Source organism: Agrobacterium sp. D14, from assembly GCF_001526505.1.
Classification (GTDB): Bacteria; Pseudomonadota; Alphaproteobacteria; order Rhizobiales; family Rhizobiaceae; genus Agrobacterium; species Agrobacterium leguminum.
The window spans coordinates 1-115,343 of sequence record NZ_ASXX01000052.1; the positions used below are offsets into that span (position 1 = coordinate 1).

Genomic DNA, 115,343 nt, shown 5'->3' on the forward strand with positions numbered 1-115,343 from the left:
AATCCTCCACACAAGCCCGAGCATGACGACGGAGAGCGCATCAATAAAAAAGGGCCGCTGTCGCGGCCCTCTTCATCTCATTCAAACCGTCAAACCAGCCGGCTCTGCTCCACCGCCGCTTCAATGAAGCTGGCGAAAAGCGGATGCGGATCAAGCGGACGGCTCTTCAGTTCCGGGTGGTACTGAACGCCGATGAACCATGGATGGTCGGGATATTCTACCGTTTCCGGCAGGACACCATCCGGCGACATGCCCGAGAAGACCAGGCCGCATTCTTCCAGCCGGTCCTTGTAATCCACATTCACCTCATAGCGGTGACGGTGGCGCTCGGAAATATCCGTGGTGCCGTAGATTTCGGCGATCTTGGTGTCTTTCTTCAGCGCCGCCTTGTAGGCGCCGAGACGCATCGTGCCGCCGAGATCGCCCTTGGAGGAACGCTTCTCCAGCTCGTTGCCCTTGACCCATTCGGTCATGAGGCCAACGACCGGCTCGGAAGTCGGACCGAATTCGGTCGAAGAGGCATTTTCGATGCCGGCAAGGTGACGGGCCGCTTCCACGACCGCCATCTGCATGCCGAAGCAGATGCCGAAATAGGGCACGTTGCGCTCACGCGCGAACTGCGCCGCCATGATCTTGCCTTCCGAACCGCGCTCGCCGAAGCCGCCCGGCACCAGAATGCCGTTGACCTTTTCGAGATAGGGGGTCGGGTCTTCCTTTTCGAAGACTTCCGACTCGATCCATTCCAGCTTGACCTTGACGCGGTTGGCGAAGCCACCGTGATGCAGCGCCTCGATCAGCGACTTATAGGCATCCTTGAGGCCGGTATATTTGCCGACGATCGCAATCGTCACTTCGCCTTCCGGCGTGCGAATGCGGTTGCAGACCTCTTCCCACGGCTCCAGACGCGGCTTCGGCGCCGGCTCGATGCCGAAAGCGGCCAGCACTTCCGAATCGAGGCCTTCCTTGTGGTAGGCAATCGGAACGTCATAGATATTCGCCACATCCAGCGCCTGGATGACGGCGGACGGACGCACATTGCAGAACAGCGAAAGCTTGCGGCGCTCCGCTTCCGGGATTTCCCGGTCGGCACGCACGAGCAGAATGTCGGGGTGAATGCCGAGCGCCTGCAATTCCTTCACGGAATGCTGGGTCGGCTTGGTTTTCAGCTCGCCGGCTGCCGGAATGTAAGGCATCAGCGTCAGGTGAAGATAGATCGCCGTGCCGCGCGGCAGGTCGTTGCCGAGCTGACGGATCGCTTCCATGAACGGCATCGCCTCGATGTCACCCACCGTGCCGCCGATCTCGCAGATGACGAAGTCGTAATCGTCATTGCCCTCGATCACGAAATCCTTGATCTCGTTGGTGACATGCGGAATGACCTGAACGGTTGCGCCGAGATAGTCGCCGCGCCGTTCCTTGTCGATGATGTTCTTGTAGATGCGACCGGTGGTGATGTTGTCGGTCTTGGTGGCCGAACGCCCCGTGAAGCGCTCGTAGTGGCCAAGGTCGAGGTCCGTCTCGGCACCGTCATCCGTCACGAACACTTCGCCGTGCTGTGTCGGGCTCATGGTGCCGGGATCGACGTTCAGATAGGGGTCGAGTTTACGAAGCCGCACCCGATAACCACGGGATTGCAACAAAGCTCCGAGTGCTGCCGCGGCGATGCCCTTGCCTAGAGAGGAGACCACGCCGCCTGTGATGAATACATATCGCGCCATGGGATTCACCGGATACCTTTTTACCTCTGATTCCGCCAGCCCAAATTTCATGCTGTTGCAAATTCGCTGTTGACGAATTCACAGTTCAACTGGCCGGAATGCGAACAAAAGAAAACCGGCAGGCTTTTGGCCTGCCGGAGCGTTAAATCAGAACCGGGCTTATTGACCGGTCGGAACTGCGTTCGGATCGGCGGGCTGCGCCGGGGCCGGAGCGGCCGTGCCGGAAGCGGCCGGAGCCGGGGTGGTCTGCGCCGGAGCGGCAGCGCCATTATTGGTCGGAACGCCATTTTCAGCCGGAGCCGGAGCGGGCGTCGAAGGCGTCGTCGCCGGGCCGAGCGTATCGAGAATGCCGTTACCCTGGCCCTGCGTGGCCGGAATACGGTTCAGAATGTCGGTCGGGCGCGATTCGTAGCGCGTCAGGAGACCGAGGCCGAGCGAAGTCGCGAAGAACAGCGCGGCAAGGATCGCCGTGGTGCGCGTCAGCGCATTGGCCGTTCCGCGCGCGGACATGAAGCCCGAACCGCCGCCGATACCGAGGCCGCCGCCTTCGGAACGCTGGATCAGGACCACGCCGACAAGCGCCAGCACGATCATGAGGTGAATAACAATCAAAACGGTCTGCATGACAATCCATTCCATGCCCCGCGCGGAGCACCATAAAGAAGGTTTTGCGGCTCTTTACATGAGGCGACGGCTTATTCCAAGCCCCTTTCCCGCTCCACTCGCAGGAAAGCTCGGATCAAGCCGTCAGTTGCTCGTATGCCGCATAGATGGACAGGAAGTCCGAGGCTTTCAAGCTCGCGCCGCCGATCAGCGCGCCGTCGACGTTGTCGACGCCCATCAGTTCCAGCGCATTGGCGGGCTTTACCGAGCCGCCATAAAGGATACGCATGGTCTTGCCGGCACCACCGAAGCGCTTGACGAGTTCGTCGCGCATGAAGGCATGGGCCTCGCGCACATCGTCCACGGTCGGCGTCAGGCCCGTGCCGATCGCCCAGACCGGCTCATAGGCGATGACGGTGTTTTCCGCCGTCGCCGCATCCGGCAGGGAGCCGGCAAGCTGACGCTTCAGAATATCGAGCGTCTGGCCCGCCTTGCGCTCATCCGCCGTCTCGCCGATGCAGACGATGGCGATGAGATCGGCCTGATGGGCGGCAACGGCCTTGGCGCGCACCAGATGATCGGTCTCGGCATGGTCGGTGCGGCGCTCCGAATGGCCGACGATGACATGGGTGCCGAAGCAGTCGGCGATCATCTCGGCGGAAATATCGCCGGTATGCGCGCCGGAGGCGTTCTGGTGGCAGTCCTGCGCGCCGATCATCAGCGGGCTGTCATCGCACAGCGCCGTTGCGACGTAGAGCAATGTCGAGGGCGGGCAGATCAGCGCATCCACCTTTTCTGACAGCGCGCCCTTGACGCCCTCTGCCATGGCCTTGATCTGATCGAGCGAGGCACGGGTGCCGTTCATCTTCCAGTTTCCGGCAACAAGCGGTCGAACATTCGGCGTCATGCGTATCCCATTCCCTTTGTCTCGTGTCCGCCTCTGGCGGCACCCCTTCCCACAGCCGTGTAACGGCCCATAATCGCGACAGAAACACTGCCGGAAATCCCGGGATATTCCTTTAACCTCAGCCGGCAGCAAATGGTACAAAAAAGCGGCCCAAAGGTTCAAAACGATGGGCAATTTCTAAAAAATTGCCGTTACCGACCCAAATAGACGCCTCAGCGGCTCAAAATCCAGTTCAAAACCGCCCGCCAGTCGGTCATGCGCACCGGTGTGCCGTGGCTACCGGTCTCATACCGCGTGAACCGCGCCGGCTCGCCGGCCTTCAGCAAGGAGCGGAAGATCGTTGCCTGCTGATCCGCCGAATAGACCTTGTCGGCGCTGCCATGGGTGAACCAGACGGGCTTCTTCGCCTTGGCAAAGACGCTTTTCGGAAAATCCGGATCGACCGCCCCGCCGAGGATCGCCATGCCCTTGAGATTGGCGACGGCCGCCTTGTCGCGGCTGATGCCGTAGCAGATGAAACTGCCCATTGAGGCGCAGGTCAGCACGACAGGCCTGCCGCCCGATTTTTTGGCCGCATCGGCAATCAGCGCCGCGATATCGGCAACGCCGTTCTCATCGAAGGAGCGCACGCTCGGCGCATAATAGGTACCGCCATTGGCGACGGCCAGATTTTTCAGCCGGTTGAAATTGCCGCCGAAGGTGTAGTCGTTCATGCCGAGCCGCCGGTCGCCGCCGCGTCCATGGATGAAGATGACCGTGAAGGCCTGCCCGCTCGCCGGCCCAACGCGGCCCACGTCAAGCGCCCTGCCCTCGACGGACATTGTTTCCAGTGCCTGCGCCTTCTTCGGCGTCATATCGACATATTGCCGTTTCACCCGCCGCTCGGGCACCTCGTCGCGGCCGTTGATATCGCGCATCTCCTGATAGTCGACGACTTCCGAAGCGCCGCCATCGGCCGTGGAAAGCACCGTCTGGGCGGAAAACAGCTCATCCTTGAACGGCCGCAGCGGCCCGTCGGAGGCGAAGGCTGCAACCGGCATGGCCGCAACAGTCAGGCTGAAAAGAGTACAAAACGTGAAATGAGCTGTGGACATGCCTTGGCTAACCGTTCATTCGTGGCTGCGAGACTTGCCATTGCAACCTCGCCAGCGCAATCCTCCTGTTGCGAAACCCTGACACAATCGTGGCATAGGATGCGCCGCATCTGCCAGACGGGCCCACTTCAAATCGGACGGGAACCGCGTTTGGCGTTATGATTGACGCTACTGGCATAATGATTCGCATGGCGAAATTCTGACACACGCTTTTGAACTTTGGACATGATGGACGACAGCAACGATCTCTTCTCCGGTCTTCCGGCAGCACGAAACAGCGATACGGAAACGAACGAGGACACCGCAAAGACGCCGGTGACCGCGGCCGCCAACGTGCCCGCCAACGCGAATGTGCAGCCGAAACCCGCAGCCGTTGCGGCCGTGACGCCGCCCGCGCCCGTGTCTCCATCCGGTGACGACTACGGCGCCTCCTCGATCCGCGTGCTCGAAGGGCTGGAGCCGGTGCGCATGCGTCCCGGCATGTATATTGGCGGCACCGATGAAAAGGCGCTGCACCATCTCTTTGCCGAAGTCATCGACAACTCCATGGACGAGGCCGTCGCCGGCCACGCCAATTTCATCGAGGTTCACCTCGATGCCGAAGGTTTCCTGACAGTCACCGACAATGGCCGTGGCATTCCGGTGGAAAACCACCCGCAGGTGCCGGGCAAGTCGACGCTCGAAGTCATCATGACCAAGCTGCATGCCGGCGGCAAGTTCGATGGCAAGGCCTATGAGACATCGGGCGGCCTGCACGGCGTCGGCGTTTCCGTGGTCAATGCGCTGTCCGATCTTCTTGAAGTGGAAGTGGCCCGTAACCGCAAGCTTTACCGCCAGCGTTTCTCACGCGGCCTGCCAATCGGTCCGCTGGAAGAGCTGGGCGACGTGCACAATCGCCGCGGCACCCGCGTGCGTTTCCATCCCGATCCGCAAATCTTCGGCGACCACGCGAAGTTCGAACCGGCCCGCATCTTCCGCATGGCCCGGTCCAAGGCCTATCTCTTCGGCGGCGTCGAAATCCGCTGGAGCTGCGATCCCGGTATGGTGCCGGCCGGCGGCGAAATCCCCGAAAAGGCCGTGTTCCATTTCCCCGGCGGTCTGAAGGATTATCTCGCCGCCACGCTCGGCAAGGAATTCACCGTCACCCGCGAGATTTTCTCGGGCCGCACGGAAAAAACCGGCGGCCACGGTGCGCTCGAATGGGCTGTCACCTGGTATGGCGGCGACACGCAGATCCATTCCTATTGCAACACCATTCCCACGCCCGAAGGCGGCACGCATGAGGCGGGCCTGCGTATCGCGCTCACCAAGGGCCTGAAGAATTACGCGGATCTGACGCAGAACAAGCGCGCCAAGGACATCACCACCGATGACGTGATGATCTCGGCCGCCGGCATGCTCTCCGTCTTCATCCGCGAGCCTGAATTCGTCGGCCAGACCAAGGACAAGCTCGCCACCGTCGAGGCCCAGCGCATCGTCGAAAACGCGCTTCGCGATCCCTTCGACCATTATCTTGCCGGCAATCCGGGCGAAGCGGCAAAGCTGCTCGACTGGGTGATCGAGCGCGCCGAAGAGCGCCTGCGCCGCCGCAAGGAAAAGGAAGTCAACCGCAAGACCGCCGTCCGCAAGCTGCGCCTGCCCGGCAAGCTGGCGGATTGCGCCCAGAACACCGCCGAAGGCGCTGAGCTTTTCATCGTCGAGGGCGACTCGGCGGGCGGCTCGGCCAAGCAGGCGCGCAACCGCGCCAATCAGGCCATTCTGCCGCTGCGCGGCAAGATCCTCAACGTCGGCAGCGCCAGCCGCGAAAAGCTCTCCGCCAACCAGCAGATCGCCGATCTCATCCAGGCGCTCGGCTGCGGCACCCGTACCAAATACCGCGAAGAAGACCTGCGATATGAGCGCATCATCATCATGACCGATGCCGATGTCGATGGCGCCCATATCGCCTCGCTGCTCATCACCTTCTTCTATCAGGAAATGCCGGAACTCATTCGCGGCAGCCATCTCTATCTGGCAGTGCCGCCGCTTTATGTCATCCGTCAGGGTGCCAAGAGCGCCTATGCCCGCGACGACGCCCATCGTGCCGAGCTGATGGAAACCGTCTTCAAGGGCAAGAAGGTCGAAATCGGCCGCTTCAAAGGCCTAGGTGAAATGATGGCCCAGCAACTGAAGGAAACCACCATGGATCCCGAAAAACGCACCCTGCTGCGTGTCGAGATCGACGATGTGGATTTCGAAGGCACCCGCGAGGCCGTCGACAATCTGATGGGAACCAAGGCAGATGCCCGCTTCCGTTTCATTCAGGAACGGGCGGCATTCGCGGATAATCTGGATATCTGATGAGAAACCGATCTAAGTATTGGCCAAAAGGCGTTAGATTTGGCCATTTTGGAAGCTAAAACTGGCCAAACCACATTCTACTGTTTCCGGGTGCTGAAAGGTGCCCGGAAAATACCTTAAGGAACAAAACAGGAATAAACTAGACAGGCCCGGTGTTGGATTATGGCAGATGCAGTGATTGCAAGTTGGGACGGGCACGACTATCAGGCTCGGTTCTTCTGGATACATGCTTCAGGCCTTCGCAATCCGCAGACCCCGCATGTCGTCGAGGTCTCGTACGAGACCGATGGCCCAAAGGGCTTCGATGATGTCGTCGTGCGGTATAGCCCGGGCCAAACTGAACGCCGTTCGTTTAGGGTGGAGACGGCCCACCACCGGTTATATTCCTTTACCGCTCCATTGATTCTGATGATGTTCGGGGTGTCTTGAATGGACATACGAGTCTCCCTGCAGGTTTTCGGGAGACGGTGGCTGTTTCGGATTAAGGGAGTTACCTGTTTGTCAGGGGGAAACTACCCGATCTCCGGCTGGAGAGGTGGATTTCTGGGCCCCGAGCGCCTGCCGCTTTCCGGCTTCAGCGAAAATAGGGACAGACCCGCGAGTCTACAGTCCCTTCCCCATCACCGCCTAGAAAACACACGTAAAGGTCGTTCATCTTCGCCCTTACTGGCCGGGCAAATCAAAAAATCTGTCCCGGATTCACCGAGTTTGGTGCCCATGCCCGACATTCAGGGCAGATCACAAACAATCACATATGACTTTTTGCACCTTATCCTGCGACCAATTCAACTGCTTGCAACCGGCTGCCTGCTTAACTTCGGACGGAAAAATAAAACCAGCAATGGCAAACACTTAAATATAATTTTGACGTGAAGTATCGACCCTTAGATACACTCTGGCCAGCACCGTGCGAGCTTCGATCTCAGTGAAATCCAACGCATAACTGATGCAAATTGGTAACGCAATTCTGATTATTCGGCTAAGCGCGCCAGAGTTGTCTTGCAAAACACCCTCTATTGATTAATGCGTCACATTGGGCAACATGGGGTTGAAGTTTATTGATGACCAGATATCTGGCCAGAGCGCGATTCGTCGTTCCGGCAGCTACCAAATCATCTACAGCAAGTGGTTTCGACGGGAAGGTGATCGGCGGTATCGCGCTGACCTCACCCGCGTTGCGAAACTTGGTCGTCGTTCTCTGCGCAGCTCTTTGCTTTGCTCCACGACCGACATGGTCACGGGATGATCTCAACAAACGATCATCGGTAGAGGCAAACGCCGGTCAGGCAGATCCAGGTGTCGCCGCATCGCAGGAGCCTGCCCTGACGATCCAGACATTTGCGGGTCCTACATCTGATAATGCGACGTCCGGTGCTTCACCATGTTTTCCCGTGGACACGATCCGTATCGAAGGCGGCCACGAACTCATTGGCAACGAAGCTGTGGAGGACGTGACAAGACCCTTCGCATTGTCCTGCCAGAGCAATGAAAGCGTCGGCGGATTGCTCAAGGCGGTGAATGGTCTTTTTGCCGACAGGGGTTTTGCCACGACGCAGGCCTGGTTGCCGGAGCAGGACATTGCCGCCAGCAGAACGCTGGTCCTGCGCGTTGTGCCCGGGCGGATCGATGCGGTCGTCTACAAGGAGGAGCAGCAGCCTTATAAGGCGTTCTTTCCCCGCATGGCCGAATTAAGTGGCAACGTCGCACGATCCACGTCCATTTCCGAGTTCGTGCAGCAGGCAGATGCCTGGTGGGAGGGCCTTGATGACGATCTCGAACGCCTGACCTTGCTGCCGCCGCCCGCCCGGATCGCGATGACTGGCACAATTGCCAAAGACGATGTCCTACATGTCGATCGCCTGCAGGACACACTCGATAGCCTCAACAGGGTTCCTTCGAACAAGGCAAAGGCAGAGCTTGTTCCGGGCAAAAGGCCGGCGACCTCCGATGTGCAGATCACGAACCGCATCAATGACGCGTTCAGGCTCTACGGCGGTTACGACACGGAATCAATTGAAGGTGTGGATAAGCTTCGCTTCGGGATCACGGCGGAGAAAGATAATCTCATCGGCATTAACGACATGTGGGGGCTGACGCTTAAGAGCGGCGTCGAGACTAATGAGCTAAGCGGCGATTTCGCTGTTCCCGTGGGACGCGCTACAATGAGGTTGAAGGGCGACTGGTCCGAAAACATGATCGACCTCGGCCCGCTTTCCGAGTTGTTCATGACGACCTGGAACGTTAGCGCAGGTGCCGACTGGATCGTTCATTCATCACGCACAGAGCGGCTCGTCGCCGATTTCACGGTCGCGCATCGCGAACAGAACCGCTACATCAACGGCGTTGCGCTGATGGATCAGCGCGTTTCTCCGCTTCAGGCAGGTCTGACTTACAGCCGCTTTTTCGAACGCGCCAACGTGTCGGCCCGGATCGGTGCCAGCCAGGGGCTGTCCATCTTCAATGCGCGCGAAGATGCCGACGATATCGACGACTCCACGCCCCACAGCCAGTTCACAAAGCTGGATGCATCCCTTTCAGGGTCTTATGTCTTTCCCGGGCGCGCCTCCGTTTCGTCCAGCCTGTCCACACAATGGGCGGCAACCGCGCTTTATTCCGACGACCAGATGACGATCGGCTCGCGCAGTTCGGTGCGCGGATTTTCCAATGGAAGCTTCAAGGCTGACCGGGGCGCGGTGTGGCGCAACGAGGTCGCCTTCGCGATGCCGGTCGATTTGCTTTTGGGGAAAGCCGGATCAGGCCCGCAGCCGGACAGCCAGAGCCCAGTGCAAATACCCGCCCCATCGTCGGAATGGGCGCGAACGACCCTCTCCCGTCTCAACCCTTATCTCTTTCTCGACGCCGGGCTCGGCCGCGACGTTGCCAATGAAGTCACCGGCTATCGGGTCGGCAGTGGTGTGGGCCTGCGATATGGCGGCCCGCGGCTTTCTTTCGACGTCGGCTACGCCTGGCGGGTTGCTGAAGACAGCCGAAGCCGGCGCGTGAGCGAGGAAAAGGGCGAGTTGTTCATGACACTGCGTTTGAAGGTTTTTTGAGCCATGCCGTTTTTGTTCGATCCTCCCTCAAGAGATGCTGGCGATAATTGCCTCACGTTCGGGCTGCGCCGCTGGCGGGTCTCATCGGTCTCCGGAATTGGCATGGCGACGTTTGTTGCCGTTGGATTGCTGCTGATCGCTCCTGCGGCGAAAGCAAATACGGATGACGGCAAGGCTCCCGCTGTCCGGGAAGAGACTTCCGGGGTTACGGCAGAAGCAGTCGTAGAGCCCAGGCGTTATGGCGACTGGGAACTGGTCTGCAGGCCGCAGGCGGATACCGCCACTCCGAAAGCGGAAAGCGCGGCATGCCGTCTCCAGCAGGCGCAGGCCGTCAACGGCGGGAAGGATGTCGTCTTTCTGTTCAACATTGCGAGGCAGGGAAAACAACGTGTCGCGATCATTTCGACGCCGCTGAACGTCTATCTGCCGGCAGGTCTGGAGTTGAAGATCGATGGCGGGCAGACACAGCGCGTTATCTTCGAGACCTGCAATGTCTCCGGATGCCACGCCGGCTTTGCTCTCAACGGCTCGCTGCTCGGCGCGTTGCGCAAGGGAAACGTTCTGACGGTCGCTCTCAAGGACACCAAGGCAACCACCATTCCGCTCAAGGTTTCACTCAACGGGATCAGCGCCGGTATCGACGCGCTGGATGCGGCAACACCATGAGAACAGGCAGGAAGATATGCGCAGGGATAGCTCGCCACGTGCTGCTTGCCGGACTGATGGCGGCAGGCTGGCTATCAATGGCCGGACAAGGATTGGCGGCACCCGGCGAGTTCAAGGACTGCACGGGCAGGATTGAAGAAGTGTCCAGCCGCCGCCCGATCTCCTTTGCCGACCTCGCCGGTCGCGTCGGCAAGGTGGATTACCTGCTCTTTGGCGAACGGCATGGCGTCCGGGAACAGGCGGTTGCGTCGTCCTGTGTGCTGTCGGCTATGGCAAAGGATGATCGTCCCGTAACCGTCGTGATGGAAATGCTCTCGCGCGATGACGATGCGGCAATTGCCCTCTATCGCAAAAACCATCCGGAAACACCGGCCGGGCTGGGCGCAGAACTTAAATGGTGGACGCGAGGCTGGCCAGCCTTCGACAACTGGTTGCCGCTCGTTGAGCGCGCATTCAGCCTTCGCATTCCGTTACGTGGCGGCGATCTGGCGGAAAAAGATGGACGCACGAGCGAACTGACACCAGGCGAGAAAAAGGCGATCCGCAAACGGCTCGGTGCAGCCGAAACCGCTGTCCGCGAAAGCTGGACGAAAGCAATGATGGCAGCGCATTGCGGCCTGATCTCGGACCGGCAGGCCGCGCAGAACGCCAACCATCAGATCCGCCGCGATATTTCCATGGCCGATGCCGCTGAGCAGGCCGGGATGTTGAAGCATGGTGTTCTGCTGCAGGTCGGCCGGGGTCACAGCCGCAAGGATCGCTCTCTTTATCAGGCCCTTGCCCGGGCAGACGCGTCGGTTCTGACCGTTGGCGCTTTCGCCGAAGGTGAAAATATCACCGACGAGGAGCGCAGGCTCTACGATTACCTGTGGATCGTCGGCAAGGCTGAACTGGCCGACCCGTGCAAATTGACAGGGCTGACGAGCAAGACAGGGGAGCCTATCTCCAGATGAGAAGCACGTTGCAGTTGGCAAACATGAAGCATTCCCTCGCAGCTAGCCTATCCTTGCTGCTGTGCGGCGTTGCGTTGCCCGCCTTCGCGCAGGTCATTCCGGACGGAGGCAGCAATACGACCACCAGTATCGACGCCACCAGCGGCGCTACGAACGTTCAGATCGCGCCAGTCGGCAACCCGACATCCGCCATCAGCCACAACACCTACACGGAATTTTCCGTCAACTCTCTCGGTGTTAATCTCGACAACCGGACAGTCAACGCACGCACAATCCTGAACGAGGTGACATCCTCCCGCATCTCGAACCTTAATGGTCCGCTGGATGTGCTGGGTGCCCGAGCCCATGTCATCATTGCGAATCCGAACGGCATTTCGGTCGACGGCGCAAGCTTCCGCAATACCGGAGGTGTCGTGCTTTCCACCGGTAAGGCGTCTGTCGTGAGCCGGCAGATCACATCCGGCTCCTTTCAGGATAATGTGGTGCTCAAGACAGAGGGCGGCACGATCGATATCGGCGCGGGAGGCCTTTCCGGCGCGATGTCTACCCTGCATTTGTTGGCAGGCCGCATCCGCGTCGACGGCCCTGTCGAAAACAGCTCCCCCCAATTGCGCTCGTCTATAGAACTGACCGCCGGCGGCAGTTCCGTCGAATACGATTCAGCGATCGTGCCGAACTCCGATCTCGAGAACTGGGGACGGATGACAGACGAGGGAAGCAACGACAATTCTGTCGCCATTGAAATAACCTCGCGCGGAACGCTGAAGGCCAATACGGTCCGCATCCGCGCCACCAGCAATGGCGCAGGTGTCAGCCACGCGGGCAACGGGCTCGCGGCATTCGGCGATTTCGTGATCGATGCATCCGGCAAGGTCACGACGAGCGGATCAATTGAAGCGAAGAACAATGTCCACATTAACGCAGGCTCGATAGAGGCCCGCTCAATGGCCGGTCAGCCTCAAAGCAAAATCGAAGCCATCAACGGCGCATTGACGCTTCTTGCCGGAACGGGTGACATCACAAATACCGGTGTTTTGATGAGCGGCAGCGGCCGCGACGGAGCGAATGCAGACTCCAAAGGTGCCGCTACACTCAAGGCTGCGGGTGATATCGCGCTTCTAACCGAGAATGCCGATCAGCTCGCAATCGTATTCGGTGCGAAGGGTGATCTCGATGTCCGCGCCGAAGGCACGATCATTAATAATACTGGCAGGCTGCTCTCGAATAACAAGGCCATTGTCGAGGCTGGTGGAGACATCCTCAATATCGCCGAGGTCCTTAACGGCGAAGGTGTCTGGCACTACCAGAAGGACGACGGCAAGCGGCTCTGGTACACACTCTGGCAATCGCGCGAAACGATCGAAACCATCAGCCTGGATTATGGTCAACAACGGGTGCCGGGCCAGCAGGCATATATCATCGGTGACAGTGTCGCGATGAAGGCCGGTGGAAACGTCGTCAACCGCGGCAGCTCGATCAATGCCAATACGGGATCTGTGCTGATTGACGGGACAAGCATTCTTAATGAAGGTGGGCTGTCCGGCTCCCTGCAGTTCGTCAATCGATGCAGGTTGACCTGCATCGGTTATGGCTCGTCCACGACAAATGTTGCGGGTGGCGCCATCAATGCCAACGGCAATATCGAATTGCGTGCCTCATCCTCAATCCTGAACAGATATGGCCAGATCGTCAGTTACGGCAGCATCAACGCGCGTGCTCCCTCCGTGGTGCTGGAGGGGGGCTCGATCCCGACCGTCGTTCAGCGTCCAACCGGCCTCTACAATTTCTGGGGTGGATCGACCGCGTGGATCGGGACCGGTGATCAGGGCGGCGTTTTTGAGGCGCCCCAGGGCAGTATCACGATCAATGCCTTCCGTCCTGTTCAGGTGACTGCGGGCACGCTGCGGGCGCGAGATGGTGTCTTTGCCCTCTCAGGCATCGAAACCTTCAAGGAAACGGCAGGCGAAGAATACCCGTTCGGCCTCGACTCCATCGGGCTCTTCCCGGGGATGGTGGGTAGATGATGGCAGGCCGAATTCACCGGAAATCACCATTCCTGTTCGCCGTGACGCCCAAACTCACGGCGCCGAAAAAAGACGACATTGCTCCCGGGCATGACCCGGAAAATCCCGATCACGGAGTTCAATCCATGCGCAACACATCATGCCGCCGACCGGCCCTCACCTCTCTGGCAGTTATCGCCCTCATGAGCGCTTTGGGTTTAGCCCATCCCACAGCGGCTGGCCCTCTTGAAGATGGCAAGGCGCTTCTGGAAAAGAAGGATTTTTCCAATGCGGCAAAGGCTTTTGCCAACGGTTTTGACAAGGGCGATGGAGAAGCCGGCTTTCATCTGGCGCGCATGGTCGAGCTCGGTGTGGGGTTTACACCGGACGCGGTGAAAGCACGGGCCCTCTATATTGCTGCGGCGGAAAAGGGTTCGGCTGCGGCGATGAACCGGCTGGGGCTCATGCATCTTCGCGGCGAAAATGTTCGCCAGGATTTTGCTGCCGCGGCTGAACTGATCTGCAAGGCCGCCGATCTCGGCAACCCGGAAGCCCAGTTCAATTGCGCAGGTCTTGCTCTCGATGGTCTCGGTCGCGCCAAGGATGCCGCAATTGCCTTCGGTTATTACGAGAAGGCCTCGCAACATGGCCACACCGGCGCGCGCAACATGGAGGCCGCACTTCTTCGAACCGGAACCGGAACCGAACAGGACCTCGCCAGGGCGGTGAAACTGTTCGAACAGGGCGCGTCGCTCGGAAACCCGGTCTCGCTCTACGGCTTCGCCGAGATGTTGGAAAAGGGTGAAGGTGTGGCTGCCGATCCGATCCGTGCCCACCTCTATTACAATCTCGCCAATGAACGCGGACATCCCGGCGCGCGTGCCGCTCTCGAGCGCCTGACGGCGAGCATGACACCGACAGAGATCGAGGATGCGCAGGCGCGTGCCCGCAACTGGAAACCGGCTCAGGCCGCGGAAGCAAATTGATCAATCACATTGAATTTCGAGAGGGACCATGAAGATCGTGACGATTTTTATCGCGGCGGGGGCTGCACTTTTGTTGGCGGGTTGCCAGACGGCGAAGCCGCTTTCTCCGGAGCAACAGGCGAAACAGGACGAATATAATCGCGAGAATGATCGAGTCGCCAAGGCGGATTGCGGACTGGTGGATTTGCTCAATCAGCGCAGGACCAAGGTGGACGAGAAGCCACTACATGCACCCGACTGCGCCTATATGCGCAGGAACAATACTCTTGTGGGTTTCGACGGCCGCCCGACGCCTTTACCGAATTTTGCCTTCAACGGGATCCCCGTGCCGATTGGCGGCGTCGTTGCACTCGCCCAAGCGGCGGAAAAGGCGACCAACGAGGAACGCGCAAAGAAAGCGCAAATACCAGCCCATCTGAAATCCGAGGATGGAGCAATCGTTTATCGGAAGATGATTCTTCGCGGGTTCAAGGAGGCCGAGGTTGCCGCAGTCGCGGACAGTAGAGCTTTCTCTCACGCGGCCGTTGCGACGGGTCGCGGTCGGCAATATCTGGCATCGGGCGCGAGGTAAGCCATGCGCGTTACATTTGTCGGTAAGGCTTTGATCGCATTCAGCCTGATTGGACTTGTCGGATGTCAGGGGGCTGCTCCATCTGCTGAACAGGCAGCCAGGCGGGAAAAAATCGAACAAGCGAATCTGCGCAACGCACAGGCGTTTTGCACGATGATCGATGAGGCAAATCGATTGACAATCGCTCGCCGGCAGATGCCGCCTGAAAACGACGATTGCGCCTATTTCAGGCGCAACGGCACCCTTGTCGGCTACAGTCCGGCGGTCAGAAACCAATATACGGGCTTCTTCGACAATCTGCGGGATGTCGCGGCCTACGGTCGCGCGCAGAAGGCAGCGTTGCCAGTCTCGGTGAAAAACGACCCGGACGCTTCGGATATCTATCGCAAATTGCTGATCCGTGGTTTTGACGAGGGGATTGCCGGTGAAGTGTCGCGTTCGCGCGCGTTCCTTGAGGCAGCTATCGCCTTCCGGCACGCACGGCAGTCGCAAGGAATAAAATAATGGCTTGTTGGAAGATGACGCGTTTCCTTCCCGTTTTCCTCTCGCTGGCCCTGGCTGCCGGCTGCCGGCCCACCGATCCGCAGCCGGTCGCGACACTGAACGGCGAAAAGATCATGTCGGCGACATGCACCAATTCGATCGTCACCCCGACGGAGCAATCCTGCAAAAAGGCTGTCCTCGAAAAATGCCGACCGGGGGCGACCATCGCCGACATGAGCGAAACATCTCGCCCGGTTTACCGCCATCCGGGATGGACCACGCAATATATCTGGACCGTCCTCATAAAGAACTGCTGACGGCGCAGTTTGCGTCTACCCGAATATGAACTCAATTGCCATTGCTGGTGGGAGTATCCGAATGAAAACGATGATGGTCAAAGCGCTGATCCGCAAGTCCAGACCGGGCAAGCTGGTCAAAAAAGCGACCGCATTGGTGACGTCGGTCAGCCTTGTGCTGACGACGATCGCCGGTTCATTTGCACCCGCCAGCGCGCAGGTCATCACAGATCCGACCGCGCCAATTGAGTTTCGTCCAAATGTAACGTCTTCGGGCAACGGAACGCCGACGCTGAACATCGTCAAGCCTTCGAGCGGCGGCGTCAGTCACAACAAATTACGCGAGTACAATATCGATACGCGCGGGCTGATCCTGAACAATTCCGGGCTTGGCGGAACCTCCATCATCGGCGGCAAGGTTGAATCCAACCCCAATCTGGTCGGTGGCGGCTCCGCCAAGATCATCGTCAACGAAGTGACAGGCAGCAGACGTTCCAACCTCAATGGCGTGACCGAGGTTTTTGGTTCAAAGGCCGACGTGATCGTGGCCAATCCTAATGGCATCGATTGCATGGGATGCGGATTTATCAACACCGGCCGCGCGACGCTGACGACCGGGACACCGCTTATCGACTACAATGCGGGCACGGTGGGACTGGAAACCAGGTCTGGTGACATCACCATTTCCGGTGCCGGCGTTTCGGCCGCGGGCGGCCAGTCGCCGGACGAGATCCGGCTTGATGCAAAGTCGATCCGGATCGATGGCCTGATCGATGCGCGGGGTCGTATCGACCTCAAGGCCGGCTCCAATCGCACGGATGGTTCAACGGGCAAAACGACGGCCATCGCCGGCGATGCAGCGGGCCAGGGGATCGTTTTGAGCGCGGCAGGCGTTGTACGCGCGGCATCGATTGCGGCCCTTTCCAGCGATCTGAGCACAGGAATTTCGCTGGCTGGCAATATACAGGCTCTTGGTATGCTCGACGCCAATGGCGCGCTCCTGCCGGGCGCACTTTCGCTTGTCTCCGCTGGTGATATCCGGATGGTGTCAGGCGGTGTGGCGGGCAACGCCGACCTTCGTGCAGCAGGCGCGCTTCAGATTGCGCGCGATCTCGCGGCCCAGGGAGAAATCTCCATCACCGCCCGCGATGTTTCTCTCCTCGATACGGCGACCGTAGAGGGCGGGCGCGGCCTTTCCATCGTCGCGAGTGCCGACATTGTTTCCGCTGCCGTCCTCAAATCCGGCGGTGTGATGACGGTGGAAACCGGCGGTAATGCTTCTCTGTCCGGCATTATCGCCAGCGTCGGCAATATGAACCTGCGTGCGACAGACAAACTTGCCACCGACACAGCGACCCTTGTTGCGCCGAACATCGACATCAGGGCGAAGGATGTGACGCTGACATCGACCTGGTTCGAACCGGAAAACCAGGGTTCGATCACGGCAACCAATGTCGAGATCGGTGATGGCACCCAGTTCAAAAAGACCTCCAAGGTATTTATCAACGCAGCCGAAGAGCTGACCATCGGCACCCGGATCGATACTGGGGAATATTCCAAGCTTTTCATGGCTTTCCGGGACCTGGCTATTTCGAATACCGGCAAGTTCACGACGGGCGACCACCTGTTCGATGTCCGCAACTTCAGGAATGCCGGCGTACTCCTTTCAAGCGGCCAGCTCGCGATCAACGCTCAGCAGGCTATCGTTGATGCAACGGGTGTCATCAAGGCCGGGACGCTCAGGATAACGACCGAAGGCAATCTCACCAATCTGGGAAGCCTCCTCTCCGAAACGACGCTTACGCTTCTTTCTGACGGAAGCATAACAAACGATGGAAAGATCACCGCAGCAGGTGAACTTGAACTCGATGCCGTAAATTATATCGCCAACTCGCAGGGGGCCCAATTGGCTGCCCGGATGGCAGTGCTGATCCTCGGAAGCGAGCTCCGCAACAACGGAGCGATTAGCGCACTCGAGACCGTCGATATCCGCGCGGGTGGCGAGATCACGAACACCGGTACGATCAGCTCCAATGCAGACCTCACTCTCGTGGCGGCTGATATCCTCAACTCTGGCGCAACAGCATTGATCGGAACACATGGAAATCTTTCGATCACGTCCGGTCACCTCGCCAACCTGTTCGGCACTCTCCAGGCCAATGGAAGCTTCGAAATCGCCGCATCCGGCTCTCTCACTAATGCCGGCCTGCTGCTCGGACGGTCTAACCTTGGAGTTACAGCCTCAGCACTGACCAATCTCGAAACCGGCAAGATCCATGCGGGACGGATAGATATCAAGCTGGTTTCTGGAGACCTGACCAATCTTGGTCAGATGGTCAGTGGAGACACGCTCGGCATTGTCACTGCGGGAAGTGTCCTCAACGACGGTGTCGTCCAGGCGAGGTCATCCACGCTGCGCCTTGAAGCCGTTTCCTACGTTTCCAATTCTCCTGCGGCGGAATTGGTAGCGGCGAACGCAAACATCATCCTTTCAGGTTCTTTACGCAATGCTGGTCTGATCGCCACGCCTGGAGCGCTGACTCTGCACGCGGCGCAGGGTGCGCGAAATGAGGCAAGCGGCGAAATCGTCGCCAAGGTGATCGAGACGAAGGTCGTTGGTGATCTCGTCAATCTCGGCAAACTCGTTTCCGAGACGACGCTGAGTGCCACCGTTTCCGGCCTTCTTGCCAATAGCGGTTCTATCCATGCCGCCGGCGATCTGGAACTGACTGTAGCCGATCTGATCAACAGTGGTTCCGGGTCAAGTATAGCCAGCAACGGCGACATAACCGTTCTCGCCTCGCGCGGTATCGCCAACAATGCAGGTTCAATCGCTTCCAATCGCGTGCTAACGCTTTCGGCAGACACTACCTTGTCGAACTCCGGTCTTCTGCAAGGTAGCGAGGGACTTTCAGTTTCGGCCCAGATGCTTGATAACCAGCAGACGGGGCGTATCTATGCCGGTTCGACACGCCAGACAGAAAATGGCCTCGTACCCGTTGGCGAACTGACCGTAAACCTCTCCGGAAATCTCTCCAATCTCGGCCAGATCGTTTCGGCCAACGGTGCCCTGCTTTCAGCGACCGCGAGCCTTGGTAACAGCGGATCAATCGAGGCCGGTGGAAACCTGCGTCTGCAGACTTACAGCTATATTCCCGGTTCTTCGTCTGCCCGTCTGGTGGCCCGCAATCTCGACCTCATCCTTGGCTCGTCCTTCACGAATGCCGGGTTGCTTACCGTTGCCGGCAAGCTTGGTCTCGATGTCAAAGGCAATCTTGTCAACGGCGCCACAGGTAAAATCGATGCCGGTGCGATAGAGACCAGTGTCAGTGGAAACCTGCACAATCTCGGTTCGATCCTGACACCCGGAACACTGAACGTTGTGGTTGGCGGCCTGCTGACAAACGAAGCGCTGATCCATGCCGGAGCGGGATTGAAAGCCCAGGCCGCGTCGCTCGCCAATGTCGGGACCAATGCCGCAATCAAATCCAGTGGCAACATGATCCTCGAGGTTCGCGGCAATCTCGACAACAGCCTCGGCCGTATATTCGCTGGCGGCAATCTTGCAATCGAGGTCCTGTCAACGCTGACGAACGCATCGGCCCGTATCGAAAGCGGCGCCGATATGCAGATCAAGGCGACGGCACTGATCAATACCGCCCTAGATGGGACGGACAGCGCGCAGGACTATTACCAGCTCGGTGATCTCAGCATTCTCTATGCGACCGAGCGCACCAGCAGCCCCGCGCGGTACTGGGGGACAATGACCGCCACGCGCGATGAGTTCTCCGGGATTGTTCGAGTTCGATTGCCCGGCACGATCCGCTCCGGCGCCAATATGGCGATTTCAGGCGACGCCCTTGAAAACCGCGAAGGTCGTATCCTCGCGGTCAAGGACCTCTCCATCGACGTGAACCGTATCCTCAACGATATGGTCACCAGCAATGTCGATCACTATCGAGTGCAATGGGGCGGTGTCCGCAGTTTCATGGATAGCGGGTCCGGCAAGTTTCATGCGCCGGTCGGTGCCGATCCGCGATGGCTCGTGGCACAATTCAACCCCGCCGTTTTCAAGGACCCGGCGCTTGCCGAACGCGCTGAAGGCGGCAACCGGATGATTGTCATTTCCAAGGGCAAGTCTCCGGTGACGATCACCTATTCGGGTAAACAGAAATACAAGGATGGCGTCATCAACGGAGGCGCCGTCCAGGTCATCGAATACGCGGACGCGGCAAGTCTGCTTGATCTGGCCGCACTCGGTATCGATCCGAACAACATCCCCGACGTGATCATGATCGGCAGCCGTATGGCCGAGGTCGGGACTGGGCCCTACGGCAACGCCACGAAAACATATGTCGGAACCGCCTCGGTCGGTGTCGGCTCCGTGATAAAGTCGGGCGGCTCTTTGATGATCGATGGCGGCGCCGCGATCACCAATCGCGGCACGCTTTCCGGAAGCCTCGTCTCCATTGAGGCAGGTGAGTTGCAAAACGGTCTTGGCACGCCCGGCGGTATCGATGGTTCCAGCTTCGGCAATTACAGCGGCACGACGCTTGTTGGCATCAGTGGTAATGCCGGTTCGGCTATTGGCAACGCCGCAGGCCAATTGGGTGTCGTCAACTTCGTGCTCGATGATGTCTCGGTTCCGCCCCTTGATCTCGGGGCTTTCGAAGCGCGGAACCTGCACAGTGTCAATGCCTCCGATTTCGGCAACCTCGTGCGCGTTACCGGCTCGACCGAAGCTGCGCGCCTTCTCGGCTCGGCGCGCATAGATGGCGCGGCGCTCACCTTCTATGCGGATCCTGTCGCGGAAGCCAAGGCTCTCGCCGAGGCGGCCCGCCAGCAGGCTGGTACGCATCTGGTCGTCGATCCTTCCCTCTCTGTGGAAGAGCAACGGGAGCAGCTTTACCGCAATGCGGCGGAATTCGCGGCGAGCACTGGCGCGCAATACGGCGTGGCCTTGACCGAGGCGCAGCGCGCTGCTCTCGAAAAGCCGATCGTGTGGCATGAAACCCGCATCATCGACGGCAAGCCGGTGCTTGTTCCGCGCCTTTACCTGCCCTCGCAGGACGAGCTGCTCCGTGGTGGGCGCGGCGCCGGCCTGATCGCTGCCGACGATCTCCTGATCGATATTGACGGCAAGCTCAACAACAGCGGCGCAATCGTGGCCTCCGGGCTCGCCTCGATTTCCGCCTCCTCCATCCTTAACCAGCGCCTGATCGATCTCGATGAGCGTGACCGTGCACTTGCCGGTGGGCGTGGCGACAGCGGCCTCATCTCTGCCGGCACGCTGTTCATGGCGACCGATGGCGATCTTTTGAATCGGGGCGGCACACTTGCCTCGGCAGGCGATATCGATCTGAAGATCGGCGGCTCGCTGATCAACGAAACAGAGCGCTACACCCGCACCGTCGATTCACAGGACGGTTGTGTCGGCAAGGCCTGCGGTACCCTGCGTACCGATTATAATGTTGCATCCATCACGGCCGGACGCGATCTGACCGTCATCGCCGACCGGGATATCGTCAATAGCGGCGGTACACTCGGCTCCGTCACCGATATGCTGCTGGCGGCAGGGCGCGATGTAACCTTCGAGACGCTGAAGGACAGTTTCGTCGCTGAAGATTACAAGAAGCGCGGTTTCCTGTCGGGCATCACGGTACTGCGCAACGAGATCACTACAGCAGAAGCCAGCGCCCAGTCGCTGGTTGGCGATGTCTCGATCCTTGCCGGCTACGGCGTATGCGACGGCGGTAGCCTGTGCGCGAAGGGAACCGCTCCTGGCGATGTTCTTCTGAACGGCGCGCTGGTCAGCGCCTTCGACAAGCTCTCGATCGACGCCACCGGCAAAATCGACATGGGTGTCGTCAGTGAGGAAGTTCATAACCGATACAAGGAATGGGGTTTCAAGGGGCTAGGCTGGGGCTCGGTCAAGCAGGCGTGGAACGATGTCGATACGACCGTCACCCGGCTTTCGGGCAATGATGTCTCGCTCAATGCCAAGGGTCCTATCACCGGAACGGGCGTGAAGATCGCCGCCGTCAACGACCTTCTGATGAAGACCGATGACACGATCCGGCTGGAAGCGGCGCAGGATGCGCTTTATTTCACGGAGAAGGGTTTTTATGTCGGGCTGAGCTTCCCCGGATCGGCCGGCATAGACGCCGCACTGAAGGGCGGCTCCGGCGGCCAGATCCTGTCCGGCCTTGCCGGCATCAATCCGCTGACCGCCAAACTCGCAACGCTTGCCAATGCCGACAATGGACTTGCGGCGGGGCTGGCTGTTGTCAATCTGGCGACCACCGGTGCTTCCATTTTCGGGAAGCCAGCATCGGAACTCGGCAAATTGGGTATCGATGGCGGTGGGGCGGCGGTTGGCAAAGGACTAAACGACCGCCTCAATCCACTATCGCAGTTCACGGACGAAAACGGCAATTTCTCGGCCAAGAATTTTGGCATCAACCTGTCGGTCTGGAAGAGCGAGCAGCGCTGGAGCGAGAGCCAGATTTCCGAGCTTACGGCTGGCGGCGATATCGTCATGAAGGCCGGGCTAGACGTCATTCTGGATCAGGGCACGAAGATGGTCTCCGGCGGCGATGTCACCATCGATGCCGGCCGCGATATCCTCATGGCCGCACTTGTCGATTACGCAAAAGACAAATCGTCCTCCTTCGGCCTGCAGCTCTCCCTGTCCTCGATCGGCTTCGATATCGGCAAGTCGAAGGGCTATGACGAAACGCTGACGAATGCCTCCATCACCGCCGCCGGTAATGTCTCGCTGACATCGGGCCGGGATACGGCGCTTCTCGGCGGCAACATTATCGGCAGGACGGTCGATCTCGATGTCGGGCGCGATCTCACCATCCTCTCGCCACAGGCTCAGGGCTGGCGGGACGGCTTTTCCTTCGGCCTGACGGTTGGCGTCAACCCGGCCGACTGGAGTGTTCGCGGCTCGAAGGAGGACGGCTTCAAGGCGTGGTCCTCCGGCTCGGGGATTGTCGCGGCACAGGGCATCGACATCAAGGTTGCCGAAGACACCACGCTGGTCGGTGCGCTGCTTCAGGCGACCGATGGCGATATCAGCCTCGATACCGGCACGCTGACGGTGGCCGACCTGAAGGATACCGACCAGTACAAGAACGTTGGCGGGTCTATCGGCATCAGCGGCGGTGGGCTAAACTCCGTCGGCTTCTCCTATGAGAAGAAGGACAAGCAGGGCGAGACCCGCACGACGCTCGATGCCTCCGGTGAATTGAACGTCACCATCCGCGATGCGGACAAGGACGGCATTGCTGGAACGGAGGCCGACAAGGCGGCGGCCGAGCAGCTACTCGCCTCTATCAACAAGGATGCCTCGAAGTATCAGGAAATCACCAAGGACAGCTATACCAAGCTGTCGGGTGAACTCGATGTCCAGAATCTGATCGAGTTCGGCGATAACATCAAGGCGATCCAGAACTATCAGCGGGCTATGAACACCGCCATTCCGGAAGCCATCGCTGCGGAAGGGCCGGAAAACGTCGACTACTATAGGCGTCTGCTGGCCAACGGTCTAACGCCGACTGAAGCGGCACGCGCTATCGAGGCCCCAGAGATCCAGCAATTCGTCTCAAGCCAGCGTGTCTGGAACGACGCGGTTGGTTTCTATGGTTCGGCGAGCAAGGTCCCGGCTGAAATCAAGGCCGCAATTGCAAACGGTATAAAGCTTGATTTTTCTACAGGCGAACCGCTGATAAGACGGGAAGGCTGCGAAACCAATGGCTTCGGTTGCGAAGTAAAATTCCAGACGCAGAATGCTGAGGGCATGCGTCAGGCCGAGATTGCAGTTTCCAACGCGAAGTCCGAACTCGAAACGTTGGTGCCTCAATTACAAGGGCTGCTCGACAAGGCGCTTTCCGGCGACCTTACGATCAATCCCGCTGCACTGTCGCTCGAGATCGAGAAGACCAAGGCGAAGATCTCTGCCGCCATGTTCATCTATGAGCTCTGCTATGACACGGTCGGTGAAACCTCACTCGTCAAGGTCCTGAACGACGTGGTGAATTCAACACCATCCAACGCGGGTGGCATCTACGGGGAACTCGGTGCAGCAGATGTTACAGGTTTCCTCGAGACAAGCTTCAGCGACGTCCGCCGGAAAGTCTTCTACAGCGACAAGCCGGGAGCAATCGAAACTGCAGATGAAGTTTTTCTTCTGACACCAAGCCCCGCATTCGTCGCGTCGGGCGCCAAACTCACCGGGAAGGTCATCGCAAGTGGAGCTTTGCGACTCTACGAAACAACTGCTGGCAAGTGGTTGTCGAAAGAGGCGATCGAGTATTCGATCAGCAAGGATGTAATAGCAAAATATAATCCCTTAAACAAAGGGCCGCTTCCAAATGACATCGCGCAGACGTTTAGAAGCGGAACCTATGACGAAGTGGTGACGACCAAGCCCACGACCCTCTATCGCGTGATCAGTGACGATGGAAACCCCGCTGGCGGTTACTGGACTACGGCAAAGCCTAGGGGGCCTTTGCAATCTGTTATCGATAGTGCACTCGATCAAAATTGGGGTAATAAAGCGACGCGAATAGTCGAAATGGAGGTGCCTCCAGGCACGAAATTGTTTGAGGGCGTTGCGGCCCAACAGAGGGCGCTCGTCGGCGGCGGTAATCAAATCTATTTCGATCGATCGATCAACCCATTGAATCCCAACTGGATAAAACAATGAAAAACTGTGACTGGGAAGAAATTTCCTCCTTCAGAAGCTTAAGCGAATATCAGCGATTTTTAGCTTGGCTCGAAGAGCAAGTAAAAAGAGGAGAGTGCGAAGAAATCGTAGAAGATAAGACTATTTTCTTTGAACCGGCCGAGCGTAAGTTTCGCTGTAGAGAGAGTGGTCAAATATGGCGCTTGTTGTGTCCTGATCCGGGCTATTTCTCAGGTTCATGGCGTCCTGAAGTGATTGGCACTGAGAGGTGACACCGGCTCAGTTCCCCGGCAATTTTACATGCCAGCGTGAATCACCCTATCCCATCCCCTTTGGCTTAGAAACGATATCCATCACCTCACGTCCCCAGACCACGCCGCGATTTGCGATGGCTCGTGCAATATCTTCCACTTCCGGCTTCCGGGCTTGGATAATTGTCGTCGCCCGCGATAGCTCGACCTGCGGATATCGGTTACCAAGGTGGTTATCGTGGAAAGGCGCGATTGGTGTATTCCAACGATGGAATGATATATTATTCACCTGATCACTATAAGAAACTCGAAATGATTGGAAACAGAGCAGGAGGAATAAACTGAAAGAGATAAAGCTAGACCTTCTGAACATTGAAACGGAAGATCAGTTCCATGATTTTTTTCAAAATAAATTAGAATTTCCTTATTATTATGGGAGAAATGCAGATGCGTTTTGGGATTGCATAACCGATATTTTCGATGAAATATCATTTCATATATTAAACTACGACAAGCAAAGTTCTTTTGTTAAAAGGCAAATAGATATATATATTTACATGATGTTTTTGTATCAAGAGAAGAGAAAAGGTCGTTTTTCCGTTCACGTTTACTTCGATTAAGCGTTAAACACTGTCATTACCGAGGTCGACATGGGGTCCGACAGCAAGGAAGTAGAGAACCATTACAAGCAATAGGGTTTCAAGGGTCTGAGCTGGGGTTCGCTCAAGCAGGCGTGGAACGATGTCGATACGACCGTCATCCTGGCCAGCAAGCGTGATGCTGCGTTCCGCGATCTCTTGAATTGAGTGTCCGACAACCCGGCCAACGATATGCTTGCAGCATATCGAGCCAATCCCTCCGGGTTCCAGGTGTTGGCGTATCGGACCTACGACGTAACGCGCGTCAATCCCCAATCTGTTATCGCAGCAGTTGAAGGGCTGGCCGCGGGCGGCAACATCGCTCAGTTCGAGACCGACATAACCCTGGCGCAGTTGCCGCGTTCAACTGCGCTTGATGGATTGTTCACAATTGCCGGAATTGCCTACGAATTCACGCCGGTCGCCGATACGGTTGCTATGGTTGAAGCCGCCGATAGCGGTGATGTAGCCGGCATCATGATTGCAGGTGTTGGTTTCCTGCCCATCGCAAAGGCAGGGAAGCTTCTCGGTAAAAGTGCATCCGCAGTCAAGGATGTCCTTAAGGCCGGCGGTGATGAGGCAGCGGAACTCGGAAAGCAAATTGTCGACAAAGCACCAATTCACCATATCTGCACAAACAAGAATTGCGTATCGACCGCTAGCGGAGGCCCTTGGACTCCTCGGTTTGAGCAGATTTTTCAGAACGCGGGGCTTGATCTCCAAGATGCATTGAACAAAGTCGCCGTGGTAGGTCACAAAGGACCTCATCCTGAAGCATATCACACATATGTATTCAAAAACCTGACCGCTGCGACGTTTGGTTTGCAAGCCGGATCTCCGCAGTACAAAAACGCAGTAGAGGAAACTTTAAAGCGCATGGAAAAGAAGCTTCTACGCCAGGAAATCCAGTAAATGATTGGCTAACAAAGAGGTAGTGAATTGTTATTTTGGCAGCTTGAAGACGACATAAATTACCCATCGAGATGGTACCTCAATGAAATAGGAGGAAAAAATGTCGATAAAGGATATAATTGGCAATTTTTAACGGGAGATGGTGTTGTAGACGAAAAGTATACATTATCTTTGACGCGCGACGGTGCCGAGATGGACTTTACTCTCACTGATGCATTCGTCGTCCCTATAGTTAGCGGTCGATTAAAGGATGCCCTTGATTTTGTTGAAGGTGTAAGATTTTTCGAGATTTTGTTGGAAAGAAAGCAGCAGTCTATATATGAGTATTACGCAATGGTGACCGACAAAATGGTAGATTGTTTCGATGAAAAATCGTCTATTTTTCAGATTTTCACGCCAGACGACCCAATTCGCCCAGATCGAGCAGGAGAATACCATTCTGTTCTCAGACTCGCCGTCGATCCAATAAGGGCTGCTGGGCATGATATTTTTAGAATAGAGCGGTATCCTACGGCACTTATTGTAAGTGATCGCATCAAAAGAATTTTGGATCAGCTTGATCTGAGCGGGCTAAGATTCGTGTTATGCGCTTGACGTGTTGGGTATTCATCGCATGTCCAGAAGTTTCCCGGAGCCCGCCGACGTGATGGCGGCTTACAGGCTGCATCGCGGCGTCGATATTCGCGATGTGGCGGATGCCCATGTGCTGGCGCTGACCAATGCGGGGGGGGCGATTTCCAGCGCTATATCATATCGGCAACCACCCCGTTTTCCGCCGATGACTGCGACAGCCTCGCCAAGGATGCCGCTTCCGTTCTCCGGCAGCGGACCCCGGCCCTCGCCGACGCTTTCACGCAGAGGGAATGGGCGCTGCCGGCAACGATCGACCGGATCTATTCGCCCGCTCGCGCCGCCGAGGGCCTGGGCTGGACATCCCGCTTCGGTTTCGGAGAGGTACTTGCACAATTGGACCGTCGCAGTCTGGAGGTCCTGCCTGTGGGCGCCAATATCAGCAGGAAATCCGAATAAGCGTCCGGCCTTATGCCGCGACATCCTCACGAATGCCCAGAATGCGATCGATCAGGCCCCATTCCAGAGCTTGCTCCGCCGTCATGAAAAAATCCCGGTCCATGGCCGCTTCGAATTTTTCATAGCTGTGTTTGCAATGCTCGGAATAAAGCCGCGTCATACGGTGCTTCGTCTGCTTCATCTCTTCGGCATGGATCAGCATGTCCGAAGCCTGCCCCTGGAAACCGCCCAGCGGTTGATGAATGTGGATGCTGGCATTGGGAAGGGCGCTCCGCTCGCCCGGTTCACCCGCCATCAGCAGAAACGATCCCATGGAGCGGGCCGTTCCCATGCAGAGCGTATGAACCGGTGCGCGGATATAATGCATGGTGTCATACATGGCGAGACCGCTGGTAACCACACCGCCCGGTGAATTGATATAGAGATGGATCGGTTTCTTCGGGTTTTCCGCCTCGAGAAACAGCAATTGCGCGCAGACCAGCGCCGAAACCGCATCGTTCACCTCGCCGTTGAGGAAGATGATCCTTTCCCGCAACAGCCGGGAATAGATATCGAAAGACCTTTCTCCCCTTGACGATTGTTCGACTACCATAGGGACGAGTTGCATCGCTTCGCGCATCGGCGAACTCCTGTCGTTGAAATGCCGGGGAACGTTCCGGATCAGGCGGCGAGCTTGATCGGCGAACCGTTATGGTTTGCAGCGGCCTTTATCATCCGGCCGGTATTGACGGGCAGGTCATGAATGATGCGCAGGCTGGTGCCGCCATGGGCATTCGCCGCGATCCTGAAGGTGACGGTGCTTTCCAGAAATGGCGGATTATCCTCGCGCAGCCGGTAGCGTACCTCCTCGCCGGGTTTGATATCGATCACATCGGGTTCCGCCAAAGCCTCATTCGGCAGCCAGTTTTCACGAAACGCCGGAATGCTGATGGCGCGCCAGACCTTTTGCGGCGGCTCGTCCAGATCATATTCAAGCTCGATGCCGTTCTTCGGCGCTTCCGGTGTCTGCCTGTTCATTGGTCCATATCCTTCAGCAGGAGTTTGAGAGCCTCAATGCGCTGCGGCCAGTAGGCGCGATATTTGCCGAGCCAGGCCGCAATGCGCGTCAGCCCGTCCGGATCCACTTCATAATTGACGAAACGGCCCTGCCGCTTCTCGACCACCAGCCCTGCCCCGCGCAACACTGAAAGATGCTGCGACATGGCCGGTTGGCTGATCTCGATCCCCTCACGCAGGGCGGAAGCGTTCATGGCGCCATCCGCCAGCTTTTCGAAAATGGCGCGGCGCGTCGGATCGGCCAGCGCCCGGAAAATATCGTTCTCTGTCATGACAACACATAAGCACACACTTATGTGATTCACAAGCCCTTTCGGCGCGTGGAAAACGCGCCTTTTTCACGCTGATGGCACGAGGTGCCGTGAACGCTTTATCCGCTCGCGCGTTTTCATCCCGCCTGATACTCTTCGGGCCGGGAGCGATCAAAACAAGTGACTGCATTTACGGTCTTCATCGTCATTCTTCTTATGGTCATCGGGCCGAGCCTGTTTGTCGTCATCGGCAAACAGCGGGAAAAGGCCATTCCAAAGCGCCCCTCCACCGCCCTGCCCCTTGCCGAAGACGCAACGACGCTGGACCGGCACTGGCAATCGATAAGAAACGGCTGGAACGAGAAAAATGCGCTCTGCCTGCTGCATTCCAACCTCGATGCCTTTGCGGTGCGCGTGGCGGCGGCGCGTGCCGCCGGGCGCAGCCTCGATCTGATGTATTACATGTGGAATGCCGACCTGACCGGACGGCTGATGATGCGCGAAGTCATCGCCGCCGCCGATCGCGGCGTGCGCGTGCGCCTGCTGCTCGACGATCTCGGCGTCTCCATCTCCGACCGCATCTTCCACGCCATCGACAGCCATCCGAATATCGAGTTGCGACTGTTCAACCCCACCAGGGCGCGGGAAAACATTCTGCATCGAAGCATCGAGCTGGTGCTGCGCTTCCGAAGCGTCAACCGGCGCATGCACAACAAGGCCTGGATTGCCGATGGCCGGGCCGTGATCGTCGGCGGGCGCAACATTGGCGACGCCTATTTCGACGCCGCCGAGCGGGCGAATTTCCACGATTTCGATATTCTCGGCTTCGGCAGGATCGTCGCCGACGCCACGGAAATCTTCGACGATTACTGGAACAGCGCCGTTTCCGTGCCCGTGCGCTCGCTATTGGCGCGCAGGCCGAGCAAACTCGCAAGGCTGCGGCGCGAACTCGATGCCCTGCCGAAAAGCGAAGCGGCAAAACCCTATCTGGAGCGCGTCGAAAGCCAGTATGGCCGTGACCATTTCCTGATGTCGGACCGTCTGCACTGGGTCGAGGCGGCGGATATCCTCGCCGACCCGCCGGAAAAGGCGGCGGGCAAGCGCCGCAAGGGTCATAACTTCCTGATGGAAAGCCTGCTGCCGCTGATGCAGGCGGCAAGCGACAGCCTGCACATCACCTCCCCCTATTTCATTCCCGGCAAACAGGGCGTGGGGATATTTCTACAGCTCGCCGAGAACGGCGTGTCGGTCGCCATCCTCACCAATTCACTGGCCGCGACGGATGTGGCCGCCGTGCACGCCGGTTATGCCCGCTACCGAAAACCGCTTCTCTCCGGCGGGGTGCGCCTGCACGAGCTGCGCGCGCAGGCGGATCAGTCCAACTTCACCCTGCGCGGCTCGGGACAGGCGAGCCTGCACACCAAGGCTTTCACCCGTGATGGCAGGACCGGCTATATCGGCTCGCTCAATTTCGATCCGCGCTCCGCCTCGCTCAATACGGAAATGGGCGTCGTGTTCAACTCGGCCCCGCTGGTTGCCCGCATGGACGAGATATTCGCGGGCGAAATCCGTCGCACCATGAGTTTCGAGCTGGAAATCGACAAAGGCAGGCACATCGTCTGGATGACGGAAGAACAGGGGCGGACAAGGACATACCGGCGCGAACCCGACGCCACCATCAGCCGCCGCATCGTCGCCGGTATCATGCGCTTCCTGCCGCTGGAATCGCAGCTTTAACGGGGAAAGCCTAGGCTCAGGCCGCCGGCCTTACCCCCGCTTTCGCCAGCTGTATCTGCACCAGCGTATCGAGGTTCTGATTGACCCGGCAATAAAACTCCTCGTCGATGAAGGGGCGCAGCATGAAATCGTTGCCGCCCGCCTTCAGGAACCGCGCCGAAAGCAGCCGGTTGGTGGAGGAGGACACCCCGATGATGCGCAGCTCATGCGACCCGCGCACGGTGCGGATGCGCCGCGTCAGTTCGAAGCCGTCAATATCGGGCATGTTGTAATCGGTCACCACGAGGCCGATATCGGGATTGGCCTTCAGGATATCGAGCGCCTTCGCACCGCTGTCGGCCAGGCTGACGCGAAAATTATAACGCTTGAGACGGCTCGAAAGCAGCGCCCGCGCCGTCGGGCTGTCATCGACGATCAGCACGTGATGGCGGTGGTTGGTGAGAAAGCGGCAGACGGATTCCGTCAGCATATCCACGGCGAAAATATTGTCCTTCAGAATATAATCGACCACATCCTTGGCGATCAGCGTTTCGCGCGTCGCCTCATGAAAAGTGCTGGTGAAAACAATGGTCGGGATCGAGAGATCGATCAGATATTCCAGCGCCTCGCCCTTTTCCGCCCCCGGCAGGTTGATGTTGGAAATCGCCAGCGTCACCGGTTCGGGAGAATGTTCGTAACAGGCCTGCAATTCCTCGAAATTGCGGCATACTTCCACGGTAACGCCCAGCAGTTCCTTCAGGCGCATGCTCACCATCTGGGTGAACACATTTGTATCTTCCGCCAGCAAGATGCGGCTGTTGGTAAAAGGCACGCCAGAATATTGCATGCCCGTAATGCCTAGAAAATTCATTCTGCCCCGATCCCCCATCGTATGTCAGGGAAAGATAGCAGGCTCATTTTTCAGAATCATTAATAACACTTTTGCCGGAAAAGCAGTTGAGCACATGCTTACCTAAACGGAAATACGGCCCACGAGGGGCCGTATTCCGACTGCGGGAGGGGATATTTTGTCTCAGGCGCGCAGAAGCGCATTGTCCGTGTCGAACGGGCTTTCTTCCACCACTTCGGCATCGTAGGACGTACCGAGAATGCGGATCTTGAGCTTGGTGCCCACGGCCGCATATTCCGGTTTGAGCATGGCGAGCGCGATGGATTTGCCGAGACGCCAGCCGAAGCCGCCGCTCGTCGCGCGGCCCGCGAGCGCGCCGCTTTCATCGAAGATCGCTTCCGAACCGCGCGCATCGACATCCGTATTGCCTGACACGGTGAGCGTCGAGAACACCCACTTCACGCCGGCCTCCTTGTAGGCCACCAGCGCATCGCGGCCGATGAAGCTCTTCTCCGGGCGCAGGAAGCGGTCGAGACCCGATTCATAGGCGTTATATTCGACCGACAGTTCGCGTCCCATGTTGCGATAGGATTTTTCGAGCGACATCGACACCATGGCGCGGATACCGAAGGGCTTGATGCCGAATTCGGCGCCCGCTTCCATCAGCCGGTCGAAGATGTAGTTCTGCATCTCGATCGGGTGGTGCAGTTCCCAGCCAAGCTCGCCCACGAAATTGACGCGCAGCGCATGCGCCGTCGCCACGCCGACGGAAATCTGCCTGCCGGTGAGCCAGGGGAAATCCTTGTTCTCAAGGCTGGTGCGGGTCAGCTTCTTCAGGAGATCGCGCGACTTCGGACCGGCAAGGACCAGCACGCCGTATTTCTGCGTGATCGGCTGCAGCACCACCGAACCGTCGGTGGGCGCAAGGCGGCGCAGCACGTCATGGTCATGCGCTTCGAGACCACCGGCCGAAACCAAGTAGAAGCGGCCCGGCGCCCATTCATAGACCGTGAATTCCGCCTTCACGCCGCCATTCGGCGTCAGAAGATGGGTGAGCGCGATACGGCCGCGCTTCTTCGGCACCGCATTGGCGAGAATGCTGTCGAGCCATGCCCGCGCACCGGGGCCGGAAACCTCCATCTTGGCGAAGGCCGACATATCGAGCACGCCGACATTCTGGTGAACATTCTTCACCTCGTTGCCGACATGTTCGAAATAGTTCGAGCGGCGGAACGACCATTTCTCGACGATACGGCCGTCATCCAAAGCCGGCGCATGGTTGTGGCTGGTGATGACATCCGCACCGACGCCGAGGTCTTCCTCGCGCAGCGCATAACCTTCCGGCGCATACCAGTTGGCACGCTCCCAGCCATAGACGGAGCCGAAGACGCCGCCGAGCTTCTTCAGGCGGTCATAAACCGGCGTTGTCTTCAGCGGGCGGGCGGCGGAGCGCTCCTCATCCGGATAATGCATGGTGAAGACGTTGGCATAGGCTTCCTCGTTCTTGGCGATGAGGTAGCCTTCCGTAGCGTAAGGGCCGAAGCGGCGCGGATCGACACCCATCAGGTCGAGCGTCGGCTCGCCATCGACGATCCATTCCGCCAGTTGCCAGCCGGCACCGCCGGCAGCGGTGATGCCGAAGGAATGGCCTTCGTTCAGCCAGAAATTCTTCAGGCCCGGTGCGGGGCCGAAATCGGGTTGCCGTCAGGCGTATAGGCGATAGCGCCGTTATAGACCTTCTTGATGCCCACTTCGCCAAAGGCCGGAACGCGCACCATGGCGGTTTCGATATGCGGCATCAGGCGGTCGAGTTCCTCCTGGAACAGCTCATATTCGCTGTCATCGGAGGGACCGTCGACATAACAGACCGGTGCGCCGACTTCATAAGGACCTAGGATCAGGCCGCCCGCCTCCTCGCGCATATACCAGGCCGAGTCGGATTCGCGCAGCACGCCCATTTCCGGCAGGCCCTGGCGACGGCGCTCCTGAATGGCCGGGTGCGGCTCGGTGACGATATATTGATGCTCGACCGGAATGACCGGAATGTTGATGCCGACCATCTCGCCGGTCTTGCGGGCAAAGGAGCCCGTGCAGGAGATGATATGCTCGGCGATGATCTCACCCTTGTCGGTCGTCACCTTCCAGTGACCGTCTTCAAGCTGCTCGATGGCGGTGACGGTGGTGTTGCGATAGATGGTCGCCCCGCGGTCACGCGCACCCTTGGCGAGCGCCTGCGTCAGATCGGCAGGCTGGATATAACCGTCATCCGGATGCTGAATGGCGCCGAGCAGACCGTCCGTCTCGCAGAGCGGCCAGATTTCCTTCACCTGCTCCGGCGTCAGCATGTTGACGCGCACACCGATGGTCTCGGCGATACCGGCATAATACATATATTCGTCCCAGCGATCCTTGGTGCGGGCGAGACGGATATTCGAGACCTTGGAGAAGCCGACATTCATGCCAGTCTCTTCCTGAAGCTCTTCATAGAACTTCACGGAATATTTGTGAATCTGGCCGACCGAATAGCTCATGTTGAACAGCGGCAGAAGCCCGGCCGCATGCCAGGTGGAACCCGAGGTCAGCTCCTTGCGCTCGATGAGCACGCTGTCGCTCCAGCCCTTCTTGGCAAGATGATAAAGCGTCGAAACGCCAACGACGCCGCCACCGATCACCACCGCCCGTGCATGTGTCTTCATTTACAGAACCCCTGAAAAGCGCCGGCCTTGCCTTATTCCGCCGACATTGGATGGGAGGAATATGAAGCGCTTGCGGGTTGTTCAGCCGCCTGATTGCGACATGGCCATAGGGTGCTGCGACAGGGAAGAAATTGCGGAGCACGCCGGATGAATGCAGCACAGCTTTGCCGCTCGTTTCTTCTCCCCGCCGGGGAGAAGGTGGCCCGAAGGGTCGGATGAGGGGGCAAGCTGTCTAAATACGTCTACCCTAGCCCCCTCGTCCCGCTGCCCGGAACTCGACGTCCACAAGCAACAGCGATCTACGCTTTCGCGCCGGGTTTATCCTTCGGCTCAGTCGGCTTCTCGCTCTTCGATGCCTCTTTCTCTGCCGCTGCCGCGCCCGTATGGGCCACCACCGCCTTGTCGCCCTCCTCCGAAAGCAGCGCCGCCAGCATCTGCGGGTTGGCGTCGCCTTCCACGTGGATGTTGAGGTTGCGCTGCGGGAACGGGATGTCGATCCCCTCCTCCCGGAAGCGCTGGAGGATTGCGATACGAAGCGCGTTTTTCACGCCAAGACCGTTCGAGAGATCGGCAAGGTGGAAACGCAGTTCGAAATCCAGCGAAAAATCGCCGAAGCGGAGGAACTCCACATGCGGCTCGGGATTGCGCAGCACCGGCGGCTGGGCGCGCACCAGTTCCAGCAGAATATCCATCACCTTCTGCGGATCGGAATCGTAGGAGACGGAAACGGGAATTTCCGCGCGCATGATGCGGTTGCGGTGTGTCCAGTTGCCGACCGAGGAATTGATGAATTCCGAATTCGGCACGATGATCGACTGGCCGCGGAAGGTTTCGATTTCGGTGGCGCGCACGGAAAGCCGCTTGACGGTGCCTTCCGTCGTGCCTGTCACCACCCAGTCTCCCACCTTGAAGGGGCGTTCGACCAGCAGGATGAGGCCAGAGACGAAGTTGGAGACGATGTTCTGTAGGCCGAAACCGATACCGACCGAAAGGGCTGACGCCACCAGCGCTAGGCTGGAGAGGTTGAGACCGGCCGAAGACACGCCGAAGATGGCCGCCACTGCGATACCGAGATAACCGATACCGGTCTTGACCGAGTTGCGCACCCCGGCATCCACCTGGCCGCGCGCCATGACGTTATTGTCCAGCCACTTCTGGAACCAGCGGGTGATGATGTAACCGATGGCGAAAACGAGAACGCCGCCGAAGAGGCCGATCAGCGAAATGGAGGCATTGCCGACGGTGATGCCGGTCAACAGACGATAGGCCCAGCTTTCGATATCGCCCGGCTGGAAGCCCCAGGAAAACAGGATGAGCGGCACACCGAAGGCAAGCGCGACGGCATAGATGCCAAGCCCCGCGGCAAGGCCGGCCTGATCGAGCGCCACCACGCCGAGACCGAAACGCCGCGCGAGATAACGGCCGGCAAGCGATTCCGCAAAGGCGCCCTGTCGCGAAATCGCCTTGCCGGAGAGAATGCCGATATACATCGTCGCCAGCACCGCGCCGGTGGCGACGATCTGCGTGGCAAGGAAGCGTGCAAGCCCGACATAACCCGTCAGGCAGGCGCCGATGAGAACGAGGCCGCCCACCCGCAGCAAAATGACGAGCCAGCGCGGCAGGCGCTGGTTGCCGGTCTCATAATCCTGCCCCTCGCCGATCACCGGCCGCAGGAACGATACGGTCAGCAGAATGAGGCCGATGATGATCGAGGCGAGGAAACTCTTGGCAACCGTGACGATCAGCGGCGAATAAAGCGTCTCGCTGATCGTGCCGAGCAGGTAATCGAGCCCGTTGACGAGCGCCATTAAAAGCACGGCCGAGGACAGCGTGTGCGCGCCCTTGTTGGACACCTTCAGAAGGCGCCATTCCGACTGCGTCGGCGCAAAGATCGCATAGCTCAGCCGCGAGACGAAATAAACGAAACCGGTGATCGCCATCGCCCCGAACAGGATCGGCGCGATATCTGACCGCAGCACGTTGAAATTATCGAGGAAGAAGGCGGAGGTGACGAGAAACAGGAACAGCGACAGCGACTGCACCATGGTCGACCAGAAGGCCACCGAAAGCCGTCTCAGATAAGAAGGCTCGCCCGTAAAGGCCCGCCGGTCCATGCGGCTGCCGAAAAAGCGGTAACCGCCCACGAGAAACAGCAGCGCCGCCATGATCGACAGCGTCACCGCCCCGAACATCGGCAGGCGCTTGTAATTCCAGACGAAGCTCGCCCAACTGCTGAAAGCGTTGTTGAGGTTGGTCAATTCGGTCAGAAAGGCGGAGGAGGCATCGCCCAGCGTCTGCGCCGAAACTTCGGTGCGCTTGAACAGCGTGGCGGCGAAAAGCGCCCGGCGAACGGCAGTGATGTTATTGGAAATCTGCGCGGCATTGGTGGCCGTGCTCTCCACCTCGCCGGCAATCGCATTCACCTCGGCCCGTTCCGCCGTCAGCCGGTTTCGCTCCTCCGTCACCATGCTGGCTTCCGGCGGCTGGTCGTCCGCAGGCGCCGCACCCAGCGCATCCAGCCGGGTCTTGATCTGGTCGAGACGGGTGCGCAGCTTGGTGTTGGCGGCGGCGGCATCGGCGGCGATGGTGTCGGCGCGGCCCTTCAGGTCCACAAGCTGCACATCGTCGCTGCCGCCCGCTTCCACCTGTTTGGCAATCGCCGCGACATCGGCCTTCCATTTCTCCAGCTCCGCCCTCGCCTGTTCGACGGTCGAGGCCTGGATCGCCACCGGGGCGGGCGATGTTGTTTCCCCCTGCGCCGCCGCCGGCATTGCCGACAAAAGACCGCCAGCCAGAAAAAGCACCATGGCCATTATCGCCGCCATGGCGCTCCTTTGCCGCCGATCCCGCACCAGGCCGTCGAACACCCTTCTGCCGTCCATCAATCCGCCGAACATCAACCGCACATCCATGCCTTTCGTCTCTTTGCGCCGCATCAGGCTTTTTAGCGCCTGCCGCGCGGAAAACCACCCGCATAAAGCGAGGTTTTCAGGAGTTTGCCTTGCTTTTCACCACGAGAATCATCACCTTTGACGATGCAGCAACATGGGAGGAAATCATGGAATCTGCTGGCATTGGCTGGATCGCAGCCATCATCATCGGTGGTGTCGCCGGGTGGCTCGCCGAACAATTCATGAAAAGCAATATGGGTGTTTTCATGAACATCCTTCTTGGAATCGTCGGCGCGATCGTCGCCAACGCCATCCTTTCGGTGTTTGGAATCGTTTTGACGGGTTGGCTCGGTTATCTCATCGCCGGCTTCATCGGCGCCTGCATCCTCATCCTTATCGGTCGGGCTTTCAGGCGCGGATGAATAAAAGAAAAAATCCGTAAAACCCCGGATTTCCAGACTTTTCCAGCGCGACTGAAATTTTTTCGTCACAAAAATCGAAGAAATTTCATTTCCGCGCTGGACAAGCCCAAACTTCCCCTTTATACGCCCCCTCACACCGCCACACGGTGCCGGTCGGGTGATTAGCTCAGTTGGTAGAGCAGCTGACTCTTAATCAGCGGGTCGTAGGTTCGAGCCCTACATCACCCACCAAATTCTCTTAATTAAAGAACTGAATAATAAGAGAATTTTGCATACCGTGACTATTTATGTCCGACAATTGTTTCCAATTTATATTCCGTTCTGGTCTGTATATTAACAACAACTACCCAACGACAAAGCACCGGAATGGACCGCCTCAGTATTTTGTCTAGAACGTTTCAGCCTGCTGCATCGTGAGACGTTCCAAGTGTAACTAACGACTCGACAGTAAACCCAAGTCATGCGCAAATAAGACTATCCATACACACTCTTTTGGATGGGGCTGATGAGAAGGGTTACCTGTGCCGCGTTGTTTCTCTGTCTCGGGACCGTTCCAGTGTGGGCGGAAACATCGTCCCAAGAGACCATCCTATGGAAAGATCTACCGGGATGGTCGGTGCGCATGGACCCTTCCATGGGTAATGCATGCTACGTCTCGAGTGTCTATCAAGACGGAACAGTTGTTCGCCTAGGGTTCAATTTCCTCAACGACGTTCGCCAGCTTTATTTTTCTTTGGGCAACGCCAAGTGGAAATCCCTTGAGGCCGGTAAAGAGTATCCTGTTCGAATTCAATTCGACAACAACACTCCTTGGGATGCAACGGCTTCAGCCATAAACATGAACTCCGTGAATCATCTCCACATCAACACGAAAGACGCTGACTTCGCCCAAGAGTTCAGCAAGAAACTTGGTTTGCGTGCATACTACGCAGGGAAACAAATCGTAGCACTCCGGCTCAAAGGAACCTCGAGGGCGATTGAGGAGATGCTGAACTGTCAGGACACCGTAACGAAGTATCTGAACTCGAAAAGCGCCCCGCCAAAGAACTCCGATCCGTTCGCAACCACTCCTTCCGTTAAAACTTCTGAAGATCCATTCGAGTTGTAAAACGCAAACATCAAACCCATCACCGGTTCCTATGCCTTCGCCCGCCGCCCGCGTGTTGGCGATTCGTACTGTCGTCTCAACGAAAAGCCTGCCCCGGGATTTCAGTAGCCCTAAAAGCTGGAAACAGGCCCTCCACCGGCAACCTTTCCCCAAAGCTGTCTCAATCGTCCTTATGATCGGGACCATGAGATTGCTCATCAACATATTGCTTTTCATTCTCGGCGCGGTCGGGAGCGGGATATGTGCGTTTTTATTATCGGCAGCACTTGCCGATTCCGGATTTCTCGGCTCCTGTTTTGAGGGAAATTGCGCTTATGCGGCGCTTTTCATGGTGCTGCCCGTCACATGGTTCGTGCTTTTTGCGCTTTATGTGATGGCGCTGCTGATCTGGCGGCGAAAGCCTTTCCGGAACGGAAGGCTCTGAAAACGGAGATGGCGACGCTATCCCCGCCGCGCACGCGTTGACAGCGATCAAGACTTGCCGCTAACGTCCGCCTGCTGGGGGATTCGCTGCCAGTGATATGCGGGCCTCATGAGCATACCCGATATCACCGGCCTCTGAATGTGCATGTTCCGATTTGCGTCTCGCGTATGTGGACATGACGGAAAACAGGGAGACCAAAGGATGCGGGCCGCAATCAATTCCCCGTCGCTTTCGATCGACACCATGGACTATCAGGCCGAGTGCCAGTTCGCGCTGGAACCTTCCATTCACGGGCTGATCGAAAAAGCGGAACATGCCGGCTGGAACCGCCAGCAGGCCGCCCTTGCCATCGTCGCGCTCGCCAGCGAGCATCTCACCGATCTATTGTCCGCCGGCGGCGTTCCCACGCCGGATCAACGCCCCCTCTCCTGATACCCTCCCTGAGCCGGGCGGATCAGCGCCGGCGTCATCGAAACATCATCGCAAAAATCAACACAGCAGGTCCGGAGTGTCCCTGTCGACACTGCCGGAACAGGTTCGTGCTGTGAAGGTCGAAGTGTGGGCAAAGCCGATCCCGCACGGCACCCCGACGCAGCCTGTCGCGCGCCCGTCCGTTCATTGTGCCGGGCGCCAAACCGCCTGCCGGCAACCCTGCCATAGTGTTGACACAAGCCACCAATAACGAGAACATAAAGTGAACATTATGGAGGTCAGCGATGAACACAGCAGACGCAGCCATAGAAAATGCCCTTTCCGTTGTCGCCCGCTCCCGCGATATGCGCGAACGTGCGCTCGAGCGGCGGCGCGAGCTGCAACGGCGAACGGAAGTGATCATCACCCGGCCGCTTTACGTGCTCAAAAAGAACGAAGGGCCGAAACAGCTGTCGCTGAAACTCGACAGCTAGAGCACGCCCGGTTTAAACGGAATCGGTGGACGTGCTCTACCTCTTTGTTTTTACGCATTTTCCGGACGTAAAACCGCTTCGCACTTTTACTGGAAATGCTCTAGTCGCTGATGCAAAGAACCGGCAAGCGAGGCGCTGTGAAAGCGAAGGTTGCCCGCCTTCCTCCTGAAAGCAAAATCCCGTGCGGATCACCTCACGCACGGGATTTTTAGAATGAAGAGGTTATTGTTCCTGTTTATTGCATGCGTTGCATTGCGGCTTCTGGTTCACCGGTCGTCGCAACCGTCGCAGGAAGACGGTCGGTCTTTTTCAGGATGACGACTGGCTTTTCCACCGGATCTGTCGGCGGAACGATGCTTGCGGTTTTGAATTCACGGTCTACGGCAGGAACGGAAGCGTTGATCTGTTGATGACCTGCGCATTCCGCAAGCGCTGCACTGGCGGAAAAACCAAAGACAGCGGCGATAATGAGAACTGATTTCATGTCATTCTCCCTTCGCTCTGGTGGCGATCTCCAGTCTAGGTGGAGACGGGCCGGATTGAAAATCACACTTTAGAGACATCTAAAGCTCATCATTATTTCGGCAGTCGTCGTCATCGATGTGCGGGGGCAGGCAACAGGCAAATGCATTAGCCCTTATTTCTTCCGCACATCCAGCGGATTTCGGCAAAGCGGTCTGCGAAATATCATCGCCACATAACTTCCCTTAAGAGAAATGAGGCTTGGCGTGTAAGTCGAAACCTTCGCCGTGTTGGCGGCCTTTATCGTTCTCCCCTCAGAGGAATTCTGCTGCATGGCACGCCTCCTTCCATAAGCAATAACGAAAATGCGCCGGTCTTGTTCCCCATCGCCCTCTCTTTGCTCCGAGAGAGTCAAGGTGCTGCCGCCTGTTTCTTCTCCCCGCCGGGGAGAAGGTGGCCCGAAGGGCCGGATGAGGGGGCAAGGCTGCCGTATCTCAAGACCCTTGCCCCCTCATCCCGCTGCCGCGGACTTCTCCCCGGCGGGGATAAGAAACAAGCGGCGACCTTCCAGCCATATCCGAGGCCCCAAATGCGCAGCGCTTGAAAAATTCGCCCAAAACCTCTATATGCCTCAGCGCGAGGACGACCTCGGCCACATCGGCGACAGCATGCGGGACGGCCCGGTCACATACCGGAGAATGAAATGCGTTCCCTGCAAGATCGTATCCGCCACGCTCTCAGCTTCGAAATCATCGGCCTGCTGCTCATCATTCCGCTCGGTGCGCTGCTGTTTGGCATGCCGATGGAAGATATCGGCATTGTCGGCATCGTCAGCGCCACGCTGGCGACGGTCTGGAACTATGTCTACAATCTCGGTTTCGACCACGTCATGCAGCGGCTGAAAGGCACGACGCTGAAGACGCCCGCCCTTCGGGTCGCCCATGCCGTGCTGTTCGAACTCGGTCTGCTGATCGTGCTGATGCCCTTCATCGCCTGGTATCTGAATATCAGCCTTGCCCACGCGCTGGTGATGGATATCTCGTTTGCGCTGTTTTACGTGGTCTATGCTTTTGTCTTCAACTGGAGCTACGACCGGGTTTTCCCCCTGCCGGAATGGAAGTCGCAGCAGGACGCCGCCTGACCGGCACGGAAAGGAACGATGCCTCAGCGCAGCGACGCCTTGAAGAAGCTGACCACCTCGGCGTTGAAGCTGCGGTGAAACCCCGCCCGGTCGAAACCCGCCGCATCGCTGCAAATCTGGGGCACGGCCTTTTCCATCTCGGCGGGGCAAGGGGCGATAAAGGAAACGTGCCCCGCCCCTTTTACCATCCGATAATCCGGCTTCACCGGCAGATCGTCGCGCAGCCGCAAAACATCCTGCGGCGCGACACCATCGCCGCCGCGTTCCGAACTCCAGAGCTGGATGGGGATCGTGATATTCTTCAGGTCGCCCGCGCCGGGAAAGGCATTCAACGGGTCGGCGGCGACCACAGCCTTTATCCGCGCATCCTGACCGCCATGCTGCGGCAATGTCGTCTTCTGCCGCATCTGCGTGCAAATCGGCGCCTGCGGGTCGGGACAGGGCAGCCCGGCATTGGCAAAATCAGGCGTGCCGCCGGCAAGCACCAGCGCGGTATGACCGCCGCGCGAAAATCCGAAGACGCCGATCCGCCCGGCATCGATGGAACCGGCGTCGCTAAAACCTTCAAGCAGATGATCGAGCAACCGGGCAATATCCGCCGGACGGCCCGTCAGCGCGGAAAGCTCTCCGGCCTTCTTCATTTCAAGCGCATTGTCTCCGGGGTGATTGATCGCCGCGACAATGAAGCCGGCATCCGCCAGCGCCGCCGCCGTGTCCCGATGGCTGAAATAGGTGCCGCCAAAGCCATGGGAGATGACGACGAGCGGATATTTCCCTTCAGGAACAGGGCAATCGCGCACGGCGGGCAAAAGGAAGGGACCGATCCTGACCTCTTCCGGCGCGGCCGCGCAGGGCGACCAAACCGCAGCCTTCATGGCAGCTTTGCCGTTCGCGGCAGGAATGTCGATCAGCCGGAGACCGGCCGCCATGGCGGCGCCCGTTCCAGACAGGGCGGAAAACATAAGGCAAAGCAGCAGCAGAAATCGCATCACCAACTCACGAATCGGGCTCACGGATCGGGACCATTATGCATAGGCCGATCGGTGACCGGCGCTACGCGAACATAAAGCGGTTTCCTGTGACGGCAATAACGCCGAACGCTTAAAGCGATTTCAGCGTCCAGGCCACGATATCGCGCGTGGCGGCGGCAAAGGCCTGATCCAGCGCCTTCACGAAATTGGCGTTGCCGGAACCGCTGACGCGGGCACTGGCGCGGAACACGTCCTGCGCCTTCACCGTGCCGTTGCGGTCGTTCAGCAGCTTCACCGATATCTCGATATTGGCGATATTCTTCGCCGTATCGATTTCAAAGGCGCGAATATCGGTCACGACCTGATAGTCGATTGCCAGCCCTTGCCCCGGCCGGCCGACGCCGCCGAGCTTGCCGGTATCCTCGAAGGCTTCCACGAGCTTGGATTGCACCATGCGCGGCAGGCGGTCGCTCCATTGCGAGTTGCCGAGATATTGCACCTCCGAGCCGGAAAGGCGCACCACGATGTTTTCGCTGTCGAGCGCCTTCAAAGCGGTCGGATCGGCGATCAGCAATTGCCGGCTTTTCAGCGAAGGTCCCTGCGCCACCGCCGCCGAAGAGACGGAGAGATCGAAAGTATCGTTCTTCGGCGCACCCGCGCAGCCCGCCATCAAGGCGGCAAACAGCGGAGCCAGAATGAGGGCGCTGCGCTGACGGCCGTTCATCAATCGTGTCATTGGCCCATACCCCTCTTAACGCCTTGTTCTGCCATCATATTGTTTCACGGTTTCGCCGCCGAAAATCAACCGCTGCGGATCGCGGTCGATATTGGTGATGGCATTGTTGAGATTGTCGACCGTGACCCGCGTGCTGCCGATCAGCGCCTGGAAATCCTTCAGGCCCGAGCTGGAGAAACGGGTCAGATTGTCGGCAATCGGCCCGATGCGGGCATTGAGATTGTCGGCGACGGCCTTGAACGAGGTGAGCGTTTCACGCGCCTTGGCAAACAGCGAATTGGCGTCATCGGTGCCGAGCATGCCGTCCACCTTGGCGAGAATGCCGTCGACGCGGCTGGAGGCGAGGTTCAGCTTGCGGCCCATTTCTGTGAAGTCGGAAACCGCCTGGTCGATATCGGCGCGGCGGGCGCCGACATCGTCGGCGATCCGCTTGAAATTCGCCACCGCATCGCGCGCATCGGCGGTCGCCGCGGAAACATCGCCAACCACGGTGCTCACCTTGGCGGGATCGACGGAGGCCAGAAGCTCATCCGCGCGCTTCACGACGGTCTGCACTTCCGTGCTCGCGGCCTCGAAATTGCGCGCCGTGCTCTGCACGGTCTCCATGATGCCCTGAATGTCGCTGGAAGCGGAAGCGACATCCTTCGTCACCTTGTCGACATTCGACAGGATGGAATCGATCTTGCCGGCATCCACGGCCTTAACCAGATCCTCGATGGCCGTCAGCGTGCCATCGAGACGCACCGAAACCGACTGCACCGTTGTGGAAAGCGAGCTGAGGCTGGCGATGAAATTCTTGATGCCGTCGGAATTGGCCGCCAGCGCATCGGAGAATTTTTCGGCATTGCGCACCGTCTGCGTCAAAGGGCCACGCGCATCCTGCACGAAACCCTGCAATTCGCCGATGGCCCCATCGGCGCGTTTCAGGATTTTATCGGCGGTGGCGAGCAGGTTGGTGACGCTGGAAAGATCGGCCGTCAGTTCGGCCGGAACGCCGCTTTCGACAGCCTTCTGCAGAATGCGCTCGCCATCCTTGTTGCCGCCGGAAAGCTCGATATAGGCAGCGCCCGTCAGACCCTGAATTTCAAGCACGGCGCGCGTCGACGGGAAAACCGGGGCATCGGCCTGCACTTCGGTAAAGGCGATGGAATAGGCCGGGTCGTCGCGGTCAATGGCAAGGCCGCGCACGGTGCCGACCGGAATGCCGTTGAAGCGCACGGGAGAACCGACGGAAAGGCCGTTCGCGGAGCCGGGAATACGCACGACGAGCTGGGCCGTCGGGCCGCCACGACCGAATTCCGCCATCCAGTAAACGAAGCCGAATGCGGCGGCGATCACGATCAGCGTGAAAATTCCGACTATGGTGTAGTTCGCCTTGGTTTCCATGCTTCTTGTTACTCCACCGGATTTTCGTGTCTGCCGTCCGGAAGAACGACAGAGCGCGCCCGTTTGCCGCGGAAATAGGACTGCACCCAAGGATCGTCGCAGGCGAACATGTCCTGCAATGTCCCTTCCACCAGCACTTTCTTCTGGCCCAGCACCGCAATGCGGTCACAGACGGAGAAGAGGCTGTCGAGGTCGTGCGTCACCATATAAACGGTCAGGCCGAGCGAATCACGCAAGCGCGCGATCAGCATATCAAATTCCGCCGCCCCGATGGGATCGAGGCCGGACGTCGGCTCATCGAGGAAAACGAGGTCGGGATCGAGCGACAGCGCCCGGGCAAGGGCTGCGCGCTTGATCATGCCGCCGGAAAGCTCGGAAGGGTACTTGTCGCCCGCATCGGGCTTCAGCCCCACCATCTCGATTTTCAGATAGGCAAGCTCGTCCATCAACTTCTTCGGCAGATCAAGATATTCCCGCATCGGCAGCTGGATGTTCTCCTTCACCGTCAGGCCGGAAAACAGCGCCCCCTGCTGGAACAGCACGCCAAGCCGCTGGTCGAGCATCATGCGGTCGTCTTCGCTCGCCTTGTCGTAATCGGTGCCGAGAATGCGGATCGCACCCGCCTGCCGCGGCAGGAGCCGCAAGATCGCGCGCATCAAGACGGATTTGCCGGCACCGGAGGGGCCGATGAAACCGAGGATTTCACCGCGATAGACATCGAGGTCGAGATTTTCGAGCACGTTGCGGCCATTGAAACCGACGGTCACGCCCTCGACGGAAAGCACCACCTCGCGCCCGTCTTTCCCGGTTCTGGTCTCCTGCGGTTTCTGGTCCAGTTTCTCCAACGCGCCCTCCCTAAAAATCGATGGCTGCGTAGAAGATGGCGAAAAGACCATCCACCAGAATGACGACGAAGATCGACTTCACCACCGAGGAGGTGACGTGCTGGCCGAGCGATTCGGCCGAACCGCCCACCTTCATGCCTTCGACGGCCGCGACGATGCCAATGATGAGCGCCATGAACGGCGCCTTGATCATGCCGGCGGCAATGGTCGATTCCTCCACGGCACCATGCAGGCGCGACAGGAACACCTCGAAGGTTATGCCGGAATAGGCAAAGGCCACGATGGCCGCACCGAAAAGCGCTGCGAAATTGGCGAGAATGGTCAAAAGCGGCAGCGCGATGGTGAGCGCCACCAGCCGCGGAAACACCAGAACGCCCACGGGGTTGAGGCCGATCACCTTCAGCGCGTCGATTTCCTCGCGCATCTTCATCGAGCCGATTTCCGCCGTAATCGCACTGCCGGAGCGGCCGGCGATCATGATCGCGGTCAGAAGCACACCGATTTCGCGCAATTGCAGAATGCCGACGAGATCGACAACGAAGACTTCCGCACCGAAATAACGCAGCTGGAACGCGCCCTGCTGCGCGATGATCGCACCGATCAGGAACGACATCAGCATGATGATCGGCACGGCGCGCACGCCCATATGGTCGATCTGGTTGACGATCGCCGCCGGCGAGACGCCGCGCCCGCGCCCGAGCTTCATCTGCGCACCGCGCACGGCCGAGCCGAGAATATACATGCCCGCCAGGAAATCCGCGCCGTTCTGAATGACGGCCTTGCCGATGGGCGCAAAAATACGCTCGGCGAGCCCCGCCTTCGCAGCGGCTTCGCCCTCCATCTCCACCTTTTCGGGCAACTGGCCGATGACCTCTTCGATACGGTCATTGCCCGTCACGGTGACGGTGGCGCCATTTGCCTCGAGGTCCTTGCGCAGGCGCTGGATGATCCATGCGCCCGTCGTATCGATGGCCTCGACGGAAGAAAGATCGATTTCCACCGGGCCGGCGGATTTGCTCTTTTCGATCTTTTCAAGACTGGGGAAAACACCGGCGAGATTGCTGTTGCGCCAGGAACCGCTCATGACAAAACGCAAGCCGCCGCCGGAGACGTTATCGTCTTCGGTGATTGCGGCCGGGTTCGCCTGTTGCCGTGTGTCCTGTTCTTGCATAATGCTCCGAGCGAGTGCAGCCGTCACGAGATTCTTAAAGGTTTCATAACGTTTTGGCCTCCGGCAAGCCACAGTGACGGCCGACAATTCGTGATAAATTTGGCGTCATGTGTCTTTTGCCGCCCAATCGGAAGTGAAAAAACATGCCCCGTTACCTTCAAGCCACAACAGAACGTTTTCCCGTCGCCGGCAGCTTCACCATTTCACGCGGCACCCGCACCCACGCGGATGTCGTAACGTGCACCATCCGCGATGGTTCCTTTACCGGCATCGGCGAATGTGTGCCCTATCCGCGTTATGGCGAGAGCATCGAAGGCGTCATCGCCGATATCGAGGCGATGGCGGAGCAGATCGCCGGCGGCGTGACACGGCAGGAACTGCAGCAGGCGATGCAACCCGGCGCCGCCCGCAATGCGGTCGATTGCGCGCTGTGGGACCTCGAAGCCAAGATCACCGGCAAAACCGTTGCCGAGCGCATCCTTGGACAGGCGGCAAAGCCGCTCGTCACCGCCTACACCATCTCGCTTGCCGACCCCGAGACCATGGCCGCGAAAACGGCGGAAAACGCAGGCCGCCCGCTACTGAAGATCAAGACCGGCACGGCGGATGACGAAGCGCGTCTAAGGGCCGTGCGCGCCGCCGCACCCGAAGCGCGCATCATCATCGACGCCAATGAAGGCTGGAATGACTATAATATCGAATATTATCTGAGGCTTGCGGCAGAGCTGAAAATATCGCTGATCGAGCAGCCGCTACCCGCCGGCAAGGATGACATCCTCGCCCGCATCGACCATCCGGTGCTGATCTGCGCCGATGAAAGCGTGCATTCCACCCGGGACCTCGCCGCCCTGCGCGACCGTTACGATGCGATCAACATCAAACTCGACAAGACCGGCGGCCTGACCGAAGCGCTCGTCATGAAGGCGGAAGCGGAGCGCCTCGGCTTCACCATCATGGTCGGCTGCATGCTCGGCACCTCGCTCGGCATGGCGCCGGCCGTGCTCGCGGCGCAGGGCGCGGCCTTCGCCGATCTCGACGGGCCGCTGCTGCTGGCCGAGGATCGTGAGCCGGGGCTGGTTTATGAGGGTTCTCTGGTTTATCCGGCGCGGCCGGAATTGTGGGGATAAGTCGTGGATATTGAAGGCAGAGAAACAAGATAAGGCGCGACCTCGCCGCTTGTTTCTTCTCCCCGCCGGGGAGAAGGTGGCCCGAAGGGTCGGATGAGGGGGCGACGTCGCCGGATTTCGGGGAGCAAGCCCCCTCATCCCGCTGCCGCGACCTTCTGCCCGGCGGGGAGAAGAAACAAGCGGCATCCGCTTGCTCCATATGAGCTAGTCGAGGCTCGTCTATGAAGAACGCAGTCCTAACGAGATTTTGAGGATAACGATTGACGTTCGAGTTTCGCGCGAATGCACCGCGCCGACCGTCAAAGTGGCTCTTGCAACATCGCATGAAGACGACCACCAGCTTTGCCGCACACTTGACGTCATCCTCGGGCTTGTCCCGAGGATCTATTCACGTCGCGTGAAATCGATCTGCTGCAGATACTCGGGACAAGCCCGAGGATGACGTCAGAGAGTGAGACCACGCTTAGGGATCGCCGCCGCCATCAAGCAGCGCCCAACTCAGGCCGCGTGCTTCCCGATCAGCCCCGGAATATCCACCGGCTCCATCTCGTCCGATGCCTGTTCGGCGGTAACGTCGCTCGTCTGCATCCAGGTGATCAGCTCGAAGCTGCCATCGGCGTTTTCGGCAATCGCCGTGCAGCTTTCCACCCAGTCGCCGGTATTGATGTAGCGGATGCCGTCCATGTCTTCCATGACAGCGTGGTGAATGTGGCCACAGATGACGCCATCGACATTGTTGCGGCGCGCTTCTTCGGCCACCACGCGCTGGAATTCGCCGATGAAGTTGACCGCGTGCTTGACCTGAAGCTTGGCCCAGGCCGAAAACGACCAGTAAGGCAGGCCGATGCGGCGGCGCACGGCGGCAATGGCGATGTTGAGCGCAATCGCCGCGTCATAGGCCCAGTCGCCGAGATAGGCGAGCAGGCGTGCATTGCGCACCACCACGTCGAACTCGTCGCCATGGATGATGAGGTACTTCTTGCCGTCGGCGGCCTCATGGATCATGCGCTCGGCCACTTCAATGCCGCCGAAATGCATGCCGGGAAATTCCCGCAGGAATTCATCGTGATTGCCCGGAATGTAGACGATGCGCGTTCCCTTGCGGGCCTTGCGCAGAAGCTTCTGCACCACGTCGTTGCAGCCCTGCGGCCAGTACCAACTGCGACGCAGACGCCAGCCGTCGACGATGTCGCCGACGAGAATGATCGTCTCGGCCTCGTGATATTTCAGGAAGTCGAGCAGATAATCCGTCTTGGCCGCCTTGGAGCCAAGATGAACATCCGAAATGAAAAGCGTTCTGAACTGTCTGGTTTCGATTTGACCGGCCACGGATTTCATCCCCCTGTTCGGTTGCGTCCCTGCGGCTTTCTTACCTCTCAGAACCAGACTCGTGTTTCAGCAACATGACAGACGCCGGTTTTTATAGGGAATATGACGAAAGCCTTCACGAAAACGCGAATAAGCCATGGCCGCATTTGCATAAGGTGCGGTCAAATAACGGCTGTACCACGGGGAAGTTTGTTGTATTCAGGGGTCCGGAATTGAACCAGACATGACGGTGGAAGAATGACCTCTCACGATAAGAACAACACGCCCGCCAACACGGCAAAGGCCGACATCGAGGAACAGGCGCTCTTTTTCCACCGCTATCCGCGCCCCGGCAAGCTGGAAATCCAGGCCACCAAGCCGCTCGGCAACCAGCGCGATCTGGCGCTGGCCTATTCGCCGGGTGTTGCCGCCCCCTGCCTCGCCATCCATGAAAATCCGGAAACGGCAGCGGAATATACCGCCCGCGCCAACCTCGTCGCCGTCATCTCCAACGGCACGGCGGTGCTCGGCCTCGGCAATATCGGCCCGCTCGCTTCCAAGCCGGTGATGGAAGGCAAGGCCGTCCTCTTCAAGAAATTCGCCGGCATCGACGTTTTCGATATCGAAATCGATGCACCCGGCATCAACGACATGGTCTCCACCATCGCAGCGCTGGAACCCACCTTCGGCGGCATCAACCTTGAGGACATCAAGGCGCCGGAATGTTTCGAGGTGGAACGCCAGCTGCGCGAAAAGATGAATATCCCGGTCTTCCACGATGACCAGCACGGCACCGCTATCATCGTCGCCGCCGCCGTCACCAATGCGCTGGAACTCGCCGGAAAATCGCTCTCGAGCGTCAAGATCGTCGCCTCGGGTGCAGGTGCGGCAGCCCTTGCCTGCCTCAACCTCCTCGTCGCCATGGGCGCGAAGAAAGAAAACATCTGGGTCCACGACATCGAAGGCCTCGTTTATGACGGCCGCAACACGCTGATGGACGAGTGGAAGGAAGTTTACGCCCAAAAGACCGACAAACGCGTCCTGGCCGAAACCATCGACGGCGCGGATGTCTTTCTCGGCCTTTCCGCCGCCGGCGTGCTGAAGCCGGAACTGCTGGAGCGCATGGCGGAAAACCCGCTGATCCTGGCGCTTGCCAACCCCAATCCGGAAATCATGCCGGAAGCGGCGCGTGCGGCCCGACCGGATGCGATGATCTGCACCGGCCGTTCCGATTTCCCGAACCAGGTCAACAACGTTCTCTGCTTCCCCTATATCTTCCGCGGGGCGCTCGATTGCGGCGCAACCACGATCAACGAGGAAATGAAGATGGCCGCCGTGCAGGCCATCGCCGAACTCGCGCGGGAGGAAGTCTCCGAAGTGGCCGCAAAGGCCTATAGCGGCGAAACGCCGGTCTTCGGCCCGAACTACCTCATCCCCTCGCCTTTCGATCCGCGCCTCATCCTGCGCATTGCGCCGGCGGTTGCCCGCGCTGCCGCCGCAAGCGGCGTCGCCGCCCGGCCGATCACCGATTTCGAAGCCTATCTCGATCAGCTCAACCGTTTCGTCTGGCGCTCGGGCTTCATCATGAAGCCGGTCTTCAATGCCGCGAAAGCCGCCGAAAAGAAGCGCATCATCTTTGCCGAAGGCGAAGACGAGCGCGTGCTGCGCGCCGCCCAGGTGCTGCTGGAAGAAGGCACCGGCATCCCGATCCTCATCGGCCGTCCGCAGATTATCGAAACGCGCCTGAAGCGCTTCGGCCTGCGCATCCGCCCGCATACGGATTTCGCCGTGGTCAACCCGGAAGACGATCCGCGCTACCGCGACTATGTCGATGACTATTTCGCCCTTGTCGGCCGCGTCGGCATCAACCCGGAAGCAGCCCGCACCATCGTACGCACCAACACGACCGTCATCGGCGCGCTGTCGGTGAAGCGCGGCGAAGCGGATGCGCTGATCTGCGGCCTCGAAGGCCGTTACGACCGCCATCTGCGCGACGTGAACCAGATCATCGGCAAGCAGGAAGGCGTGCGTTCCTTCGCCGGCCTCAGCCTGCTCATCACCCAGCAGGGCGCGCTGTTCCTGACCGACACTTTCGTGAATTACGACCCGACCTCCGAGGAAGTGGCGGAAATGGCCATTCTCGCGGCCAAGGAAATCCGCCGCTTCGGCATCACGCCGAAGATCGCCCTCGCCAGCCATTCCAATTTCGGTTCGCGCGATTCCGAAAGCGCCCGCAAGATGCGCCGCGCCCTGAAGATCGTGCAGGAAGCCGCACCGGAACTGGAAGTGGATGGCGAAATGCAGGGCGGTTCGGCCCTTTCGGAAGCGCTGCGCAAGCGCGCCATGCCGAACAGCGTGCTGACCGGTGAAGCAAACCTGCTGGTCTTCCCGAACCTCGATGCCGCCAACATCACCCTCGGCGTCACCCGCACCTTGACGGAAGGCCTGCATGTCGGCCCGATCCTGCTCGGCACGGCCCTGCCCGCCCATATCCTGTCGCCCAGCGTCACCTCGCGCGGCGTCGTCAACATGGCGGCCTTTGCCGTCGTGCAGGCCTCGCATCCTTCGGTGTGATAGAGGCCCTATTAACGCAATTTTGAACAGGCTGTTGCCGCCTTGCGGCAACAGCTTATGTTATCTTCCCGAAACACGGATTTCGTGAAGTATAACGCCCCTGCCACCGGCCGGGGACATCGAACGGATCGAACAATTGACCCGCCGCAGCCGCATCATCGGCCTCCTGCTTCCCCTTGTTTTCGTCGCCCCGGCCGCCGCTTTCGCGGATCAGGTCTGCGATATGCTTTATGCGCAATTGCGCGAGCCGCCCCGCGTCATCGGCAATACGGCCGAGGTGCGGCGTTACGCCAATGCGCTCGCCCGCCAGAATATCGTCATCCGCAAGATCAGGAACGACTTGCGCGGCTATGGCTGCTCATCCGGCAGCGTCATCGTCTACGGCAATCCCAATGCCGGTATCTGCGCCGAAATCGGCGATGCGCTGGCGGAAGCAGAAAGCGAGCGCGACGCCATCATCCGTGACCGCGACGACGCCATGGCGGCAGCGCGTAGCGACGACGGCGACATCAGGCGTCAGCGCATTCTTGCCGCCCTCGATGCCAATGGCTGCAACACCCTGCCGCAAACGGAAACGCAATTGCCGCCGCCTCCGGATGTAACGCGTTATCCCGACGCTTTTCGGCAGAATGGCCCGCAGAACGGCGACGAGCCGGGACAGGCGGGGCTTTCGCCCTACCCCAACGCCGCCGAGGGCGGGCTTCGCACACTCTGCGTGCGCACCTGCGACGGCTCGTTTTTCCCCATCGCTTCCAATGCCTCGCCGCTCGATTTCCGCGCCCAGGCGGAGCAGTGCGAGAAAATGTGTCCGGGCACCGAGACGGAGCTTTATTTCCACTCCATGACGGATCAGGAAACCGCCGATATGGTTTCGGCGGAAACAGGCAAACCCTACAGAGAGCTGCCAACCGCCTTCGCTTACAGGAACGCCACAGCAAAAGCGCCGGGCTGCGCCTGCAACATGGCCGCCTATCACAATGAAATGCAAAAGCAGGAAGAGGCCGCCCGGCCGCAGCCCGAAAAACCCTATTCCGGCATCACCACCATTCCATCACCGCAAGGTGACAAGGCTGAAAAACCCACCGAACAGCAACAGGCTGCCAAGCCGCCGGAACAGCCCGTTCCCGAACGCGACTATGACCCGAACGATAGCCGCGTCCGCGTCATAGGCCCGAAATTCCTGCCCGACCAGACGGGCCGGATCGACCTGAAGAACCCGGCATTGAAGGGTATACAGCCGCAGCAGTGACATACATCGCGGAGCGAGCGCGCTCCCCTTGCTTCTTCTCCCCGAGGGGGAGAAGTCCGCGGCAGCGGGATGAGGGGGCGGCGTCAGCGATATTCGGAGAGCTTGCCCCCTCATCCGACCCTTCGGGCCACCTTCTCTCCGGCGGGGAGAAGAAACACGCGGCAACGTCCCGCTTTGTTCACAGGCCTCCGCTTCTACACCCCGCCCCAGCGGTTACGGAACACCAGTTCCTCCAGCGGCACGCGCTGTCGCCAGCCCTTCACCGCCAGTTCCGGCTCGTTATAGAGCGCATCGACACGGCCGAGGCAAAGCCAGGCGACGATTTCGATATGGTCGGGAATATCGAGAATGGTGCGAATGTCGCTATCGTGGAAAATGCTGACCCAGCCGACGCCGATGCCTTCGGCGCGCGCCGCGAGCCAGAGATTCTGGATGGCGCAGACGGTGGAATAGACATCCGTGCGCGGATTGTGGGTGCGGCCCAGCACCACCTTGCCGCCGCGCGTCGGATCGCAGGTGACGCAGATGCTGAGCGGCGCCTTGCGGATGCCTTCAAGCTTGAGACTGCGATAAAGCGCCTGCTGCTCGCCCGTAAACATCGCCGCCGCCTCCTCATTGGCGCGGCTGAAGGCCACGAAGGCCGCCTGACGGATCGCGCCATCGGTGACGAGGGTAAAATTCCACGGCTGCATGAAACCGACAGAGGGTGCGGAATGGGCCGCCTTCAAAAGACGCTCCACCAGATCGTCCGGCAGCGGGTCCGGCAGGAACTGGTCGCGCACGTCACGACGGGTCTCGATGGCGCGGTAAATCGCCTCGCGTTCCTCACAGGAAAACGGGCGGGCGGGCGAGAGCGCGTGATCGAACGAACTGGCGCCGGGCGGATTGCTTACGGACGAATCGGCTGGCATCGTTTATCCCCAACAATGCGAAGACAGGGCGCAAATGCGCACCCCGCCTCGACAACAACCTGCCGCCGTCCGCGCGGTTCGGTCTATCCCGTCAGGCCGGTCTTCTGACTTGGCTTCATCCGCCCTTTTCGCCTTCCCGAATTGCTCCAGTGGCTTTAAAAAAGAACGTCCGCCTCACAGCGCTGGGCACGTTCCGGTCTTTCACCGGATTCCCGATTCTCCCGCCGCAAGGGCAGGCACCTGACAGGCAAGCTATGGGCAAAAAAGTTTGCGGATGCAAGCATCCTGCCGGCGGTGCGGCAATGTGGCCTGCCTCATCCCCATCATTCCACCGGGAAATACCTGACATAAGCGAACTCGTCCCCATCCGGTGACCAGTTGGGCGAATTCATCGTTCCCTGCCCGCCGAAAAGTTCGAACAGCGTCTCGGCATTGCCGCCATCCATATCCATCAGCCGCACCCGCACATCGAGATCGCGCGGATGGTCGAAAACGTCGCCGTCATAGGAAACGAACACCACCTTGTCTCCCCTCGGAGACGGGTGCGGAAACCAGTCGCCATAGGGGCTGTCGGTGATGCGCTCGACGGCTGAGCCATCCACCCGCACGCGCCAGATCTGCATTCGCCCGGTGCGGCTGGAATTGAAATAGATCCACTCACCGTCCGGCGAATAATCCGGCCCGTCATTGCGGCCTTCGCCATGGGTCAGCCGCGTCTCGACGCCGCTTGTTATATCCATCGAATAGATATCGAAGACCTGATCGCGAATGCCGCAATAGGCAAAACCTTTCTCATCCGGCGACCAGCCATGCCAGTAAGAGGGAAGATTTTTCGTCATCAGCCGCGGCGCACCGCCCGCCGAGGCCATGAGATAAATGGCGCTCTTGCCGAATTCCACCTTGTCGGAAATGGCGTAGAGCGAACCATCCGGCGAAATGCCGTGATCGTTGTTGCAGAGCGTCGCAAAGCCGGTATCGACCTTTTGCGGCGAAATATCACCGGCAAGAGACAGGCGGTAAAGCAGCCCTTCGCTGTTCAGCAGCAGGTATTTTCCATCCGGCGACCAGTTCGGCGCTTCAAAAAGATCAGGCGTCTGCCACACCACCCGCATCTGCCGGGTGCGGATGTTGAAGATTTCGATGGAGCTGCGCATTCTGCCTCCCGGGCGTGTCGGTGTCTCGTTCAAAGCGCCCGGTGCAGACATTCCGTTTGCATCCGCCATCGCCTCGATTATGATCCTAGGGCGGCAGGCACCGTCCTGCAAATTCAAACCAGAAAAAACGCCAGCGCTCCGGCACCGTCCGCGACCTTTGCCGTTTCTCCCAGATCCGAGGTTCCGCGATGAATACCATCGCCGATCACGGCATCCGCTTCGGCCGGATCGCCGCAATGCTTCCTGTCAAAAACATCGAAAAGGCCCATGATTTTTACGTTGGCGTGCTGGGCTTCGAAAAGACCTTCGAAAACGGCAACCCTGTCGGCTTCATGATCCTCAAACAGGGCAATGCCGAGCTGCACCTGACATTGCAGCCCGCACACAAGGCAGCACCCTTCAATGTGGCGCATATGATGGTGAGCGATGTGGACGCGCTGCATGCGCTCTGCAAGAGCCAGGGCTTGCGCATCATCAAGGGCCTGCAGGACAAGGATTACGGTCTCAGGGCCTTTGTGTTTGAGGACCCGGATGGCAACCGCATCGATGTGGGACAAGTTATTTAAGGTAAGTGAACGGCGCGGGGTTTTCTCCGCGCCGCTTGCTTAAACACGAAGGCTTGTTGTGGAACGAGCGCATGCCGCTTGTTTCTTCTCCCCGCGGGGGAGAAGTCCGCGGCAGCGGGATGAGGGGGCGACGTCAGCGATAGACCGAGAGGTTGCCCCCTCATCCGACCCTTCGGGCCACCTTCTCCCCGGCGGGGAGAAGAAACGCACGGCAACGCCGGGCAAAGCATCCGCTACCCGCGCCTTCCTTCAATCATCGATCCCGGAACCGGTTGGTGATCGGATAACGCCTGTCACGCCCAAAGTTCTTCTTGGTGATCTTCACACCCGGCGCCGATTGCCGGCGCTTGTATTCGGCGAGATAGAGCAGATGCTCCACCCGGTGCACCGTCGCCACATCATGGCCACGAGCCAGAATTTCCTCAACCGACATTTCCTTCTCGACGAGGCATTCCAGAATATCGTCCAGCACCGGATAGGGCGGCAGCGAATCCTGGTCGGTCTGGTTGGGGCGCAATTCGGCCGAGGGGGCCTTGGAAATGATATTGGCCGGGATCACCTCACCGGAAGGGCCGAGCGCGCCCGGCGGCACATGGGCATTGCGCCAGCTGGAAATGGCATAGACCTGCATCTTGTAGAGGTCCTTGATGGGGTTGAAACCGCCATTCATGTCGCCGTAGAGCGTGGCATAACCCACCGACATTTCCGACTTGTTGCCCGTCGTCACCACCATGGAGCCGAACTTGTTCGAGACGGCCATCAAGATGGTGCCGCGCGTGCGGCTCTGCAGGTTTTCCTCGGTAATGCCCTCTTCCGTGCCCTCGAAGAGATCGGAAAGCGCCGAGAGGAATCCTTCCACCGGCTCTGAAATCGGCACGATATCGTAACGGCAGCCCAGCGCCTTGGCGCAATCGGCCGCATCCTTCAGCGATTCCTCCGAAGTATAGCGGTAAGGCAGCATGATGCAGCGCACCCGCTCCTCGCCCAGCGCATCGACGGCAAGGGCGGCACAGATCGCCGAATCGATGCCGCCGGAAAGGCCGAGAACCACGCTCTTGAAGCCGTTCTTGTTGACGTAATCGCGAAAGCCCAGCATGCAGGCGCGGTAATCCGCCTCCTCGCCTTCGGGAATCTTCGAGAAAGGTCCGCTATCGCAATGCCAGCCGTCTGCCGTGCGTTTCCAGTCGGTGACGGCAAGTGTGGCCTCGAACTGACTCATCTGGAAGGCGAGCGTTTTGTCGGCATTGAAGCCGAAGCTCGCGCCGTCGAACACCAGCTCATCCTGCCCACCCAACTGGTTGGCGAAAACGAGCGGCAGGCCGCTTTCAATCACCTGCCGCAGCGCCACCTGATGGCGCACATCCAGCTTGCCGCGATAATAGGGCGAACCGTTCGGCACCAGCAGGATTTCCGCCCCGCTTTCGGCAAGCGTCTCGCAGACACCCATATCGTTCCAGATTTCCTCGCAGATCGGAATGCCGATCCTGACCCCACGGAAATTATAGGGACCGGAAATCGAGCCTTCGGAGAAAACCCGCTTCTCGTCGAACTCGCCGTAATTCGGCAGGTCGATCTTGTCGCGCAGCGCGATGATCTTGCCGCCATCCAGAAGCGCCACGGAATTGTGCCGGCCCGTCTCGCCCTGTCGCGGAAAACCGATGACGATGCCCGGTCCGCCATCGGCGGTTTCCGCCGCCAGCTCTTCCACGGCTTTCAGGCATGCTTTCAGGAAAGCCGGTTTCAGCACCAGGTCTTCCGGCGGGTAGCCGGATATGAACAGCTCCGTCAGGAGCAGAAGATCGGCGCCCTGCGTCGCCGCATCGGCCCTTGCCTCGCGCGCCTTGGCGAGATTGCCCGCCACGTCGCCAACGGTGGGATTGAACTGCCCGACGGCAATCCGGAGATGGTTCTGGATATCGTGTCTGTCGCTCATGGCTTTTCAATACCGCGCCCGTGGCCGCTCCGCAACGCGGCAATTGCATGGCGGCGTCCGTTACGCTTCGGCCGCGCGCGTTCACGCTAAGGTTATCGCCGCACCGGCCAGACTCTTCAAAGTTCATGTCGCGTTCATCGCGCTTATGTGACAGTTACATGACACTTTTGCGACACCCGATTCACCTCCCCGGATCGGCCGTGCCGCCTGCAATACCGGAGTATGGGTTTGAGAGATTCGGCGCCAAAAACAACGGCTTCCGAAAAGGCTGGTTTCGTCTTTTCGCCTGCATGGACAAGGAGCCTTTCCAAGCTTTCGGGCATCGCCTATCCGCTTGCCAATCTGACGGTCGCGTCCGTCGTGCTGGTCGTGGCGCTGGAGTGGATCGCCCGCGGTTCGCTCACGGATGTCGGCGCTTTCCTCACCTCCTCCGCCCGCCCCGGCATGACCACCATTGCCGCCGTGCTCGCCCTTCTCGTGGCGCTGGATGCACTTCTTGGCAGGCGTTACCTGTCGCTGATCGCGCTTGCGCCGCTCTGCGCGCTGACGGGGCTGATTTCGGCACAGAAACAGACCTATCTTTCCGATCCGCTTTATCCATCCGACCTGCTGTTCGGCCGGCAGATTCTTGAGCTTCTGCCGACCATGCTGAAGGCCCAGCCGATGACGGCAGCCCTCGTCGCCCTCGGCATCTGCGCCACGATTGCCGCTCTCGCAGCGCTGTGGCTGCTGGCGCGCCGCCATTCACCGGGCTTGAGCTGGCGCGAACGCGCCGCCGGTCTCGCGATGGCGCTGCCGCTTCTTGCGGGGCTCGCCTCACTGATGGACTATTCGCATTATTCCTGGGTGCGCGATCGCCTCAACATCATTCCCATGATGTGGGATCAGCAGGAAAATTACCGCCATAACGGCTTCCTGATGGCCTTCGCCTTCAATATTCCGATGGCCAATGTCTCGGCGCCGCAGGGTTACGGCGAAAACAGCATTGCCGACCTGACCGCGGAACCCACCGCCTTCGCCGCCAACAAGGGCGATTACCCCGATGTCATCATGCTGATGAGCGAGTCGCTGTGGGATCCGACGCGGCTGGAAAATGTGAGCCTCTCCGCCGATCCCATGCCGACGATCCGCGCCAAACAGTCCGGCAATGTCTTTTCCCCGGAATTCGGCGGCATGACGGCGAATGTGGAATTCGAGGCGCTGACCGGCTTTTCCAACGCCTTCCTGCCCTATGGCAGCATTCCCTATCAGCAATATATCCGCCGCCCGGTGCCCTCGCTCGCCAGCTTCTTCCGGGGCGAAGGTTATTCCGCCATCGCCATGCATCCGTTCCAGGAATGGTTCTGGAACCGCAAGCAGGTCTACAGGAATTTCGGCTTCGAGGAATTCCGCTCCGAAGAGACGCTGCCGGCCATGGAAAAACGCGGCAACTTCGCCTCCGACGATGCGCTGATGGACGAGATCATGGCGACGGCCGAAAAGGCACAGAACCCGCTGTTCCTCTTCGCCGTCACCCTTCAGGGACATGGTCCCTATGAAGCAACCCGTTACGCCGAGAACACCATCGGCGTCGAAGGCGATCTCTCCGCCTCGGCCTCGCAGGCGCTCGCCACCTATTCGCAAGGGGTGGCGGAAGCCGATGAAGCGCTGCTGAAACTGATGCGCTGGGCGAAGAAGCGTGACCGTGAAACTATCGTCGTCCTGTTCGGCGACCATCTGCCGCCGCTCGGCCAGACCTTCGTGGAAAGCGGCTACATGCCGGGCATGGTGGCCAGCCGCCGCGCGCCGCTGGAGGTGATGAAGAAGGAACACGAGACGCCGCTCGTCGTCTGGTCCTCAAAGAAGGGCGTGCGCAAGAATATCGGCACCATCAGCCCGGCGCTTTTGCCCTATCACGTGCTGAAAACGGCGGGCTTCTCCGATCCCTTCTATACCGGCACGCTTGGCGAAGTGCAGCAGGCCTTTTCCGTCATCGACCGGCATATGCTGGTGACGACCGACGGCAAGGCCCTGCCCGACTGGTCTATAGCGCCCAATGCCGTTCCCGACGTGGTGCGCGATTACCGCCTGCTGCAATTCGACATGATGTTCGGCCAGCAATATGGCCGCGAGCGCTTCTTCCCCGGTTTCAACTGGCTGCACGAGGGCGCGCCATCGGTCTGATGTTTTTTCGGCGGGGACGCCTGAACCGCATGGCGGTGGAAATCGTTTGAATTCCACCGCCATGCGGGTTTATCTCGGGATAATATCCGCATCGCCCCATCAGAACCGGAGACACACCGTGTCAGATATCTCCGACTATATCGTTTCGCATTTCAAGCGTTCCTCTCGCGAAATCGGCGAAGTGGAGCGGCGCATTCTGGAACTGTCGCACCAGAAGAAGCTGGTTTCGAGCGACACCAATGCGGAATTTTCCGCTGGCGCCAGTTTCGGCGACAGGCTGGCCGACAATATCGCCAAGGTCGGCGGCTCCTGGGGTTTCATCCTCGGTTTCTGCTTTTTCCTGATCTTCTGGGCTATCATCAACACCATCATCCTGACGACCGGCGCTTTCGATCCCTACCCCTTCATCTTCCTCAACCTGCTGCTCTCCATGCTGGCGGCCATTCAGGCGCCGATCATCATGATGTCGCAGAACCGCCAGGCCGCCCGCGACCGTTTCGAGGCCGCCAAGGATTATGAGGTGAACCTAAAGGCCGAGCTTGAGGTTCTGTCCCTGCATGAAAAGATCGATGTGAAGGTGCTGGCCGAACTGGCCGCGCTCCGTCAGGACCTTGCAGCACTTCACCGCCATGTCACCCGCAAGGAAGACTGACGCCGGAAAATTCATCCCCGTTTTTCCCCACCCCGCGACGCGCTGTTAGATTAAACGCAGTCCCGCCGGGTGGACGCCAGACGTGGCGGAAACCGAGGGACGGTCCTGGTGGTGGAACGCTGGCAACGTTCGTGGAAAGGACCATTTCGCAAAAGGCGGTGCACCGCCGCTTGCGAAATACGGCATGGTGAAAGACCCGGCTGCGCAACGCATCCGACCCACACCGACCTCAACCAAAGCGCAGCCGGGCAATCGCCCGACGCACGCTGAGTATCCCCGACCGGCGACGCTGGGCGGGATGAAGCTGTTGGGTTTTGGGCGTTTTCAGGAAAAGTCGACCGAAGTGCGTGGGGCTTACCCCCCTCTGCCCTGCCGGGCATCTCCCCCTCAAGGGGGGAGATCGGCAGGAGGCGCGACCACCACTTCATTCGCAAATGTAGAGATGGGCGAAACCTGCCCGCGAGTCGATCTCCCCCCTTGAGGGGGAGATGCCCGGCAGGGCAGAGGGGGGTAAGCCCCACGCACCTCCTCCCTCCATGAATCGCACAACCTCCTGAAACCTCACCCCCAGTTACGAATCCGTCAGATTCTTACGCTACAGATTGACGCAGGCGTTTGTTGCATTGCACTCTTGCGGGCAAGGCTGAAGGGGAATCACTCCCCATCGTCAAAATGGCATCACGACCATTTCGCGGCGACGCCATGCCGGATGCGACATCCGGTCATCGCAATAATTCTGTTCCGGGGTTTTTCATGCACCAGTTCGATCTGATTGTTGTCGGCAGCGGTCCGGCGGGAAGACGGGCCGCCATTCAGGCCGCCAAGCTCGAAAAGAAGGTTCTGGTCATCGAGAAGGGCAGCCGCGTCGGCGGCGTTTCCGTGCACACCGGCACCATTCCATCGAAGACCCTGCGCGAGACGGCGCTCAATCTCACCGGCTGGCGCGAGCGCGGTTTTTACGGCCGCGCCTATCGCGTCAAGCAGGAGATCGATGCGGAAGACCTGCGCCGCCGCCTGCTCATCACGCTGGATCACGAAGTGGAAGTGCTGGAACACCAGTTTGCCCGCAACCGCGTGCAGCACATTCGCGGCACCGCGAGCTTCATCGACGCCAACACCATGAAGGTGGTGAAGAGCGACGGCGAGATCATGACCGTGACGGGCACCTCCATCCTGCTGACCATCGGCACCCGCCCCTACCGGCCGCCGCATATTCCCTTCGATGGCGAGGCCGTGCTCGATTCGGACGAGATTCTCGAGATCAAGGAACTGCCGCGCTCCATGGTCGTGGTCGGCGCCGGCGTCATCGGCATCGAATATGCCACCATTTTCAGCGCGCTCGATACGCAGGTGACGGTGGTGGAGCCGCGCGAAACCATGCTGGAATTCATCGACAAGGAAATCGTCGAGGACTTCACCTATCAGCTGCGCGACCGCAACATGAAGCTGATCTTCGGCCAGAAGGCGGAAAAGGTGGAGCGCGACGAAAGCGGCAAATGCCTCGTCTCACTCGGCAATGGCCGCGTGCTGAAGGCCGAGACGGTGCTGTTTGCCGCCGGCCGCGTCGGCGCCACCGATACGCTCAATCTTTCGGCCTGCGGACTGGAGGCCGACAGCCGTGGTCGGCTGAAGGTCGATCCCGAGACCTTCCAGACCTCGGTGCCGAACATCTATGCCGCCGGCGACATCATCGGTTTCCCGAGCCTTGCCTCCACCTCAATGGAACAGGGCCGCATCGCCGCCCGCCACGCCGTCGGCGCACCGGCCGGCGAACCGCCGCAATTCTTCCCCTATGGCATCTATGCCGTCCCGGAAATCTCCACCTGCGGCCTGACGGAAGAAGAAGTCATCGAACGCGGCATTCCCTATGAATGCGGCATCGCCCATTTCCGCGAAACCTCGCGCGGCCACATCATGGGTCTCGACAGCGGGCTGTTGAAGATGATCTTCTCGCTCAAAACCCGCCGCCTGCTCGGCGTCCACATCGTCGGCGAAGGCGCGACCGAACTGGTGCATATCGGCCAGGCGGTGCTGAATCTCAAAGGCACGGTGGAATACTTCGTCGAGAATACGTTCAACTATCCCACACTTGCCGAGGCTTACAAGATTGCCGGGCTGGATGCGTGGAACCGCATGGGTGAGATCAAGAAGGATTGAGGTTGCACGGGGGCGGCTTTTGAGACGGCGGAGTTGCCGTAATCGGCCTTTTGAGAAAGCATAGTATCCCCGCCCCGTCATCCCGGCCTTGAGCCGGGATCCAGCGCGATCAAGTCTTTGATAGCGAAAGACTCTTTCACGGCGCAGACTCGCCGTGACTGGATGCCGGGTCAAGCCCGGCATGACGGAGGAAAGGTTTTCGCCCCTAAAGAGACTTTCTCACCTGCGAACTAACCGTATACAGCCAGCCCGCCCCTCACCACCGAATACTATACCGCGCACTCACCCCCGGCCGGAAATGATCCGCATAGCCCTGATCGAGCGTCCCCCGCACAGTCAGGTGATCGCCCAATTTCTGCTCCACCGCCACGCCGCTGCTGAACTCGTTGAAACTATTGCGGCTCGCCCCCGTCAGCACAAAAGCCGTGCCGGTTTCGGACCGAGAAAGGCGCAGCGACTGCGACACATCCAGCCCGTCCCATTGCTGCGCCGTGCCGTCATAACGCACGGTGAAATTGCGGTTCGCCTCGATATCCAGCTCCGGCGTAACGATGCGCTTCTGCTGCGAGGTCACGGAAACGCTGCTCGATCCCGTCAGCGCATTGAAGATGACGCCGACATCACGGGCCAGGAAAACGCCGGGCAACTGTTCGGCCAGCAGCGTGACATTACCCCATACCCGCACCGGTGTATCCACCACCTGCCCCGTTTTGGAAGCGCTCATGCCCATTTCCAGCCCCGCGCGAATGGGCGTATCGACCGGCAGTTTCGCGCCGATGCGCGCTGTATAGGAACGATCGGAATTCTTGACCGGCTTCCAGATCAGCCCGGCCTCATCGGCATGGGCCGCGGTACCAGTGGCGGTAAAAAGAGACAACAGAAGGGTAAAACCCATTCGTGGCGACATATCTTGTCCCCTGGCAAATTAAGGGCGCACCGGGAGAACCCGGCAGGCACGGTAAAAGCTTAAGGCCAATGGTTTGGCAGCGATAAGGCCGCACGAGAGCGACACACAATGCCCGAACGACCGCATGCAGCGGCCGGAGCAAATCATGCTGCGCAGGGTGCCAGATGAACGGGAGATGAACAAGAGCAGATGCAGCAAAAAATCATGCTGCACTGCATTGTGATCGGGAAGCTTCCCATGAGCGGTGCGCCGACCGCTTGACGAATCGGCTTTTTCCAACGGATATTTATCCCCGCGTAGCCTGCGCCTAACCTCCACGACCTTCCCCAGCAGGGTCTTCAATGGAGGCAAAGGGACCATTGTCTCAGGCAATTGTCTTGGTCCGATCGTTTCGGGCGGGTTGCTGGGGAACTGCGTCCGGGACGTGAAAGGCCTGACAATGACGCAAAATAGCAATCTAAAACGGCGTGTAAGAGCGCGCGCAGCCAAAACCGGCGAATCTTATACAGCCGCTCTCCAGCATATTCGCAGAGTACCGGACGCTCCTTTGAGCAACTCAATACGAGTGGCGGTCGCGCAGACATCCTTGTTCAACGACCCTCGTGACGTCTCCGCCCTAAAAACCTGCGGACAGGAAATACGCCTTCTCATGGACGATGCCCATAAGGCTGGCGCTCGTCTCATACATTTCCCTGAAGGGGCGACGTGCTGGCCTCATAAACGGATCATGTCAGAGACGGGTCCGGGGCAAATCGGACCATCCGACTGGACACGCTTTGAATGGGAAACTCTGCGCGAAGAACTGGAGGCGATCAGAAAACTGGCGCGCAAGCTGAAGCTTTGGACAGTTCTGGGTGCGGTCCATCGACTGACACCGCCGCACCGCCCATATAACAGCCTGTATGTCGTCTCCGATCGTGGGAAGCTCGTCACCCGCTACGATGAGCGTCTATTGTCGAAAACCAAAATCTCGTTCATGTACTCACCGGGACATATTCCGGTGACGTTCGAAGTCGATGGCTTCCGTTTCGGTTGCGCGCTTGGCATGGAAGCGCACTATCCGGAAATATTCATGGAATATGAGAAGCTGAATGTCGATTGCATGCTGTTTTCGACCGCAGGCGAAGATGCTTCCAATGCCCCTGCGTTTGCCGCCGAGATATTGGGACATGCAGCGAGCAACACCTATTGGGTCAGCTATTCAACCCTTGCCGCCCAGAGCCCCTGCGCGCCTTCCGGAATCGCAGCACCGGATGGTCAATGGGTGGCGCAATGCCCGATGAACGGTTTACCAGCTATCGCGCTCGCAGATGTCATCATAGATCGCGAACATCCCGCGCGACCATGGCGCAGAAAAGCTCGCACCGATCTCTACGCCCCTCATCAGGTGGATAACGATCCGAGAAGCGACGGCCGGAAGGAGTTCTAGCATAGCGGCCAGTGGCGATGATTACGCCGCTGGCCAACCGGTTCAAGGCCGACCACATCGCATCCTGAATCAAACAAAAAGGCCGCAGCTTGCGCCACGGCCCCTTGTTCAATCAGCTTGCACTGAAGAAGATTATTCGGCGTCGCCTTCAGCGGCCTTCTTCTTGGCCGGAGCCTTCTTCTTCGGAGCGGCTTCTTCGCCTTCAGCGGCGTCGTCAGCCTTGGCGGCAGCCTTTTTCTTGGCTGGGGCCTTCTTCTTGGTTTCCGTTGCTTCTTCGGCGTCGTCAGCCAGAAGCTCTTCCTTGGAAACGGTCTTGTCCGTTACCGAGATTTCGGAGAGCAGCTTGTCGATGACCTTTTCTTCGAAGATCGGAGCGCGCAGCGAAGCGGAAGCGCCGGGGGTGTTGCGGAAGAAATCGAGGATTTCCTTCTGCTGGCCCGGGAACTGCTGCAGCTGCTGGAACAGCGCGCGCTGCATTTCTTCTTCGGTCACTTCGACGCCGGCCTTTTCGCCGATTTCGGAGAGAACGAGGCCGAGACGGACGCGGCGTTCAGCCAGCTTGCGATATTCTTCGCGGGCTTCTTCTTCGGTCGTGTCTTCGTCAGCGAAGGTCTTGCCCGACTGTGCGAGATCGGTGTTGATCTGACGCCAGATGTTGTCGAACTCGGCGTCGACGAGGCCAGCCGGCGTGTCGAACTTGTACATCTCATCGAGCTGGTCGAGAATCTGACGCTTGACCTTCTGGCGGGTGATGTTGCCGTACTGGCTTTCGATCTGGCCCTTGACGATTTCCTTCAGCTTTTCAGCCGATTCGAGACCGAGCTTGGTGGCCAGTTCGTCGTTGATTTCAACAGCAGCGGCAGCAGCGACTTCCTTGACGGTGATGTCAAAGTTGGCGTCCTTGCCAGCAAGGTTCGCAGCCGGGTAATCGGCCGGGAAGGTCACGGTGATGGTCTTTTCATCGCCAGCCTTGACGCCGACCAGCTGGTCTTCGAAGCCGGGGATGAAGCGGCCCGAACCGAGAACCAGTTCGGCATCTTCGGCAGCGCCGCCATCGAAGGCAACGCCGTCAACCTTGCCGAGATAGTTCATGGTGACGCGGTCGCCGTCAGCGGCCTTGCCCTTCTTGGTCTCGTAGGTGCGGGCGCTTTCGGCGATCTTGGGATCTGCTCGTTGATTTCGTCTTCGGAGACTTCAACGACTTCGCGGGTAACCTTGATGCCGTCATTGGCCTTCAGTTCGATGGCCGGAATGATTTCGTAGGCAACGGTGAATTCGAAATCGGATTCGGCCGACAGAATCTTTTCGGCTTCCTGCTCGTCTTCGGTCATTGAGATGGCCGGCTGCGTCGCAGACTTTTCGCCGCGGCTGGAGAGGATTTCGGTCGGCTTTTCACGAACCAGCTCGTTGACGAGGTCGGCCATGATGGACTTGCCGTACATCTTCTTCAGGTGGCCCATCGGCACCTTGCCGGGACGGAAACCGTTGATGCGAACCTTGTCCTTGGCGTCAACCAGGCGCTCGTCCAGACGAGCCTTCATGTCGGCGGCCGGAATAACGACCTTGAGTTCGCGCTTCAGCCCTTCAGCGAGCGTTTCGATAACCTGCATTTTCCTAACCTTCACATCATGGCGGCGGTGCTCAGACAGCCGTTGGTTTACTTTCGAGCACTGCGCCGGAAACATCGTTCCCCGGCCGTGGCTTCCCTTATTTCTTTACACAAGCGCCTGCCGGACACCATTTAGCCTGCACCGGAGAAAAAGACCAAAGGGGAGAAATGAACCCCGAAGCTCCCCGCATCTTATAAAGATGCACTCTGGCGCAAGCGTGGCGCAGCCATGCCTTGCTTGTGGTGCGGGTAGAGAGACTCGAACTCCCACGCCGAAGCGTTGGTACCTAAAACCAATGCGTCTACCAATTCCGCCATACCCGCACGTTGGGCGGCGGTATGTCACAATGTTCAGAAAGGGTCAAGCACGCCTTATCGCCGCCTTTCGTTTCCTCCGGACTTTTCTCATCCCCGCGCCGGTGGCAGGAGCCGGCCGCGCTCTCCGCTTATTCGCCACCCGCGCCGGGGAACAGGGCGCAACAGCCGGACAGAGGCGATTTGGCGCGGAAAACGGCAAGCCGTACCGCATCCGCCTCTCATCGCCTTCCCGCACCACCTCGCCCGGCGCATCGCATGCAGGCAGGCGGAGAAAACAGGCAATATTTATGCGGCTACATTGACATTATATATAGCGCGCGCCGCAGCCCAGTTCCCGGATTGCCGGCCCCTGCTTCAGATCAGCAATTGAGGGGGCTTCCGCACCCTGCCCCGCCCCTTATCCGGTCATCCCTCACACCTTCGCACTGCCGAACCCCTGGTGATCACCAAAAGCACACAAATTGGTCACAAATTATGCATGAATCGCCGCAATCGGCCTGTTTTACCGGCTTGCATTGCAATACGTGCATAGGTGGCATCTTGCTTTGTCTGTTTTTGTTTTGATTAAACCGATTATATTCATGGTCATACAGAGATCGAGTTCAGCCCCGGACCAAAGCCTCCCAAGACTGGCCGCAGAGACTGAACATCACGAAGAGGAAGATGAAAATGAACATTGCACGCTCGCTCACCAACTGGCGCAAGTATCGTCAGACCGTAACCGAACTCGGCCGCATGACCGACCGCGAACTGAGTGACCTCGGCATTGGCCGTCAGGACATCCGCCGCGTCGCCAAGACCGCCGTCGGCTTCTGATTATACGCCCCGCCGCTTCTTGCGGCGGATGCGAGACGACCGACCCAAAAAGGCCTGAGGCTCCCGCCTCCGGCCTTTTTTCGTTTTGGGCGGTTCTCCGGGTCGAAGCGGCATTGCCTTAGCCGCTCGCGGGGTCGGCAGATGAAAAATGCATCGATGGCCGACCATTTATGCAGCGTCCGGATAGCGTCCGAGCCCCTCCCGACGCACCTTTTCACGCTGGAAAGCGCCTTTAGCGCCGCCAAAGGCTGCCAAACCCGTCAAAACCGCCTGAAACACAGGCATTTCCGCTCATATTTTGCTCAGATGATATTCAAAGCCACAAATTTAGCCGACATAGTGCACAAATGCATGGCAGTAGCTTAAATTCTGCACTGCACAACATGGCTCAATGTCTATATATAAACCTCAACAGCCGAGAGCACAGAGAAACACTGAGCCGGCAGACGAAATCAACAGAGATAGATTGAGGAAACGACCATGAACCCCATCCGCATCGCAAAGAACTGGATCTCCTACCGCCGCACGATCAACGAACTTGGCAGCCTTTCCAACCAGGCTCTGAGCGATATCGGCCTGACCCGTTACGACATCCGTAACGTAGCAGCCCGTTCGTTCCGCTAAGGCGTAAACGATCGTCCCGCTGCCCGACCTCCAGGGCGCGACGATTGAGCGACAGGTAAAAAAAGCGGCGCCTCTGGCGCCGTTTTTGATTCTGGGGTTTGGCTGGAGGAACCAGCCTTTGGAAAGGCGCCCGGCATCGCGGCATATTTCTTCTCCCCGCCGGGGAGAAGGTGGCCCGAAGGGTCGGATGAGGGGCGACGCCAGCGATAGACCGCACCCTCGCCCCCTCATCCCGCTACCGCGACCTTCTCCCCGGCGGGGAGAAGAAACAAGCGGCACCCGCCCGCTCCACATCCCCTCCCTCACATCCCCCACCCTCAAAAACATTTGGCTGCTCCGGCCATGCATGCTAGTGCATCCGCAAACAATGCCGCGTCCTTCGGGACCCGTGCGGAACAATCACTCGAAAGACAGCCGCCGGACGGGAGCCTTTGCCCCACGGCCGCCCATGGACGCCAGCATGCAAGACAAGACCACTTCTCCCATTCACGTCGTGGGCGGCGGACTGGCCGGTTCGGAAGCCGCGTGGCAGATCGCGCAAAGCGGTGTGCCCGTCATCCTGCATGAAATGCGCGGCGTGCGCGGCACGGATGCGCATAAGGGCGATACGCTGGCGGAGCTGGTCTGTTCCAACTCCTTCCGCTCCGACGATGCGACGGCCAATGCGGTCGGCGTCATCCACGCTGAAATGCGGCTTGCCGGCTCTCTCATCATGGCCTGCGCCGACAGACATCAGGTGCCGGCCGGCGGCGCGCTTGCCGTCGATCGCGATGGGTTCTCCGAGGCCGTGACGAAAGAGCTGGAAAGTCACCCGCTGGTGACGATCGTGCGCGAAGAGGTGAACGGTCTGCCGCCGAAGGAATGGGGCAACTCGATCATCGCCACCGGCCCGCTGACATCACCGGATCTTGCTGCCGCCATTCAGGCAGAGACGGGTGAGAATGCGCTGGCCTTCTTCGACGCCATCGCTCCCATCGTGCACCGCGACAGCATCAATATGGATATCTGCTGGTACCAGTCGCGTTACGACAAGGTCGGCCCCGGCGGCACCGGCAAGGATTACATCAACTGCCCGCTGAACGAGGAGCAGTATAACGCCTTCATCGACGCGCTGATCGCCGGCGACACGGTCGGTTTCAAGGAGTGGGAAGGCACGCCCTATTTCGACGGCTGCCTGCCTATCGAGATCATGGCCGAGCGCGGCCGCGAGACGCTGCGCCACGGCCCGATGAAGCCGATGGGACTGACCAACGCCCATAACCCCACCGTCAAGGCCTATGCTGTCGTGCAGTTGCGACAGGACAACGCGCTCGGCACGCTCTATAACATGGTCGGTTTCCAGACCAAGCTGAAATACGGTGTGCAGGCGGATGTATTCCGCATGATACCCGGCCTCGAAAATGCGGAATTCGCCCGCCTCGGCGGCCTGCACCGCAACACCTATATCGATTCCCCGATCCTGCTCGACCGCTCGCTGAAGCTGAAGTCCCGGCCGGACCTGCGTTTCGCCGGCCAGATCACCGGCTGCGAAGGTTATGTGGAAAGCGCCTCCGTCGGCCTTCTCGCCGGCCGCTTCGCCGCCGCCGAACAGAAGGGCGAGGCCCCGAGCCTGCCGCCGGCCACCACCGCGCTCGGCTCGCTCCTCAACCACATCACCGGCGGCCACCTTTCCTCCGATGATGAGCCGGGCAAACGCTCCTTCCAGCCGATGAACATCAATTTCGGCCTCTTCCCGGAACTGGCGCCGGGCTCCATCGTCAAGCCGGAAGGCGTCAAGCGTTTTCGCGGCAAGGACAAGACGATCATGAAACGCCAGCTCATTGCAGCGCGAGCATTGCGCGATTGTGCGGCGTGGCTTGGTGAAAGCCAGGTCGCGACGGAGGCTGTCTGAGGCCGATCAGTTTGCTTTGAACGGCGAGCGCTTGAGGTTCCATTTTGCGAAATCCGATTTGCCGCTCTGGTAAGGATATCGCTGGGAAAAGAACGGGTTGACCGCCGCGACATATTCGAATTTGAGCGTGATATCGGCCACCAAAGCGATCAGAGGCCGATAGCTGTACCGCCCAGAGACAACAATGATTGCTTCCTGAGCAACGAAACCGTTGGCAATCACGGTTTTTTCCCATGGCACATCTTCGGCAGATCCCAGAAAATTGTGGGCGGGAAATTGCAGCCGGGCGACCTTATCCACCAGTTTGACGCTTCTCAGCGTCAGGTCGAGTTTGCCCGTCTGGAGAATGCCGCTGCCGGAAAGGACGACGAAACTCGGAACCCCCGTGCGCACCCGTTCCTCGAATTCGGGGAATCTTGCCGCCCAGCGCGCTGAATTGTCGACTATCGTCATGAACCGGTCATAGCTCAGCCAACCCCGCCCGACCTCAATGATCACTGCAAGCATAAGGACGAGCAGCGGCGCCAAAAGCCCCATTTCCACCGCCGCAGCACCAGAACGGCAACGGCCGAAACCAGCAAGACGCAAAAACCATGTCGCCTTTTTCATTCCGTCACCCGCACAGCAGTGATGGCCAGGGAAATGTTGCGCAACTGATGAATGCCGCCCGTGTCCGGCACGAGGAAACGCGTCGTCGGCATCAAAAAATTCCAGTTGTAACCGATGGCCAGAATGTACTGCCCGGCGGTATCGGCGGGCGGGCGAAAATCGTTCACGATTGGTATGGGCACTTTGGCTTCGGCAATATCGTCGTCGGGGATCGGCAAAAGGGCAATCTTGAGATTGGTTTCGTCCGTCCCTCCAATGAAATGGGAGGCGATTGCCTTGCGCAACGCAATCTCGGTCGCCGGTTTACCGTCCGCCGTCGCCTTGCGGAGATATTCAATACCCGCATTCGATGCGAACGAGAGATAGAGGTAATAGAGCATCAGCAGGCCGATTTCGAGCGTCCCGAAAATCAGCGCAAAAAACAGCGGCAACAGCAGCGCCGTCTCGACCGCCGTTGCTGCCTTTCGGTCGCCAAATAGCCGGTAACAGGCGGCATGCGCGAACAGGCATCTGCGCAGGCGACCACGGCTTTTATCCTGACGCGGGAAAAGTAAGGACTTCACCTCAGCCCTCTTCCATTCGATCAACATAGATGAGCTGGAAACCGGTGATGATGCCACCGAAGCTGTCGCTCAGGCCGGTTGCCTCAATCGTCACCCGATAGATGGAGTAGGCCTTGACCCTGAAACTGTAGTCTCTCGGCGTCCAGGCAATACTCTTTTTATCCTGGGTCAACTCCCACACCCGCTGCTGGGGTTTCAGGTCAGGAAGGAGCTGTTGGAGCGAGATCTTGATTCCGTTTGTTTTTTCCACGTTCTCGACGGCCCGGCGCCCATTGTACCAAACCATGATCTTATATATTCCGGGATGAAGCTCGACATCCTTGTAAATCGAGCTATTGGCTTCGATATTTTTTTTCTTGCCGGGCTCAGGCGGCCCCCAGTCACTATCGAGCTCCATGACATAACGGGTTGGCAATGAGAGCTCGGTGCCCGGCTTCTTGTCGATTTCGATCTTGTCGGTGGTCTTTGCCTTATCGACCTCCTTCAAAGTGCAGGCTTTGTCGTTGGCGGTAGGGGCTTCGTTGAGTTTCTTGCTCTGCATTCCCGCCGGATAGCCCTGCCAATTGTGATTGCGGCGGCAGCAGGGGCTGCTCCAGTCCTGCAACTCGACGCCGGGGCCGGTCCCGCCATCCCATCCGATCTCCGAATAGGGATAGACACCCCAGCAACCGCCGGGGGTTTCCTTGGTGACGCCGTTTTTCAGAACCCGCTCGACGCCGAGAGCGTTGCTCTCGAACATATTGTCAATGATGACCGCATCATCCTCGGGATAGGGCGGGATGCCTTCGCAAGAGTAGGCAAGGCGATATTTCAGCTTCTCGAGATTGAACATCTCCGAGAAAATCAGCCCGTAACTGAACTCGGCATTGATTTCTGTCTCAGTCCACTTCACTTTCACGTCGCGCGAGAGGACCTTTTGCTTGGTGGATTGAATCATGGCATCGAAGGCCGCGGTCACATTGGCGCGCCGCACTTCATCGGACAATGTGAAGGTGCGAGTCGGCTTGGTGGCTCTTTCGCATGCCATGGCCATGACCCGCTTTGACTGGTTGTAATAGGCCAGCGCCCTGCCACCCTCAAAAAGCAGCCCCAGCAAAATGATAAAGACCGGCAGCAGCAGCGCGGTCATGATGGCGAAGGTACCCGCGCGGTCTCTGAGGAGCGATGAAAACAGGCTCCATTTCCATGCCGCTTTTTTTATCCGCCTGCTCGTCATCAAAACACCGTTTCATGTCGCTCATCGCCATGGGGAAGGCGCGCTGTGAAAAGCGACAGGCCTGGCTTTCTGCGACGCTAAAAAATGTCCGGCTCACGCCGGTCGCTCGAAAATTGCTCGTTGGTCGCCGGCGGCGCTGCTTTTCGAGCAACTTCGCCTGACCACTGAAATACAGGGGTCAATTAACACGCAAACCGTAAATCAAAGCTCAACCGGAATCTAAAAATATGAAGCAAATTCATATGCTTAGTTTATTTATTAGTAAATTAGAGCTCGCCAATAAAATCGTATGACCGCGTAACGGCAGTGTGGGGTTTGCATTCACGGTTTCTTCCGAAAACACAAACTTGGGCTCGCCCCTTGTCCCTCCAGCCAAGCTCGGGCAAAACAGCCCTGTTCAATCACAAGACAATGCCAGGAGATAAGATATGGACGTTCGCGCCGCAGTTGCCATTCAGGCCGGAAAGCCGCTTGAGGTCATGACCGTTCAACTCGAAGGCCCGCGCGCCGGCGAAGTGCTGGTTGAGGTCAAGGCGACCGGCATCTGCCATACAGACGATTTCACCCTGTCGGGCGCCGATCCGGAAGGCCTGTTCCCGGCCATTCTCGGCCATGAGGGCGCGGGCGTCGTCGTCGATGTCGGACCGGGCGTCACCTCGGTCAAGAAGGGCGACCATGTCATTCCGCTCTACACGCCGGAATGCCGCGAATGCTATTCCTGCACCTCGCGCAAGACCAATCTCTGCACCTCCATCCGCGCCACCCAGGGCCAGGGCGTGATGCCGGACGGCACCTCGCGCTTCTCCATCGGCAAGGACAAGATCCATCATTATATGGGCTGCTCGACCTTCTCGAACTATACGGTTCTGCCGGAGATTGCGCTTGCCAAGATCAATCCCGACGCACCTTTCGACAAGGTATGCTATATCGGCTGCGGCGTGACGACCGGCATCGGTGCGGTCATCAACACCGCCAAGGTCGAGATCGGCTCCACCGCAATCGTCTTCGGTCTCGGCGGCATCGGCCTCAACGTGCTGCAGGGCCTGCGCCTTGCCGGCGCGGACATGATCATCGGCGTGGACATCAACCCCGACCGCAAGGCCTGGGGCGAGAAGTTCGGCATGACCCACTTCGTCAACCCCAAGGAAGTCGGCGACGACATCGTGCCCTATCTCGTCAACATGACGAAGCGCAATGGCGACCTGATCGGCGGCGCCGATTACACATTCGATTGCACTGGCAATACCAAAGTCATGCGCCAGGCGCTGGAAGCCTCGCATCGCGGCTGGGGTAAGTCGGTCATCATCGGCGTTGCCGGCGCCGGCCAGGAAATCTCCACGCGCCCGTTCCAGCTGGTCACCGGCCGCAACTGGATGGGCACCGCCTTTGGCGGCGCACGCGGCCGCACGGATGTGCCGAAGATCGTCGACTGGTACATGGAAGGCAAAATCCAGATCGACCCGATGATCACCCACACCATGCCGCTCGAAGACATCAACAAGGGCTTCGACCTGATGCACAAGGGCGAAAGCATTCGCGGCGTCGTGGTTTATTGATTGAACAAGACGCAGGCGGGCGCGCGTAACCGCGCGCGCCCGCCATTCATGCAAATGTGATCGCCTCCAACCCGCTGCAGCCATTGCGATTAACGGGACGGTAAATCTATCGTCGTAAGCCGATACTACGCGGTGGAGTTGAAAATCCCTCCCCGCCCAGAACGACGCCAGACCTGCGGAGAGCGACCCTGAAAATCGTACCGATCGACAACGGAAACCGCGTCGCCGCCGTCGCTCTTCTGGCGAAAGGCTTCCCGGAAAAAAGCGAGGCCTTCTGGTCGCGCGGGTTGTCGCTCGTCAGCGAACATCACGAGCGGCGCGAACTCGGCGCTATCGGGCAATTGCTGATGAAGGGCGACGATGCCGCAGGCGTTCTGCTGACGATCAAAAGCCGTCTGCCGGAGGCCGGCAGGATCGTCGTCAACCTGTCCAGCTGGTATGTGGAACCTTCCTGCCGCTGGTTCGCCCCGCGCATGTTGCAGATGGCATCCTCCAATGAGGACGAAATCTTTACCGATCTCACCCCCTCTCCCGAAGCCTGCAAGCTGAATGAGAGGCTGGGCTTTGCGACGGTGACCGATTGCACGCTTTTTTATCCGCTGCCCTTTGCAGCGCTTCGCCCGGCAAGCGCACGGCTGCGTCCGCCAGGCGAGATAAAACCGGAAATACTCTCCGCCGAAACGCGCGACATGCTGGAAGACCATGCCCGTCTCGGCTGCATCGTGGCGGTTATGGAGGCGGAGAACCGCCACTACCCGCTGGTCTTCCTGAAAACCACGACCAAAAGATTGCCATCCGCGCGCCTCATCCATTGCGAAGACCGGCAGGTCGCGCAAAGGCACATATCCGCAATTGCCCGCCACCTTCTCGGCCATGGCCGGCTTGCGTTGACCATGGCGGCAATGGGCGCAGAGCGAAAGGCCGGCGGGCTTGCCGCACATAAATCTGCACCGATACAAGTAAAAGGCGCATGGAACCCACGATTTATTAACGAAGCATACTCAGAGTTGGTGTTATTGCCACCGTAGGTATTTTAGTGAGTCGTGCGCGACTTGACGGAATCTTGGCCTTTAAAGAAAAAGCGCCGTTCCGGGCAGGTCATTGGGAAACACGCGGGAAATCGGAGAACGAGCATGCTTGCAGCGAAAAAGAGTGAAATCGACGTTGCCGATACCATCTATTCCTATCTCTCCAACCGTTTTCCCGCCTATGCCCCCTTTTCCGCCGATACGCTGCTTCTCGAAGGCGGCGTGATCGATTCGCTCGGCTTTCTGGAACTGATGATCTTCCTCGGCGAGGGTTTCGGCATCATTCTCGATGACGAACATTTCACGCCTGAAAATCTCGGCACGCCGGCCGATCTCATCGCCTTCGTCCTCAGGGAACGGAGGAGATGACACCCCATTTCCTGCTGCACCACCTGCTTACCGCCCGCGCGGCGAGCGACGATCAGGCCCTCGTCCACAAGGACCGATCGCTGAATTATCGCGAATTTTCCGCAGCGGCGGCCCGTTGCGCGGCGGCATTGCAGGAAGCCGGAGCGCAACGCGGTGACCGCGTCGTCATCTATCTGCCGCGCGGCATCGAGGAATGCTGGTCGATCTTTGGCGTGAGCATGGCGTCCGGCGTCTTCGTGCCGGTGAACGCATTGCTGAAAGCGCAGCAGATCCGCCATATCGTTAAGGATTGCGGCGCAAAAATCGTCATTAGCGACGCCGTGATGATGGATGAGCTGAAAGCGGCACTGGAAGACCTTCCCGAGGTCACGGTCCTGCTGGCGGAAGAGATAGAGGCCCGCGCAGACACACTCGCCCGGCCTTCAGCGGCAATCGGCGAAGACCTGGCCGCCATTCTTTATACCTCCGGCTCCACCGGCTCGCCGAAGGGCGTGATGCTGTCGCACCGCAATCTTCTGGCCGGCGCCCGCATCGTGCGCACCTATCTGGCAATCACCGGCAGGGACCGCATTCTGTCCCTGCTGCCCTTCAGCTTTGATTATGGCCTGAACCAGCTGCTGACGGCGGTGGAACAGGGCGCGGCCACGATCATCTCCACCTTCCGGCTGGGCGATGAGATCGTCCGCGATCTGCGCGACCATGCCATCACGGGTCTCGCCGGCGTGCCGACGATCTGGGCGATCCTGACGAAAGCGGCCCCGTCGCTCACAAAGACGCCTCTGCCGCATCTGCGTTACATCACCAATTCCGGCGGGCGCGTGCCGCAGGAAACCGTAAAAGCGCTGCGCGAGAAGCTGCCGGATACGAAAATCTACCTGATGTATGGCCTCACGGAAGCCTTCCGCTCCACCTTCCTGCCGCCCGATGAGATCGACCGCCGCCCGACCTCCATCGGCAAGGCCATTCCCGAATGCGAAATCTTCATCGTCACCGCCGAGGGACAAAGGGCGAAGCCGGGTGAACCTGGCATTCTCGTGCATCGCGGCCCGACCGTCTCGCTGGGTTACTGGAACCGGCCGGAGGATACGGCAAAGGTGCTGCGCCCTCACCCCTTCATTCCGGCGGCGCTGGGCGGCGAGACCGTGTGTTATTCCGGCGATCTTGCGGTGGAGGACGAGGATGGTTTCTTCAGCTTCGTCGCCCGCAACGATGCGATGATCAAATCGTCGGGCTATCGCATCAGCCCGACCGAGGTTGAGGAAAGCCTGATGTCGACAGGCCTTTTCCAGCAGGTCGCCGTCATCGGCCTGCCGGACCCCTTTGCGGGCGAAAAGGTCCATGCCGTGGCGACTGCCGCCAACCAGAATATCGATGTGACGGCGGCGCTGAAGAAGGCGGCCGAAATGCTCGCCCCCTTCATGATCCCGCGCGCCATCGAACTGGTGGAACGACTGCCGGTCACGGCCAATGGCAAGGTGGATTACCGCGCGCTGGTGCGCGAACGGACGGACAATGGCGCCAACGGATAAACCCCAGAGCCACGGCCCGGCTTTTGCAGCCGCGTTATTCGACACAAGCGAGAACGATCTGATGATCGGCGGACTTCCCGTGCGCGATATTGTCGCCGGGACCGGAACGCCTTGCTTCCTCTATGACGCCGCCGCCATGCGCCGCGCCTATCGCGATCTCGAAACCGCGCTCGGCGGTTTTGCCGATATCTATTATTCGGTGAAGGCCAATCCCCTGCCCGCCATCGTCTCGCTTTTCCGGCAGGAAGGTGCGGGTGCGGAAATCGCTTCCGTCGGCGAATATCGCGCCGCCATTAAGGCCGGTGTCGCAGCGCAAAACATCATCTTCGCCGGCCCCGGCAAAGGCATGGCCGAACTGCGCGAAGTGATCGAGGGCGGCATCGGCGAAATTCACATCGAAAGCGCCGAGGAAATCGACCGCATCGAGGCAATCGGCAAGCCGGTCAAAGCCTCGATCCGCATCAATCCGGTGCCGGATGCACAGGCCGGCGCGATGCGCATGGGTGGCAAGGCCACGGCCTTCGGTTTCGATGAGGAAGAGCTGGAAAATGTCCTGCCGCTCTTCAAGGACGCCCGATATATCGATCTCGTCGGCGTCCATATTTACGGCGGCACGCAGATCCTCGATGCCGACATGCTTGTCTCCCAGTGGCGACACGGCATTTCCCTTGCCGCGCGCATGGCCGAGATGCTCGGCAGGCCGCTCGAAACCATCGATCTCGGCGGCGGTCTCGGCATTCCCTATTTCGCAGGCGAAACGCCGCTCGATCTTGAAAAAGTCAGCGCCGCCATTCCCGATCTCAAGGCGCTCCTGAAGGCGCATCCGCTGATAACCGACGCCCATGTCATCGTCGAACCCGGCCGTTTCCTCGCCGGTCCCGGCGGCGTCTATATGGCGGAGGTGAACTCGGTAAAGACCTCGCGCGGCACCACCTTCGTGGTGATGGATGGCGGCATGCACCATCACCTAGCCGCATCCGGCAATCTCGGCCAGATCGTCAAGCGGAACTACCCCATCGTCGCACCGGCCATGATGCAGGCGGAGCATGAGGAAACGGCAACCATCGTCGGCCCGCTCTGCACGCCGCTCGATACGCTCGCCCGCAATGCGGCGCTGCCGAAGCTCAAGGCCGGCGATCTCCTCGCCATCCTGCAATCGGGCGCCTATGGCGCCAGCGCCAGCCCTGCGGGTTTTCTGAGCCATGCGGCAGCGAAGGAGGTGCTGGTGGAGAATGGGGTGTTCGAGGTGATAGGGCGCTGAGGACGTTTGGTAGCGAAAACCGTAGCCGGCTTTCCTAAGGGCACACATTTGGCTGCTTACCCCGGAGCTTCCTCCAACCTTCCTCATTCCTGTGCTTGTCACAGGAATCCAGTCGACGCACGTCTGTGCGGCGGGAGGAGTCTTTTCAGCCCAAGGACTTGGGCTGGCTGGATTCCTGTGACAAGCACAGGAATGAGGGAGGCGACTAACCCCGAAGCAACCTGTCCCCCACCGCGAATTTCGATTTCAGCAGACACTCATCATATTCCGCCTCGGCAACGGAATCGAACACGATACCGCCGCCGACATTGAAGACGGCGCGGCCGTCATCAAACAGGCTGAGCGTGCGGATCGCCACGGAGAACCGCATCTCACCATTTGGAGACATGAAACCGATCGCGCCGCAATAGGCGTCGCGCGGTGTCGCTTCCAGCTCGCGCAGGATTTTCATCGCCCACATTTTCGGTGCGCCGGTAACGGAGCCGCAGGGAAACAGAGCGGAGAAGATGTCTTCCACCGTCACGTCAGGCAGAAGTTTCGCCCGCACATGGCTGACCATCTGGTGCACGGTCGGATAGGTCTCGATATCGAACAGCCGCGGCACATCAAGGCTGCCGACTTCGGTGATGCGGGAAATATCGTTGCGCAGCAGATCGACGATCATGCGGTTTTCGGCGAGCGTCTTTTCGTCCGCCAGCATTGCGGCGACAATCGCCCGGTCTTCTTCCGCATCGGCCCCGCGCGGCGTCGTTCCCTTCATCGGATGGGTTTCGATGAAACCTTCCCCGTCGACCGAGAAGAACAGTTCCGGTGAGCGCGACAGGATGACCGGGCCGCCGAGATCGACCAGCGCGCCATATTTCACCGGCTGCCGTTCGATCAGCGACCAGAAGGCCGTCAGCGGATCGCCGCTCCAGCGGGCATGGACCGGCATGGTCAGATTGCCCTGGTAACAGTCGCCGCGACGCAGATGGTCGTGCAGCCGCGCGAAACGCTGGCAATAGTCTTGAAGGCTCCATGCGGGCACGGGATCGGACAGAAACGCATCCGCATCCGGCAGATTTGCCGGCCGCGCGAACCGCCCCTCATCCGGCTGCGGGCCGGAAAAGACGCCGAAATTAAGAAACGGCACGTTGCGAGGCTCGTCCGCGAAAGGCGCAAGTTTCGGCTCGAACAGGAAACCTGCCTCGTAGGACATATAGCCGGCGAGGTATTTCCCGGCCCGGCGCAGCTCTTCCATGCGCTTCAGCGCAGCAAAAAACGACGCCGGTTCATCCGCGACGATGATCTCTTCCGGCTCGGTGAAGGCTGTCACCGTGCCGGTCGTGTCATCCCGGAAAAGAACGTAAGGCGCGTGTGCCAAGGAAAAATCCGTAGAAGGAAGGTTTAGGGTGTTCGAAGCGGCGGATAGAAACCTCTCCTCCGTCATCCTCGGGCTTGTCCCGAGGATCTGCCGCTCGTTGATTTCGGCTACATTGGTAGATCCTCGGGACAAGCCCGAGGATGACGTCGAGTGTGGGTGGAAGCTCTGCAACCTAAACCGGGTCTATATCGCCCCGCGCCCACATTTCGATGGTTTCCGCATAAAAATCGGCGAAACGGCCTTCCTCGATAGACTTGCGGATACCCTGCATCAGCTCCTGATAATAGGCAAGATTGTGCCAGGAGAGCAGCATGCCGCCCAGCGCCTCATTGGCGCGGGTGAGATGGTGCAGATAGGCGCGGGAATAATCGCGCGAGGCCGGGCAATTGGACTGCTCGTCCAGCGGGCGCATATCCTCGGCATGGCGGGCATTGCGGATATTGACCTTGCCGCGACGGGTAAAGGCAAGCCCGTGACGGCCGGAGCGGGTCGGCATCACGCAATCGAACATGTCGATACCGCGCGCCACGGATTTCAGGATGTCATCGGGCGTGCCGACGCCCATCAGGTAACGCGGCTTTTCGGTGGGCAGGACCGGCAGGGTGATATCGAGCATGCCGAGCATCACATCCTGCGGCTCGCCAACGGCAAGGCCGCCGACCGCATAGCCCTTCAGATCGAGCTGCTTCAGCCCTTCGGCGGAACGGACGCGCAGGTCCGGCTGGTCGCCGCCCTGCACGATGCCGAACATGGCCTTGCCGGGCTGATCGCCGAAGGCCACGCGGCAGCGCTCGGCCCAGCGCAGCGACATTTCCATGGCGCGCTCGATTTCCTTGCGCTCGGCCGGCAGCGCGATGCATTCGTCAAGCTGCATCTGGATGTCGGAATCAAGCATGCCCTGAATTTCAATCGAGCGTTCCGGCGACATGTGGTGCAGCGAACCGTCCACATGGCTCTTGAAGGTCACGCCCTGCTCGTCCAGCTTGCGCAGGCCGGAAAGCGACATGACCTGAAAGCCGCCGCTATCGGTGAGGATCGGATGCGGCCAGCGGATCAGCTCATGCAGGCCGCCAAGGCGGGCAACACGCTCAGGACCCGGCCGCAGCATCAGGTGATAGGTATTGCCGAGAATGATATCGGCCCCCAGCTCGCGCACCTGATCGAGATACATGGCCTTGACGGTGCCGACGGTGCCGACCGGCATGAAGGCGGGCGTGCGGATGACGCCGCGCGGCATGGCGACTTCGCCGAGGCGTGCGCCGCCGCTCGTGGCTTTCAGGGTGAAGGTGAATTTGTCGTGCATCAGTTTTTCCGGAACAACAGGCTGGAATCGCCATAGGAATAGAAGCGGTATCCGGTTTCGATGGCGTGCTTATAAGCGTCACGCATCGTTTCGAGACCGCAGAAAGCCGAAACGAGCATGAACAGCGTCGATTTCGGCAGGTGGAAATTGGTCATCAGAATATCGACCGCGCGGAAACGGTATCCCGGCGTGATGAAGATGCCGGTGGCATCGGACCATGGGTGGACAACGCCATTTTCGTCGGCGGCACTTTCGATCAGGCGCAGCGAGGTGGTGCCGACGCAAACGATCCGTCCGCCGCGTGCCTTCACGGCATTCAGCCGGTCGGCGGTTTCCCGCGACACATGGCCGATCTCGAAATGCATCTTGTGATCGTCGGTATCGTCGGACTTCACCGGAAGGAAGGTGCCTGCCCCAACGTGAAGCGTCACGAAATGCCGCTCGATACCCACCTTGTCCAGCGCGGCAAACAGATCGGGCGTAAAATGCAGCCCGGCGGTGGGGGCGGCAACGGCGCCCTTTTCGCGGGCGTAGATGGTCTGGTAGTCGGTCTGGTCCTGCGCATCGTCCGGCCGCTTGGCGGCGATATAGGGCGGCAGGGGAATATGGCCGACGGAAGCAATCGCTTCATCCAAAACAGGACCGGAAACGTCGAACAGCAGCGTGATCTCGCCCTCCTCGCCCTTCTCCTCGACCGTGGCTTCCAGATGGGCAAGGCCGCAGGCATTGTCGCGCTCATAACCGAAACGGATGCGGTCGCCCTGCTTGATGCGCTTGCCGGGACGCGCGAAAGCTTTCCAGCGGGATTGATCGGCGCGCATGTGCAGCGTGGCCGAAACCGCCGTCTCCGGCGCGCCTTCGCGCAGCCGTACACCTTCGAGCTGGGCGGGAATGACGCGGGTATCGTTGAACACCAGCGCATCGCCGGGCTTCAGGAAGGACGGCAGATCGAAGACGCGGTGGTCTTCCATGCGGTTCTCATTCGGATCGACCACCAACAGGCGCGCGCTGTCGCGCGGGTTCGCCGGGCGCAGGGCGATATTCTCCTCGGGCAGATCGAAATCGAACAGGTCTACACGCATTGCAAGGGTCTTCCAGAAATCCAATTTGACACGGCACGGTGTTTTGCGGCCCGACGCATCCGCACCCCTCGCCCCTCATTCCTGTGCTCGTCACAGGAATCCAGTCGGCGCGCGTCTGCGCGGCGGGAGGAGTCCTTTCAGCCCAGGGACTTGGGCTGGCTGGATTCCTGTGACAAGCACAGGAATGAGGGAAGAAGAGAACGGCGCGACGGATGGCAAGCGTCAAAACTGCCGCGTCCATCCTTAAAATCACGTACCGTCAATAAACGTCAAAACCCGCCTCGCATAGACTGCGAGACGGGTCGAACTGCAATTTCCGAAAATCAGGCCGCAGAAGCGAGCTTGATGGAAACGATCGAATCGGGGTCCTTCACCGGCTCGCCGCGCTTGACCTTGTCGATGGCTTCCATGCCTTCGATGACCTGGCCCCAGACGGTGTACTGCTTGTTGAGCCACGGCGAATCCGTGAAGCAGATGAAGAACTGCGAGTTGGCTGAGTTCGGGTTCTGCGAACGGGCCATGGAGCAGGTGCCGCGCACGTGCGGAATGGCGGAGAACTCGGCCTTCAGGTCCGGCTTGTCGGAGCCGCCCATGCCGGCGCGGGCCGGGTTGAAGCTTTCCGCACCCTTCTTGCCGAACTTCACGTCGCCCGTCTGAGCCATGAAGTCTTCGATGACGCGGTGGAAAACGACGCCATCGTAAGCGCCTTCCGATACGAGTTCCTTGATGCGGGCGACGTGGCCCGGAGCAACTTCCGGCAGCAGCTGGATCACGACCTTGCCGGTCGTCGTTTCCATGATGATGGTGTTTTCCGGATCCTTGATCTCGGCCATGACTATTCTCCTCTGTTCGGGCTCCATTGCCCTTACCTTACTTTTTGCCGACGGTAACCTTGATCATCCGGTCGGGGTTGGAAACTTCGCCGTTACCGCCGGCGCCACGCTTGATCTTGTCGACGGCTTCCATGCCGGACACGACCTTGCCGACCACGGTGTATTGGCCGTTCAGGAACGGACCGTCGGCAAACATGATGAAGAATTGCGAATTGGCGGAATTCGGATCCTGCGAGCGGGCCATGCCGACCACGCCGCGCGTGAAGGGAACCTTGGAGAATTCGGCCGGAATATCCGGCAGGTCGGAACCGCCCGTACCCGCACGCTGGGCGCTGAAGCCCTTCTCCATGTTGCCATACTGCACGTCGCCGGTCTGCGCCATGAAGCCATCGATGACGCGGTGGAAGGCGACATTGTCATAAGCGCCCTTCTTGGCCAGCGCCTCGATCTGCGCCACGTGCTTGGGCGCGACATCCGGCATCAGTTCGATGACAACGGGGCCGTCCTTCAACTGCACGGTCAGGAGTTCGGCGGCAGATGCAAGGGTGCTGGCGGCGAGCGCGCCTGCAAACATGGCGCCGGCAAAGGCAAATCGAACGAGTTTCATCGGATTGGCTCCAGAATGTGAGGCTGAAGTCAGCGCTTCAGCTTGGCGTTGAGGGCTTCAAGCACGGCTTTCGGCACGAAGGCGTCGACATTGCCGCCCATGGCGGCGATCTGCCGGACCAATGTGGCTGTAATGGGTCGCGACGAGGTGCCGGCGGGCAGGAATACGGTCTGGATATCGGGCGCCATCTGGCGGTTCATCCCGGCCATCTGCATTTCATAATCGAGATCGGTGCCGTCGCGCAGGCCGCGCAGCAGAAGGCGCGCACCGTGCTGACGGGCGGCATCGACGACCAGATTATCGAAGGAGACGACTTCCATGCGCGCCGCTTCGCCCGGCAGATGTTCGGCAAGCGCCCGCTTTATCAGCCCCGCCCGCTCCTCGAAGCTGAACAGCGGCGCTTTTCCGGGATGAATGCCGACCGCAACGATGACTTTCGACGCCACGTTCAGCGCCTGAATAAGCACATCCAGATGTCCGTTGGTCATCGGATCGAAGGATCCTGGATAAAAGGCAATCGTCATATCGCTCTCAGGTGGTGGGCGCGTCTCGACGCTTCAGCATATGTGCCGCCTTTTGTCATGGAGAGGCACGCGGCGCAAGACTTTATAACCACCCCTCACAAGCGCGGCTGCGGCGTGAACCGCGGATGAATGGGCCGTTCAGTGCGGTTTCACAGCTATTTTGTCTAAATGCACGGCATCGGGAAACCGAAACGCCCCTCACTCGTTAAGCATCCGGAGAATTGAAAATGCTGGCCTTCATGATCGTCCTTTCGATCATCGCTTCATTCGCAGCCGAGTATCTTTTTCTCGAATGACGACATCAGCCAGTTTCCTGAACGCCAGATGAACGAGCCATTCAAGGAAGTTTCACAGGCGCGATGCTAATCGATTTTTACGGTTGACGCGGAACATGTCGAGACATGGCGCGTTAAGAAAGAACCAAAGGAACGGACAGATGTTTATAAGAGAAAAACAGTCTACTTCGGCGAAAATCAGCGTCATCAGCACAGCCTGGACAGTACTGGTTATCGCAATGGTAGCAACGACGTTTAGCCTTTATGAACAGAAGCCTGAAAAGCTGGGACCGGACTATCCGCAGCTGACCGCCCGTTATCAGTATATGAATTACTACTGATAACGGAGAGAATTTTCTCGAAACTCCCGGAGACGATATCATGTTCACATTTCTGACAATGCTTCTTGCCCTGATCAGCGTTATGTTCGTGACATCGATGGTCTCCGTGGTCGCCGAGATGCGGCGTGAAGACGAGGAATTCAAGGCGATGATCCGGCGCGACCGCGCGTTCTGAGCGCGACGGGCCGGGCAGACGGCCGCTTAAAAGTGATTCTTTTCAACCGCCTGGACCTTCCGGGCGGTTTTATTTTGCGCCTCGCGGGGGGCAACGCGGCGAAGACGATGGCGGAAAATCCCGCCTCCAATCACATAACCGTTTTCAAAACCCCGTTTTTCCAAGGCAAATTCCCTTCAATTTCCGTTTGGATTGATTTAAGGAACGCCGATACGTTGCGGGCCGGACAGCCGGCGACCGCGATGACGTTCCTGTGAGGTTTGCATAACGATGCTCGATTCCCTGAGAAATGCTTCTCGAACCATGGCAGCCAAGCTGCTGCTTCTCCTGCTTGTTGTCTCTTTTGGCATCTGGGGCGTTTCCGCATCGCTTGTCACCGCCAATTCCCACGCCGTCATGACGGTGGGCGACCAGACGGTCAGCCCGGAGGAATTCCGCCTCGCCTATCAGCGCCAGATTTCCGATCTCAGCCGCCAGTTCGGCACAAGGCTGACGACCGAGCAGGCCAAGGCCTTCGGCATCGACCGTCAGGTTTTCAGCCAGCTTGCGGCCGGTGCAGCGCTTGACGAGCTGGCCTCCAGGATGAATCTCGGCCTTTCGGAAAACCGCCTCGCCAATCTCATCGCCGAAGACCCGGCCTTCAAGGCGGTCAACGGCCAGTTCGACCGCAATCTCTTCAGCGAGCGCCTGCGCAATTCCGGTTTCCGCGAGGATGACTATATCAAGGAACGCAGCAAGGTCGCCGTCCGCAGCCAGATCGTCGAAGCCGTTTCCGACGGTTTTGCCGCACCGCAGGTGCTGGTGGATGCGCTGAAGCAATATCGCAACGAGCAGCGCGCCGTCGATTACGTCATTCTTTCGAACGCCGTCATTCCGCCGGTCAAGGCGCCGGGCGACGACGTGCTTGCCCCCTGGTTCGAAACCAACAAGACGAAATATCGCGCGCCCGAGTTCCGCAAGTTCACCTATGTGAAGCTTGAGCCGTCCGATATCGCCGATCAGGCCGCCGTCACCGACGCCCAGATCGCCGATTATTATAACAGCCACAAGGACAGCTTCCGCACCGCCGGCCGCCGCACGGTGGAGCAACTGACCTTCCCTGAAAAGGAAATGGCAGAGGCCGCCGCCGAGCAGATCCGCCTCGGCAACACCACCTATGACCAGGTGGTGAAGGATCAGGGCAAGACCGCTTCCGACGTCACGCTCGGCGAATTCACCAAGGATACCATCCCCGACCAGTCGATTGCCGATGCGGCTTTCGCCATCCAGAAGGACGGCGGCGTATCGCCGGTGGTCCAGGGTTCCTTCGGCCCGGTTCTCCTGCGCGTCACCGGCATCAAGCCGGAAACGACCCGCACGCTGGAAGAGGCGAAGGAAGATATCCGCAAGGACCTCGCCACCGCCGCCGCTGCGGAAGAAATCACCAATGTTCACGACCGTTACGAGGATTTGCGCGCCGGCGGTTCTTCGCTCGCCGATGCCGCAACGCAGCTGAACCTGAAACCCGTCACCATCGCCGCCATCGACGCTTCGGGCCTCGATGAAAAGGGCGATGCGGTTCAGGGCCTGCCCTCCCCGCAGCTGGCGCAGGAGGTCTTCAAGACCGAACCCGGCACGGAAGCGCTGCCGATCAATCTCGGCCGTGAAGGCTACATCTGGTTCGATGTCGACCAGATCATCGCCGCCCGCGACCGCACACTTGCCGAAGTCCGCGACGATGTCGTGGCCGACTGGACGGCGGAGCAGCAGCGCAACGCACTCGCCGCCAAGGCCGAGGAACTGAAGGCGCGCGTCGAAAAGGGCGACACGCTGGAAGCCGTGGCCGGTGAGCTGAGCCTTGCCGTCGAACAGAAGTCCGGCCTGCGCCGCAACAGCGAAGACGCCATTTTCGGCCAGCAGACAATCGCGGCGGTCTTCTCCGGCGCGGAGGGCAAGGTGGGCACGGCGACCGATGCCGACGGTTCCAGCCGTATCCTCTTCAAGGTCACCTCGGTCGACACCAATGCGCCTGCCGACGCGCTCGCCAATGACGACCAGCAGTTCGCCGCCATTGCCCGCGCGGCCGGCGACGACATGCTGGACCAGATGGTCAACCGCCTGCAGAATGACTATGGTGTCACCATCAATCAGGCCCTCGCCGATCAGGCGATGGTCGGCTTCTAACCCGGGGGGCGACAAGATGGCCGAACTGAAGCCGCTGATCGCCAAGGTCGCCAATGGAGAAAGTCTGAACCGCGAGGAATCGCGGGCGGCTTTCGACATTCTGATGTCGGGCGAAGCCACGCCGTCGCAGATCGGCGGTTTCCTGATGGCGCTGCGCGTGCGCGGCGAGACGGTGGACGAAATCGTCGGCGCCGTCTCCTCCATGCGTTCTCGCATGCTGCCGGTTTCGGCCCCCGCCAATGCCATCGATATCGTCGGCACCGGCGGTGACGGCATCGGCACCTATAATATCTCGACGCTCGCCTCGATCATCGTCGCCGGCACCGGCCTGCCGGTCGCCAAGCACGGCAACCGGGCGCTGAGCTCCAAATCCGGCACGGCGGATGCGCTCTCGGCGCTCGGCGTGAAGCTCGATATCGGTCCGGAACTCATCGCCCGCTGCATCAGCGAGGCGGGTCTCGGTTTCATGTTCGCGCAGCTTCACCATTCGGCCATGCGCCATGTCGGCCCAAGTCGCGTCGAGCTCGGCACGCGCACCATCTTCAACCTGCTCGGCCCCCTCTCCAACCCGGCCGGCGCCAAACGGCAATTGCTCGGCGTCTTTTCGCCGCGCTGGCTGGTGCCGCTTGCCGAAGTGCTGCGCGATCTGGGTTCGGAAAGCATCTGGGTCGTGCATGGCGACGGCATGGACGAAGTGACGACCACGGGCGTTACGCATGTCGCGGCACTGGAAGACGGCAAGATCCGCACCTTCGACCTGACGCCGAAGGATTTCGGTGTCGAGCCCGCTTCCATGGAAGATCTGAAGGGCGGAGACGGCATTGCCAATGCGGCGGCGCTGCGCGAGGTTCTGTCCGGCAAGCGCAACGCCTATCGCGACGTGTCGCTGTGCAACGCGGCCGCAGCGCTGGTTATCGCTGGCAAGGCGGAAACACTGTCTCAGGCGATGGCGATCGTCAGCGAGGCGCTGGACAGCGGCAAGGCCGCAGCCGCGCTCGACCGTCTGGTTGCCGTGTCCAACGAGGATCAGGAATGAGAGCGAGATCATGAGCGACATTCTGAAAAAGATCGAGATTTACAAGCGCGAGGAAATCGCCGCCGCCAAGGCGAAGGTTTCGCTGGCCGACCTGAAGGCCATGGCCGCCGACCAGAGCGCGCCGCGCGGTTTCTACAGGGCGCTCCGGGCAAAGCAGGCCGAAGGCAAGTTCGGCCTGATCGCCGAAATCAAGAAGGCCAGCCCCTCCAAGGGCCTCATCCGTCCGGATTTCGATCCGCCGGCGCTGGCCGTCGCCTATGAAGCCGGTGGCGCCGCCTGTCTTTCGGTGCTGACGGATAGCCCAAGCTTTCAGGGCGCCCCGGAATTCCTGACCGCCGCCCGCAATGCCTGCGCCCTGCCGGCGCTGCGCAAGGATTTCATGTTCGAGACCTATCAGGTGCATGAGGCGCGCGCCTGGGGCGCGGACTGCATTCTCCTCATCATGGCCTCGCTTTCCGACGACGAGGCGAAACGCCTTGAAGACGAGGCTTTCGCGCTCGGCATGGATGTGCTGGTGGAAGTGCACGATGAGGAAGAAACGGAACGGGCCCTGAAGCTTTCCTCGCCGCTTCTCGGCATCAACAACCGCAACCTGCGCACCTTCGAAGTCAGCCTCGAAACCAGCGAGAAACTGGCAGGCCTCGTGCCGGCCGAAAAGCTGCTGGTCGGCGAAAGCGGCATCTTCACCTTCGAGGATTGTAAGCGTCTCGAAAAAAGCGGCATCGGCACCTTCCTCGTCGGCGAAAGCCTGATGCGCAAGGACGATGTGACAGCGGCCACCAAAGCGCTGCTGACCGGCCAATCCGGCATTCTGGCGGCGGAATGATGCACCGATGAGCGAGGCGGGAAAGCTCACCCATATCGATGCCGGCGGCGAAGCGCATATGGTCGATGTCGGCGACAAGGCCGAGACCATCCGTGTCGCCGTCGCCGAAGGCTTCGTGAAGATGAAGCCGGAAACGCTGGCGCTCATCCGCGAGGGCAACGCCAAGAAGGGCGATGTCATCGGCACCGCACGCCTCGCCGGCATCATGGCCGCCAAGCAGACGGCAAATCTTATCCCGCTCTGCCATCCGCTGATGCTCACCAAGGTGGCGGTGGACATTGCCGAAGACGCCGCCCTGCCCGGCCTGCGGGTCGAAGCGCTGGTGAAATTGTCCGGCAAGACCGGCGTGGAGATGGAAGCGCTGACTGCGGTATCCATCGCCTGCCTGACGATCTACGACATGGCCAAGGCCGCCGACAAGGCGATGGAAATCGTCAATATCCGCCTTCTGGAAAAGAGCGGCGGCAAATCCGGCGATTTCCGGCGACAGGAGACTTGAATGAAACCGCTGCTGCCCGTGGATGAGGCCATGAGACGCCTTCTGGAAGCAGCGGTTCCGGTGACCGAAAGCGAAACCCTGCCGCTCGCCGAATGCGATGGCCGGGTTCTCTCGGCCGATCTCACCGCGCGCCTCACCCAGCCCCCCTTCGATGCCTCGGCCATGGACGGTTATGCGCTGCGCAGCGCCGATGCGGCGGAGATCGGCTCGGTCCTCACCGTCATCGGTCAGGCCGCCGCCGGCCATGCCTTTACCGGCACGGTGGGTGAAGGCCAGGCCGTGCGCATCTTCACCGGCGCGCCCGTGCCGCAGGGTGCGGACACCATTCTCATTCAGGAAGATGCGGAAGTGCTGGAGGGCGGAAAAATCCGCACCGCCTTCGACGTCACCGCCGGGCGACATATCCGCCCACGCGGACAGGATTTTACCGAAGGCGAAGCGGCCCTGACGGCCGGGCGTGAGCTCGGCTTCACCGACCTGACGCTCGCGGCGGCGATGAACCATGCCGCGCTCACCGTCTATCGCAGGCCACGCATCGCCATCCTCGCCACCGGCGATGAGTTGCTGCCGCCGGGAAGCGCGCCGCAGCCCGCCCAGATCATCGCCTCCAACACCTTCGGCGTCGCAGCCCTTGCCCGGCAGGCGGGTGCCGAGGTTGTCGATCTCGGCATCATCGCCGATGATGACAGGCTGATCCGCGCCGCCATCGGCAAGGCGGTCGCGGCGAAGGTCGATGTGCTGGTGACGCTCGGCGGCGCCTCCGTCGGCGACCACGACCTCGTGCAGGCCGCCTTGAAGGCGGAGGGCATGCAGCTGGATTTCTGGCGCATCGCCATGCGTCCGGGGAAACCGCTCATGGTCGGATCCATCGGCGCCATGCAGGTTCTGGGCCTGCCCGGAAACCCGGTTGCCAGCCTCGTCTGCGGCCTGCTGTTCCTCGAACCGCTGCTCCGCAGCATCGCCCGCCGCGCGCCGCTGCAACGCACGACGACCGCCCGCACCGCGACGCCGTTGAAAGCGAATGATCACCGGCAGGATTATCTGCGCGCCCGTTTCAGCACGGACGAAAACGGCCTGCTGGTGGCGGAAGCCCATGCGAAGCAGGATTCATCGATGATGAAGATATTGGCCCATTCCGACGGCTTGATCGTGCGCCCGCCAAATGCGCCAGCGGCGGCGGCCGGAGCGGAATGCCCGGTCATCAGGCTGAGATCCTGACACGCAGGCGATACGGCCGGACCTGCGGCCGGCAGCATAACTCGCCTCCTCCTGAACCTTACCGAATGGTTGCCGCGCCGTCACAAAACGGCACTGACGCGTGCCGCATGGCACGGAAACCGAAGATAAGACTGTAACATTCCTGTATCCCGACACGAATGATAAAAAAAACCGCCTATAGGCGGGATCTCCACGAATTCAAAAACCACCATGCCTTTCCGCCCAGGGATTATTTCTCCATATTGTTGTGCCAAAATAAATCACACGAATCCCGTTATTGGGATTGACAGAATAAATGCGATGCTGTCACCAAGGCGAATAGTAGAGGGAAAAACTTCCGGAATTCTTCAAAATGAAAATTACTTATATTTATCAATTAAATAAAATAAAAAGTGACGAAAATGAAGTTTCCGGGCACAAAAATTAGTTTCCCATAAATTAAGCTTTCCAAAACGAGCTTCATAATAATAATCATAGTCGATAAGCAGACTCACTGGAGTTTCTTGATGAACACGGCATCCACGCCCAAAACCACGGGGCCCGACATTGCCGGGCAGATTGCCTATGCCATGCGGAGCATGGGTGTTTCGCCGATCCCGCGTAACTACAGCCTCTTTTACGAAGCCTATATCGGTTCGAACCCTGCCCTGACGAAGGATCTGGCCGCGCTTGGAAACCGGGTCACGCAGGAGGATCTGGACGAGCTGTCCTCACGTTACGGGGAAGGCAATCCCGCCCGGTCCATCGACGATGCGCATGAGAAGCTCAGGCGCGAACTGGAGGGCCTTCTGGGCACGCTGAGGCGCGAACAATCCTCCATCGAAAACTACAACAGGATTCTCGGCGAAACGCGCCAGCGCATCGATGACAAGAATGCCGCCAGCAGCAATATTCTGAGGAATGCGATTTCGCTGCTGGCCGAGGCCACCGGCTCGAAGATCATCGACGGCGAAAAGGCCTTCAACGATGTCAACCGCCATGCCGAGGAGATGCACCAGGTGCGTCTGGAGCTGGATGAGTACAAGCGCATCGCCAATACGGATTCGCTGACGCGCCTGTCCAATCGGCGCGCCTTCGACGACCGGCTGGCATCCGTCTATGACAGCTCCATCGGCCTGCAATATACCACGCTCGTCCTGCTCGATATCGATCATTTCAAGCGGATCAACGACACTTTCGGCCATCCGGTCGGCGACAAGATTCTCGCCACCGTCGCCTCGGTCATCCGCGCCAATGTCCGCAAGGATGGTTTTGTCGCCAGAAGCGGCGGCGAGGAATTCGCCATCATTCTGGACGGCAATACGCCGGAAGAGGTGATGGTGATGTGCGAGCGCATCCGCCTGTCGCTGGAAAGCACGCCCTTCCGCAATTCGAGATCGGGCGCCGACTACGGCACGGTGACAATCTCCCTCGGCTTCGCTTCCGCCGCGCAGGCCAGCAACCCGAGCGAGCTTTACGGCCATGCCGACACCGCGCTCTACCATGCCAAGGAAACCGGCCGGAACCGCTCCGTCTATTACGAGGACGGCATGCAGAAGAACTATACCGGCAAGAACTGGCTGATTTATCGGACGTGAGGATGGTGGTGTGTGTGCCACTATCTACTCCGTCATGCCGGACTTGATCCGGCATCCAGTCACGGCGCGTCTGCGCCGTGAAAAGAGTCTCTGGCGATCAAGGACTTGATCGCGCTAGACCCCGGATCCAGTCCGGGGTGACGGAGTGAGACGCTCCGCTTTCGCCAATGGCGTAAGCCTTGCGAGGATTGCCTCAGCGGCCCGATGGTCGGTCGTTACTGCGCCTCACCACATGGTCTTCGCCGCCCGCGCCGCCCATTCCCGGTCATAGGTCTCCTGATCGAATTCCGCCTTGGCCGCCTTGAGCAGAAGACCGGGTGTCGGAAGCGAGGCCGGGTCGACGAAATTATCGGGGTTCCACAATTCCGAGCGCATCAGCGCCCGGGCGCACTGGAAATAGACTTCATCGATTGTCACCACGATGACGGTGCGCGGATGTTTGCCATCCATCTCGAAGCTCTCCAGCAGATCGGGATCGACGGAGACCACGGCGCGGCCGTTGATGCGCATCGTCGTATTCGAGCCGGGTATCAGGAACATCAGCGCCACGCGCGGATCGCGAACGATGTTCAGAAGCGAATCGACGCGGTTATTGCCGCGCCAGTCCGGCAGAAGCACGGTCCTCTCATCGGCCACCCGGACCACGCCGCCCTTGTCGCCGCGCGGCGAACAGTCCATGCCTTCCGGCCCGACCGTCGCCAGCGCCAGGAAGGGCGAAGTCTCGATCATCAGCCGGTATTCGGCCGTCAGCGTGGTTGTCACCTTGGCGATCGATGCCTCGCTCGTGCTGTCATAGATGGCCTTCAATTCCTCAACCGTACGAATGATCGTCATGTCCGTTCCTATCCCTGCCAATTCCCTCTGTCGCCGCCGAAGGACCGGGGCGTCCTATTCCTCTGCCGCTTCCGCCTTTTCCCGCTCGGCCCGCTCGCGCGCGGTGCGGGCGGCAACGAGGTCGGCAGGCTGGGCGTTGCCGCGGATCAGCGAACGGCCGGCATAGATGCCGCCGACGACTTCCATGGCGAAACGTTCCTCGTCGCGGTCGCGGAATTCCTCCACCAGACGCGCGGCGTCTTCCCGCTCCTCGCCCATGGCGCCCAGCACTTCCTCGCTGAAATTCAGCGCCGATTCCAGCGTTTCGCGGATCTGGTAATCGACGCCGGCCTTCAGCAGATCGATGGCATGGCCGCGGTCGTAAGCACGGGCGAGAACCGGAACCAGCGGGAATTCGTGCTTGACGATCTCCGCGATCCTGACGGCCGCCTCCTTGTCGTCGACGCAGATGAGAACCGCGCGCGACGTGCCCGCACCGGCGGCATGCAGGATTTCCGCCCGCGAGCCGTCGCCATAATAGACCTTGAAGCCGAATTCAGCCGCATCGCGCACGAAGTCGGCATCCTTGTCGATCAGCGACAGCGTGTAGCCCCGCGCCAGAAGCGGCTGGCTGACGATCTGGCCGAAACGTCCGAAACCGATCAGGAGAATGCTGCCCTCGACATTTTCAGGCACGTCCAGATCGTCGGTATTAGGAACCGCCGCCGGCACCAGCCGGTCATGCAGGATGACCATCAGTGGCGTCAGGACCATGGAGATGATGATCGTCGCCGTCAGGATGGCATTGGCCTCCCGGTCGAGAATGCCGGCGCTGACAGCGGCAGAATAGAGCACGAAGGCGAATTCGCCGCCCTGCGCCATCAGCACCGCCCGTTCCAGGCTCTCACGCCTGGTGGTGCCGAGCGCCCGCGCCACGCCATAGATGAGGAAGGCCTTGAGCAGCATGTATCCGGCGACACTGACCAGCACCAATTGCCAGTTGGAGGCAATGACGGCAAGATCGATCGCCATGCCGACGCCGAGGAAGAACAGGCCGAGCAGAATGCCGCGAAACGGCTCGATATCCGCCTCCAGCTGATGGCGGAAGGAGGATTCCGACAGCAGCACGCCGGCCAGGAAAGCGCCCATCGCCATGGAAAGGCCGCTGACCTGCATCAGAAGCGCCGAACCCAGCACCACCAGCAACGCCGCAGCCGTCATCACCTCGCGCGCACCGGAGGCCGCCAGCAGGCGGAAGAACGGGTTGAGCAGATAACGTCCGGCAAGGATGAGCGCACCGACGGCGGCAAGTGCAATGCCGACGGAAACCCAGCGCTCCGACGCCGTGACATCTTCCCCGCCCGAACCGAGGAAGGCGACGAGCGCCAGCAGCGGCACGATGGCCAGATCCTCGAACAGCAGGATGGCGATGATGCGCTGGCCCTTCAGGCTCGACATGCTGTTGCGCTCCTGCAGCATCTGCATGACGATCGCCGTCGACGTCAGCACGAAGCCCGTGCCAGCGACGAAGGACATGATGACAGGAAAGCCGAGGCCGACCCCGATCAACGTCAGGCCGCCCATGCAAACCAGCACCTGCAATGCGCCGAGCCCGAAAATATCCTGCCGCATGGACCACAGCCGCGACGGCTGCATTTCAAGGCCGATGATGAACAGGAACATCACCACGCCGAGTTCCGCTATGTGCAAAATGGCCTGCGAATCGGAAAAGAAACCAAGACCGTAAGGCCCGATCACCAGGCCGGCGGCGAGATAACCCAGCACGGAGCCGAGGCCGATGCGCTTGAAGATCGGCGCGGCGACAACGCCTGCCGCCAGCAATACGACCACCTGGGCCAGATCATTTCCGTTTGCTTCTACAGCCACACGCCACCCCGTTTAAATAGTGAGACAAAAGCTTTGCCCTCGTCCGATTATCGGCAACGCGCGAGAACATTTCCTCCGTCATGCCGGACTAGATCCGGCATCCAGCCACGGCGCGTCTGCGCCGTGAAAGGACTCTCCCGCGATCAAGGACTTGATCGCGCTGGACCCCGGATCAAGTCCGGGGTGACGAAGAGCGAATGCAACAACGTTGCCAAACGCAGCAGTTCTTCGACCCCTTTGCCATCATTCTCACGAGGGCGTCTCCCTCGCTGTTTTCTCTACCGGTACCGTGGCTCCCTGCTCAAGCCTTTTTCGGCGAGCTCCCGTTCATAATCCGCAAACAGCCTGTCCCCGGTCTCACCCAGTTCCTTCAGGTATTTCCAGGTGTAAATGCCACTGTCATGGCCATCGTCAAAAACGATGCGCACCGCATAGTTGCCTGTCGCGACCATGGAGCGGATGGCGACATCGCGTTTGCCCGGCACCGTGACCTTTTGTCCCGGCCCGTGGCCCTGCACTTCGGCCGAGGGCGAAAGCACGCGCAGCATCTCGGCCTTCAGCCGGTAAACGCTTCCATCGTCGAAGGAAACGGTCAATTCGCGCCGGTCTTTCGACACAAGCAGCTCGGTCGGCCAGGCATCGCTCATTTTTCACTTCCGCAAGCTCGTCATATGCGTCAGAATTACGGACTTGCCTCACGATAGGCAAGCCACTACATCAGCTAATAGAGCACACATTCGGCGTGTGTGCCCGGCGCAAGGCGCATTGAGGATGGAGACGTGAACGGTTTCTCCGGCTCGCTTGAAAAAGCGAAAACCCTGACGGAAAACAGCACACCGATGGTGGACCCTTTCGGCCGCGCCATCACCTATCTGCGCGTTTCCGTCACCGACCGCTGCGATTTCCGCTGTACCTATTGCATGTCCGAACACATGACCTTCCTGCCGAAGAAGGACCTTCTGACGCTCGAAGAACTCGACCGGCTCTGTTCCGTCTTCATAACGCGCGGCGTGCGCAAGCTGAGGCTGACCGGCGGTGAGCCGCTGGTGCGCAAGAACATCATGTCCCTGGTGAGGAACCTCGGGCGGCATGTCGAGAGCGGTGCGCTCGAGGAATTGACGCTGACCACCAACGGCTCACAGCTGGCGAAATTTGCAGCCGAACTCGCCGATTGCGGCGTGCGCCGCATCAATGTCTCCCTCGATACGCTCGACAGCGATAAATTCCGCCATATCACCCGCTGGGGGGATATCGGCCGGGTGATGGAGGGGCTCGATGCCGCACAGGCGGCAGGCATCAAGGTGAAACTCAACGCCGTTGCGCTGAAGGACTTCAACGATGCCGAAATGCCGGAACTGATGCGCTTCGCCCACGGCCGCGGCATGGACCTGACGGTCATCGAGACCATGCCGATGGGCGAGATCGAGGAAGACCGCACCGACCGTTATCTGCCGCTTTCAAAATTGCGCAGCGATCTCGAGCAGAGCTTCACGCTCATCGACAGCGATTACCAGACCGGCGGCCCGGCCCGTTACGTGACGGTGAAGGAAACCGGCGGCCGGCTGGGCTTCATCACGCCCATGACCCATAATTTCTGCGAAAGCTGCAATCGTGTCCGTCTCACCTGCACCGGCACGCTCTATATGTGTCTCGGCCAGGACGACGCTGCCGATCTACGCACGGCGCTGCGCGCTTCCGACAGCGACGCCTATCTTTCCAGCGCCATCGATGAAGCCCTTCTGCGCAAGCCGAAAGGACACGATTTCATCATCGACCGCACCCACAACCGACCCGCAGTCTCCCGCCATATGAGCGTGACAGGCGGCTGAGGCCGGCTGAACGTCTTTCTCATCCACCCACCCATATAAACGGTTGAATTGGCCGCTCTGCCGTGCCACGTCTCTTTATATGGAGGAATGCGTGGTTGCGCCGTAACGGCGGCTCCAGATCGCCCGGAGGGGCGGACGGAGTAAACCGCGCATGGTCTGGGATATTTGGGAATGGCATTGACGGACAATACGCGCGGCGCGCTTTTCATGGCGCTCGCAATGGCAAGCTTCACGGCCAACGACGCGCTGACGAAGTCCGTCACCCCCTACATCAACACCGGTCAGATCATGTTCGTCCGCGGCATCATGACCGTGGTGCTGATCTATATCGCGGCCCGGCATTTCGGCGCGCTCCGGCCCCTGAAAACCCTTTTGCGCCCCATCATCATCCTGCGCTGTCTCTGCGAGGTGACCGCCGCCGTTCTTTATCTGACGGCGCTCGGCCTCATCGAATTTTCCAATGCTTCGGCCATATTGCAGTCCCTGCCGCTGGTGGTGACGCTGGGTGCGGCGTTGTTCCTGCGCGAACCTGTGGGCTGGCGGCGCTGGGTGGCGATCATCGTCGGTTTCATCGGCGTGCTCGTCATCATCCGGCCCGGCCCGGAAGGCTTTACGCCGGGCGCGCTGCTGGTTGTCGCATCGCTGGCCGTCACCGCCGCGCGTGATCTGCTGACGCGTAAAATGTACGCCGATGTGCCTTCGCTTGCGATCACCGTCATCACCGCCTTCGTCAACATGGCAGTGGGCGGCCTCTTGATCCTGCCCTTCGGCGGCTGGCAGCCCATGAACGTCACGATCGTCTCGCATCTGGCCGCCTCGGCCATTCTGGTGCTGGTCGGCTACCAGGCGATCATATTGTCGATGAGATCGGGCGAAATTTCCTTCGTCGCGCCGTTTCGTTATACCGGCCTGCTCTGGGGTTTCATGATCGGCGTGTTCTTCTTCAACGAAAAGATCGACAATTACACCATCGTCGGCGCCATGATCGTCATCGGTTCGGGCCTTTATACCTTCTACCGCGAAAGCCTGCGCAAGCGCTCGCAGATGGCCAAGCGCGCAGCCGCCACACCCACCGCCGCGACCACGGTACGGCCGGCTTCCGTAACGAAAACTGCCGTTACGGAAGAGGCGGGAGAATGACATGAACAGTGGCCGTTTTCTGGACAGGACCACCCCGCCCCACATCATCACGCTGGTGGTCATCGCCGGCGTCGCGGCGCTGTGCATGAATGTGTTCCTGCCCTCGCTTGCGGCCATGGCGGTTTATTTCGAGACCGACTACGCGGTGATGCAATTTGCCGTTTCGGGTTATCTTGCCGCCACCGCCTGCCTGCAGCTCATCATCGGCCCGCTTTCCGATCTCTTCGGACGCCGCCCGGTTATGCTGGCCAGCATCGCCATCATGATCGTCGCAACGCTCGTCTGCATGCTCGCGCCCAATATCACCGTCTTCATGATCGGGCGGGTGGCGCAGGCGGCCGTCGTTTCCGGCTTCGTGCTGGCCCGCGCCATCGTGCGCGACATGGTGCCGATGGAACAGGCGGCCTCGATGATCGGCTACGTGACCATGGGCATGTCCGTGGTGCCGATGGTGGGGCCGACGGTTGGCGGCCTGCTTAACGACATATCCGGCTGGCAGTCGAGCTTCGCCCTCCTCTCCCTGCTCGGCATCGGCATTCTGGTGCTCGCCTGGTTCGATCTCGGCGAAACCAACCACAATAAATCGGCGAGCTTTTCGCAGCAGTTTCACGCCTGGCCGGAACTTCTGCGCTCGCCGCTCTTCTGGGGTTATGCGCTGACCTCGACCTTCTCATCGGGCATGTTCTTCTCCTTCCTCGGCGGTGCGCCTTTCGTCGGCAGCGTGCTTTACGGGCTTGCGCCGGCCATGCTCGGCCTGCAATTCTTCTTCATGGCCAGCGGTTACATGCTCGGCAACTTCATCTCCGGCCGTTATGCCAGCGAAATCGGCATTACCCGCATGATGCTGTCGGGCAATGTCATCGCCATTGCGGGCATCGCCACGACCATGGTGCTGATCTCCGCCGGGGCGGAAAGCGCCTATGCGTTTTTCGTGCCGCTCGCCTTGATCGGCGTCGGCAACGGCGTGACACTGCCGAGCGCCAATGCAGGCATGGTCAGCGTCCAGCCGCATCTGGCCGGCTCCGCCTCCGGCCTCGGCGGGCGATGACCATCGGCGGCGGCGCAGCGCTCTCGGTGCTCGCCTCCTCGGTCCTGTCCAGAGAGGACGGAACCTGGCCGCTTCTTCTGGTGATGCTGGCGACCGGCCTTGTCGCCCTCCTCACCACCTATGTCGTAAGGCTGCAGGAAAAGCGGGAATGACGGCCCCTTTCGAAATACCCGGTCTCGTGCTTGCCGGCGGGCTTTCGCGGCGCATGGGCAGCAACAAGGCGATGGTGCAATTGGGCGATGCGCCCCTCATCTCCCATGTCATCAGCCGCATCACGCCGCAGGTCTCAGATGTCACCATCAATGCGGCCAATGGCTGGGCGGAGAGTTTCGGCCTGCCGCTGCTGCCCGATACACTGAACGGCCATGCCGGGCCGCTCGCGGGTATTCTGGCCGGCATGCGCCATTTCCAGCACCGCGGGGATGCGGCGAGCCACTTCCTGACGGCGCCCGCCGACAGCCCGTTTTTCCCGGACGATCTCGTGGCGCGGCTTTACGAACACCTGTCGGACAATGCGATCGTCATCGCCGCCTCCAGCGGCCAGCTTCACCCGGTTTTTGCGCTGTGGCCGCTGGCGCTGGCGGACGATCTCGAGGCGTGGCTGAAGAACGATGCGAACCGGCGCATCCGCGCCTATCTCGCCCGGCATGTCACTATCGGCGTGGCCTTCCCGCCGCTGGAAACGGCAAAGGGCAGCCTCGATCCGTTCTTCAACATCAACACGCCGGATGAACTGGCGCTGGCGCGCAGCTATCTGGAGAACCTGCAATCATGACGGCACAAAAGGTCTTCGGCATCGCCGGCTGGAAGAACTCGGGCAAGACCGGCCTTGCGGTCCGTATCGTCACCGAGCTGACGGCGCGCGGCTACCGCGTCTCCACCATCAAGCACGCCCATCATGATTTCGATATCGACAAGGTCGGCGCGGATAGCTGGCGTCACAGGCAGGCCGGCGCGCGTGAGGTCACCATCGTTTCCGGCACCCGCTTCGCCATCATGCATGAATTGCGCGGCGAACCGGAACCCTCCTTCGAGGATATTCTCGCCCGCCTCGCCCCCTGCGATCTGGTGCTGATCGAAGGCTATAAATACGAGCCGGTGCCGAAGATCGAAGCTCGCCGGCTGGAGGCCGCCAAGACTGAACCGCTTGCGCCGCTCGATCCGCATATCGTCGCAATCGCCGCCGATCACGCGGTGACGGACACGGCGCTGCCGGTTTTCGATCTCGACGATACCGGCGCCATTGCCGATTTCATCGAGAACACGGTGGGGCTGGTGAGGGCGTAAACAGGCGTCGGAACGAAGCGGCGTCGGCGCCCAGGCCGCCTCCCCACTTCCGTCATACCGGCCCTGAGCCGGTATCCAGCCAGCCCAAGTCCTTGGGCTGAAAGGACCCTCTCGCCGCGCCGACGCGCGCTGGATGCCGGATCAGGTCCGGCATGACGGAGGAGATGTGCCATGAAGCCGAAACCCACAACGCCTGCCGCAACGACGACGCAAGCTTCCGTGATCCCCCACCCCAAAAATGAAAAAGCCGGGCTCTTCACCCGGCTTCATCATTCCTTGAGACGCAATACCTATTCAAGGAAACTGGAGGGGTTCACCGGCGTCGCATCCTTGCGAACTTCGAAGTGAACCTGCGGACGCTTGGCGCTGCCGGTCATGCCCGATGTGGCGATGGTCTGGCCGCGCTGCACCTTCTGGCCGCGCTGCACGTCGAGATTGGCGGCATTGCCGTAAACGGTAACCTTGCCGTCGTCATGGCGGACGAGAACCGTGTTGCCGAGCTGCTTCAGGCCGTTGCCCGCATAGATGACCACGCCGTTTTCGGCGGCCTTGATCGGCGTGCCTTCCGGAACGGAGATGTTGATGCCATCGTTGCGGCTGCCTTCGACATTGTCGCCGAAATTGTTGATGACCGCGCCGCGAACCGGCCAGCGATATTTGCCGATGCCCGTGGATTCCGGTGCGACGGAAGCCATGTCGGCCTTTTTCTCGATGTCGCTGACACTGGCGGTGGCCGGTGTGGCAGGCGCAGTCGGAGCCGCGGCAGCAGCCGGCGCCTTGTAGGGCTCAGGCTTGGCGGATGCGGTTTCGACCGGCTTGGCCGCTTCCTTGGCGGGAACGGAAGCCGTCTTGATGGCATCCGTCGAAGCGCCCGGCATATTGAGCGTCTGGCCGATGCGGATGCTTTCGTTGCTGAGACCGTTTGCCGCCTTGAGGGCAGCGACCGACACGCCGTTTTCGCGGGCGATCTTCGCCAGGCTGTCGCCGGGCTGAACCTTGTAGCCACCGGTGGGCGGCAGCGGCTTGCCGCCGGGAGGCGTCAGCTTGCCGGTTTCGGAGGAAACCTTGTCGCGGGCGGCGGCCTGCGACGGCAGCACGGCCACGTTCCCTTCAGGACTACGCAGCGGTGTCGGCTGGTCGCCATTGCGGTTGAGGGCGATATCGCCGGCCGCGTCCTTGGCGGCATTGCGGACCTGACCGAACTTCGGAATGAGGATCGACTGGCCGGCCTGCGCCGAGGATGCGGTCTTCAGACCGTTGACGCGCAGCAGTTCCTTTTCCGGAACGCCGTAGCGGTTGGAGAGGGTCGCGATGCTTTCGCCGGGACGCAGGGTCACGGAGGAAGCGCCATCGGTGTGCCAGCCGTTCTTGTCGGAACGGACGGTTGCGGTGGTCAGATTGTCGGTAACGGGAGCGGCAGCCTGCCGGGCGGGCGCAGCAAGAGACGGCGCGGCCTTGGGCTGAGCGGACGGGAAAGGCTGGGCCATGGCTTCGTTGCGGCTCGACGGATCGCGACTTGCCACCGCCGTCGGCGCCGACAGCTCGGAACGCTGCACCGGAGAGGCCGAAGCCGAGCGGGCCGTGGAAGGCTGAACGCCGCCATAACCACCCGATTGCGGGTATGAATTGCCCGCCATGTTCTGGTTGGCATAACCGCCCTGCGGTGCGGCAGAGGCGTAACCGCCATTCATGTCGCCCTGCGGAACCGGGGCCTGCCCGTAAGCACCGCCGCCCTGACGGGCAGGAATTGACGCCGTGGTCATCTGATCCGGTCCACTGGAAAAGAGGCCGCTGAACCGCGTTGCATCCGAGCTACAGCCCGTTGCGACGCTTGCCAGCAATGCCGCTGCGAACATTTTTGCGACTGATTTTCCGATTTTAGACGAATGTCTCATACGCATGACTCGATCTACACTGACGCCAACCCGCCGCATCGAGACCGATCCGGCACAAATTTCACTTCTTGCAAGGCCCATTTCCCGAGGTGGGGAAAACCATGCGTCGATGTTTATGATTAAAGCGCGTTAGTGTTACCACGCCGTTAAAACGTTAAGCCGTTCAGCGCTTTTTTGACACTTCGATAACCATGACGAAAACCGGATGCGTCATGTTGATACAATAATGATATTAAAAATCAGATAGTTGCGGCAATTCAGAACATTAGGAGACAAAGATAGAATGTCGCCAAAATTTTCATTTTGTCACAAATGACGCGCAATATGAGTGCTGAGCGGCAGGTAAGGCGCCTCGAACAGCTCTTCCTTCTCGAAGCGGCTGCCGGTCTTGGAGAAGCGTGTCATCACGCAGCGCTCGTCTTCGAGAATGATCGGCGCGATCATCATGCCGCCCGAAACGATCTGTTCGGCAAAGAAGCGGGGCATGGTGGTGAAGGCGGCGGTGGAGACGATGCGGTCGAAGGTACCCTCGCCCACCAGGCCGTTGCTGCCATCCGCCTGACGGATGACGACGTTGCGGATGGAGAGATCGTCTAGACAGTTCTGCGCCTGCTGCACCAGCGTCTTGTAACGCTCCAGCGAAAAGACGCGCTCCACCCGGCGCGCGATGATCGCGGTCATGAAACCGCTGCCCGTGCCGATTTCCAGCACGCGCTGGCCGGGTTTCAGCTGCAGCCGGGCAAGGATCTTCACCGCCATGTCGGCGCCTTCCATGAAGGCGCCGCAGTCGATCGGAATCGTGCGGCTGGAATAGGCGTCCGTCGCAAATTGCGGCGGCACGAATTTGGAGCGCGGCGTCTGCTCGACCGCCGTCAGAAGGTCGAGATCGGAAATCCCCTCGCCCCTTAAGCGGAGAACGAGAGCGGCAAAACCTTCCTTTTCGACCATTGCGGATTTCAATCGGCGACTCCGAATCCAAGTGCTTGCGCAACCCGATCCTTCACCGTGTAGTCCGTCAGGTCAAGCTTAAGCGGTGTGACGGAAATCTTGCCATGTTTCAAAGCGTGGATATCGGTGCCTTCGCGGAAGGTGCCGAGACGCTCGCCGAAGCGCAGCCAGTAATAGGGAAAACCGCGGCCATCCTGACGCTCTTCCACCGTCAGGCCGAAATCGAGCTTGCCCTGTCCGGTCACGGAAACGCCCTGCACATCCTTGGGCGCGCAATTGGGGAAATTCAGATTGAGGAACGTGCCGTCAGGCAGATCGACATTCATCAGCTTGCGCAGAAGGTCCGGCGCATAGGTCTCGGCGACTTCCCACGGCACGACGCGACCATCGGCGTGGCTGAACGCCTGGCTGAGCGCAAAGGAGCGCACGCCCTGCAGCGTACCTTCGATGGCGCCGGCAATGGTGCCGGAATAGGTCACGTCATCGGCCATGTTGGCGCCGGCATTGACGCCGGAAAGCACGAGATCCGGCTTTTCCGGCAGGACTTCGCGAATGCCCATGATGACGCAATCGGTCGGCGTGCCGCGCAGCGCGAAATGCTTGTCGGAAACTTTTCGCAGACGCAGCGGTTCGGACAGGGTCAGCGAGTGCGCAAGACCGCTCTGGTCGGTCTCCGGCGCGACGATCCAGACATCGTCGGACAGCGTGCGGGCGATACGCTCCAGCACGGCCAGACCTTCGGCGTGGATACCGTCGTCATTCGTCAGCAAAATCCGCATGTTTTCCTCCGCTGCTGTATCCCACTATGAGGACACAATGATTTCTCTAACAGAAGCACCCCCACGACCGTCATTCCGGCCTTGAGCCGGAATCCAGTCGACGCGCGTCTGCGCGGCGGGAAGAGTCTTTTTCAGCCCAAGGACTTGGGCTGGCTGGATTCCGGCTCAAGGCCGGAATGACGGCCGCGCCCTTAGCAGACGAACAATCAGGCCGCTTTCTCAATCCGCTTCAGACCGCCCATATAGGGCAGCAGCACGTCTGGAATTGTGACGGAACCGTCCTCGTTCAGATAATTTTCGAGAACCGCAATCAGGCAGCGGCCGACGGCCGTGCCGGAGCCGTTCAGCGTGTGCACGAACTTCGTCGCCTTGTCGTCCTTGCCGCGATAGCGCGCATTCATGCGCCGCGCCTGGAAATCGCCGCAGACCGAGCAGGACGAAATTTCGCGATAGGTGTTCTGGCCGGGCAGCCACACTTCCAGATCGTAGGTCTTGCGGGCGCTGAAGCCCATGTCGCCGGTGCAGAGCGTCATGGTGCGGAAATGCAGGCCAAGGCGTTTCAGCACCTCTTCGGCGCAGGCCGTCATGCGCTCATGTTCGGCAACGGCGCTTTCCGCATCGGTGATGGAGACGAGTTCGCACTTCCAGAACTGGTGCTGGCGCAGCATGCCGCGCGTGTCGCGACCGGCCGAGCCCGCTTCCGAACGGAAGGACGGCGTCAGCGCCGTGAAGCGCAGCGGCAACTTCTCCTGATCGAGAATTTCACCGGAGACGAGGTTGGTCAGCGTCACTTCCGCCGTCGGGATCAGCCAGCGGCCATCCGTGGTCCTGAACAGGTCCTCGGTGAATTTCGGCAATTGGCCGGTGCCGAACATCGCCTCGTCGCGCACCATCAGCGGCGAAGACACTTCGGTATAACCGTGCTCGCCGGTGTGCAGGTCGATCATGAACTGGCCGAGCGCCCGTTCCAGACGCGCGAGCTGGCTGGTCAGCACGGTGAAGCGCGCACCGGAAAGCTTGGCGGCGCGCTCGAAATCCATATAGCCGAGCGCTTCGCCGATATCGAAGTGTTCCCTGGCCTCATGGTTCCAGCCGGGCTTCTGGCCGACCACGCGGGCCACCACATTGTCATGCTCGTCATTGCCGTCGGGCACGTCGTCGAAGGGCATGTTGGGCAGGCGCGACAGGGCATCGTTGAGCTCGGCGGTGACCTGACGGTCTTCCTCCTCCGCGCGCGGCATGTTGTCCTTGAGATCGGCGACTTCCGCCTTGAGTTTTTCGGCAAGCTCCATGTTCTTCTGCGCCATGGCGGCGCCGATTTCCTTGGAGGCGGCGTTGCGGCGCGATTGCATGTCCTGCAGGGACTGGATGACGGAACGGCGCTTTTCATCGAGCGCGATCAGGCCGCTGGCGGCGGGCTCCGCGCCACGGCGCGCAAGCGCCGCATCGAAAGCTTCGGGGTTTTCGCGTATCCATTTAATGTCGTGCATCGTCGTTCCAGACCGTTGTTGCATCGTCGCGTTTTACAGCAAAACGCCGGGCATGAGCCCGGCGCGAGGAAATGTCGTGAGCGGCGAGACCTTCAAGAATGTCAGGTCTCCTCCAGCTCCGTGCTTTTGGATTCCGCCGCACGTTTCCTCTCCACGAGTCGAGCCATGTAGATGGAAATCTCGTAGAGAATGATCGCAGGCAGCGCAAGACCGATCTGGGACATGGGATCCGGCGGCGTCAGCACGGCGGCGACCACGAAGGCGAGGACAATCGCGAACTTGCGCTTTTCCCGCAGCCAGTCGCTGGTCAAAAGCCCGACGCGCGCCAGAAGCGTGGTGACGACAGGCAGCTGGAACACCAGACCGAAGGAGAGAACCAGCGTCATGATGAGGCTGAGATATTCCGACACCTTCGGCATCAGCGAAATCGCCACCTCGCCATCCTCGGGCAATTGCTGCATGGCGAGGAAGAACCACATGACCATGGGCGTGAAGAAGAAATAAACGAGCGCCGCACCGATGAGGAAAAGGATCGGCGACGCGATGAGGAACGGCAGGAAAGCCGCCCGTTCGTTCTTGTAGAGACCGGGCGCCACGAATTTATAGAGCTGCGAGGCGACCACCGGAAACGAGATCACCATCGCGCCGAACATGGCGACCTTGATCTGCGTGAAGAAGAATTCCTGCGGCGCGGTATAGATCAGCGACGATTTCGTGACATCGAGGCCTGCCCAGAGAACCGCCCATTTGTAAGGAATGACAAGCAGGTTGAACAGGTGCTTGGCAACGGCGAAACAGGCGATGAAGGCGACGAAGAACGCGCCGAGCGCCCAGATCAGCCGCGTGCGCAACTCCATGAGATGCTCGATGAGCGGCTGCGGCTTGTCCTCGATATCCCCGCTCATGCTTCATCCTTTTTGGGCTTTGCGGCCTTGGTTTTTGCCGTTTTCGCCGGCTTGGTCTCGGCCACGACCGCCTTGTCTGCGGCAGCCTTCCTGACGGCAGCCTTTTTGGCGACGGCCTTCACGGTGGGATTGGAAACAGCGGGCTTCGAAACGGCGGGCTCACTGGTTTTCGCGGCGGTTTTCGTCGCCGGAGCGGTTTCGGGCGTTGCCGCTGCGGCCTTGCTGCGGGCGGCGCGTTTGGGCTTGGCGGCAACCGCTTCGACTTCCACGGTCGCAATCGATTTCGCCCGCGCGCGCTTCGGCTTCTCCTCCGCAGCGACGGCTGCGGCAACCGGCGCGGCGGATACGGCGACAACAGGCGGCGCATCCGGCAGCTTCATCTCCGGCTCAGGCACGCTCACCAGCGGCGCAACCGGCTCGCTTGTGACGGGCGCTGGGGTGGAAGACAGGCCGTCCGGCGGGGTGGTCGCCTTCTGCAGATCGGACTTGATCTCATTGCCAAGCTGGCGAAGCGGGTTCATCGCATCGCGCAGCGAGTTGGTGGGGTTGAGATTGCGGACATCGGAGATGGTCTGGCGCACATCGTCCATGTCGGCCTCTTTGAGGGCCTCGTCGAACTGGGTGCGGAAATCCCCCGCCATCTTGCGAAGGCCGGCCATCGTCTTGCCGAAAGCGCGGATCATGGGCGGCAAGTCCTTCGGCCCGACGACCACGATCAACACGACCGCAATCACCAGAAGCTCGCTCCAGCCGATATCTAACATCAATATGCTCCCGAGACCCTAGCGCATCGGCCCCGAAAATCGGAATCGATTTTCGACCGGAACGATGCGCAACATACAAGTGGTAGAGCGTCCTTGTGCGTCCGAAAGAACGCACGGCGCTCTAGCGCCAGTCCCACACCAAGCGGCGACAGGCCGCTTACTTGATCTCGTCAGCCTTGTGGTCGACGGTCTTCGTGTTGGCATCGGCCGGCGGCGGCGTCTGGTCTTCGTCAGCCATGCCCTTCTTGAAGCTCTTGATGCCCTTTGCGACATCGCCCATCAATTCCGGGATCTTGCCGCGTCCGAAGAGGACGAGAACGATCACCAGCACGATGAGCCAATGCCACACACTAAAAGAACCCATAACTGAAACTCCTGAATTTCGCTTTCAGACGATGTAAGACGTTTGAAAGGCTTTTTCAAACGACAAATCGCCGCTTCGACAGCGAGTGCGCATAAAGTTTTCGTGGCCCCGCCAACAGGATGGCAATATCAGTCGTCGCCATCGCCGCCGCCCGGCGCAAGCAGGCCCAGTTCCTCGAGATCGAGCTGCGTGATCGGGTCTTCGTCCTCACGCAATTCGTCGCTCATCATCGGCAGAGGAACGCCGAAATTGGAGGGAATGCGGCCCGAAAGCAGCCCTGCCCCCTTAAGCTCCTCGAGGCCCGGCAGATCGCGCAATTCCTCAAGGCCGAAATGGTCGAGAAACTCCACCGTGGTGCCGATCGTCACCGGCCTGCCGGGTGTGCGCCTGCGGCCACGGAACCTGACCCAGCCCGCCTCCATCAGCACGTCGAGCGTGCCGCGCGAGGTCTGCACGCCGCGGATTTCCTCGATTTCGGCGCGTGTCACCGGTTGATGATATGCGATAATCGCCAGAACTTCCAGCGCCGCGCGCGACAGCTTCTTCGGCTCCTTTTCCTCGGCGCGGATGACGAAGGAGAGATCGCCGGCGGTGCGGAAGGCCCATTGCCCACCCACCTGCACGAGATTGACGCCCCGCTCCGCATAAAGAACCTTGAGATGCTGGAGAATCGCGACGACATCCATGCCGCGCGGCAGGCGCTCGGCGATGAAAGCCACGGAAACCGGCTCGGACGAGGCAAAGACCAGGGCCTCGGCGATCCGCTCGGCCTCCCTCAGCTGGCGCTCGGAAAATACCGTGGGTTCGGGCTCGCCCCCGTCGGCCGCGATGGTGGCCTCGGCGGTTTCATCGTCATTCATCATTGTCAGTCCTTTCGGCATTCACCGCACGGTCGTCTCGTCCACCCTTACGCATATAAATGGGCTGGAAAGCGCCTTCCTGCCGGATTTGCAGCGAGCCCTCGCGCACCAGCTCCAGCGAAGCGGCAAAGGCGCTGGCAATCGCCGTCACCCGCATGGCGGGATCGGGCACATATTGCAGCAGATACTGATCGAGCACGGTCCATTCCCCGACATCGCCGAGAAGATGGGTCAGAAGCTCACGCGCCTCGACAAGCGACCAGACCTGCCGTTTTTCAATGGTGACCTGGGTAATCGCCTGCCGCTGCCGCAGATTGGCATAGGCGCTCAGGAGATCGTAGAGGTTCGCCTCATAGGCCGAGCGGTTGATATGGGGAATATGCTCCGGCGCGCCACGGGCAAAAACATCGCGGCCGAGCTGGGCGCGGTTGACAAGGCGTTCCGCCGCCTCGCGCATCGCTTCCAGGCGTTTCAGCCGGAAAGCGAGCGTCGCGGCCATTTCCTCGCCCGAGGGACCGTCATCCTTCGATTGCTGCGGAATGAGGAGCTTGGATTTGAGGAAGGCAAGCCACGCCGCCATGACGAGATAATCGGCCGCAAGCTCGATGCGCACGCGGCGCGCGCTTTCCACGAATTGCAGATATTGTTCGGCAAGCGCCAGCACCGAAATGCGCGACAGATCGACCTTCTGCGTGCGGGCAAGATGCAGCAGCAGATCGAGCGGGCCTTCGAAACCCGCGACATCGATGACCAGCCCGGCCTCGCCCGTCAGCCGCTCCGGCGTCACATCCTGCCAGAGCTTGTCCATCGGTGTTGAATTGCGAGACTTGTCTGCGGCCATTGTTCCATCCGCCGGGCGTCCGGCCTGTCGTCCCGAGTAACGGGCCGCCGCCCGACTGTCAGGAAACGGCCCACATGGCGTTGAATTCGGCTCTCAGCTCCGCTTCGTCGGAAGGGTCCGCAACGGGGAAACCCGCTTCCACGGCCCGCACCCGCTCCAGCGAACGGCCGGAAAGAACGGGAACCTCCTTCACGACCTCAAGCATTTCACCCATCACACCGTTGCAATGCAAGACTATATCGCAGCCGCCCGCAACAATATTCGCAGCTCTTTCACCGAGCGTGCCCTTCAGCGCATTCATGGAACTGTCGTCGGACATCAGCAAGCCGTCAAATCCGATCCGGCCGCGAATGATTTCCTCGATCACCTTCGGCGAGGTCGTCGCCGGCCGTTCGCGGTCGACGGCGTTGAACACCAGATGCGCGCTCATCGCCATCAATTCACGGTTCAGCGCCCGGAACGGCACGAAATCATGGGCGTCCAGCTCATCGAGCGGCACATCGACGACCGGCAGCTCATGGTGCGAATCCACCATGCCACGGCCATGGCCCGGCATATGTTTCATGACAGGCAGCATGCCGCCCGCCTTCAGCCCGTCGGCCGCCGCCTGCCCCATCTCGGCCACCATGGTCGGGGTATAGCCATAGGCGCGGTTGCCGATGACATTGCTGGCGCCTTCCACCGGCACATCGAGCACCGGCAGGCAATCGACATTGATGCCAAATTTCATAAGGTCGAAAGCATGCAGGCGCGACATCAACCAGGCAGCACGCAGACCCGCCCCCCGGTCGCGCTCATAGATTTCGCCGAGAATGCGGGCGTTCGGATAGGCCTGCAGGATCGGCGGCTTGATACGCTGCACGCGCCCGCCCTCCTGATCGATCAGCACCGGCGCATCTGGCCGCCCGACGGCATCGCGCATGGCGGCGACGAGATCGGTGATCTGCTGCGGCTCGCCAATGTTGCGCCCGAACAGGATGAAGCCCCACGGCTGCTCATCGCGGTAAAGAGCAATCTCGTCGGCAGTCAGCGAAAGCCCGCTGCATCCGAGGATCATAGCTTTGCAATCGGTCATGGTGTCACGCCTGTTACAGAATAGATGGGAAGAACTTTGCCTGCTCCTCGGCCAATGCCGGGGCGGCGACGTTTACCGTCCGTCACCCCGGCCTCCGAGCCGGGGTCCAGCGCGATCAAGTCCTTGATCGCGTAAGACTCGTTTCACGGCGCAGACGCGCCGTGGCTGGATGCCGGATCAAGTCCGGCATGACGGAGGTTAGGTGCTCCGTCACTGTTGTTAGACAATCAGCGCCGGAGCACTACCCCCGGCGCGTCTCTATCACCGCGCCACGAGGCAGCTACCGCCGGCCGAGCGGAACTTTTCGCACAGCGCCACGGCTTCATTCTTGTCACCCGCCGGGATGCGGACGCGGTAGAACGTGCCCTTGCCGGCGATTTCGGCGGCCTTGATATCGACGCCGCGTCCACCGATGACCGAGCCGAACTTGGCCGACATGTTCTGGTAGGACTTCTGGGCTTCCGCCTGGCTCGGCAGCGAGGCGATCTGGATGTAGTAGCCACCGGGGGAAGGCGTGCTGGTCGCTGCAGGCGTCGCGGCTGCCGTCTGCTGCTGCGCGGCCTGCGGCTGCGCCGGAGCTGTCGCGGGGCGAACATTGCCCTGGTTGGTCACCGTTGCCACCACATTGGCGGGCTGCGAGGACGGACGCGCCGCAGGAAGCGGTGCTGCCGATTGCGCTGCCGGCTTGGCAGCGACGGCAGGCGTATTTGCCTGCGGCTGAGCCTGTTCCGGCGCGACCGGAACCCGCGATGCGGCGATGACGGCGGGAGCGCCCTCACCGGGCTTGGCGGTCTGCGGTGCTGCAAGCTCCTCGACCTTGTCGGCCTTCGGCGGCTGGGCTGCCGGTACCTCGACTTCCTGGGCAACCAGCGTGCCGTCAGGCTTGACGATCATGGTGCGAACCTTGCGCGGCGAAACGCCGGTTGCAGCCGAACCTTCGGTCTGTGCGGCCTTTTCTTCCGGCGAAAGCAGGCGCGGATCCTCGGTTTCGCCAACCGGCGTGCCGGCGGCTTCCACATCCGCGTCGTTTTCGCCTTCCAGCGGCAACTGTTCGGGGATCAGCGTGCGCTGAACCACATCCACCGGCTGCTCGTTGCTGGAAATCAGCGCCGGCTGCTTCGGGTCGGCAGCGCTGCCACCGGCTACGCGGTCATAAACCGCCTTGTCCTGGTTCGGCACAACGCGACCGCCCGGATTTTCCGGCACGACCTTCATCGGATCGTTATCGGCGGAGATGATGACCGGCGCGCCATTGGAACCGGTGCTGGACGAACCGCCGGAGACCAGCGCGTAAACGCCGCCACCGATCAGCACCAGACCGATTGCAGCGGCAACCGGCATGATCCAGCGGCGACCGCCGCGTTCATCTTCCTCACGATAGGCCGCCTGATGGTCGACATAGGTGTTTTCGGCATCGCGCGGGGCGCTGCCACGGGAAGCCGCAGCCTCCTGCATGGAGCGGCGGAAATCCTCTTCCAGCGCCCGTTCGAATTCGTCGGCCTCTTCCGGAGCCTGCGCGGGACGCGCCTGGGCGGCGCCACGGTTTTCCGCATGTTTATGACGGTCGAGACCGCCGGCAACCGCGGGCGCAAACAGCGTCGCAAGCTCGGTATCGATATCGAGTTCTTCCTCGTGGCGGCGCGCGGCCGGCTTGGGTTCGAAAACCCCGACCGGCAGTTCCGGCACGTCCATCTCGACGATGTTTTCCGGATGTTCTTCCGTCTCGCCGATCTGCGAAGGATCGAAAGGCAGGCTTTCCAGCGTCTGCGGCGCGGCCGGCTGCGGTGCTGCGGCGGCCGGACGCGGCTGAACCGCAGCAGCGGCCACGGGTGCGGCAACGGCAACGGGAGCCGGGCGCGGCTGAGGTGCCGGCTGTTCCCTCACCGGCTGCGGCGCAACGGCAGCAGCGGCAACCGGAGCGGCCGGCGGCTGGCGAACGGGCTGCGGTGCGGGCGCAGGCGCAACTTCCGCCTCGGCGATTTCAGACAGGTCCAGATCAAGATCGAGATCGTCGAGCGCAAGCTCGAAATCATCATCGTTGAAGCCGGCGAAATCCGTGAAATCAAGCTCCTCAGCGGGTGCTGCGGGCGCGGCAGCGACAATCGGCGCTGCCTTCACCGGCGCAGCGGCAACCACGGGCGGCTCCACCTTCGCAGCCTGCGCAGCGGGAACGTCCTGAACCAGCGGTGTTTCGCCGCGACCGGGAATGGAATATTTCGCGACGTCGTAAATCAGCTCGTCCATCGGCGAGAGATGTTTCGCTGCCGGCTTCTCGGCAGCCTCGAACGCCAGAGGCTCTGCGGCAGGCGCAAAGGTCTCGGCGACCGGAGGCATATAGGACGGCGCGGTCTCTTCCGCCTGCACGACGGCAGGTGCGGGCTCGACCTGGGGCTCAATACGGGCCGCGGCAGGCTGCTGTTCGGAACGCGGCTCGACCCGCTTCGGATCGGCGGCAGACACATCCCGGCGCGCGCCGAAATTGGCAAGCGGCAGCCGCAGGCTGGAAAATTCCAGCGAGGAACGGCCGCCATGCGACGGCGGACGCACGGAAACCGGTGCGGGCGCCTCCTCGGCGACGGCTATTTCCACCTCATCGGCGAGATCGAAAGCCTGCGGCTCCGGCGCATAGGAATGAACATCGGCGTGAATGTTGCTCGAAACATCGGCCGGAAGCTCCGGCATCGTGTGCCATTCTGGCTCTGCGGGTTCTGCGGCCTGCGGTTCTTCCCATGCAACCTGCTGGGCGGCGGGCTGGCAAACCATCGGCTCGGCGGGACGCGATTGGCGCGAATGCACATCGAAAACTTCCGCCACCGCGGAGGCATCGTCGCGGAAATCCGCGCGAATATCCTGCGTGGTCGTTTCGACATAGTTGTGAATATAGGCCTGATCGACTTCCGGAAGCGGCTCTTCCCTCACCTCCGGTGCGGATGCGGCCACGGGCGCGGGTTCGTCCGCCGGTGCAAGCTCGGGCTCGCGGCGGGCGAAAACCGATTCGACACGCTGCATGAAATCGTTGGGGTGGATGCCCGCACGGACATCGTTTGCCGGATCAAGAACGACCGGATCGGCGTGCGGTGCGTCGTAAACCTCGAATTCCCTCAGAAGCTCATCTTCGAGATTGAATTCGGGCTCGCGGCGGGTCACCGATGGCGCAGCCTCGGAACCCGCATGCGAAGGACGATCTTCGAAGCCGACGATACGCGCCAGTTCTGCCAGAGGATCGTTGTCAGCGAACCCTTCGGACCGGGCGTCCCGGTTATACGCGACATTTTTTTCGACCATTACGTGTTCCACCATCTACGCATTGCAGCACTTGCCAGCGTATTGTGAGCAAATAATGGTGATATGTTATCGCATTTCAGCAGGTGCGTCCGCTCCTAAAAGCGTAAGGCCGGACCTCAAAACATTTGCGACAGCATTCACCAGCCCAAGTCTGGCAATGCTCAATTCTCGGTTTTTATCGTTAATAAAACGTAATTCCGGCTGGTCTTTACCCTTGTTCCAGTGTCCATGGAAGGAACTGGCGAGATCGTAGAGGTAAAAAGCAAGCCGGTGCGGCTCGTGCGAAAGGGCCGCCGATTCGATCAGGCGCGGATATTCCGCAAGCTTTGCAACCAGCTGCAACTCATTGATATCGCTAATCAAAGCAACAGAGGCCGCCATCTCCTCAGCCGAAGGAGAAAGCCCCGGAAACGCTTCCTGCGCCTGCCGGAAGATCGACATGGAGCGGGCATGGGCATATTGCACGTAAAAAACCGGATTATCCTTCGATTGTTCGGTCACTTTCGCGAAATCGAAGTCCAGCGGCTCGGAATTCTTCCGATAAAGCATCATGAATCGCACCGGATCGCGACCCACTTCGTCGACAACATCGCGCAGCGTGACGAAGTCGCCGGAGCGCTTCGACATCTTCACCGGCTCGCCGTCACGGAACAGCTTGACGAGCTGGCACAGAAGTACGGTCAGTTTCGACTTGCCTTCGGAGACGGCGCGCGCGACCGCTTCCAGCCGCTTCACGTAACCGCCATGGTCGGCGCCGAGCACATAGATCATCTCGGAGAAACCACGGTCGAACTTGTTCTTGAAATAAGCAACGTCGGCGGCGAAATAGGTGTAGGAACCGTCCGACTTCATCAGCGCACGGTCCATGTCGTCGCCCACTTCCGTCGAGCGGAACAGCGTCTGTTCGCGGTCTTCCCAGTCTTCCGGCAATTCGCCCTTCGGCGGCGGCAGGGTGCCCTTGTAGACATGGCCCTTGAATGTGAGATCGTTGATGGCCGAGAGGATCGGCCCGCCATTGCCCTCATGCAGCGTGCGCTCCGAGAAGAACACGTCGTGCCGGACGTTGAGCAGCGCCAGATCCTCGCGGATCATCGCCATCATCGCGTCGATCGCCTTGTCCTTGACGATCGGCATCCACTTTTCCTCGGGCATGGCGCGCAGCTTGATGCCATATTCATCCGCCAGCGCCTGGCCGACGGGAACGAGATAGTCGCCGGGATAAAGGCCGGACGGAATGGTACCGATATCTTCGCCGAGCGCCTCGCGGTAACGCAGGAACACCGAACGGGCCAGCACATCGATCTGCGAGCCGGCATCGTTGATGTAATATTCCTTGGTGACGCCATAACCGGCAAAAGCGAGCAGGTTCGCCAGCGTGTCGCCGACGACGGCGCCACGGCAATGGCCGACATGCATCGGGCCTGTCGGATTGGCGGAAACATATTCGACGTTGATCTTCTGGCCCGCACCGATGGTGGAGCGGCCGAAATCGACGCCCTGCCCGATCATGTCGGCCAGCAGACGCTGCCAGTAACCGACGGAAACCTTGAGATTGATGAAGCCCGGACCGGCAACATTGACGCTGTCCACATCGCCATCGGCCTGAAGAGCCGGCACGATGAGTTCTGCCAGCGCGCGCGGATTGGTGCCGAGCGGCTTGGCCAGCACCATGGCGGCATTGGTTGCGACATCGCCGTGGCTGAGATCGCGCGGGGATTCGACGGTAATTCGACTGAAATCGACCTTTTCGCGGTTCTCTTTCACGAGATCAAGGGTCTCGAGCGCGTTTTTGATCCTGGTATCGAAATCGGCAAAAATGTTCATCGTTCCAACCTGCGCGAAGGGCTTCTGTTTATATCCGGCCTTTTAACCGGGTCGGCTTCGCGATCGCCCGCTGCCCTATCGCAAATCGGGGGTGTGGTCAAACAGCCGCTGGTGGGCGCGCAGTGCATAACTGTCGGTCATGCCGGCCAGATAGTCGCCCACATGCCGGGCTTTTGCGGCCACGCTCATGCCGGAAATGCTGTCCACCCAGTAGTGGCTCTGCATTTCCGCCGGCGTTTCCATATAACGGTGGAAAAGATCGGTGACGATCTGTGTCGCGCCGGCGCGGATGCGCATGATTTCCGGATGCCGGTAGATATGGCCGAACAGCAGTTTCTTGATCTGCCGGTCGGTCTCGGCCATTTCCGGCGAGAAGGTCGCAACGGTGAAATCGGCAGCGCGGATATCCGCCGCACTTTTCGGCTTCAGGCGGGCGAGATTCTGCTGCGCAACGCCGATCACATCTTCCACCATATGGGTGATCTGCCGGCGCATGATCTCATTGGCGAAGCGCTCCTTGTCGAGCACCGGATACTTCGCCCGCACCTCGGCCATCAGGCCGCCGAGGAACGGCACTTCCTCCAGCATCTCGAAGGTGAGATAACCGGCACGCAACCCGTCATCGATGTCGTGGGTATTATAGGCGATGTCATCGGCAATCGCCGCCACCTGCGCCTCGAGGCTGGCATAGCTGCCGATTTCCAGATCCTGCAGCTCGCAATATTCGAGGATGGGCAGCGGA

The 115,343-nt window shown here is 60.0% G+C and carries 96 protein-coding genes, 2 tRNA genes, 3 pseudogenes and 1 riboswitch (1 of these 102 running past the window's edge); of the genes and pseudogenes, 52 read left to right on the forward strand and 49 right to left on the reverse strand.

Annotation, left to right across the window (positions count from 1 at the left end):
• Positions 1-89 precede the first annotated feature (89 nt).
• The 4 genes from L901_RS21250 to L901_RS21265 form a co-directional block, all read right to left on the reverse strand.
• The gene (locus tag L901_RS21250) at positions 90-1,718 is read right to left on the reverse strand and encodes a CTP synthase (protein ID WP_059760448.1); all 1,629 of its coding nucleotides are present in this window, start codon (positions 1,716-1,718) and stop codon (positions 90-92) included.
• A 159-nt stretch (positions 1,719-1,877) separates the two neighbouring features.
• Positions 1,878-2,342 carry a preprotein translocase subunit SecG gene (gene secG / locus L901_RS21255; RefSeq protein ID WP_059760449.1) on the reverse strand — a complete coding sequence of 155 codons (465 nt, stop codon included), beginning with the start codon at positions 2,340-2,342 and terminating at the stop codon, positions 1,878-1,880.
• Between the two features lie 115 nt (positions 2,343-2,457).
• Positions 2,458-3,228, reverse strand: a complete 771-nt coding sequence (tpiA, locus tag L901_RS21260; RefSeq protein ID WP_059760096.1) for a triose-phosphate isomerase — start codon at positions 3,226-3,228, stop codon at positions 2,458-2,460.
• Positions 3,229-3,440: 212 nt separating this feature from the next.
• Entirely contained in the window at positions 3,441-4,322 is an 882-nt protein-coding gene (locus L901_RS21265; RefSeq protein WP_059760098.1) for an alpha/beta fold hydrolase, read from the reverse strand.
• A gap of 225 nt (positions 4,323-4,547) precedes the next feature.
• Here L901_RS21265 and parE point away from each other — a divergent pair, with 225 nt between their 5' ends.
• The 14 genes from parE to L901_RS27215 all read left to right on the forward strand — a co-directional run bounded on the left by parE (position 4,548) and on the right by L901_RS27215 (position 26,760).
• Complete coding sequence (gene parE, locus L901_RS21270; protein ID WP_059760100.1) at positions 4,548-6,662, forward strand: DNA topoisomerase IV subunit B; 2,115 nt, start codon at positions 4,548-4,550, stop codon at positions 6,660-6,662.
• A gap of 1,061 nt (positions 6,663-7,723) precedes the next feature.
• Positions 7,724-9,715, forward strand: a complete 1,992-nt coding sequence (locus L901_RS21280; RefSeq protein WP_245289674.1) for a ShlB/FhaC/HecB family hemolysin secretion/activation protein — start codon at positions 7,724-7,726, stop codon at positions 9,713-9,715.
• A 102-nt stretch (positions 9,716-9,817) separates the two neighbouring features.
• The gene (locus L901_RS21285; protein ID WP_059760103.1) at positions 9,818-10,381 is read left to right on the forward strand and encodes an invasion associated locus B family protein; all 564 of its coding nucleotides are present in this window, start codon (positions 9,818-9,820) and stop codon (positions 10,379-10,381) included.
• Between the two features lie 38 nt (positions 10,382-10,419).
• On the forward strand, positions 10,420-11,334 hold the full coding sequence (locus tag L901_RS21290; RefSeq protein WP_245289675.1) for a ChaN family lipoprotein: 915 nt from the start codon (positions 10,420-10,422) through the stop codon (positions 11,332-11,334).
• Entirely contained in the window at positions 11,331-13,358 is a 2,028-nt protein-coding gene (locus L901_RS21295) for a filamentous hemagglutinin N-terminal domain-containing protein (protein WP_245289676.1), read from the forward strand. Before L901_RS21290 ends, L901_RS21295 begins: the two co-directional genes overlap by 4 nt.
• A gap of 125 nt (positions 13,359-13,483) precedes the next feature.
• Positions 13,484-14,323, forward strand: coding sequence for a tetratricopeptide repeat protein (locus L901_RS21300; RefSeq protein WP_245289677.1), 840 nt, complete (start codon positions 13,484-13,486; stop codon positions 14,321-14,323).
• A gap of 28 nt (positions 14,324-14,351) precedes the next feature.
• The gene (locus L901_RS21305) at positions 14,352-14,894 is read left to right on the forward strand and encodes a hypothetical protein (RefSeq protein ID WP_059760107.1); all 543 of its coding nucleotides are present in this window, start codon (positions 14,352-14,354) and stop codon (positions 14,892-14,894) included.
• A gap of 3 nt (positions 14,895-14,897) precedes the next feature.
• Positions 14,898-15,398, forward strand: coding sequence for a hypothetical protein (locus L901_RS27205; RefSeq protein WP_147401504.1), 501 nt, complete (start codon positions 14,898-14,900; stop codon positions 15,396-15,398).
• Positions 15,398-15,694, forward strand: a complete 297-nt coding sequence (locus L901_RS27765) for a hypothetical protein (RefSeq protein ID WP_245289678.1) — start codon at positions 15,398-15,400, stop codon at positions 15,692-15,694. Before L901_RS27205 ends, L901_RS27765 begins: the two co-directional genes overlap by 1 nt.
• 61 nt (positions 15,695-15,755) lie before the next feature.
• On the forward strand, positions 15,756-24,386 hold the full coding sequence (locus tag L901_RS21320; protein WP_245289679.1) for a hemagglutinin repeat-containing protein: 8,631 nt from the start codon (positions 15,756-15,758) through the stop codon (positions 24,384-24,386).
• Positions 24,383-24,637, forward strand: coding sequence for a hypothetical protein (locus L901_RS27210; protein ID WP_142779267.1), 255 nt, complete (start codon positions 24,383-24,385; stop codon positions 24,635-24,637). The genes L901_RS21320 and L901_RS27210 overlap by 4 nt, the downstream gene beginning before the upstream one ends.
• Positions 24,638-24,981: 344 nt before the next feature.
• On the forward strand, positions 24,982-25,236 hold the full coding sequence (locus L901_RS27955; RefSeq protein ID WP_371259725.1) for a barstar family protein: 255 nt from the start codon (positions 24,982-24,984) through the stop codon (positions 25,234-25,236).
• Positions 25,237-25,422: 186 nt separating this feature from the next.
• Entirely contained in the window at positions 25,423-26,166 is a 744-nt protein-coding gene (locus L901_RS21325; protein ID WP_197419716.1) for an AHH domain-containing protein, read from the forward strand.
• A 27-nt stretch (positions 26,167-26,193) separates the two neighbouring features.
• On the forward strand, positions 26,194-26,760 hold the full coding sequence (locus L901_RS27215) for an imm11 family protein (protein ID WP_147401502.1): 567 nt from the start codon (positions 26,194-26,196) through the stop codon (positions 26,758-26,760).
• A 445-nt stretch (positions 26,761-27,205) separates the two neighbouring features.
• Here the strand turns inward: L901_RS27215 and L901_RS21335 are convergent, their stop codons facing one another.
• The 3 genes from L901_RS21335 to L901_RS21345 are packed head-to-tail and all read right to left on the reverse strand — an operon-like array spanning position 27,206 to position 28,523.
• The gene (locus L901_RS21335) at positions 27,206-27,814 is read right to left on the reverse strand and encodes an ATP-dependent Clp protease proteolytic subunit (RefSeq protein WP_059760116.1); all 609 of its coding nucleotides are present in this window, start codon (positions 27,812-27,814) and stop codon (positions 27,206-27,208) included.
• A 41-nt stretch (positions 27,815-27,855) separates the two neighbouring features.
• Complete coding sequence (locus tag L901_RS21340) at positions 27,856-28,212, reverse strand: SRPBCC domain-containing protein (protein WP_059760117.1); 357 nt, start codon at positions 28,210-28,212, stop codon at positions 27,856-27,858.
• A complete protein-coding gene (locus tag L901_RS21345) occupies positions 28,209-28,523 on the reverse strand; it encodes a helix-turn-helix transcriptional regulator (protein ID WP_003524773.1) in 315 nt (104 codons plus the stop codon). Before L901_RS21345 ends, L901_RS21340 begins: the two co-directional genes overlap by 4 nt.
• 159 nt (positions 28,524-28,682) lie before the next feature.
• Here L901_RS21345 and L901_RS21350 point away from each other — a divergent pair, with 159 nt between their 5' ends.
• Positions 28,683-30,239 carry a phospholipase D family protein gene (locus L901_RS21350; RefSeq protein WP_020809894.1) on the forward strand — a complete coding sequence of 519 codons (1,557 nt, stop codon included), beginning with the start codon at positions 28,683-28,685 and terminating at the stop codon, positions 30,237-30,239.
• 16 nt (positions 30,240-30,255) lie between these two features.
• Here the strand turns inward: L901_RS21350 and L901_RS21355 are convergent, their stop codons facing one another.
• The 3 genes and pseudogenes from L901_RS21355 to L901_RS21365 all read right to left on the reverse strand — a co-directional run bounded on the left by L901_RS21355 (position 30,256) and on the right by L901_RS21365 (position 36,700).
• On the reverse strand, positions 30,256-31,089 hold the full coding sequence (locus L901_RS21355; RefSeq protein ID WP_003524770.1) for a response regulator: 834 nt from the start codon (positions 31,087-31,089) through the stop codon (positions 30,256-30,258).
• 162 nt (positions 31,090-31,251) lie between these two features.
• A pseudogene (locus L901_RS21360) lies at positions 31,252-33,764 on the reverse strand (FAD-dependent oxidoreductase).
• A 299-nt stretch (positions 33,765-34,063) separates the two neighbouring features.
• On the reverse strand, positions 34,064-36,700 hold the full coding sequence (locus tag L901_RS21365) for a mechanosensitive ion channel family protein (RefSeq protein WP_059760119.1): 2,637 nt from the start codon (positions 36,698-36,700) through the stop codon (positions 34,064-34,066).
• A 122-nt stretch (positions 36,701-36,822) separates the two neighbouring features.
• Between L901_RS21365 and L901_RS21370 the strand changes: the two genes are divergently transcribed.
• The 6 genes from L901_RS21370 to L901_RS21395 all read left to right on the forward strand — a co-directional run bounded on the left by L901_RS21370 (position 36,823) and on the right by L901_RS21395 (position 39,514).
• Entirely contained in the window at positions 36,823-37,077 is a 255-nt protein-coding gene (locus tag L901_RS21370; protein ID WP_003524764.1) for a GlsB/YeaQ/YmgE family stress response membrane protein, read from the forward strand.
• A gap of 155 nt (positions 37,078-37,232) precedes the next feature.
• A tRNA-Lys gene (locus L901_RS21375) sits at positions 37,233-37,308 on the forward strand.
• A gap of 391 nt (positions 37,309-37,699) precedes the next feature.
• Positions 37,700-38,185 (forward strand): hypothetical protein, encoded by a 486-nt coding sequence (locus tag L901_RS21380; RefSeq protein WP_059760120.1) that lies wholly within the window; start codon positions 37,700-37,702, stop codon positions 38,183-38,185.
• Positions 38,186-38,357: 172 nt separating this feature from the next.
• The gene (locus L901_RS21385) at positions 38,358-38,609 is read left to right on the forward strand and encodes a hypothetical protein (protein ID WP_020810465.1); all 252 of its coding nucleotides are present in this window, start codon (positions 38,358-38,360) and stop codon (positions 38,607-38,609) included.
• 201 nt (positions 38,610-38,810) lie between these two features.
• Positions 38,811-39,041 carry a hypothetical protein gene (locus tag L901_RS27220; RefSeq protein ID WP_059760125.1) on the forward strand — a complete coding sequence of 77 codons (231 nt, stop codon included), beginning with the start codon at positions 38,811-38,813 and terminating at the stop codon, positions 39,039-39,041.
• A gap of 284 nt (positions 39,042-39,325) precedes the next feature.
• A complete protein-coding gene (locus L901_RS21395; RefSeq protein WP_003524758.1) occupies positions 39,326-39,514 on the forward strand; it encodes a hypothetical protein in 189 nt (62 codons plus the stop codon).
• Positions 39,515-39,749: 235 nt separating this feature from the next.
• On the opposite strand, the gene L901_RS21400 is transcribed toward L901_RS21395, so the two are convergent.
• Positions 39,750-39,998 (reverse strand): hypothetical protein, encoded by a 249-nt coding sequence (locus L901_RS21400; RefSeq protein ID WP_003524756.1) that lies wholly within the window; start codon positions 39,996-39,998, stop codon positions 39,750-39,752.
• 681 nt (positions 39,999-40,679) lie between these two features.
• Between L901_RS21400 and L901_RS21405 the strand changes: the two genes are divergently transcribed.
• Positions 40,680-41,117: a PACE efflux transporter gene (locus tag L901_RS21405; protein WP_003520624.1), complete on the forward strand. Its 438-nt coding sequence runs from the start codon at positions 40,680-40,682 to the stop codon at positions 41,115-41,117.
• A gap of 23 nt (positions 41,118-41,140) precedes the next feature.
• On the opposite strand, the gene L901_RS21410 is transcribed toward L901_RS21405, so the two are convergent.
• The 5 genes from L901_RS21410 to L901_RS21430 all read right to left on the reverse strand — a co-directional run bounded on the left by L901_RS21410 (position 41,141) and on the right by L901_RS21430 (position 46,226).
• Positions 41,141-42,106, reverse strand: a complete 966-nt coding sequence (locus L901_RS21410; protein ID WP_059760127.1) for a dienelactone hydrolase family protein — start codon at positions 42,104-42,106, stop codon at positions 41,141-41,143.
• A gap of 112 nt (positions 42,107-42,218) precedes the next feature.
• Positions 42,219-42,824 (reverse strand): ABC-type transport auxiliary lipoprotein family protein, encoded by a 606-nt coding sequence (locus L901_RS21415; protein ID WP_059760129.1) that lies wholly within the window; start codon positions 42,822-42,824, stop codon positions 42,219-42,221.
• A gap of 15 nt (positions 42,825-42,839) precedes the next feature.
• Entirely contained in the window at positions 42,840-44,210 is a 1,371-nt protein-coding gene (locus tag L901_RS21420) for an MlaD family protein (RefSeq protein WP_059760131.1), read from the reverse strand.
• An 8-nt stretch (positions 44,211-44,218) separates the two neighbouring features.
• Positions 44,219-45,055, reverse strand: a complete 837-nt coding sequence (locus L901_RS21425; protein WP_035223193.1) for an ABC transporter ATP-binding protein — start codon at positions 45,053-45,055, stop codon at positions 44,219-44,221.
• Between the two features lie 10 nt (positions 45,056-45,065).
• Positions 45,066-46,226 (reverse strand): ABC transporter permease, encoded by a 1,161-nt coding sequence (locus L901_RS21430; protein WP_059760133.1) that lies wholly within the window; start codon positions 46,224-46,226, stop codon positions 45,066-45,068.
• Between the two features lie 143 nt (positions 46,227-46,369).
• Here L901_RS21430 and dgcA point away from each other — a divergent pair, with 143 nt between their 5' ends.
• The gene (dgcA, locus tag L901_RS21435; protein ID WP_059760135.1) at positions 46,370-47,353 is read left to right on the forward strand and encodes an N-acetyl-D-Glu racemase DgcA; all 984 of its coding nucleotides are present in this window, start codon (positions 46,370-46,372) and stop codon (positions 47,351-47,353) included.
• A 498-nt stretch (positions 47,354-47,851) separates the two neighbouring features.
• On the opposite strand, the gene L901_RS21440 is transcribed toward dgcA, so the two are convergent.
• Positions 47,852-48,691, reverse strand: coding sequence for a UDP-2,3-diacylglucosamine diphosphatase (locus tag L901_RS21440; RefSeq protein ID WP_059760137.1), 840 nt, complete (start codon positions 48,689-48,691; stop codon positions 47,852-47,854).
• A 228-nt stretch (positions 48,692-48,919) separates the two neighbouring features.
• Between L901_RS21440 and L901_RS21445 the strand changes: the two genes are divergently transcribed.
• Together L901_RS21445 and L901_RS21450 are read left to right on the forward strand one after the other, a co-directional pair.
• A complete protein-coding gene (locus L901_RS21445; protein ID WP_020809546.1) occupies positions 48,920-51,235 on the forward strand; it encodes an NADP-dependent malic enzyme in 2,316 nt (771 codons plus the stop codon).
• A 136-nt stretch (positions 51,236-51,371) separates the two neighbouring features.
• Positions 51,372-52,484 (forward strand): DUF2865 domain-containing protein, encoded by a 1,113-nt coding sequence (locus tag L901_RS21450; protein WP_031233649.1) that lies wholly within the window; start codon positions 51,372-51,374, stop codon positions 52,482-52,484.
• Positions 52,485-52,678: 194 nt separating this feature from the next.
• Here L901_RS21450 and bluB read toward each other — a convergent pair whose 3' ends face one another.
• Together bluB and L901_RS21460 are read right to left on the reverse strand one after the other, a co-directional pair.
• A complete protein-coding gene (bluB, locus tag L901_RS21455) occupies positions 52,679-53,395 on the reverse strand; it encodes a 5,6-dimethylbenzimidazole synthase (protein WP_059760139.1) in 717 nt (238 codons plus the stop codon).
• A gap of 76 nt (positions 53,396-53,471) precedes the next feature.
• A riboswitch (cobalamin riboswitch) is annotated at positions 53,472-53,654 on the reverse strand.
• A gap of 64 nt (positions 53,655-53,718) precedes the next feature.
• Positions 53,719-54,549, reverse strand: a complete 831-nt coding sequence (locus tag L901_RS21460; RefSeq protein WP_059760141.1) for a TolB family protein — start codon at positions 54,547-54,549, stop codon at positions 53,719-53,721.
• Between the two features lie 188 nt (positions 54,550-54,737).
• Between L901_RS21460 and L901_RS21465 the strand changes: the two genes are divergently transcribed.
• Complete coding sequence (locus L901_RS21465; protein ID WP_059760143.1) at positions 54,738-55,115, forward strand: glyoxalase superfamily protein; 378 nt, start codon at positions 54,738-54,740, stop codon at positions 55,113-55,115.
• A 253-nt stretch (positions 55,116-55,368) separates the two neighbouring features.
• Here L901_RS21465 and L901_RS21470 read toward each other — a convergent pair whose 3' ends face one another.
• The gene (locus L901_RS21470) at positions 55,369-57,048 is read right to left on the reverse strand and encodes an NAD+ synthase (RefSeq protein WP_059760145.1); all 1,680 of its coding nucleotides are present in this window, start codon (positions 57,046-57,048) and stop codon (positions 55,369-55,371) included.
• Between the two features lie 222 nt (positions 57,049-57,270).
• Here L901_RS21470 and L901_RS21475 point away from each other — a divergent pair, with 222 nt between their 5' ends.
• From L901_RS21475 to sthA, 3 genes are all read left to right on the forward strand, one after another.
• A complete protein-coding gene (locus L901_RS21475; RefSeq protein WP_059760147.1) occupies positions 57,271-59,211 on the forward strand; it encodes an LTA synthase family protein in 1,941 nt (646 codons plus the stop codon).
• A gap of 118 nt (positions 59,212-59,329) precedes the next feature.
• Positions 59,330-59,863, forward strand: coding sequence for a DUF1003 domain-containing protein (locus tag L901_RS21480; RefSeq protein ID WP_031233651.1), 534 nt, complete (start codon positions 59,330-59,332; stop codon positions 59,861-59,863).
• 753 nt (positions 59,864-60,616) lie between these two features.
• Positions 60,617-62,020, forward strand: coding sequence for a Si-specific NAD(P)(+) transhydrogenase (sthA, locus tag L901_RS21485; protein ID WP_059760458.1), 1,404 nt, complete (start codon positions 60,617-60,619; stop codon positions 62,018-62,020).
• Positions 62,021-62,276: 256 nt separating this feature from the next.
• Here sthA and L901_RS21490 read toward each other — a convergent pair whose 3' ends face one another.
• Positions 62,277-62,927 carry a hypothetical protein gene (locus L901_RS21490; RefSeq protein WP_059760148.1) on the reverse strand — a complete coding sequence of 217 codons (651 nt, stop codon included), beginning with the start codon at positions 62,925-62,927 and terminating at the stop codon, positions 62,277-62,279.
• A 439-nt stretch (positions 62,928-63,366) separates the two neighbouring features.
• On the opposite strand from L901_RS21490, the gene L901_RS21495 reads away from it, so the two are divergent.
• Complete coding sequence (locus L901_RS21495) at positions 63,367-64,356, forward strand: carbon-nitrogen hydrolase family protein (protein ID WP_059760150.1); 990 nt, start codon at positions 63,367-63,369, stop codon at positions 64,354-64,356.
• Positions 64,357-64,488: 132 nt separating this feature from the next.
• Here the strand turns inward: L901_RS21495 and tig are convergent.
• A pseudogene (gene tig, locus L901_RS21500) lies at positions 64,489-65,966 on the reverse strand (trigger factor).
• Positions 65,967-66,206: 240 nt separating this feature from the next.
• Positions 66,207-66,289 (reverse strand) — tRNA-Leu (locus tag L901_RS21505).
• Positions 66,290-66,952: 663 nt separating this feature from the next.
• On the opposite strand from L901_RS21505, the gene L901_RS26620 reads away from it, so the two are divergent.
• The 3 genes from L901_RS26620 to trmFO all read left to right on the forward strand — a co-directional run bounded on the left by L901_RS26620 (position 66,953) and on the right by trmFO (position 69,614).
• Complete coding sequence (locus tag L901_RS26620) at positions 66,953-67,099, forward strand: DUF1127 domain-containing protein (RefSeq protein ID WP_004433052.1); 147 nt, start codon at positions 66,953-66,955, stop codon at positions 67,097-67,099.
• A 480-nt stretch (positions 67,100-67,579) separates the two neighbouring features.
• Complete coding sequence (locus tag L901_RS26625; RefSeq protein ID WP_003495735.1) at positions 67,580-67,723, forward strand: DUF1127 domain-containing protein; 144 nt, start codon at positions 67,580-67,582, stop codon at positions 67,721-67,723.
• Between the two features lie 448 nt (positions 67,724-68,171).
• Positions 68,172-69,614: a methylenetetrahydrofolate--tRNA-(uracil(54)-C(5))-methyltransferase (FADH(2)-oxidizing) TrmFO gene (trmFO, locus tag L901_RS21515; protein WP_059760153.1), complete on the forward strand. Its 1,443-nt coding sequence runs from the start codon at positions 68,172-68,174 to the stop codon at positions 69,612-69,614.
• 6 nt (positions 69,615-69,620) lie between these two features.
• Here the strand turns inward: trmFO and L901_RS21520 are convergent, their stop codons facing one another.
• From L901_RS21520 to L901_RS27770, 4 genes are read right to left on the reverse strand one after another with little or no spacing between them, the layout of a single operon-like run.
• Positions 69,621-70,223 carry a TadE/TadG family type IV pilus assembly protein gene (locus L901_RS21520; protein WP_059760155.1) on the reverse strand — a complete coding sequence of 201 codons (603 nt, stop codon included), beginning with the start codon at positions 70,221-70,223 and terminating at the stop codon, positions 69,621-69,623.
• Positions 70,220-70,786 carry a TadE/TadG family type IV pilus assembly protein gene (locus L901_RS21525; RefSeq protein ID WP_059760156.1) on the reverse strand — a complete coding sequence of 189 codons (567 nt, stop codon included), beginning with the start codon at positions 70,784-70,786 and terminating at the stop codon, positions 70,220-70,222. Before L901_RS21525 ends, L901_RS21520 begins: the two co-directional genes overlap by 4 nt.
• A gap of 1 nt (position 70,787) precedes the next feature.
• Positions 70,788-71,915 (reverse strand): pilus assembly protein, encoded by a 1,128-nt coding sequence (locus L901_RS21530; protein WP_245289681.1) that lies wholly within the window; start codon positions 71,913-71,915, stop codon positions 70,788-70,790.
• Positions 71,863-72,153 carry a hypothetical protein gene (locus L901_RS27770; protein ID WP_245289682.1) on the reverse strand — a complete coding sequence of 97 codons (291 nt, stop codon included), beginning with the start codon at positions 72,151-72,153 and terminating at the stop codon, positions 71,863-71,865. The genes L901_RS21530 and L901_RS27770 overlap by 53 nt, the downstream gene beginning before the upstream one ends.
• Positions 72,154-72,430: 277 nt before the next feature.
• Between L901_RS27770 and L901_RS21535 the strand changes: the two genes are divergently transcribed.
• The 5 genes from L901_RS21535 (at position 72,431) to L901_RS21555 (ending at position 77,745) form a co-directional block, all read left to right on the forward strand.
• A complete protein-coding gene (locus tag L901_RS21535; RefSeq protein ID WP_003525152.1) occupies positions 72,431-73,558 on the forward strand; it encodes an S-(hydroxymethyl)glutathione dehydrogenase/class III alcohol dehydrogenase in 1,128 nt (375 codons plus the stop codon).
• Positions 73,559-73,845: 287 nt separating this feature from the next.
• Positions 73,846-74,586 (forward strand): hypothetical protein, encoded by a 741-nt coding sequence (locus L901_RS21540; protein WP_059760160.1) that lies wholly within the window; start codon positions 73,846-73,848, stop codon positions 74,584-74,586.
• Between the two features lie 105 nt (positions 74,587-74,691).
• Positions 74,692-74,955 (forward strand): acyl carrier protein, encoded by a 264-nt coding sequence (locus L901_RS21545; protein WP_020810249.1) that lies wholly within the window; start codon positions 74,692-74,694, stop codon positions 74,953-74,955.
• Positions 74,952-76,484, forward strand: coding sequence for an AMP-binding protein (locus L901_RS21550; RefSeq protein ID WP_059760161.1), 1,533 nt, complete (start codon positions 74,952-74,954; stop codon positions 76,482-76,484). Before L901_RS21545 ends, L901_RS21550 begins: the two co-directional genes overlap by 4 nt.
• Positions 76,468-77,745 (forward strand): type III PLP-dependent enzyme, encoded by a 1,278-nt coding sequence (locus L901_RS21555; RefSeq protein ID WP_059760163.1) that lies wholly within the window; start codon positions 76,468-76,470, stop codon positions 77,743-77,745. Before L901_RS21550 ends, L901_RS21555 begins: the two co-directional genes overlap by 17 nt.
• A gap of 205 nt (positions 77,746-77,950) precedes the next feature.
• Here the strand turns inward: L901_RS21555 and L901_RS21560 are convergent, their stop codons facing one another.
• The 6 genes from L901_RS21560 to coaD all read right to left on the reverse strand — a co-directional run bounded on the left by L901_RS21560 (position 77,951) and on the right by coaD (position 83,457).
• Complete coding sequence (locus tag L901_RS21560) at positions 77,951-79,108, reverse strand: aminodeoxychorismate synthase component I (RefSeq protein ID WP_059760461.1); 1,158 nt, start codon at positions 79,106-79,108, stop codon at positions 77,951-77,953.
• 172 nt (positions 79,109-79,280) lie between these two features.
• A complete protein-coding gene (gene tgt / locus L901_RS21565) occupies positions 79,281-80,411 on the reverse strand; it encodes a tRNA guanosine(34) transglycosylase Tgt (RefSeq protein WP_059760164.1) in 1,131 nt (376 codons plus the stop codon).
• Positions 80,411-81,493, reverse strand: coding sequence for a tRNA preQ1(34) S-adenosylmethionine ribosyltransferase-isomerase QueA (gene queA, locus L901_RS21570; RefSeq protein ID WP_059760166.1), 1,083 nt, complete (start codon positions 81,491-81,493; stop codon positions 80,411-80,413). The genes tgt and queA overlap by 1 nt, the downstream gene beginning before the upstream one ends.
• Before the next feature lie 323 nt (positions 81,494-81,816).
• Positions 81,817-82,326, reverse strand: coding sequence for a peptidylprolyl isomerase (locus tag L901_RS21575; RefSeq protein WP_020810245.1), 510 nt, complete (start codon positions 82,324-82,326; stop codon positions 81,817-81,819).
• Between the two features lie 37 nt (positions 82,327-82,363).
• Positions 82,364-82,933, reverse strand: a complete 570-nt coding sequence (locus tag L901_RS21580) for a peptidylprolyl isomerase (protein WP_059760168.1) — start codon at positions 82,931-82,933, stop codon at positions 82,364-82,366.
• 29 nt (positions 82,934-82,962) lie between these two features.
• Positions 82,963-83,457 carry a pantetheine-phosphate adenylyltransferase gene (gene coaD, locus L901_RS21585; protein WP_059760169.1) on the reverse strand — a complete coding sequence of 165 codons (495 nt, stop codon included), beginning with the start codon at positions 83,455-83,457 and terminating at the stop codon, positions 82,963-82,965.
• A gap of 436 nt (positions 83,458-83,893) precedes the next feature.
• Here coaD and L901_RS21590 point away from each other — a divergent pair, with 436 nt between their 5' ends.
• From L901_RS21590 to L901_RS21625, 9 genes are all read left to right on the forward strand, one after another.
• A complete protein-coding gene (locus L901_RS21590) occupies positions 83,894-84,073 on the forward strand; it encodes a hypothetical protein (protein ID WP_003522749.1) in 180 nt (59 codons plus the stop codon).
• Positions 84,074-84,113: 40 nt separating this feature from the next.
• Positions 84,114-84,248 (forward strand): hypothetical protein, encoded by a 135-nt coding sequence (locus tag L901_RS27855; RefSeq protein ID WP_003522748.1) that lies wholly within the window; start codon positions 84,114-84,116, stop codon positions 84,246-84,248.
• Positions 84,249-84,280: 32 nt separating this feature from the next.
• Complete coding sequence (locus L901_RS21595) at positions 84,281-84,505, forward strand: hypothetical protein (RefSeq protein WP_059760171.1); 225 nt, start codon at positions 84,281-84,283, stop codon at positions 84,503-84,505.
• Positions 84,506-84,518: 13 nt separating this feature from the next.
• On the forward strand, positions 84,519-86,411 hold the full coding sequence (locus L901_RS21600) for a peptidylprolyl isomerase (RefSeq protein ID WP_082710770.1): 1,893 nt from the start codon (positions 84,519-84,521) through the stop codon (positions 86,409-86,411).
• 16 nt (positions 86,412-86,427) lie between these two features.
• Positions 86,428-87,447, forward strand: a complete 1,020-nt coding sequence (trpD, locus tag L901_RS21605) for an anthranilate phosphoribosyltransferase (protein ID WP_059760174.1) — start codon at positions 86,428-86,430, stop codon at positions 87,445-87,447.
• A gap of 10 nt (positions 87,448-87,457) precedes the next feature.
• Positions 87,458-88,273, forward strand: a complete 816-nt coding sequence (gene trpC, locus L901_RS21610) for an indole-3-glycerol phosphate synthase TrpC (RefSeq protein WP_059760176.1) — start codon at positions 87,458-87,460, stop codon at positions 88,271-88,273.
• Between the two features lie 7 nt (positions 88,274-88,280).
• Positions 88,281-88,772, forward strand: coding sequence for a cyclic pyranopterin monophosphate synthase MoaC (gene moaC / locus L901_RS21615; protein ID WP_059760178.1), 492 nt, complete (start codon positions 88,281-88,283; stop codon positions 88,770-88,772).
• Positions 88,773-89,990: a gephyrin-like molybdotransferase Glp gene (gene glp, locus L901_RS21620; protein WP_059760180.1), complete on the forward strand. Its 1,218-nt coding sequence runs from the start codon at positions 88,773-88,775 to the stop codon at positions 89,988-89,990.
• A gap of 506 nt (positions 89,991-90,496) precedes the next feature.
• Positions 90,497-91,567, forward strand: coding sequence for a GGDEF domain-containing protein (locus tag L901_RS21625; RefSeq protein ID WP_059760182.1), 1,071 nt, complete (start codon positions 90,497-90,499; stop codon positions 91,565-91,567).
• 225 nt (positions 91,568-91,792) lie between these two features.
• Here the strand turns inward: L901_RS21625 and L901_RS21630 are convergent, their stop codons facing one another.
• From L901_RS21630 to L901_RS21640, 3 genes are all read right to left on the reverse strand, one after another.
• On the reverse strand, positions 91,793-92,401 hold the full coding sequence (locus tag L901_RS21630) for a pyridoxamine 5'-phosphate oxidase family protein (protein ID WP_059760184.1): 609 nt from the start codon (positions 92,399-92,401) through the stop codon (positions 91,793-91,795).
• A 54-nt stretch (positions 92,402-92,455) separates the two neighbouring features.
• Positions 92,456-94,267 (reverse strand): monovalent cation:proton antiporter-2 (CPA2) family protein, encoded by a 1,812-nt coding sequence (locus L901_RS21635; RefSeq protein WP_059760186.1) that lies wholly within the window; start codon positions 94,265-94,267, stop codon positions 92,456-92,458.
• A gap of 278 nt (positions 94,268-94,545) precedes the next feature.
• Positions 94,546-94,914 (reverse strand): gamma-butyrobetaine hydroxylase-like domain-containing protein, encoded by a 369-nt coding sequence (locus L901_RS21640; protein ID WP_004442123.1) that lies wholly within the window; start codon positions 94,912-94,914, stop codon positions 94,546-94,548.
• A 132-nt stretch (positions 94,915-95,046) separates the two neighbouring features.
• On the opposite strand from L901_RS21640, the gene moaA reads away from it, so the two are divergent.
• From moaA to mobB, 5 genes and pseudogenes are all read left to right on the forward strand, one after another.
• Complete coding sequence (gene moaA, locus L901_RS21645) at positions 95,047-96,096, forward strand: GTP 3',8-cyclase MoaA (RefSeq protein WP_059760188.1); 1,050 nt, start codon at positions 95,047-95,049, stop codon at positions 96,094-96,096.
• A gap of 171 nt (positions 96,097-96,267) precedes the next feature.
• The gene (locus L901_RS21650) at positions 96,268-97,236 is read left to right on the forward strand and encodes a DMT family transporter (protein ID WP_059760190.1); all 969 of its coding nucleotides are present in this window, start codon (positions 96,268-96,270) and stop codon (positions 97,234-97,236) included.
• A 1-nt stretch (position 97,237) separates the two neighbouring features.
• Positions 97,238-98,436, forward strand: a pseudogene (locus tag L901_RS21655) (multidrug effflux MFS transporter).
• Positions 98,433-99,059 carry a molybdenum cofactor guanylyltransferase MobA gene (mobA, locus tag L901_RS21660; protein ID WP_059760192.1) on the forward strand — a complete coding sequence of 209 codons (627 nt, stop codon included), beginning with the start codon at positions 98,433-98,435 and terminating at the stop codon, positions 99,057-99,059. Before L901_RS21655 ends, mobA begins: the two are co-directional and overlap by 4 nt.
• Complete coding sequence (mobB, locus tag L901_RS21665) at positions 99,056-99,571, forward strand: molybdopterin-guanine dinucleotide biosynthesis protein B (RefSeq protein WP_059760194.1); 516 nt, start codon at positions 99,056-99,058, stop codon at positions 99,569-99,571. Before mobA ends, mobB begins: the two co-directional genes overlap by 4 nt.
• 290 nt (positions 99,572-99,861) lie before the next feature.
• On the opposite strand, the gene L901_RS21670 is transcribed toward mobB, so the two are convergent.
• From L901_RS21670 to L901_RS21730, 13 genes are all read right to left on the reverse strand, one after another.
• Positions 99,862-101,427, reverse strand: a complete 1,566-nt coding sequence (locus L901_RS21670) for a LysM peptidoglycan-binding domain-containing M23 family metallopeptidase (RefSeq protein WP_059760196.1) — start codon at positions 101,425-101,427, stop codon at positions 99,862-99,864.
• Positions 101,428-101,772: 345 nt separating this feature from the next.
• Positions 101,773-102,426, reverse strand: coding sequence for a protein-L-isoaspartate(D-aspartate) O-methyltransferase (locus L901_RS21675; RefSeq protein WP_059760198.1), 654 nt, complete (start codon positions 102,424-102,426; stop codon positions 101,773-101,775).
• A complete protein-coding gene (gene surE / locus L901_RS21680; RefSeq protein ID WP_020811580.1) occupies positions 102,423-103,193 on the reverse strand; it encodes a 5'/3'-nucleotidase SurE in 771 nt (256 codons plus the stop codon). The genes L901_RS21675 and surE overlap by 4 nt, the downstream gene beginning before the upstream one ends.
• 206 nt (positions 103,194-103,399) lie before the next feature.
• Entirely contained in the window at positions 103,400-104,683 is a 1,284-nt protein-coding gene (serS, locus tag L901_RS21685) for a serine--tRNA ligase (RefSeq protein ID WP_059760200.1), read from the reverse strand.
• A 101-nt stretch (positions 104,684-104,784) separates the two neighbouring features.
• Positions 104,785-105,588: a twin-arginine translocase subunit TatC gene (gene tatC, locus L901_RS21690; RefSeq protein WP_003522727.1), complete on the reverse strand. Its 804-nt coding sequence runs from the start codon at positions 105,586-105,588 to the stop codon at positions 104,785-104,787.
• Positions 105,585-106,352 carry a Sec-independent protein translocase protein TatB gene (gene tatB / locus L901_RS21695; protein ID WP_059760202.1) on the reverse strand — a complete coding sequence of 256 codons (768 nt, stop codon included), beginning with the start codon at positions 106,350-106,352 and terminating at the stop codon, positions 105,585-105,587. The genes tatC and tatB overlap by 4 nt, the downstream gene beginning before the upstream one ends.
• Positions 106,353-106,509: 157 nt before the next feature.
• Complete coding sequence (locus L901_RS21700) at positions 106,510-106,716, reverse strand: twin-arginine translocase TatA/TatE family subunit (RefSeq protein ID WP_003509722.1); 207 nt, start codon at positions 106,714-106,716, stop codon at positions 106,510-106,512.
• 128 nt (positions 106,717-106,844) lie between these two features.
• A complete protein-coding gene (scpB, locus tag L901_RS21705) occupies positions 106,845-107,579 on the reverse strand; it encodes an SMC-Scp complex subunit ScpB (RefSeq protein WP_059760204.1) in 735 nt (244 codons plus the stop codon).
• On the reverse strand, positions 107,569-108,417 hold the full coding sequence (locus tag L901_RS21710; RefSeq protein WP_003522723.1) for a ScpA family protein: 849 nt from the start codon (positions 108,415-108,417) through the stop codon (positions 107,569-107,571). Before L901_RS21710 ends, scpB begins: the two co-directional genes overlap by 11 nt.
• 58 nt (positions 108,418-108,475) lie before the next feature.
• Positions 108,476-109,492, reverse strand: coding sequence for a beta-N-acetylhexosaminidase (nagZ, locus tag L901_RS21715; protein WP_020811354.1), 1,017 nt, complete (start codon positions 109,490-109,492; stop codon positions 108,476-108,478).
• Between the two features lie 261 nt (positions 109,493-109,753).
• The gene (locus tag L901_RS21720; protein WP_059760205.1) at positions 109,754-112,777 is read right to left on the reverse strand and encodes an SPOR domain-containing protein; all 3,024 of its coding nucleotides are present in this window, start codon (positions 112,775-112,777) and stop codon (positions 109,754-109,756) included.
• Positions 112,778-112,843: 66 nt separating this feature from the next.
• Positions 112,844-114,601, reverse strand: a complete 1,758-nt coding sequence (gene argS / locus L901_RS21725; protein ID WP_003522720.1) for an arginine--tRNA ligase — start codon at positions 114,599-114,601, stop codon at positions 112,844-112,846.
• A 75-nt stretch (positions 114,602-114,676) separates the two neighbouring features.
• Positions 114,677-115,343, reverse strand: the 3' portion of a protein-coding gene (locus L901_RS21730; protein ID WP_059760463.1) for a deoxyguanosinetriphosphate triphosphohydrolase. The gene runs 551 nt beyond the window's last position; 667 of the gene's 1,218 nt are visible here — the last part of the coding sequence; its start codon lies off the right edge, out of view; its stop codon occupies positions 114,677-114,679.

What these genes read in the sequence shown, in the direction of transcription:
- L901_RS21710 (WP_003522723.1), bottom strand. Translation starts at nt 108,417, where the DNA reads ATGGCCGCAGACAAGTCTCGCAATTCAACACCGATGGACAAGCTCTGG.
- trpC (WP_059760176.1), top strand. Translation starts at nt 87,458, where the DNA reads ATGAGCGACATTCTGAAAAAGATCGAGATTTACAAGCGCGAGGAAATC.
- L901_RS21470 (WP_059760145.1), bottom strand. Translation starts at nt 57,048, where the DNA reads ATGAGCGACAGACACGATATCCAGAACCATCTCCGGATTGCCGTCGGG.
- serS (WP_059760200.1), bottom strand. Translation starts at nt 104,683, where the DNA reads ATGCACGACATTAAATGGATACGCGAAAACCCCGAAGCTTTCGATGCG.
- surE (WP_020811580.1), bottom strand. Translation starts at nt 103,193, where the DNA reads ATGCGGATTTTGCTGACGAATGACGACGGTATCCACGCCGAAGGTCTG.
- argS (WP_003522720.1), bottom strand. Translation starts at nt 114,601, where the DNA reads ATGAACATTTTTGCCGATTTCGATACCAGGATCAAAAACGCGCTCGAG.
- L901_RS21300 (WP_245289677.1), top strand. Translation starts at nt 13,484, where the DNA reads ATGCGCAACACATCATGCCGCCGACCGGCCCTCACCTCTCTGGCAGTT.
- L901_RS21415 (WP_059760129.1), bottom strand. Translation starts at nt 42,824, where the DNA reads ATGACACGATTGATGAACGGCCGTCAGCGCAGCGCCCTCATTCTGGCT.
- tatB (WP_059760202.1), bottom strand. Translation starts at nt 106,352, where the DNA reads ATGTTAGATATCGGCTGGAGCGAGCTTCTGGTGATTGCGGTCGTGTTG.
- L901_RS21700 (WP_003509722.1), bottom strand. Translation starts at nt 106,716, where the DNA reads ATGGGTTCTTTTAGTGTGTGGCATTGGCTCATCGTGCTGGTGATCGTT.
- L901_RS21530 (WP_245289681.1), bottom strand. Translation starts at nt 71,915, where the DNA reads ATGACCGCGCTGCTGCTGCCGGTCTTTATCATTTTGCTGGGGCTGCTT.
- dgcA (WP_059760135.1), top strand. Translation starts at nt 46,370, where the DNA reads ATGCCCCGTTACCTTCAAGCCACAACAGAACGTTTTCCCGTCGCCGGC.
- bluB (WP_059760139.1), bottom strand. Translation starts at nt 53,395, where the DNA reads ATGCCAGCCGATTCGTCCGTAAGCAATCCGCCCGGCGCCAGTTCGTTC.
- L901_RS21600 (WP_082710770.1), top strand. Translation starts at nt 84,519, where the DNA reads ATGCTCGATTCCCTGAGAAATGCTTCTCGAACCATGGCAGCCAAGCTG.
- L901_RS21400 (WP_003524756.1), bottom strand. Translation starts at nt 39,998, where the DNA reads ATGAAATCAGTTCTCATTATCGCCGCTGTCTTTGGTTTTTCCGCCAGT.
- L901_RS21380 (WP_059760120.1), top strand. Translation starts at nt 37,700, where the DNA reads ATGGACCCTTCCATGGGTAATGCATGCTACGTCTCGAGTGTCTATCAA.
- L901_RS21420 (WP_059760131.1), bottom strand. Translation starts at nt 44,210, where the DNA reads ATGGAAACCAAGGCGAACTACACCATAGTCGGAATTTTCACGCTGATC.
- L901_RS21440 (WP_059760137.1), bottom strand. Translation starts at nt 48,691, where the DNA reads ATGAAATCCGTGGCCGGTCAAATCGAAACCAGACAGTTCAGAACGCTT.
- queA (WP_059760166.1), bottom strand. Translation starts at nt 81,493, where the DNA reads ATGCGTGTAGACCTGTTCGATTTCGATCTGCCCGAGGAGAATATCGCC.
- secG (WP_059760449.1), bottom strand. Translation starts at nt 2,342, where the DNA reads ATGCAGACCGTTTTGATTGTTATTCACCTCATGATCGTGCTGGCGCTT.
- L901_RS21575 (WP_020810245.1), bottom strand. Translation starts at nt 82,326, where the DNA reads ATGGCCGAGATCAAGGATCCGGAAAACACCATCATCATGGAAACGACG.
- L901_RS21465 (WP_059760143.1), top strand. Translation starts at nt 54,738, where the DNA reads ATGAATACCATCGCCGATCACGGCATCCGCTTCGGCCGGATCGCCGCA.
- L901_RS21285 (WP_059760103.1), top strand. Translation starts at nt 9,818, where the DNA reads ATGGCGACGTTTGTTGCCGTTGGATTGCTGCTGATCGCTCCTGCGGCG.
- tpiA (WP_059760096.1), bottom strand. Translation starts at nt 3,228, where the DNA reads ATGACGCCGAATGTTCGACCGCTTGTTGCCGGAAACTGGAAGATGAAC.
- L901_RS21385 (WP_020810465.1), top strand. Translation starts at nt 38,358, where the DNA reads ATGATCGGGACCATGAGATTGCTCATCAACATATTGCTTTTCATTCTC.
- nagZ (WP_020811354.1), bottom strand. Translation starts at nt 109,492, where the DNA reads ATGACCGATTGCAAAGCTATGATCCTCGGATGCAGCGGGCTTTCGCTG.
- L901_RS21365 (WP_059760119.1), bottom strand. Translation starts at nt 36,700, where the DNA reads ATGCGGCGCAAAGAGACGAAAGGCATGGATGTGCGGTTGATGTTCGGC.
- L901_RS21475 (WP_059760147.1), top strand. Translation starts at nt 57,271, where the DNA reads ATGGGTTTGAGAGATTCGGCGCCAAAAACAACGGCTTCCGAAAAGGCT.
- L901_RS21265 (WP_059760098.1), bottom strand. Translation starts at nt 4,322, where the DNA reads ATGTCCACAGCTCATTTCACGTTTTGTACTCTTTTCAGCCTGACTGTT.
- tgt (WP_059760164.1), bottom strand. Translation starts at nt 80,411, where the DNA reads ATGCACGACAAATTCACCTTCACCCTGAAAGCCACGAGCGGCGGCGCA.
- L901_RS21345 (WP_003524773.1), bottom strand. Translation starts at nt 28,523, where the DNA reads ATGACAGAGAACGATATTTTCCGGGCGCTGGCCGATCCGACGCGCCGC.
- L901_RS21550 (WP_059760161.1), top strand. Translation starts at nt 74,952, where the DNA reads ATGACACCCCATTTCCTGCTGCACCACCTGCTTACCGCCCGCGCGGCG.
- L901_RS27765 (WP_245289678.1), top strand. Translation starts at nt 15,398, where the DNA reads ATGGCTTGTTGGAAGATGACGCGTTTCCTTCCCGTTTTCCTCTCGCTG.
- trmFO (WP_059760153.1), top strand. Translation starts at nt 68,172, where the DNA reads ATGGACGCCAGCATGCAAGACAAGACCACTTCTCCCATTCACGTCGTG.
- L901_RS21590 (WP_003522749.1), top strand. Translation starts at nt 83,894, where the DNA reads ATGTTTATAAGAGAAAAACAGTCTACTTCGGCGAAAATCAGCGTCATC.
- L901_RS21335 (WP_059760116.1), bottom strand. Translation starts at nt 27,814, where the DNA reads ATGCGCGAAGCGATGCAACTCGTCCCTATGGTAGTCGAACAATCGTCA.
- tatC (WP_003522727.1), bottom strand. Translation starts at nt 105,588, where the DNA reads ATGAGCGGGGATATCGAGGACAAGCCGCAGCCGCTCATCGAGCATCTC.
- L901_RS21555 (WP_059760163.1), top strand. Translation starts at nt 76,468, where the DNA reads ATGGCGCCAACGGATAAACCCCAGAGCCACGGCCCGGCTTTTGCAGCC.
- trpD (WP_059760174.1), top strand. Translation starts at nt 86,428, where the DNA reads ATGGCCGAACTGAAGCCGCTGATCGCCAAGGTCGCCAATGGAGAAAGT.
- L901_RS21625 (WP_059760182.1), top strand. Translation starts at nt 90,497, where the DNA reads ATGAACACGGCATCCACGCCCAAAACCACGGGGCCCGACATTGCCGGG.
- L901_RS21630 (WP_059760184.1), bottom strand. Translation starts at nt 92,401, where the DNA reads ATGACGATCATTCGTACGGTTGAGGAATTGAAGGCCATCTATGACAGC.
- L901_RS21305 (WP_059760107.1), top strand. Translation starts at nt 14,352, where the DNA reads ATGAAGATCGTGACGATTTTTATCGCGGCGGGGGCTGCACTTTTGTTG.
- L901_RS26620 (WP_004433052.1), top strand. Translation starts at nt 66,953, where the DNA reads ATGAACATTGCACGCTCGCTCACCAACTGGCGCAAGTATCGTCAGACC.
- L901_RS21670 (WP_059760196.1), bottom strand. Translation starts at nt 101,427, where the DNA reads ATGTTCGCAGCGGCATTGCTGGCAAGCGTCGCAACGGGCTGTAGCTCG.
- glp (WP_059760180.1), top strand. Translation starts at nt 88,773, where the DNA reads ATGAAACCGCTGCTGCCCGTGGATGAGGCCATGAGACGCCTTCTGGAA.
- L901_RS27210 (WP_142779267.1), top strand. Translation starts at nt 24,383, where the DNA reads ATGAAAAACTGTGACTGGGAAGAAATTTCCTCCTTCAGAAGCTTAAGC.
- L901_RS21535 (WP_003525152.1), top strand. Translation starts at nt 72,431, where the DNA reads ATGGACGTTCGCGCCGCAGTTGCCATTCAGGCCGGAAAGCCGCTTGAG.
- L901_RS21460 (WP_059760141.1), bottom strand. Translation starts at nt 54,549, where the DNA reads ATGCGCAGCTCCATCGAAATCTTCAACATCCGCACCCGGCAGATGCGG.
- scpB (WP_059760204.1), bottom strand. Translation starts at nt 107,579, where the DNA reads ATGATGAATGACGATGAAACCGCCGAGGCCACCATCGCGGCCGACGGG.
- mobB (WP_059760194.1), top strand. Translation starts at nt 99,056, where the DNA reads ATGACGGCACAAAAGGTCTTCGGCATCGCCGGCTGGAAGAACTCGGGC.
- L901_RS21250 (WP_059760448.1), bottom strand. Translation starts at nt 1,718, where the DNA reads ATGGCGCGATATGTATTCATCACAGGCGGCGTGGTCTCCTCTCTAGGC.
- L901_RS21495 (WP_059760150.1), top strand. Translation starts at nt 63,367, where the DNA reads ATGACGCAAAATAGCAATCTAAAACGGCGTGTAAGAGCGCGCGCAGCC.
- coaD (WP_059760169.1), bottom strand. Translation starts at nt 83,457, where the DNA reads ATGACGATTGCCTTTTATCCAGGATCCTTCGATCCGATGACCAACGGA.
- L901_RS21650 (WP_059760190.1), top strand. Translation starts at nt 96,268, where the DNA reads ATGGCATTGACGGACAATACGCGCGGCGCGCTTTTCATGGCGCTCGCA.
- L901_RS21340 (WP_059760117.1), bottom strand. Translation starts at nt 28,212, where the DNA reads ATGAACAGGCAGACACCGGAAGCGCCGAAGAACGGCATCGAGCTTGAA.
- L901_RS21405 (WP_003520624.1), top strand. Translation starts at nt 40,680, where the DNA reads ATGCGTTCCCTGCAAGATCGTATCCGCCACGCTCTCAGCTTCGAAATC.
- L901_RS21355 (WP_003524770.1), bottom strand. Translation starts at nt 31,089, where the DNA reads ATGAATTTTCTAGGCATTACGGGCATGCAATATTCTGGCGTGCCTTTT.
- sthA (WP_059760458.1), top strand. Translation starts at nt 60,617, where the DNA reads ATGCACCAGTTCGATCTGATTGTTGTCGGCAGCGGTCCGGCGGGAAGA.
- L901_RS21640 (WP_004442123.1), bottom strand. Translation starts at nt 94,914, where the DNA reads ATGAGCGATGCCTGGCCGACCGAGCTGCTTGTGTCGAAAGACCGGCGC.
- L901_RS21410 (WP_059760127.1), bottom strand. Translation starts at nt 42,106, where the DNA reads ATGCGATTTCTGCTGCTGCTTTGCCTTATGTTTTCCGCCCTGTCTGGA.
- L901_RS21395 (WP_003524758.1), top strand. Translation starts at nt 39,326, where the DNA reads ATGAACACAGCAGACGCAGCCATAGAAAATGCCCTTTCCGTTGTCGCC.
- L901_RS21430 (WP_059760133.1), bottom strand. Translation starts at nt 46,226, where the DNA reads ATGCAAGAACAGGACACACGGCAACAGGCGAACCCGGCCGCAATCACC.
- L901_RS21295 (WP_245289676.1), top strand. Translation starts at nt 11,331, where the DNA reads ATGAGAAGCACGTTGCAGTTGGCAAACATGAAGCATTCCCTCGCAGCT.
- L901_RS21545 (WP_020810249.1), top strand. Translation starts at nt 74,692, where the DNA reads ATGCTTGCAGCGAAAAAGAGTGAAATCGACGTTGCCGATACCATCTAT.
- L901_RS21370 (WP_003524764.1), top strand. Translation starts at nt 36,823, where the DNA reads ATGGAATCTGCTGGCATTGGCTGGATCGCAGCCATCATCATCGGTGGT.
- L901_RS21720 (WP_059760205.1), bottom strand. Translation starts at nt 112,777, where the DNA reads ATGGTCGAAAAAAATGTCGCGTATAACCGGGACGCCCGGTCCGAAGGG.
- L901_RS21445 (WP_020809546.1), top strand. Translation starts at nt 48,920, where the DNA reads ATGACCTCTCACGATAAGAACAACACGCCCGCCAACACGGCAAAGGCC.
- L901_RS26625 (WP_003495735.1), top strand. Translation starts at nt 67,580, where the DNA reads ATGAACCCCATCCGCATCGCAAAGAACTGGATCTCCTACCGCCGCACG.
- L901_RS21320 (WP_245289679.1), top strand. Translation starts at nt 15,756, where the DNA reads ATGAAAACGATGATGGTCAAAGCGCTGATCCGCAAGTCCAGACCGGGC.
- L901_RS21280 (WP_245289674.1), top strand. Translation starts at nt 7,724, where the DNA reads ATGACCAGATATCTGGCCAGAGCGCGATTCGTCGTTCCGGCAGCTACC.
- L901_RS27220 (WP_059760125.1), top strand. Translation starts at nt 38,811, where the DNA reads ATGCGGGCCGCAATCAATTCCCCGTCGCTTTCGATCGACACCATGGAC.
- L901_RS27855 (WP_003522748.1), top strand. Translation starts at nt 84,114, where the DNA reads ATGTTCACATTTCTGACAATGCTTCTTGCCCTGATCAGCGTTATGTTC.
- moaC (WP_059760178.1), top strand. Translation starts at nt 88,281, where the DNA reads ATGAGCGAGGCGGGAAAGCTCACCCATATCGATGCCGGCGGCGAAGCG.
- L901_RS21580 (WP_059760168.1), bottom strand. Translation starts at nt 82,933, where the DNA reads ATGAAACTCGTTCGATTTGCCTTTGCCGGCGCCATGTTTGCAGGCGCG.
- L901_RS27205 (WP_147401504.1), top strand. Translation starts at nt 14,898, where the DNA reads ATGCGCGTTACATTTGTCGGTAAGGCTTTGATCGCATTCAGCCTGATT.
- L901_RS21520 (WP_059760155.1), bottom strand. Translation starts at nt 70,223, where the DNA reads ATGAAAAAGGCGACATGGTTTTTGCGTCTTGCTGGTTTCGGCCGTTGC.
- mobA (WP_059760192.1), top strand. Translation starts at nt 98,433, where the DNA reads ATGACGGCCCCTTTCGAAATACCCGGTCTCGTGCTTGCCGGCGGGCTT.
- L901_RS21490 (WP_059760148.1), bottom strand. Translation starts at nt 62,927, where the DNA reads ATGTCGCCACGAATGGGTTTTACCCTTCTGTTGTCTCTTTTTACCGCC.
- parE (WP_059760100.1), top strand. Translation starts at nt 4,548, where the DNA reads ATGATGGACGACAGCAACGATCTCTTCTCCGGTCTTCCGGCAGCACGA.